The sequence below is a fragment of the Candidatus Chromulinivoraceae bacterium genome (genome assembly GCA_035478595.1).
In the GTDB taxonomy this organism is placed as follows: Bacteria; Patescibacteriota; Saccharimonadia; order Saccharimonadales; family Saccharimonadaceae; genus CAMLKC01.
On sequence record DATIJL010000016.1, the window covers coordinates 1 to 114388 of the forward strand.

128 protein-coding genes, 5 tRNA genes, 1 pseudogene and 1 other annotated feature (1 of these 135 cut by a window edge) are annotated in these 114388 nt (G+C 46.5%); of the genes and pseudogenes, 42 read left to right on the forward strand and 92 right to left on the reverse strand.

Features of this window, described 5'->3' with window-relative positions:
- From VLG36_04725 to VLG36_04735, 3 genes are all read left to right on the forward strand, one after another.
- The coding region (locus VLG36_04725; protein HSW78077.1) for a hypothetical protein at positions 1-483 on the forward strand (483 nt) is incomplete at its 5' end.
- Between the two features lie 45 nt (positions 484-528).
- Positions 529-891 (forward strand): hypothetical protein, encoded by a 363-nt coding sequence (locus VLG36_04730; GenBank protein HSW78078.1) that lies wholly within the window; start codon positions 529-531, stop codon positions 889-891.
- 9 nt (positions 892-900) lie between these two features.
- Complete coding sequence (locus tag VLG36_04735) at positions 901-2724, forward strand: C39 family peptidase (protein ID HSW78079.1); 1824 nt, start codon at positions 901-903, stop codon at positions 2722-2724.
- On the opposite strand, the gene VLG36_04740 is transcribed toward VLG36_04735, so the two are convergent.
- Entirely contained in the window at positions 2721-3833 is a 1113-nt protein-coding gene (locus VLG36_04740) for an acyltransferase (protein HSW78080.1), read from the reverse strand. The genes VLG36_04735 and VLG36_04740 overlap by 4 nt on opposite strands.
- Positions 3834-3864: 31 nt before the next feature.
- Complete coding sequence (locus tag VLG36_04745) at positions 3865-4170, reverse strand: YdeI/OmpD-associated family protein (GenBank protein ID HSW78081.1); 306 nt, start codon at positions 4168-4170, stop codon at positions 3865-3867.
- 13 nt (positions 4171-4183) lie between these two features.
- Here VLG36_04745 and VLG36_04750 point away from each other — a divergent pair, with 13 nt between their 5' ends.
- Both VLG36_04750 and VLG36_04755 read left to right on the forward strand, forming a co-directional pair.
- A complete protein-coding gene (locus tag VLG36_04750; GenBank protein HSW78082.1) occupies positions 4184-4534 on the forward strand; it encodes a DUF2200 domain-containing protein in 351 nt (116 codons plus the stop codon).
- 52 nt (positions 4535-4586) lie between these two features.
- A complete protein-coding gene (locus VLG36_04755; GenBank protein HSW78083.1) occupies positions 4587-4922 on the forward strand; it encodes a hypothetical protein in 336 nt (111 codons plus the stop codon).
- 72 nt (positions 4923-4994) lie between these two features.
- Here the strand turns inward: VLG36_04755 and VLG36_04760 are convergent.
- The 6 genes from VLG36_04760 to VLG36_04785 form a co-directional block, all read right to left on the reverse strand.
- A tRNA-Gln gene (locus tag VLG36_04760) sits at positions 4995-5069 on the reverse strand.
- 79 nt (positions 5070-5148) lie between these two features.
- Positions 5149-5451: a hypothetical protein gene (locus VLG36_04765; GenBank protein ID HSW78084.1), complete on the reverse strand. Its 303-nt coding sequence runs from the start codon at positions 5449-5451 to the stop codon at positions 5149-5151.
- Positions 5452-5648: 197 nt separating this feature from the next.
- The gene (locus VLG36_04770; GenBank protein HSW78085.1) at positions 5649-6242 is read right to left on the reverse strand and encodes a hypothetical protein; all 594 of its coding nucleotides are present in this window, start codon (positions 6240-6242) and stop codon (positions 5649-5651) included.
- A 78-nt stretch (positions 6243-6320) separates the two neighbouring features.
- Entirely contained in the window at positions 6321-7136 is an 816-nt protein-coding gene (locus tag VLG36_04775; GenBank protein ID HSW78086.1) for an NUDIX domain-containing protein, read from the reverse strand.
- Positions 7137-7226: 90 nt separating this feature from the next.
- A complete protein-coding gene (locus VLG36_04780) occupies positions 7227-7826 on the reverse strand; it encodes an HDIG domain-containing protein (protein HSW78087.1) in 600 nt (199 codons plus the stop codon).
- Positions 7827-7989: 163 nt separating this feature from the next.
- Positions 7990-8637 (reverse strand): lysophospholipid acyltransferase family protein, encoded by a 648-nt coding sequence (locus VLG36_04785; GenBank protein ID HSW78088.1) that lies wholly within the window; start codon positions 8635-8637, stop codon positions 7990-7992.
- A 154-nt stretch (positions 8638-8791) separates the two neighbouring features.
- On the opposite strand from VLG36_04785, the gene VLG36_04790 reads away from it, so the two are divergent.
- The 4 genes from VLG36_04790 (at position 8792) to VLG36_04805 (ending at position 12253) form a co-directional block, all read left to right on the forward strand.
- Positions 8792-9781 carry a hypothetical protein gene (locus VLG36_04790; GenBank protein HSW78089.1) on the forward strand — a complete coding sequence of 330 codons (990 nt, stop codon included), beginning with the start codon at positions 8792-8794 and terminating at the stop codon, positions 9779-9781.
- Positions 9782-10509: 728 nt separating this feature from the next.
- Positions 10510-10965 carry a hypothetical protein gene (locus tag VLG36_04795; protein ID HSW78090.1) on the forward strand — a complete coding sequence of 152 codons (456 nt, stop codon included), beginning with the start codon at positions 10510-10512 and terminating at the stop codon, positions 10963-10965.
- A 132-nt stretch (positions 10966-11097) separates the two neighbouring features.
- Entirely contained in the window at positions 11098-11649 is a 552-nt protein-coding gene (locus VLG36_04800) for a DUF1697 domain-containing protein (GenBank protein HSW78091.1), read from the forward strand.
- Between the two features lie 25 nt (positions 11650-11674).
- Entirely contained in the window at positions 11675-12253 is a 579-nt protein-coding gene (locus VLG36_04805; GenBank protein HSW78092.1) for a YdeI/OmpD-associated family protein, read from the forward strand.
- A 33-nt stretch (positions 12254-12286) separates the two neighbouring features.
- Here VLG36_04805 and VLG36_04810 read toward each other — a convergent pair whose 3' ends face one another.
- From VLG36_04810 to VLG36_04845, 8 genes are all read right to left on the reverse strand, one after another.
- A complete protein-coding gene (locus tag VLG36_04810; protein HSW78093.1) occupies positions 12287-12832 on the reverse strand; it encodes a hypothetical protein in 546 nt (181 codons plus the stop codon).
- 407 nt (positions 12833-13239) lie between these two features.
- A complete protein-coding gene (locus tag VLG36_04815) occupies positions 13240-15810 on the reverse strand; it encodes a cation-transporting P-type ATPase (GenBank protein ID HSW78094.1) in 2571 nt (856 codons plus the stop codon).
- 69 nt (positions 15811-15879) lie between these two features.
- Positions 15880-16419, reverse strand: coding sequence for a GreA/GreB family elongation factor (locus VLG36_04820; protein ID HSW78095.1), 540 nt, complete (start codon positions 16417-16419; stop codon positions 15880-15882).
- A gap of 47 nt (positions 16420-16466) precedes the next feature.
- Positions 16467-17153, reverse strand: coding sequence for an ABC transporter ATP-binding protein (locus VLG36_04825; GenBank protein HSW78096.1), 687 nt, complete (start codon positions 17151-17153; stop codon positions 16467-16469).
- 10 nt (positions 17154-17163) lie between these two features.
- A complete protein-coding gene (locus tag VLG36_04830; GenBank protein ID HSW78097.1) occupies positions 17164-18534 on the reverse strand; it encodes an FtsX-like permease family protein in 1371 nt (456 codons plus the stop codon).
- Positions 18535-18573: 39 nt separating this feature from the next.
- Positions 18574-19587: an ATP-binding protein gene (locus tag VLG36_04835; GenBank protein HSW78098.1), complete on the reverse strand. Its 1014-nt coding sequence runs from the start codon at positions 19585-19587 to the stop codon at positions 18574-18576.
- A 2-nt stretch (positions 19588-19589) separates the two neighbouring features.
- Entirely contained in the window at positions 19590-20267 is a 678-nt protein-coding gene (locus tag VLG36_04840; protein HSW78099.1) for a response regulator transcription factor, read from the reverse strand.
- A gap of 38 nt (positions 20268-20305) precedes the next feature.
- Positions 20306-20626 carry a helix-turn-helix domain-containing protein gene (locus VLG36_04845; protein HSW78100.1) on the reverse strand — a complete coding sequence of 107 codons (321 nt, stop codon included), beginning with the start codon at positions 20624-20626 and terminating at the stop codon, positions 20306-20308.
- Between the two features lie 78 nt (positions 20627-20704).
- Between VLG36_04845 and VLG36_04850 the strand changes: the two genes are divergently transcribed.
- The gene (locus VLG36_04850) at positions 20705-20845 is read left to right on the forward strand and encodes a hypothetical protein (protein ID HSW78101.1); all 141 of its coding nucleotides are present in this window, start codon (positions 20705-20707) and stop codon (positions 20843-20845) included.
- 1 nt (position 20846) lies between these two features.
- Here VLG36_04850 and VLG36_04855 read toward each other — a convergent pair whose 3' ends face one another.
- The 4 genes from VLG36_04855 to VLG36_04870 are packed head-to-tail and all read right to left on the reverse strand — an operon-like array spanning position 20847 to position 24059.
- Positions 20847-22058, reverse strand: coding sequence for an ABC transporter permease (locus VLG36_04855; GenBank protein ID HSW78102.1), 1212 nt, complete (start codon positions 22056-22058; stop codon positions 20847-20849).
- Positions 22051-22974: an ATP-binding cassette domain-containing protein gene (locus VLG36_04860; GenBank protein HSW78103.1), complete on the reverse strand. Its 924-nt coding sequence runs from the start codon at positions 22972-22974 to the stop codon at positions 22051-22053. The genes VLG36_04855 and VLG36_04860 overlap by 8 nt, the downstream gene beginning before the upstream one ends.
- A gap of 18 nt (positions 22975-22992) precedes the next feature.
- Positions 22993-23487 (reverse strand): YajQ family cyclic di-GMP-binding protein, encoded by a 495-nt coding sequence (locus VLG36_04865; protein HSW78104.1) that lies wholly within the window; start codon positions 23485-23487, stop codon positions 22993-22995.
- Positions 23487-24059, reverse strand: a complete 573-nt coding sequence (locus tag VLG36_04870) for an NAD(P)H-dependent oxidoreductase (GenBank protein ID HSW78105.1) — start codon at positions 24057-24059, stop codon at positions 23487-23489. Before VLG36_04870 ends, VLG36_04865 begins: the two co-directional genes overlap by 1 nt.
- Positions 24060-24138: 79 nt before the next feature.
- Between VLG36_04870 and VLG36_04875 the strand changes: the two genes are divergently transcribed.
- Both VLG36_04875 and VLG36_04880 read left to right on the forward strand, forming a co-directional pair.
- Positions 24139-25299 carry a glycoside hydrolase family 3 N-terminal domain-containing protein gene (locus VLG36_04875; GenBank protein HSW78106.1) on the forward strand — a complete coding sequence of 387 codons (1161 nt, stop codon included), beginning with the start codon at positions 24139-24141 and terminating at the stop codon, positions 25297-25299.
- Between the two features lie 36 nt (positions 25300-25335).
- Entirely contained in the window at positions 25336-26472 is a 1137-nt protein-coding gene (locus VLG36_04880) for an AI-2E family transporter (GenBank protein HSW78107.1), read from the forward strand.
- A gap of 88 nt (positions 26473-26560) precedes the next feature.
- On the opposite strand, the gene VLG36_04885 is transcribed toward VLG36_04880, so the two are convergent.
- The 3 genes from VLG36_04885 to VLG36_04895 form a co-directional block, all read right to left on the reverse strand.
- The gene (locus VLG36_04885; GenBank protein HSW78108.1) at positions 26561-26746 is read right to left on the reverse strand and encodes a hypothetical protein; all 186 of its coding nucleotides are present in this window, start codon (positions 26744-26746) and stop codon (positions 26561-26563) included.
- Between the two features lie 130 nt (positions 26747-26876).
- Positions 26877-29630, reverse strand: a complete 2754-nt coding sequence (locus VLG36_04890) for an AAA domain-containing protein (GenBank protein ID HSW78109.1) — start codon at positions 29628-29630, stop codon at positions 26877-26879.
- A gap of 180 nt (positions 29631-29810) precedes the next feature.
- The gene (locus tag VLG36_04895) at positions 29811-30401 is read right to left on the reverse strand and encodes a prepilin-type N-terminal cleavage/methylation domain-containing protein (GenBank protein ID HSW78110.1); all 591 of its coding nucleotides are present in this window, start codon (positions 30399-30401) and stop codon (positions 29811-29813) included.
- Between the two features lie 86 nt (positions 30402-30487).
- Between VLG36_04895 and VLG36_04900 the strand changes: the two genes are divergently transcribed.
- Positions 30488-31021: an NUDIX hydrolase gene (locus VLG36_04900; GenBank protein ID HSW78111.1), complete on the forward strand. Its 534-nt coding sequence runs from the start codon at positions 30488-30490 to the stop codon at positions 31019-31021.
- A gap of 100 nt (positions 31022-31121) precedes the next feature.
- Here VLG36_04900 and VLG36_04905 read toward each other — a convergent pair whose 3' ends face one another.
- From VLG36_04905 to folE, 7 genes are all read right to left on the reverse strand, one after another.
- Positions 31122-31364, reverse strand: coding sequence for a hypothetical protein (locus tag VLG36_04905; GenBank protein HSW78112.1), 243 nt, complete (start codon positions 31362-31364; stop codon positions 31122-31124).
- Positions 31365-32098: 734 nt separating this feature from the next.
- Positions 32099-32524 carry an SRPBCC family protein gene (locus VLG36_04910; GenBank protein HSW78113.1) on the reverse strand — a complete coding sequence of 142 codons (426 nt, stop codon included), beginning with the start codon at positions 32522-32524 and terminating at the stop codon, positions 32099-32101.
- 96 nt (positions 32525-32620) lie between these two features.
- The gene (locus VLG36_04915; protein ID HSW78114.1) at positions 32621-33250 is read right to left on the reverse strand and encodes a nucleoside-diphosphate kinase; all 630 of its coding nucleotides are present in this window, start codon (positions 33248-33250) and stop codon (positions 32621-32623) included.
- A complete protein-coding gene (locus VLG36_04920) occupies positions 33247-33936 on the reverse strand; it encodes an SDR family oxidoreductase (GenBank protein ID HSW78115.1) in 690 nt (229 codons plus the stop codon). The genes VLG36_04915 and VLG36_04920 overlap by 4 nt, the downstream gene beginning before the upstream one ends.
- Position 33937: 1 nt before the next feature.
- Positions 33938-34519, reverse strand: a complete 582-nt coding sequence (locus tag VLG36_04925) for a Maf family protein (protein HSW78116.1) — start codon at positions 34517-34519, stop codon at positions 33938-33940.
- The gene (locus VLG36_04930; GenBank protein ID HSW78117.1) at positions 34516-35121 is read right to left on the reverse strand and encodes a hypothetical protein; all 606 of its coding nucleotides are present in this window, start codon (positions 35119-35121) and stop codon (positions 34516-34518) included. The genes VLG36_04925 and VLG36_04930 overlap by 4 nt, the downstream gene beginning before the upstream one ends.
- A gap of 659 nt (positions 35122-35780) precedes the next feature.
- Positions 35781-36329, reverse strand: a complete 549-nt coding sequence (folE, locus tag VLG36_04935; protein ID HSW78118.1) for a GTP cyclohydrolase I FolE — start codon at positions 36327-36329, stop codon at positions 35781-35783.
- A 233-nt stretch (positions 36330-36562) separates the two neighbouring features.
- Here folE and VLG36_04940 point away from each other — a divergent pair, with 233 nt between their 5' ends.
- The gene (locus tag VLG36_04940) at positions 36563-37018 is read left to right on the forward strand and encodes an NUDIX domain-containing protein (protein HSW78119.1); all 456 of its coding nucleotides are present in this window, start codon (positions 36563-36565) and stop codon (positions 37016-37018) included.
- Positions 37019-37127: 109 nt separating this feature from the next.
- On the opposite strand, the gene cysS is transcribed toward VLG36_04940, so the two are convergent.
- From cysS to rplJ, 13 genes are all read right to left on the reverse strand, one after another.
- Positions 37128-38579: a cysteine--tRNA ligase gene (cysS, locus tag VLG36_04945; GenBank protein ID HSW78120.1), complete on the reverse strand. Its 1452-nt coding sequence runs from the start codon at positions 38577-38579 to the stop codon at positions 37128-37130.
- A gap of 80 nt (positions 38580-38659) precedes the next feature.
- The gene (locus tag VLG36_04950; protein ID HSW78121.1) at positions 38660-39643 is read right to left on the reverse strand and encodes a DHH family phosphoesterase; all 984 of its coding nucleotides are present in this window, start codon (positions 39641-39643) and stop codon (positions 38660-38662) included.
- Positions 39643-40257, reverse strand: coding sequence for a recombination mediator RecR (gene recR, locus VLG36_04955; protein ID HSW78122.1), 615 nt, complete (start codon positions 40255-40257; stop codon positions 39643-39645). The genes VLG36_04950 and recR overlap by 1 nt, the downstream gene beginning before the upstream one ends.
- A 10-nt stretch (positions 40258-40267) precedes the next feature.
- Complete coding sequence (locus VLG36_04960; GenBank protein ID HSW78123.1) at positions 40268-40558, reverse strand: YbaB/EbfC family nucleoid-associated protein; 291 nt, start codon at positions 40556-40558, stop codon at positions 40268-40270.
- Between the two features lie 39 nt (positions 40559-40597).
- Entirely contained in the window at positions 40598-42070 is a 1473-nt protein-coding gene (locus tag VLG36_04965) for a glycosyltransferase family 39 protein (protein HSW78124.1), read from the reverse strand.
- 23 nt (positions 42071-42093) lie between these two features.
- Positions 42094-43440, reverse strand: a complete 1347-nt coding sequence (gene dnaB / locus VLG36_04970; protein ID HSW78125.1) for a replicative DNA helicase — start codon at positions 43438-43440, stop codon at positions 42094-42096.
- 20 nt (positions 43441-43460) lie between these two features.
- Entirely contained in the window at positions 43461-44924 is a 1464-nt protein-coding gene (gene dnaX / locus VLG36_04975; GenBank protein ID HSW78126.1) for a DNA polymerase III subunit gamma/tau, read from the reverse strand.
- A 70-nt stretch (positions 44925-44994) separates the two neighbouring features.
- Positions 44995-45876: a DUF2797 domain-containing protein gene (locus VLG36_04980; GenBank protein HSW78127.1), complete on the reverse strand. Its 882-nt coding sequence runs from the start codon at positions 45874-45876 to the stop codon at positions 44995-44997.
- A 13-nt stretch (positions 45877-45889) separates the two neighbouring features.
- Positions 45890-46405, reverse strand: a complete 516-nt coding sequence (locus VLG36_04985) for a hypothetical protein (GenBank protein ID HSW78128.1) — start codon at positions 46403-46405, stop codon at positions 45890-45892.
- A gap of 80 nt (positions 46406-46485) precedes the next feature.
- Entirely contained in the window at positions 46486-47004 is a 519-nt protein-coding gene (locus tag VLG36_04990) for a prepilin-type N-terminal cleavage/methylation domain-containing protein (protein ID HSW78129.1), read from the reverse strand.
- A gap of 83 nt (positions 47005-47087) precedes the next feature.
- Entirely contained in the window at positions 47088-48137 is a 1050-nt protein-coding gene (locus VLG36_04995) for a pyridoxal-phosphate dependent enzyme (protein ID HSW78130.1), read from the reverse strand.
- A 246-nt stretch (positions 48138-48383) separates the two neighbouring features.
- Positions 48384-48758, reverse strand: a complete 375-nt coding sequence (gene rplL, locus VLG36_05000) for a 50S ribosomal protein L7/L12 (GenBank protein ID HSW78131.1) — start codon at positions 48756-48758, stop codon at positions 48384-48386.
- Positions 48759-48816: 58 nt separating this feature from the next.
- Positions 48817-49341 carry a 50S ribosomal protein L10 gene (gene rplJ / locus VLG36_05005; protein ID HSW78132.1) on the reverse strand — a complete coding sequence of 175 codons (525 nt, stop codon included), beginning with the start codon at positions 49339-49341 and terminating at the stop codon, positions 48817-48819.
- A gap of 78 nt (positions 49342-49419) precedes the next feature.
- Positions 49420-49548, reverse strand: a sequence feature (ribosomal protein L10 leader region).
- 89 nt (positions 49549-49637) lie between these two features.
- Here rplJ and VLG36_05010 point away from each other — a divergent pair.
- Entirely contained in the window at positions 49638-50534 is an 897-nt protein-coding gene (locus VLG36_05010; GenBank protein ID HSW78133.1) for a hypothetical protein, read from the forward strand.
- Here VLG36_05010 and tmk read toward each other — a convergent pair.
- The 5 genes and pseudogenes from tmk to rplA form a co-directional block, all read right to left on the reverse strand.
- A complete protein-coding gene (gene tmk / locus VLG36_05015) occupies positions 50531-51199 on the reverse strand; it encodes a dTMP kinase (protein ID HSW78134.1) in 669 nt (222 codons plus the stop codon). The two genes, VLG36_05010 and tmk, sit on opposite strands and share 4 nt — an antisense overlap.
- The gene (locus tag VLG36_05020) at positions 51199-51918 is read right to left on the reverse strand and encodes a hypothetical protein (GenBank protein HSW78135.1); all 720 of its coding nucleotides are present in this window, start codon (positions 51916-51918) and stop codon (positions 51199-51201) included. The genes tmk and VLG36_05020 overlap by 1 nt, the downstream gene beginning before the upstream one ends.
- 134 nt (positions 51919-52052) lie before the next feature.
- Positions 52053-52565 (reverse strand): dihydrofolate reductase, encoded by a 513-nt coding sequence (locus VLG36_05025; protein HSW78136.1) that lies wholly within the window; start codon positions 52563-52565, stop codon positions 52053-52055.
- Between the two features lie 9 nt (positions 52566-52574).
- Positions 52575-53492, reverse strand: a complete 918-nt coding sequence (gene thyA, locus VLG36_05030) for a thymidylate synthase (GenBank protein HSW78137.1) — start codon at positions 53490-53492, stop codon at positions 52575-52577.
- A 123-nt stretch (positions 53493-53615) separates the two neighbouring features.
- Positions 53616-54305 (reverse strand): annotated as a pseudogene (gene rplA, locus VLG36_05035) (50S ribosomal protein L1).
- A 351-nt stretch (positions 54306-54656) separates the two neighbouring features.
- On the opposite strand from rplA, the gene VLG36_05040 reads away from it, so the two are divergent.
- Entirely contained in the window at positions 54657-55148 is a 492-nt protein-coding gene (locus VLG36_05040; protein ID HSW78138.1) for a hypothetical protein, read from the forward strand.
- 174 nt (positions 55149-55322) lie between these two features.
- Here the strand turns inward: VLG36_05040 and VLG36_05045 are convergent, their stop codons facing one another.
- The 9 genes from VLG36_05045 to VLG36_05085 all read right to left on the reverse strand — a co-directional run bounded on the left by VLG36_05045 (position 55323) and on the right by VLG36_05085 (position 63123).
- A complete protein-coding gene (locus VLG36_05045) occupies positions 55323-55670 on the reverse strand; it encodes a hypothetical protein (GenBank protein ID HSW78139.1) in 348 nt (115 codons plus the stop codon).
- Positions 55671-55787: 117 nt separating this feature from the next.
- On the reverse strand, positions 55788-56042 hold the full coding sequence (locus VLG36_05050) for a hypothetical protein (protein ID HSW78140.1): 255 nt from the start codon (positions 56040-56042) through the stop codon (positions 55788-55790).
- Between the two features lie 137 nt (positions 56043-56179).
- Positions 56180-56425, reverse strand: a complete 246-nt coding sequence (locus VLG36_05055) for a hypothetical protein (protein HSW78141.1) — start codon at positions 56423-56425, stop codon at positions 56180-56182.
- Positions 56426-56746: 321 nt separating this feature from the next.
- Positions 56747-57283 carry an NUDIX domain-containing protein gene (locus VLG36_05060; GenBank protein HSW78142.1) on the reverse strand — a complete coding sequence of 179 codons (537 nt, stop codon included), beginning with the start codon at positions 57281-57283 and terminating at the stop codon, positions 56747-56749.
- A gap of 35 nt (positions 57284-57318) precedes the next feature.
- On the reverse strand, positions 57319-59763 hold the full coding sequence (gene ligD / locus VLG36_05065) for a DNA ligase D (protein ID HSW78143.1): 2445 nt from the start codon (positions 59761-59763) through the stop codon (positions 57319-57321).
- Positions 59764-59767: 4 nt separating this feature from the next.
- Entirely contained in the window at positions 59768-60535 is a 768-nt protein-coding gene (locus VLG36_05070; protein ID HSW78144.1) for a Ku protein, read from the reverse strand.
- 187 nt (positions 60536-60722) lie between these two features.
- Positions 60723-61796, reverse strand: a complete 1074-nt coding sequence (locus VLG36_05075; protein ID HSW78145.1) for a hypothetical protein — start codon at positions 61794-61796, stop codon at positions 60723-60725.
- 29 nt (positions 61797-61825) lie between these two features.
- Positions 61826-62524, reverse strand: coding sequence for a hypothetical protein (locus VLG36_05080; GenBank protein ID HSW78146.1), 699 nt, complete (start codon positions 62522-62524; stop codon positions 61826-61828).
- Positions 62525-62697: 173 nt separating this feature from the next.
- Positions 62698-63123: a 50S ribosomal protein L11 gene (locus VLG36_05085; protein ID HSW78147.1), complete on the reverse strand. Its 426-nt coding sequence runs from the start codon at positions 63121-63123 to the stop codon at positions 62698-62700.
- A gap of 171 nt (positions 63124-63294) precedes the next feature.
- Here VLG36_05085 and VLG36_05090 point away from each other — a divergent pair, with 171 nt between their 5' ends.
- From VLG36_05090 to VLG36_05120, 7 genes are all read left to right on the forward strand, one after another.
- Positions 63295-63726 carry a hypothetical protein gene (locus tag VLG36_05090; protein HSW78148.1) on the forward strand — a complete coding sequence of 144 codons (432 nt, stop codon included), beginning with the start codon at positions 63295-63297 and terminating at the stop codon, positions 63724-63726.
- A 163-nt stretch (positions 63727-63889) separates the two neighbouring features.
- Positions 63890-65179, forward strand: coding sequence for a phosphopyruvate hydratase (eno, locus tag VLG36_05095; protein ID HSW78149.1), 1290 nt, complete (start codon positions 63890-63892; stop codon positions 65177-65179).
- Positions 65179-65805, forward strand: coding sequence for a 2,3-diphosphoglycerate-dependent phosphoglycerate mutase (locus VLG36_05100; GenBank protein ID HSW78150.1), 627 nt, complete (start codon positions 65179-65181; stop codon positions 65803-65805). Before eno ends, VLG36_05100 begins: the two co-directional genes overlap by 1 nt.
- Before the next feature lie 44 nt (positions 65806-65849).
- Complete coding sequence (locus VLG36_05105; GenBank protein ID HSW78151.1) at positions 65850-66389, forward strand: hypothetical protein; 540 nt, start codon at positions 65850-65852, stop codon at positions 66387-66389.
- 75 nt (positions 66390-66464) lie between these two features.
- On the forward strand, positions 66465-67658 hold the full coding sequence (locus VLG36_05110; protein HSW78152.1) for a penicillin-binding protein activator: 1194 nt from the start codon (positions 66465-66467) through the stop codon (positions 67656-67658).
- 4 nt (positions 67659-67662) lie between these two features.
- Positions 67663-69861, forward strand: a complete 2199-nt coding sequence (locus tag VLG36_05115) for an ATP-binding protein (GenBank protein ID HSW78153.1) — start codon at positions 67663-67665, stop codon at positions 69859-69861.
- A complete protein-coding gene (locus tag VLG36_05120) occupies positions 69830-70237 on the forward strand; it encodes a response regulator (GenBank protein ID HSW78154.1) in 408 nt (135 codons plus the stop codon). The genes VLG36_05115 and VLG36_05120 overlap by 32 nt, the downstream gene beginning before the upstream one ends.
- A 30-nt stretch (positions 70238-70267) precedes the next feature.
- Here VLG36_05120 and nusG read toward each other — a convergent pair whose 3' ends face one another.
- Both nusG and secE read right to left on the reverse strand, forming a co-directional pair.
- The gene (gene nusG, locus VLG36_05125; GenBank protein HSW78155.1) at positions 70268-70813 is read right to left on the reverse strand and encodes a transcription termination/antitermination protein NusG; all 546 of its coding nucleotides are present in this window, start codon (positions 70811-70813) and stop codon (positions 70268-70270) included.
- A 9-nt stretch (positions 70814-70822) separates the two neighbouring features.
- Entirely contained in the window at positions 70823-71182 is a 360-nt protein-coding gene (secE, locus tag VLG36_05130; GenBank protein ID HSW78156.1) for a preprotein translocase subunit SecE, read from the reverse strand.
- A gap of 108 nt (positions 71183-71290) precedes the next feature.
- On the opposite strand from secE, the gene VLG36_05135 reads away from it, so the two are divergent.
- Positions 71291-72418 carry a glycosyltransferase family 2 protein gene (locus VLG36_05135; protein ID HSW78157.1) on the forward strand — a complete coding sequence of 376 codons (1128 nt, stop codon included), beginning with the start codon at positions 71291-71293 and terminating at the stop codon, positions 72416-72418.
- Positions 72419-72427: 9 nt separating this feature from the next.
- Here VLG36_05135 and VLG36_05140 read toward each other — a convergent pair whose 3' ends face one another.
- The 3 genes from VLG36_05140 to VLG36_05150 are packed head-to-tail and all read right to left on the reverse strand — an operon-like array spanning position 72428 to position 75390.
- Entirely contained in the window at positions 72428-74056 is a 1629-nt protein-coding gene (locus tag VLG36_05140) for an ATP-binding protein (GenBank protein ID HSW78158.1), read from the reverse strand.
- Between the two features lie 33 nt (positions 74057-74089).
- Positions 74090-74785, reverse strand: a complete 696-nt coding sequence (locus VLG36_05145) for a SprT family zinc-dependent metalloprotease (protein HSW78159.1) — start codon at positions 74783-74785, stop codon at positions 74090-74092.
- A gap of 11 nt (positions 74786-74796) precedes the next feature.
- Entirely contained in the window at positions 74797-75390 is a 594-nt protein-coding gene (locus VLG36_05150) for an AAA family ATPase (GenBank protein HSW78160.1), read from the reverse strand.
- Positions 75391-75550: 160 nt separating this feature from the next.
- Here VLG36_05150 and VLG36_05155 point away from each other — a divergent pair, with 160 nt between their 5' ends.
- Together VLG36_05155 and VLG36_05160 are read left to right on the forward strand one after the other, a co-directional pair.
- Positions 75551-76897 carry a PKD domain-containing protein gene (locus VLG36_05155; GenBank protein HSW78161.1) on the forward strand — a complete coding sequence of 449 codons (1347 nt, stop codon included), beginning with the start codon at positions 75551-75553 and terminating at the stop codon, positions 76895-76897.
- Between the two features lie 69 nt (positions 76898-76966).
- On the forward strand, positions 76967-78025 hold the full coding sequence (locus VLG36_05160) for a DUF475 domain-containing protein (GenBank protein ID HSW78162.1): 1059 nt from the start codon (positions 76967-76969) through the stop codon (positions 78023-78025).
- 1 nt (position 78026) lies between these two features.
- On the opposite strand, the gene VLG36_05165 is transcribed toward VLG36_05160, so the two are convergent.
- The 3 genes from VLG36_05165 to VLG36_05175 are packed head-to-tail and all read right to left on the reverse strand — an operon-like array spanning position 78027 to position 80616.
- The gene (locus tag VLG36_05165) at positions 78027-79106 is read right to left on the reverse strand and encodes a winged helix DNA-binding domain-containing protein (GenBank protein HSW78163.1); all 1080 of its coding nucleotides are present in this window, start codon (positions 79104-79106) and stop codon (positions 78027-78029) included.
- Positions 79103-79675, reverse strand: coding sequence for an NUDIX domain-containing protein (locus VLG36_05170; protein ID HSW78164.1), 573 nt, complete (start codon positions 79673-79675; stop codon positions 79103-79105). Before VLG36_05170 ends, VLG36_05165 begins: the two co-directional genes overlap by 4 nt.
- Entirely contained in the window at positions 79672-80616 is a 945-nt protein-coding gene (locus VLG36_05175) for a DUF84 family protein (GenBank protein ID HSW78165.1), read from the reverse strand. Before VLG36_05175 ends, VLG36_05170 begins: the two co-directional genes overlap by 4 nt.
- A 95-nt stretch (positions 80617-80711) precedes the next feature.
- On the opposite strand from VLG36_05175, the gene VLG36_05180 reads away from it, so the two are divergent.
- Positions 80712-80787, forward strand: a tRNA-Trp gene (locus tag VLG36_05180).
- A 495-nt stretch (positions 80788-81282) separates the two neighbouring features.
- Positions 81283-81708 carry an HIT domain-containing protein gene (locus VLG36_05185; protein ID HSW78166.1) on the forward strand — a complete coding sequence of 142 codons (426 nt, stop codon included), beginning with the start codon at positions 81283-81285 and terminating at the stop codon, positions 81706-81708.
- 522 nt (positions 81709-82230) lie between these two features.
- Here the strand turns inward: VLG36_05185 and alr are convergent.
- Positions 82231-83385: an alanine racemase gene (alr, locus tag VLG36_05190; protein HSW78167.1), complete on the reverse strand. Its 1155-nt coding sequence runs from the start codon at positions 83383-83385 to the stop codon at positions 82231-82233.
- A gap of 69 nt (positions 83386-83454) precedes the next feature.
- Here alr and mgtA point away from each other — a divergent pair, with 69 nt between their 5' ends.
- Positions 83455-85971 (forward strand): magnesium-translocating P-type ATPase, encoded by a 2517-nt coding sequence (gene mgtA, locus VLG36_05195; GenBank protein HSW78168.1) that lies wholly within the window; start codon positions 83455-83457, stop codon positions 85969-85971.
- Positions 85972-85979: 8 nt separating this feature from the next.
- Here the strand turns inward: mgtA and VLG36_05200 are convergent, their stop codons facing one another.
- The 3 genes from VLG36_05200 to VLG36_05210 all read right to left on the reverse strand — a co-directional run bounded on the left by VLG36_05200 (position 85980) and on the right by VLG36_05210 (position 87904).
- A complete protein-coding gene (locus VLG36_05200) occupies positions 85980-86420 on the reverse strand; it encodes a hypothetical protein (protein ID HSW78169.1) in 441 nt (146 codons plus the stop codon).
- Between the two features lie 51 nt (positions 86421-86471).
- Positions 86472-87164, reverse strand: coding sequence for a VIT family protein (locus VLG36_05205; protein ID HSW78170.1), 693 nt, complete (start codon positions 87162-87164; stop codon positions 86472-86474).
- Positions 87165-87415: 251 nt separating this feature from the next.
- Positions 87416-87904, reverse strand: a complete 489-nt coding sequence (locus VLG36_05210; protein HSW78171.1) for a methylated-DNA--[protein]-cysteine S-methyltransferase — start codon at positions 87902-87904, stop codon at positions 87416-87418.
- A gap of 93 nt (positions 87905-87997) precedes the next feature.
- Between VLG36_05210 and VLG36_05215 the strand changes: the two genes are divergently transcribed.
- Positions 87998-88690, forward strand: coding sequence for an ABC transporter ATP-binding protein (locus VLG36_05215; protein ID HSW78172.1), 693 nt, complete (start codon positions 87998-88000; stop codon positions 88688-88690).
- Positions 88687-90027: an FtsX-like permease family protein gene (locus VLG36_05220; GenBank protein ID HSW78173.1), complete on the forward strand. Its 1341-nt coding sequence runs from the start codon at positions 88687-88689 to the stop codon at positions 90025-90027. Before VLG36_05215 ends, VLG36_05220 begins: the two co-directional genes overlap by 4 nt.
- Here VLG36_05220 and VLG36_05225 read toward each other — a convergent pair.
- The 3 genes from VLG36_05225 to VLG36_05235 all read right to left on the reverse strand — a co-directional run bounded on the left by VLG36_05225 (position 90020) and on the right by VLG36_05235 (position 92957).
- Positions 90020-91537, reverse strand: a complete 1518-nt coding sequence (locus tag VLG36_05225; GenBank protein HSW78174.1) for a glycosyltransferase family 2 protein — start codon at positions 91535-91537, stop codon at positions 90020-90022. The two genes, VLG36_05220 and VLG36_05225, sit on opposite strands and share 8 nt — an antisense overlap.
- Positions 91538-91628: 91 nt before the next feature.
- Positions 91629-92288 (reverse strand): Crp/Fnr family transcriptional regulator, encoded by a 660-nt coding sequence (locus VLG36_05230; GenBank protein ID HSW78175.1) that lies wholly within the window; start codon positions 92286-92288, stop codon positions 91629-91631.
- Positions 92289-92405: 117 nt separating this feature from the next.
- Positions 92406-92957: a hypothetical protein gene (locus VLG36_05235; GenBank protein ID HSW78176.1), complete on the reverse strand. Its 552-nt coding sequence runs from the start codon at positions 92955-92957 to the stop codon at positions 92406-92408.
- Positions 92958-93136: 179 nt separating this feature from the next.
- On the opposite strand from VLG36_05235, the gene VLG36_05240 reads away from it, so the two are divergent.
- From VLG36_05240 to VLG36_05290, 11 genes are all read left to right on the forward strand, one after another.
- Entirely contained in the window at positions 93137-93688 is a 552-nt protein-coding gene (locus tag VLG36_05240) for a phosphatase PAP2 family protein (GenBank protein ID HSW78177.1), read from the forward strand.
- 135 nt (positions 93689-93823) lie between these two features.
- On the forward strand, positions 93824-95050 hold the full coding sequence (locus tag VLG36_05245; GenBank protein ID HSW78178.1) for a glycosyltransferase family 4 protein: 1227 nt from the start codon (positions 93824-93826) through the stop codon (positions 95048-95050).
- Positions 95047-96273 (forward strand): glycoside hydrolase family 57 protein, encoded by a 1227-nt coding sequence (locus VLG36_05250; protein ID HSW78179.1) that lies wholly within the window; start codon positions 95047-95049, stop codon positions 96271-96273. Before VLG36_05245 ends, VLG36_05250 begins: the two co-directional genes overlap by 4 nt.
- Positions 96266-98209, forward strand: a complete 1944-nt coding sequence (locus VLG36_05255) for a glycoside hydrolase family 15 protein (GenBank protein ID HSW78180.1) — start codon at positions 96266-96268, stop codon at positions 98207-98209. The genes VLG36_05250 and VLG36_05255 overlap by 8 nt, the downstream gene beginning before the upstream one ends.
- A 6-nt stretch (positions 98210-98215) precedes the next feature.
- Positions 98216-98917: a hypothetical protein gene (locus VLG36_05260; GenBank protein HSW78181.1), complete on the forward strand. Its 702-nt coding sequence runs from the start codon at positions 98216-98218 to the stop codon at positions 98915-98917.
- 49 nt (positions 98918-98966) lie between these two features.
- Positions 98967-99242: a hypothetical protein gene (locus VLG36_05265; GenBank protein HSW78182.1), complete on the forward strand. Its 276-nt coding sequence runs from the start codon at positions 98967-98969 to the stop codon at positions 99240-99242.
- A 49-nt stretch (positions 99243-99291) separates the two neighbouring features.
- Positions 99292-99367 (forward strand) — tRNA-Thr (locus tag VLG36_05270).
- An 80-nt stretch (positions 99368-99447) separates the two neighbouring features.
- A complete protein-coding gene (gene rpmG, locus VLG36_05275; protein ID HSW78183.1) occupies positions 99448-99651 on the forward strand; it encodes a 50S ribosomal protein L33 in 204 nt (67 codons plus the stop codon).
- A gap of 119 nt (positions 99652-99770) precedes the next feature.
- A tRNA-Thr gene (locus tag VLG36_05280) sits at positions 99771-99847 on the forward strand.
- A 3-nt stretch (positions 99848-99850) separates the two neighbouring features.
- A tRNA-Tyr gene (locus VLG36_05285) sits at positions 99851-99936 on the forward strand.
- Positions 99937-100007: 71 nt separating this feature from the next.
- Positions 100008-100433 (forward strand): NUDIX domain-containing protein, encoded by a 426-nt coding sequence (locus VLG36_05290; protein ID HSW78184.1) that lies wholly within the window; start codon positions 100008-100010, stop codon positions 100431-100433.
- Between the two features lie 2 nt (positions 100434-100435).
- Here the strand turns inward: VLG36_05290 and VLG36_05295 are convergent, their stop codons facing one another.
- The 20 genes from VLG36_05295 to secY form a co-directional block, all read right to left on the reverse strand.
- A complete protein-coding gene (locus tag VLG36_05295; GenBank protein HSW78185.1) occupies positions 100436-101083 on the reverse strand; it encodes a tetratricopeptide repeat protein in 648 nt (215 codons plus the stop codon).
- Positions 101084-101092: 9 nt separating this feature from the next.
- Positions 101093-101929: an AAA family ATPase gene (locus VLG36_05300; GenBank protein HSW78186.1), complete on the reverse strand. Its 837-nt coding sequence runs from the start codon at positions 101927-101929 to the stop codon at positions 101093-101095.
- On the reverse strand, positions 101930-103102 hold the full coding sequence (locus tag VLG36_05305) for an RluA family pseudouridine synthase (GenBank protein ID HSW78187.1): 1173 nt from the start codon (positions 103100-103102) through the stop codon (positions 101930-101932).
- Complete coding sequence (gene trpS / locus VLG36_05310; protein HSW78188.1) at positions 103103-104278, reverse strand: tryptophan--tRNA ligase; 1176 nt, start codon at positions 104276-104278, stop codon at positions 103103-103105.
- Positions 104279-104289: 11 nt separating this feature from the next.
- Positions 104290-105003 (reverse strand): succinylglutamate desuccinylase/aspartoacylase family protein, encoded by a 714-nt coding sequence (locus VLG36_05315; protein ID HSW78189.1) that lies wholly within the window; start codon positions 105001-105003, stop codon positions 104290-104292.
- Positions 104996-105439, reverse strand: coding sequence for a hypothetical protein (locus tag VLG36_05320; GenBank protein HSW78190.1), 444 nt, complete (start codon positions 105437-105439; stop codon positions 104996-104998). The genes VLG36_05315 and VLG36_05320 overlap by 8 nt, the downstream gene beginning before the upstream one ends.
- Before the next feature lie 545 nt (positions 105440-105984).
- The gene (locus tag VLG36_05325) at positions 105985-106797 is read right to left on the reverse strand and encodes an alpha/beta hydrolase (protein HSW78191.1); all 813 of its coding nucleotides are present in this window, start codon (positions 106795-106797) and stop codon (positions 105985-105987) included.
- A 48-nt stretch (positions 106798-106845) separates the two neighbouring features.
- The gene (locus tag VLG36_05330; GenBank protein ID HSW78192.1) at positions 106846-107808 is read right to left on the reverse strand and encodes an RsmB/NOP family class I SAM-dependent RNA methyltransferase; all 963 of its coding nucleotides are present in this window, start codon (positions 107806-107808) and stop codon (positions 106846-106848) included.
- A 190-nt stretch (positions 107809-107998) separates the two neighbouring features.
- Positions 107999-108286 (reverse strand): hypothetical protein, encoded by a 288-nt coding sequence (locus VLG36_05335; GenBank protein ID HSW78193.1) that lies wholly within the window; start codon positions 108284-108286, stop codon positions 107999-108001.
- A 141-nt stretch (positions 108287-108427) separates the two neighbouring features.
- A complete protein-coding gene (gene rpsI / locus VLG36_05340) occupies positions 108428-108826 on the reverse strand; it encodes a 30S ribosomal protein S9 (GenBank protein ID HSW78194.1) in 399 nt (132 codons plus the stop codon).
- 2 nt (positions 108827-108828) lie between these two features.
- Entirely contained in the window at positions 108829-109269 is a 441-nt protein-coding gene (gene rplM, locus VLG36_05345; GenBank protein ID HSW78195.1) for a 50S ribosomal protein L13, read from the reverse strand.
- Positions 109269-109661: a 50S ribosomal protein L17 gene (gene rplQ, locus VLG36_05350; protein HSW78196.1), complete on the reverse strand. Its 393-nt coding sequence runs from the start codon at positions 109659-109661 to the stop codon at positions 109269-109271. The genes rplM and rplQ overlap by 1 nt, the downstream gene beginning before the upstream one ends.
- Complete coding sequence (locus VLG36_05355) at positions 109661-110584, reverse strand: DNA-directed RNA polymerase subunit alpha (GenBank protein HSW78197.1); 924 nt, start codon at positions 110582-110584, stop codon at positions 109661-109663. Before VLG36_05355 ends, rplQ begins: the two co-directional genes overlap by 1 nt.
- Before the next feature lie 20 nt (positions 110585-110604).
- Entirely contained in the window at positions 110605-111222 is a 618-nt protein-coding gene (rpsD, locus tag VLG36_05360) for a 30S ribosomal protein S4 (protein ID HSW78198.1), read from the reverse strand.
- A 3-nt stretch (positions 111223-111225) separates the two neighbouring features.
- Entirely contained in the window at positions 111226-111618 is a 393-nt protein-coding gene (rpsK, locus tag VLG36_05365; GenBank protein HSW78199.1) for a 30S ribosomal protein S11, read from the reverse strand.
- 14 nt (positions 111619-111632) lie between these two features.
- Positions 111633-112019 (reverse strand): 30S ribosomal protein S13, encoded by a 387-nt coding sequence (gene rpsM, locus VLG36_05370; protein HSW78200.1) that lies wholly within the window; start codon positions 112017-112019, stop codon positions 111633-111635.
- A 2-nt stretch (positions 112020-112021) separates the two neighbouring features.
- The gene (rpmJ, locus tag VLG36_05375) at positions 112022-112138 is read right to left on the reverse strand and encodes a 50S ribosomal protein L36 (protein HSW78201.1); all 117 of its coding nucleotides are present in this window, start codon (positions 112136-112138) and stop codon (positions 112022-112024) included.
- 40 nt (positions 112139-112178) lie between these two features.
- The gene (gene infA, locus VLG36_05380; protein HSW78202.1) at positions 112179-112436 is read right to left on the reverse strand and encodes a translation initiation factor IF-1; all 258 of its coding nucleotides are present in this window, start codon (positions 112434-112436) and stop codon (positions 112179-112181) included.
- 132 nt (positions 112437-112568) lie between these two features.
- Entirely contained in the window at positions 112569-113234 is a 666-nt protein-coding gene (locus VLG36_05385; protein HSW78203.1) for a class F sortase, read from the reverse strand.
- A gap of 34 nt (positions 113235-113268) precedes the next feature.
- Positions 113269-114388 carry the 3' portion of a preprotein translocase subunit SecY gene (gene secY, locus VLG36_05390; protein ID HSW78204.1) on the reverse strand. 287 nt of this gene lie beyond the right edge of the window, so 1120 of the gene's 1407 nt are visible here — the last part of the coding sequence; the start codon falls outside the window, past its right edge — the gene reads right to left on this strand; its stop codon occupies positions 113269-113271.

Consider the following 114388-nt stretch of genomic DNA (forward strand, 5'->3'; position numbering starts at 1 on the left):
CCCGCCTCGGAGATCTTTACCCCCAAATATGCACCTACCATTGAGGCCGATGCCAGAAAGTACTGCATCAACAACGTCGAGCCATTCGCTAGCAGCGGAATCATGTACTTTGGCACCACTGGCTCCTTGAATGCGCTGTACCAACCGGCTTTTTTGGCTGCGATGCGCGCCAACAACATTTACGGGGTAGCGCCGGAATTTAGCCGCTTGCTCGACCAGAATTTAGCCGGTGAAGCGCTAAATACACCGGTTCTACTGGTTTCCGGGAAGAACGATCAGGTAATTCTAGTCGGGGCCCAGGAAGAATTGGCTAAACGTATCTGTGCAGATGGTTCCAGCAATTTACGCTGGGAGCTATCTGGCGCAACCCACTATGCCCCGATGTTTAACGCTGGCAGGGCTGCAGTAATGGACTGGATGGCGACCATCATTAATGGTGGCCAACCACAGTCGCAGTGTGACCATTACGCGGTTGGAATATAAGCATTAGCAATTTGAGCAGAATATACTAAAATTGGAGGCAGCAGTATGAAGAAAAAATCGACGGCCAGACGTGCAAATAACAAACTAGCAGAGGAACGTAAACACTTTTTTGAGGCTTATCATTTGGTGTATTACGGGCTAGGAGCCATCGAGAGCCTGCTGGGTTTCCGATTGGTATTTAAGTTGTTGGGCGCGAACCCAACCAGTGCTTTTGTGTCGATGGTTTACTCACTGGGTGGTATTTTAATCTCACCTTTCCGGTCGATTTTCCATCCAGCGGTAACCTCGGGGGTAGAAACCGTCTCGGTGTTTGAGCCGGCTACCCTAATTGCCATGGTTGTATTCGCTTTGATCGGCTGGGGTTTGGCTAAATTGATAGCGATCTGGGTAGCCGACGAGCTATCTTAAGGGGGGAGTTTGCTTCGCAAACAAATTTTAGGTCACCTCAAACCAGCGCTCAAACCTAGCCCAGCTCCGATAATTGCTGGGATAGTGCTGCTTAGCGTCGGTCTTGGAGTAGTCCGCACCCAAATGCCCTTAGCGGCCAGGGTCGTCGGCCGAGATTCGGTCCCGGTAGAAGGTCCTTTAAGAGTTAAATTTGGCCAGGATGTTGCGCCAACGTATGTAGCCAGCATTAGCCCAGATGCACCGGGCGCATGGGAGCAAAAGCGCACCCCGCTCGGAGTCTCGGAGGCAGATTTTATCCCCAACGGCAATCTTCAGATCTCGCACACCTACAAGGTTCGGATTACCGGATTAAAACGCGCAATTACAAATGCCCCTCTGCCGGATATCGAGCAGGCCTTTACTACCGAGGTCGCGGCCGGAATTAAAAGCATCAGCCCAAAGTCTAATTCCAAAAACGTTTCAATCAAGCCACGATTTATAGTCGTCCAATCCGACGCCAGCGAGTATCCTCGAAAGTTAAGTGCGAGCCTCAACCCAAAGGTGAAGTTAAACCAAATATCCGATGGGCAGGTGATGGCCTGGGAGCCCAGTAGTCCTTTGAAACAAGGCACCAGCTATACTTTTTCGGTTCAAGACCCTGCCTTGCCAGACAAAAACAAAGCTGTAGTCAGTTCGACCTTTACGACCGTTACCCAACCCGCGATCGTCTCCGCCCGGGAAGGGGACCACTTCAATAAGGATCAAACCGTCGACATTGGCTTTGACCAGCCGATGGACACCACTCAAACAGCCTTTAAATTCGATTTCGCGGGGAAGGGTAGCTGGGTTGATGCTAAAACCTACCGATATGTTCCGGAGGGAATTTCTCCTGGCAAAACCTATAAGTACACCGTCAAAGCTGGGTTGAGATCAAAAGTCGGTGGTGTGCTAGAAAAAGACCGTCCCTTCGCCTTTGCGACCAACGGAGCAGTCACAGCCAGCTTCAGCCCTGGAGGTGGCGTCGCCCCGAATTCGCCAATGCACATTACCTTCGACCAGGCAGTAGATCATGCCTCGGCCGAAAAACGCTTTAGTGTCGGCCCAAACGTACCCGGCAAACTGTCCTGGTCCGGCAATACCATGACCTACTCACCTTCGGGGGAGGCTTACCAAACTGGCTACACCTTCAGCGTCGGTGCGGGAGTAGTCCCGACCTGGGGTCTACCTAGCGCAGGCGTTTTGAGTGGGTCCTACACTACCGTAGCGCAGGTCGTTAAACTAAATGTGCCGCTTTACACCCAGCCTTATGGCCGTAGCTGCGAGCTGACATCGCTTCGGATGCTACTGGCCTACCGTGGTATCCAAACCTCGGAGAACGCGATCGTTAATATCATTGGCTACAACCCAAGGGCCCGGAACGGTGATGACTGGGACAACCCAAACGAAATGTTCGTTGGTTTCCTCTCGACCTTTAGCTGGACGCAAGGTTACGGTGTGCACGCTGGACCGGTCGCCAGAGCCGCCCAAAGCTATGGCCGTAGCGCCAGCGCGTACTTCGGCGTTAGTGCTGCATTTATCGCCGGACAAGTCTACGCCGGCAATCCGGTTGAGGTCTGGGGGCACATTGGAGCGGCTTACGCCGACTCTTGGAATACCAGCTCGGGCAGGGTGAACACGACAACCTCAATGCATGCTCGGGTCGTCTATGGTGTGCAGGGTAGCGCCGATAACCCTATCGGGTTCTACGTCAACGACGCCTGGACCGGCAGCGCATCGTACTGGTCGGCCGGATCTCTACTTGGCAACATGAACGCGGTGCCAGGAGTTAGTAATCAAGCCGTCGTCGTATTCTAATTGATATAACGCTTCCTGAGCTTCAACGGAGGTTTTTCGATTAGGTAGTAAGCTGCCACCGCAAATACGATCGTAACCGGCAGGAAAATTAAAGTCGCCGAGATCAGTCCCGCTGAAACCCGGTGATTATTGATTGTTACCACCCATCCAGCGCGCTGAAGCAGCTTGATGATCGGATACTGCAAAATGTATAAGGAAAAACTTATTACTCCAGCCAGCCTCAATGGTTCAAGCCACCTTGGCTGGTAGATCCGAGCCAACCCTACATAGCAAGCCGCCACGGCCGCCCAGACCAACGGCTCAAGGACCGGCCAAACGACTAGAAAATACGATGGCCCATATTTCCACCCGGTCACGGTATACACCCAAAGCAAGATCACCAGCGCCGTAAAGGACACGATGAGCCCAATAGCCAGCTTTCGGACGGGAAGCATCGGTAGTTTGGTCAGCCAGTCGCCATTGAAACAGTAAAAGGCTGCCAGCATTCCGACCAGGAATTGATCGAGCCGGCCGAGCATGGTCCAGTAAACCAGTTCATGCAAGTACGATCCGTCCAGACGGATAGCCAGCCTCACGACCGACAATGCTGCCAGCAGAATCCAAAGCACTTTTACGCCGTACCGTTTCAGTAGCGCGAGAAGATAGGGCAGCAGAAAATAGAATTGAATCTCAAGCGAAATTACCCACAGAACAATGTCGAAGATGCCATAGCCCAAATGATAATTACCGAAGCCAATCAGGTTTAACATCAGCTGCCTCGACGGCATTTTGCCGACGGAAAACGCCAATAGGTTGACCACTAGATATAAGGGGAAGAGCCGCAAAAAGCGGTTTATGTAGAAGTTTTTCCAGTTCACCTTGTCTGCATTCAAGGCCGCCGAGGTGAGGATAAAACCGCTCAAGGCGAAGAATAGGGCTACCCCGGTAAACCCGTTGACGATCAGAACGTCCAGCGGAGAGCGGACAATCGGGGTCGAGTTGGCACCTACCCCGAAATAGTAGGGCGCTACGGACATGGCGGCTATGGCGTGGAAATAAAAAACCAGCAGCACCGCCAAGCCTCTTAACTGGTCGAGCTCTGGAATGTATTTAATGTTCGAACTACGGATCTAGAGAATCCCCCTGAATTTGGATTTTACACTACTGGCTTTGACGTTCGGCAACGAATTTCTGCGAACGGCTAGCCGACTTATCTGTCCGGTGTAAACAGCCGACCCAACAACAGGGTCGGCGCATACCTTGAACCAATTCCTCGGGTACCCGCCTGACGTGGTCTTTACGGGTTGCTTCTTGCTTCACCGATATTACCCAACAAATCCATTCATTGCGGGCAAGTGGAGTAATATCCTCCCACTGCGCCAAGGCGTCAGGGTCGGCGAGTAGCGCCTTCCGCAAATCGGCAGGCAATTTGTGAACTACTCCTTCAGATATTGTCTTCGTTGGCATACACTCATTTTATATGAAAAAAGAGCGACTCTACGCATTGCCATTTGCCGAGGTCTACCCGCACTACGTGAAGAAAGTGGAGACCAAGGTACGGACCAAGGCCGAGCTCGACGAAATCATCCGTTGGCTGACCGGTTACACTCAGCTCCAGTTGGGGAAGCAGCTCGAGGAAAAGACCAGCTTCGAAGACTTCTACGGGAAATCCCCGAGGATGAATCCGGCGCGAAAGCTAATCACTGGTGTGATCTGCGGCGTTCGAGTCGAGGACATCGAAGATCCACTGATGCAGGAAATCCGCTATCTGGACAAACTAGTCGACGAACTCGCCAAAGGAAAACCGATGGAGAAAATTTTGCGGAAATAGAATCCTTCCTGTACAACGGGGATACGGAACTTGTCATCACGGAGGTGCAGGAGTGATCGATCAACGGACAGTCTACCAGGAGTGCCTCGATTCGGGGTGGGACCCGGCGGACAAGAACAGCTTCGCCGAGGAAGTCGCGCATCTCCACGAGGAGATCTCGGAGGCCTTTCAGGCGTGGCGTTTGTACAAAGACGCCGAGGTTCGGTTCTCGCCCGAAGGCAAACCTCTCGGCGTCCCAGCTGAGTTCGCCGATGTGGTGATCGGGTTGCTCTACAACGCCGAACGGATGGGTTTCGACCTCTGGGAAGCGGTAGAGCAGAAGCTCGCGTACAACCGCACCCGCAATTACACAACCGAAGGCAGGCAGCTTCACGCGAAGGGCGAATAAGTCCTTAAGATCGACAACCCTCTCCGGGTCACCGGGGAGGGTTGGATGTTTTTGGTTCGAAAAATAAATTCTTGGCTGGGGAGGAGGGATTCGAACCCCCGAATGCATGGACCAAAACCATGTGCCTTACCACTTGGCGACACCCCAAAGCTCCACTATTTTACCATATGAAAGGGGTACTTTCTAGCTACATTTATAAAACAGTCATTTATTTAGTGTATTGTGATTAGTTAAGAATGAAGTATAAACCGATTGAGAAAATGGCAATTCCAGCAATCGTTGTAAGATAAACGAGCCGGTCTCCGCGTGTCTTATACGATGAAACGTATTCAGCATCTTTAACTGCTCGCAGTAGATTGGCAGGCGATCCGCTGTAGGTAATATAACGGGTCTCCCAGTTTGGTTTGAACTTGTTCTTAAATTGCTCAACACCTTTGAACGAGTAATAGAACCCGAAACGTCGAAGAAGTCTATGAACTGACGACAGTTCAGCCTTCATGGTTTTAGGGCTATGGAAAAGTATTTTCATAAGCTGATTCACTTCACGATACTAATGAACTATACGCTAAGTCAAGAGCGCGGAGTAAAGAGACTCATAGAAGACATTAAAAGAGATCGACATATAGTCGATCTCTTTTAATTTAAAATGGTGATTATTGCATATAAAATAGTTTGCGCTTTCGTGGCCGAGCGAGACTCTGGGTTTGTCGCCCGGTCTCGCTCGGCCTACAGCTTGTTGACGGTCTGGATGACCATCTTCACTAGGTTGAGGAATGCACCATCCGGCAGGTTTGCCGAGTTGGTGATGTCGAGAACGACTCCTCGCTGCTTCAGGAGTACCTCGTACTCGTTGACCGTCCTGCCCTCGAAGGTGGTTACGCCTCTGATGGCGTCGTCGCCCAGTCCGGCGTACCGGACTGAGGTTGACTTCATGCCCCCCGACTCGGTCGTGCCCAGTGCAGCGATTTGGGTATCCCAGATCGCATCCTTGACCAACATCCAGTGGATCTCGACGTTGTTGACCTCCTGGGTGTCTGTGTAGTAGAAACACACCGTCGGCTGGGCGCCAGCCGAAATGTCGACGTCGTTCACCGAGTAGACCGTCTTGCCGATGATCTGGCTGACGGCATCCTTGGAGAACGCCTCACACACCGGCTTAGCGGGGAGCGAGGTGGACATCACCGGCGGTGCGGCCTGAGCGGCAACGCTAGTGGTCGAGCTGGTTGAACTCGTCTGGCTCTGAGCTCCCCCGCACGCGGCGAGAAGGGCGGTCAGAGTGACAGCGGTGATTACGCCGCTGATCCTTGCGATGGCACGCATGGCGTCCAATCTGCTAGAAGGTGAATCAAGCTGTGACTCGCGTATAATATATACTATTTTATTACTTCATGCAAATACCTAGTGGTGTTTTCGATGTATTTCGTCATACGCCTTTTCGATATATTGTGCATGCGCATCAAACATTTCTAGTGAGTCCATTCCTTCTCTTGTAAACCAGCCTACATCAATCGCGTCGTCCCGTGCAACTGGCTCAGTGTCATATAAGTACTCTTGATTTCCGTGAATTAAGACCACGGTGTTTTCTGTCCAAGCATGGATTGTGTCGCGAAGTCCAACGGATCGCTTATTCAGAATAACCTCGTCAACGCCACCTACCTCAGTGAGTCCGGTCTCTTCGCTGAGCTCTCGACGCGCTGCTTTCTGCGCTGATTTATCCTTGCGGTCTACAAAGCCACCCGGAAGAGCCCATCTTCTGCCCTTCTCTCTTCGGATAAGAAGGAACTCGGGTAATTCACCCCGATAAGTAACGGGGTCGACCGTTTCGTTTGGCCCGTATTTGTAAAAAAATCCTGCGCCAGTTGGAAGGCCAATTCGTGGATCTGCTAGCAACGGTTCGGCATCGGGGTGAATAGGACGTCCGTACTGGTCGATGCTTAAGCCTGCGCTGCGCCAGCGTGCTATAAGTTTGGGATCAACCATAGACATACCAGAATCTGGAACTTCCGGATCCAGACCCTTAGTCTTGCCTTGACGGTTAACATGGTTCGCAACGTGCCAGAGACCATCCGGAATATTGGTACCAACCTTGGCTAGGCGTAATCCGGCCGCTCCTAGAAATAAACGGTTTCTGTGTTCTGGATACCCTTCGTATGGCCCTTGCTTAATAATATCTGCAATAGAATCTAGTTCTTCCCGTGTTATACGTTCGCCCATAAACATAAGCATAACATGCACATATAACTGATTTCTAGGGCTATATGCTCGAGCAAATAGAAGTTTTCGTGATCCTATCCCCCGTATCCACTATATGATTTCGAAGCCATATTTTTTAGCTAATGATCGGAGCTCAGGTGTGCCAAGTTCATTTTGGAATTGTCTGAAACGTGCTACTTTTTCCTCACCAAACTTCTCCAGCTTTTCAGCATAGGTATCCGCCGTCATAAACTTCGGAGGTGTCGTCTTGGTATGAAACTTGTCTGCATACATGGTCAGCCGCTCTTCTGGGGTTTCTGCAAAGTAGTCAGAAGGCGGGATAGGTAACTTGTCTTCCTCGATCTCTTTTTTGGTTAGACCTACACCAGTATGATTCGAAGCAAAGCGGCAAAGTTGTTCATCGAAACCCTCTTCTTTAAGTAACGCAAAGCCTTCGGTTCCATGCTTGATGTAGTTCGCATGATCGATCTCACCGTTCGGCAGGTAGAGGCGGTATACACCGACGTCATGCAACAGACACCCGACTTTTACAAGTTCAGAATTTACCGGGAGGCTCGATTTCTGGATGAGCTGCTCGGCAAGCTCCCAAATTATTTGACAGTGAGTGAAAACCAAATCAAAGGCAGCTTGTGATGGTGCATATTTTCTATGGAGTGCAATGATTTCTTCGTAGGTGGGTAGAGTATTCACTCGGATTATTATATCAGGATATGGGAAGGGTGAAATTGTGTCTCGTAATTTGCAGCCCATCTACTGGAAGCGGCTATTCTCATGAGATCTATTTATGCATTGAAAAGACAGGAGTCCCCGACGCGAAGTCGAAGACTCCTGTCGGGGACGAAATGCAGTACGGTCAGGTTGAAGACGGAGTAGCCATCTCGATCAGGCTACGGATCGCCTCCATCACCTCCTCACTAAACGCGTCACGCTGTTGCTTGGTTGATAGGCACTGCGGGGGCGTCATGGGCTTGCCGATGACGATGGTGTAGCGACGACGCCATCCCCAGTGCCACCATCCGGTACCTGGGCGCTTCACGCGGTTGGTACCGACCATCGCAACCGGAATGACCGGCACACCCGCTTCGGATGCCATGTATGCCACACCGTTCTTCGGGGGCAGCAGCTCGCCTGTGCGTGAGATCTTGCCTTCGATGAAGGCCGCGACCGCACCACCGGCCGTGAGAACCGCAACGCCGACCCTCGATGCCTCAACGGCTGTGTCCGTACCGCGATGAACCGGGATGATACCGAACCACTGCAGTATGCGACCAGCAATCGGGCTTCGGAACAGCTCGGCCATGGCCAGAAATGTTACGTCTGGCCGGAACTTGACGATGGGCGCGAACAGCCCGATGGGATCGAACGTGGACAGGTGGTTCGACGCGATCACCACTCCCCCGGAGGAGGAGAGATTCTCACGACCGATTACTGTTGGTCGGACGAACAGCCGTGTCTTTGCCGCACAGACAAGCAGGAGCCGAATGATCCGATTGGCCCACATCACCCTCCTTCGGAGGGAATTGGGGATCGTCGTAACCTCGGATTGATGTCGCACGGTTGCCTCCAGTGTGTGATTGGATGAGGTACTTGCGCCACTTACAATAACATAATTTCATAGTAATCTCAACTTAAATTATTTACTTTATATAAAAATTATGTTAAAGTATGCAATCGTGACGGCGACCGCCGTCATTTCGTATCCTGAAAGGGTGAGGACGTTGTCCAACATTGTGGATCAGGTGGGCAATTTGCCCCCGGTGCACTGGCTCACGCACCTCGGTGTGTGGCACCACGCCCCGTTCTCCTGGGTGGGCGACCTCTTGGGAACCATCTTCTCGCAGCACCTGCTGCAGTGGAGTGGCAACCGGCTGGGGTGGCTCATCATCACGATCGTCGTCCTGTCCGGGATGACGCTCGAACTGGTGTGGTGGCTGTGGAGCTGGATGCGCGGTCGACAGGTCGGGTACGACAGCCGTAGGGCTGAGTACTGGACCACCGGCCCGCGCGCCGGTCAGCGCAAGTCGAAGCCGATCAACCTCGTGCGTGCACGGGCACGGCGATTCGCCTGGCCGATGCTCGGGCTGCCGCTGTACTTGGTGGCTGTGAGCATGTACTTGTGGTACCTGGTGTGGCCGGGGGACGCGAGTCGTCTCCTGATGGCCATGCTGTGGTTCGTCTTCACGCCGGTGCGTCGTGCGATGTTCATCGCCGTCGCCCGCAAGGCGTACAGGGCAAACCACCCGAACGACCGGCTGGAAACCAGCCTGCTCGAGGACGTCTACAACTACTTCTTCACGGGAGTCGCGAGGCCGGCCAATAAGCAGCGGTACATCGAGCCGCCGTTCGAGAACACGAGCTGGTTCTACCGGTTCCTCAACTGGGGACACGCCTCCTTCAGCAAGTACGGGACGTTCTGGCGTGTGTTCCGCTTCTGGAACTTCCTGCGTTTCTGGGGGCTGCTTGTCCAGTTGTTCGTCGCGTTCTTCTGGCCAATCGCGGCCGTCGCTGCCCCGTTCTTCTACATGAGCAGCGTGGAGGACTACGAGGACTGGATGAACCCCTGGTGGCGCCGGTACCGCAAGAGCGAGTACCACGGCAAGGTCATCAAGGGCACTGTCGTGAACAGGGCTGACAACCCGGCGTAACCAACAACAACCCATTATAAATATTCAGAGATGATGAACATTTTTAAATTCTAGTTGTGTTGCAAGCATACGAAAGGCCGACTAGTGCAAGGAACGTCTAATCTTGAAGATAAGCTAGACCTTGTAAAAATATGAAAAAATCTGATTCCCATTCTAGTGGATATGTAGAATAACTTTTTCTGAGACCAATTGCTGTGTTGGCTATTCTGTGTTTAAATACATGTAAAGTGGTCACCCCTTGCAACCATGCGCTACTCATTCGGCGAACATCATGGACGGAAACCTCGATCACTAAGATGAATGAGTCGGCTTACACCACTCGAGGGATATCGTCGAGCCTTCTAGGGTAGTAGCTCTCATTAACTAATAAAGAGGCACTATGCAACACCAAGACAAAAGCTCTCAAGACGACCCAAAGGGATACGTCTACAGCTACGGGGATAGCCTGAAACACTGGCGCTCGTGGGGTTCCTGGTTCAGCTGGGGTAGCCCGGTTGGCCTGGGTCTGTTCTTTATTTCCATTGCGGCATCGCTGTGGATTTTGAGTCAGGCTTTCGGCTGGAAGTAGATACTTCCGACTGGCAAAATAGCACCGTCATCTGACGGTGCTATTTTTATGGGCTATTTGATGATTTGGTGACGGTTGACACGTCTTTTGATTAATCGAGTATTATGTTATAAATATATAAAGTGTGCAACTCTGCACGCACGAGAGAATCGAGGCTCAAATGGAATCACCGATTCATCCGATGGACCAGGCGCTGAATAGGCGCGGATGGAGACGTGCCCAGTTGGACGACCTGGGCGAGGAGCCGGCCAAGCTGGCTGCACGGATTGTGTGTCGTGCCTACAGCCTCAACCCGGGCACGCGACCGCTCATCGCCGTGATCGACGTTAACCTGTGGCTCCGTGGCAATAAGGTTCGTATGGATCTTGCGACGCCGCAAGTACCTCCATTTCTGGAGGTTCTGGTGGCGCACGGGCTGCTCGGAATAACGCCGCACGGGCTCGGTTTGGTGCCCTGTGACCACGAACCGTGGCATTGGAATCCCTTCTGCTTGCCGCTTGTGTGGCGACAGGAGATGAACTCCATTCCCGTCTTCAACGCGTTCGTACAGGGGTATTCCCGTAGTCTGCAAGATCCCTCGTGGCAATGCCCAGATGCCGCGCGCTTGATGCGGTAGAGCTAGCCCGCTGGGGGCGCGAGAGCACGAATCTCGCGTCCCCGGTACAACCCCCTAGTCTATTCACGATAAGTCGTCCTCGGTCGGACGATTTTTAAATTTTCTGCCCGGAAGGCATATATAATAGGTTTAATGATATATGTAGTACTCCTGCGTGGCATAAATGTCGGCGGTAAGAATAAAATCCCAATGGTAGGTCTAAAACTATTTCTTGAAGAACAGGGTTTTACAAACGTTATAACTTATATTCAGAGTGGTAACGTTATCATGCAGTCAGATCTCGATGCAAAGACTCTCGGTAAAAAAATTGAGGAAAACTTGCCTAAAAGGTTTACGTTGGACAGCTCTATCGTTAAGGTACTTGTACTAACTCGTGATCAACTTCAGGCAGTAATTGACAATAAACCTAAAGGCTTTGGCGAGCAGCCAGAAAAATATTACAGTGATGCGATATTCTTGATGGACATTGCCTTGGCTGACGCTATGTCAGTGTTTAGTCCTAAAGAAGGTATTGACTCAGTGTGGCCTGGCGACGGTGTCATTTATTCACAGAGATTGGGTGTTGTGAGAACTAAAAGCCGCCTCAATAGAATCATTGGAACAGTGCCCTATCAGTCTATGACAATACGTAACTGGGCCACAACGACTAAGCTACTTGATATGGTAAACGCCATAGACGCTTAATAATGTTTTTGAGTCAGGAGATCTTATGACTGAAATGAAAAATGACTTACCTATTAAACTGTTCGCTACTGATACACAGTGGCATGAATGGCTCGATGAAAATCATGCCATAAGTAGCGGTGTATGGTTACGTTTTTATAAGAAAGGTCACGGTGAATCTATAAACCACACCACTGCGCTCGATGAGGCACTTTGCTATGGCTGGATAGATAGCCAGGCCGCATCATATGACGGTGATTCCTATCTGCAGAAATTTACTCCACGTCGTCCCAAGGGTCTATGGTCAAAGCGTAATATTGAACATATCGAACGATTAACACAAGCAGGGCGCATGGCGGCTGCTGGGATTGCCGAGGTTGAGGCGGCAAAGGCTGATGGTCGTTGGCAAAAAGCCTACGATCCTGCCGTGTCGATGGAAATTCCAATGGATTTTCTTACAGAATTGTCTAAACGTCCTGAAGCAAAAGCATTCTTCGATACCCTCAATAAGACCAATTTGTACTCAATTGCCTGGCGTCTGCAAACGGCAAAAACAGATACGACGCGTCAACGACGGATGGACGCAATTTTGGCGATGTTAGATAAACATGAGAAATTTCATTAGGAGATACTAGGATCTTCAATCCTAAGAGCAAAACTACTTATGTACTAGCGCTGTGAGTTTGGCGAGCTTCTCTCGATATGCGTGTTGGTTAAATCGTCCGGGGTAATCGACAAGTTCAGTGTTTAATACGCGGAACCCGGCTTTTTTGAGCGGTTCGGCTGCTATATCGAATACGTTGGATTTTATTAAAATGATACCTGTACTTGATTGTGCTAGTCCGTCTACTTTCTCAATAAGTTGAGGTATTGACTGGCGAATACGCTCTCGGCGCTCCTTTTTAGTAATTTCATGGACTTGTGATTCTTCGAGTGCTTCAATCATGTAAAAACCATCGGACTGGAATCTGCGCAGCCAACTCTCCTTCTGAGACTCTAGTTCAGCTTCCTTTTGGTCAACCGTCTCAGGATAAAGCGCATAAATGGTATTAGTGAAGAGCCGATCATCCTTACGAATACGATCAGCATAATAAAACTGCCTGCTGCTTTGCACATCGGGTTTAGGAGGTGGCGACTCGGCGATAAGAAGGATCTTGATATGATCGGGTTTGTATTTTTGGCGAGCTGTTTCGTATGAACCCATATATATCCATACTACTATAAATAAATTGTGTCGTGCTTAATAAAATTGAGAATCAGGGTTTAAACGGCAGACGATCGTGGTGATGAGCGGCGCGGTTTGTATGCGCAGCTCATCACCATTCAGGATCGTCTACCGACCATCGCTTCTTGCCTGAGGTTCGCCCGACTCCACCCGACCGCTTGTGGACTGGGTTGGACGGTAGGCGCCATCGCTGGTGCCGAAGTTGGTGACGTAGGTTGTTCCCGAGTCCTCGGACGTGTACGGGTCGGGCGTGGGGATGCGTTCGCCACTGAGGGTGGTGGCCGCCGCTGTGCCCGGATCTGTCAGGTCTGGCTTTTTGGGCTGAGACATCGTTCGTCTCCCTGCTCGAAGGAGTTTGGCTAAGCTATCATAACATGAATAATCGACTAAAGCGAATCTGCATGCGCAAATTCACCATATCTACTATTTTTTGCGGTTTGACTTCGTCCAAGAAATCGACGGCCGATGTATTTGTGAACTTCTATAACGGCAATAGGAATAACGAGAGCGATAAGACTAGTAATAGCTAGATCTGGCAACGCGACAGGGCTAACGTGGAGTACGGTTCCAAATGGCGTAAAGATTGCGAAAAGTTGCAATGTTGCAGCAATGGCAAGTCCTGTGTAAAATTTGCCGTTAAAGACGCGCAGACGCATAAACAGTGGTTCATCGTCACTTCTGAGACTAATTGCACTCGCCCACTGCATGACAACGAGCGCAGTAAAAGCAATCGTACGTCCGTAGGCTGCACCATACCAATGCGTGAAGAATGCGTACATGCTCAGTGTCAAAGCGGCCATGGTGATAGCTATAAGTACGATGCGTGATATAAGGAATGCATCCAAAAGTGGGGCGTCTGGCCTGTCGGGGTGACGGCGCATCGTTGAGCGCTCACCTGGTTCCAGACCAAGGGGTATGACCATAGCTGTATCGGTTACTAGGTTGACCCAGAGGATCTGTACTGGCACTAACGGAATTGGTAGCCCGACAACGAGAGCGGCGATAGTTGTAAGAACCTCACCTGTATTTGTAGCAAGCAGATAAACAAGCATGCGACGGATATTGGCTATAATAGTGCGACCCTCGCGCATAGCATCGACGATGCCCTTGAAGTTATCGTTAATAAGAATAATATCGCCTGCATCTTTGGCGATTTGTGCTCCGCTTCCCATGGCAACACCGACATGCGCATTTGTGAGGGCGGGCACGTCATTAACTCCGTCACCAGTCATGGCGGTGATATTGTGTTTTTTAAGAAGTGCTAAAATGCGGTATTTATGGTCAGGAGTTACTCGTGAGAATACGCGGATCCCCTCAATAATCCCCTCTAGCTGTTCGTCGCTCATGACATTCATGTGACGGGCGTCAAAAACTTGATCACGTGAGTGGACCATTCCGAGTTGCCTGGCAATATGATAAGCCGTTTCAAAGTGGTCACCTGTAATCATACGAACACTTACACCTGCCCGGAGTGCAGTCTGAATTGCAGACTTTGCCTCGGGACGCAGCACGTCGGCAACGGCTACAAAACCGTCCAATGTAAGCTTATCTCTTTTGTGTAGCTCACTAAATTCTGTAATTGGTTTTTTGAGTGTAACATGCGCTACGGCAATGACACGGTAGCCGTTACCGGTAAACTTATGAAGCTGCATCGAGGTTTGTTCATGTTCACTTTCGGTAAGGTCACAATGTAACAGTACATGCTCAGGGGCGCCCTTTATGGCTAGGTCATATTCGGCGCCGTTGTGCCACAAGTTGCCACTCATAGCGACCTCTTGATCGAACGGTAGACTAAGGAGCGGTTGATGGTGTGATGGGCTTATATTCTTTGCTTCGGCATACTGCAGGAAAGCAGCGTCAAGAGGATCGCCATGATTATGAGTTGATTGGTTAGCGGCTCGAGCTATAGTGTGCGAAAGTCGACTGTGCGAGTTTTGGTAATGCCATACATCCTGAATAGTTAGCTGATTTTTGGTGAGAGTGCCTGTTTTATCAGTTGCGATAGTGGTAATGACGCCAATTGACTCGATAGACCGCATGGTGCGCACGAGCGCCTTTTTATGAGCCATACGACGCATGCCGAGGACTAAGATAATAGAAACTGCAATTGGTAGATCTTCAGGGACAGCGCTTACGGAAAGCGCTAAAACAAATTGCAAACTGTCGGCGATTGTTGTGCCACGATAAAGCGAAAGTAAGAAAACGACAATAGCGATACCAGCAATTGCAGTAATAATCTGCGAAATGACCTTATCAATCTTTTGTTGAACCGGACTATCCGCGGGAGTGTCTTTGGTAAGTTGGGCTAACCGGCCAAATTCAGTCTCATTACCGGTCGCTATCACAACGGCAATTGCCTCGCCTGAGACGACAAATGAACCTTGGAATAGCATATTGGTTTGTTCGTAAACTTCTTTTTCACCTGATAGCTCAACAGTCTGTTTATCAACGGGTATAGACTCACCTGTTAACTGGGCCTCATCGATGCGTAGGGCGCGTCCGGTAATGATACGTGCATCTGCTGGGATTTTGTCGCCTTCGCGGAGCGTCATAACGTCGCCTGGAACAAGTAGTGTAGAGCTGATAGTGATGTTTTTCTCATCACGCAGTACATCTACTCTTTGCTCTTCGTGCTTGCGAAGTGAACGTAAGATTCTCTCAGTAGAAAAACGTTGTACGTAGTAAATGACGGCACTTACTAATATGATGGTTGAGATAATGACTGCGTCTAAAATGGTGTGGCGAAAAATACTAATAGCTGCCGCTGCAATAAGAATGACCATAGATAGGTTAGCAAATGGCTCTATGATCTTACGCCATATGGATTCGCTTGAGACGCGAATAGAGTTAGGACCGTTGAGACGTAGTCGCTCCTCTGCCTCGCTGATGGCGAGACCGAGTTCGGAAGATTGCAATTCGTCTAGGGTTTGGCGAACCGTTTTTGTGTAATAAAGCATTAGTAGTATTATAGCAAAAACAAAAAGAGTGAAGTGTGGAGCTTCACTCTTTTTTCATGTCGGATAGGGCTACCCTATGCTTACAAGCTGTAGGCGGTTGGTGCGTAGTCCTGAGGACCATTCAACCACGTCCTGTATCTGTTTACCGATGAGGTTTTTGCCAAGCGGACTTTTGATGGAAATGCGTCCATCGCTCGGGTTGGCTTCGATACTTTCTACAATTGTATAGCGCACGATGCGACCACTTGTATCGAGCAGGTCGACAACCGAACCGATAGCCACCTTAATGGCGTCACGCTTGCGTGGGAACAATTTTGCTTGAGAGAGTGCGCGCTGCTTGTCAGCAAGCTCGCTCTCTATAACTTCAATTGCAGCAAGCTGTTCAGACCTAGCGAAACGTTCGTCATGGCCATCGGTTTTGTCGATATCGCGCAGACGTGCGAGCGCCTCTTGCTTCTCGTGTGCTAGCCGTGAAACCGCTTTTTTAAGTTCCTTCATACCTTTTTTGCTGAGATAAATGGTCTTGCGAGAGTTCATGTTCTGTCCTCCTTTTTGTATTAGCGAATGCTTTTGATCGTTATCCGCTACAAGTTCCAGTATGTCAGCCAAACCTGAGGCCATTCTTAAAATTGGGCCATGTTGCTAAAAGCACGACGTTACTTCTTAAGCTTAGAAGGAACGATTTTGCCATCTTTAAGGGTAAAGGTGCGATCGGTCTTCCCGGCAATATCGAGGTCGTGTGTGACAGCCAAGATAGTTGTGTTCTGTGTGCGGGACAGACTGTGGAGGAGGTCGAAGATCTTTTTGCCCGTCTCACTGTCTAGGTTACCGGTTGGCTCATCGGCTAAAATAACAGCCGGATTGTTGGCAAGTGCTCGAGCAATTGAAACACGTTGTTGCTGACCCCCGCTGAGGCGCGCTGGTTTACGAAGCTGCTCGTCAGCGCTTATCCCGACCTCTTCAAGTAACTTCCCTGCTCGTTCGCGTCGTTCGTGAATAGCCTTTACACCACCAAACTCGAGCGCTAACATGACGTTTTCGAGTGCGCTAAGGTTTGGGATTAAGTTGTAGTGCTGAAATACAAAACCTATCTTACGAGCACGGTACTGTGTCTGTTTGCTCGGTGACAGTTTAGCGATATCGATATCGTCTACCATGATATTGCCATCAGTTGGCGTGTCGAGTGCTCCAAGAAGGCTTAACAGTGTCGACTTGCCACTACCACTTTTTCCGATAATAGATGCGAACTCACCCGTCTCCACCCGAAAGCTTACATCGTTTAGGGCGTATACTTCACCATGTGCGGCATTGAATGTCTTCGTCAAATTTTTTACTGCTAACATAAGATTCTCCTTATTCCGTCCTTAGTACTTCTGCGGGGCGAACGCGTGCGATAGCCCAGGCCGGAACGGCGCTACCAACGATGGCAATCAAGATAATGATGCCAACGCTTTCAGCCAAAATCTGTGGGGTTAATGTACTGGTAACATCTTTGACATTACTACCAAGCTGGCTGCTTATGGCGCCAAAACCACCACCGAATGACATGCGCCTTGCACCACCACCTGTCGAAGTAACAGTTTGTGGGTTATTTGAGTTTGTTGAGCTCGAGACGAGTGATTGAGTTAAGGGACCGCTGGTCATAACACCTATCCCAAGGCCGAGGATACCACCTAGGATCGTGAGCGTAAGGGCTTCGGTGACGAACTGAACAATTACTTTTGCGTTCGTACCACCGATCGCTTTAATCACACCGATTTCACGACGACGTTCACGCACGATCATAATCATCGAAAGAAGGATGATGGCAGCTGCTGCAACGCTGGCACCGATCACACCTACAAGCGCGAGGCTCGCAATGCTCTCGAGTGGTTGAAGGCTGTTCTCCGCCTGTTGCTGTTGGCTCGTGATATCTGCCTTATCTCCCAGTGAAGCCTTAAGAGCTGTAACTGCAGAAGCAACGTTGTCGCTACTGTCGATTGTTGCCGTCACATTCGTGACACTTCCTGGTTGGTTTGTGAGGGTCTGTAAAGTTGCGATAGGCATGATGATGCCGTTGTTTTCGAATTTGTTGTCACTCGTAAAGATACCTTTAACGGTGATCGTTTTGCCATAGGCGGTAAAGGTGCTGCCAGCAGAAAGACTGTTCTTTTGTGCAAGCGTCGTACCGACAAGTGCAATAAGATCGCTACTTGAGCCGTCTATGGTTGCACCACTAGTAATCTTATCAGTAGCAACGATAGAGGCAGGATCGCTTGTACCTGTTACGGTTGTACGTGGCGTTGGTGCTGGACGGCTTGTGTCATTAGCACCACCGCCGACGTTCGTAGAAGCACCTGAGCTGCCATCCGCAGATTCAAACCTCATCATGCGCTTACCAAAGCTACCAAGTTCGAGTGATGGCGTTAGGTTGGTGTCGCTTGTACCCAGTTGATCCGTGAGCGTTGAAGCGACACTTTTAACATGTGCCGTTGAAGCTATGGTTTTTATTTGGTCGGCCGTAAGTGGATCGCCGCCACCCATTCCTCCACTAATGCCAGCTGGGTTGATGGTTACCTGAGTTGCGGTCGAGGCCTTTACCTCAGCCACCTTGTTGTTGACGCTAGTTCGGGCGACCATCATTGCTAAGATCAGACTAATGCTGATAGCGAGCATTATGAGGATCGCTCCGGATCGTATGGGGCTACGTAAGGCATTGCGCATTCCCCGGGTTAGTACGTTCATGACGTCTCCTTAATTAGATTTACGTTTCGAGAATATCAGCTATTTCTGATTTTTTGCTTTATCAGAGCTGAAGATTGGCAGTAAGACGCGGAAGGTAGTCACCTGTTCAGGTGCGCTACTAACCGCCAGCTCACCTTTATTAAGTTCAACGATCTTTTTTGCTAAAGCAAGTCCAAGGCCGTAGCCTTTTTTCTCACCACTTGTGCGTGACTGATCAGCACGATAAAAACGATCAAAAATATGAGGCAGTATATTGGCAGGAATGCCCTCACCTTCATTACTAACTGAAAAACCAGCAGTGTCTTTTTGGTTAAGAAGAGTAACGATGACCTTAGAGCCTTCAGGACTGTACTTGAGTGCGTTGTCGAGCAGAATCGTCAGTAGTTCATCAACATGGGTGGATGACGCTATGACAGGACGTGATTTGCCACTCGTAAACTCTATGCGGTTACCGTCCTTTTTACTGAGTCTTTCGACAATCGGCTGAATGGCCATAGGAAGAATAACTTTCCCCTGTTCGATATTGTCATGATCAAGTCGTGAAAGCTGTAAGAGCATGTGCGAGAGGTTGGTGAGCTTATTTACCTCTTCAAGGTTGCTTTCAAGCAGTTCCCGCATCTCCTCTTTTTTAAGTGCTGGGTCACGTAGCGCAACCTCGATCTCGGTCTTCATACTAGCAAGTGGCGTGCGGAGTTCGTGACTGGCGTCGCTTGTAAAGCGAGATTGGGCTTCGTGAGCCTCTTCAATGGGAGTTAGGGTTCGCCTGGCTAAATAGTAGCTACCTATACCTCCGGCAATCCAGATACAGATATTAGTAACAACAAGTGAGGTTATGAGGCTTGCATTCGCCTGCCGTACTTGTACGTCCCTAAAATTGTCGAGCATTGTATGGTTGACGACATAACTAAATCTTGGAGAGTTTTGAACATCGTTAATACGTGCGCCTACTTCATTTGAGGCGATAGAATAAATCACCACACTAAATAACAAGCTGATTGCTATAAGAATAGCTAAATACCAGCTTGTAAGTTTAAGAGTGGCGGATTTAAACACTGCTAGCTTGCCGCCTGTAATTTATAACCAAAACCTCGGACGGTATGAATAAGCTGGGTGGCAAATGGTTGGTCGATTTTTGCACGGAGGTATTTAATATAGACTTCAACAGTATTTGGTAGAATATCGGCGTCGTAATCCCAGACGTGAGCAATAATAAGCTCTTTAGGTAACGGTCGCCCCTGGTTTCGCAAAAGATATTCCAAAAGAGCGAACTCTTTACCGGTTAGCTGGATTGTCTGGTCTTCGCGCTTAACTTCGTATGTAACGGTATTAAGGGTTAGATCGCCAGCCTCAAGGATAGTCGATTGCTGTTCTTTTGGACGACGAAGTAGCGCACGCACTCGGGCAAGAAGTTCTTCGAGGGCAAATGGTTTTATCATGTAATCATCAGCGCCACTATCGAGGCCCTCGGCGCGGTCTTTTACTCCGCTGATAGCCGTTAAGAGTAGTACAGGTGTGTGAATTTTTGTGGTTCGCATGGCTTTTACAATAGCGAGGCCATCGTACTGACCAGGTAACATACGATCAATAATTGCAACGTCATATGGTTCGGTTGTAGCCATTGCATAGCCGTCGTCGCCATCATAAGCCACGTCAACAGCGTAGCTCTCTTGCTCTAGAGCCTTTTTGAGTGCTCGAGCAATTTTATGTTCATCTTCAATCAATAAAATTCTCATATCACATCGTATAGTATCAAGACTGTCTGAGGCTAAACTTAAAGACTGGTGGGAGCGTATTTCTCACCCCACTCTTCCATACTGTGCAAGATTGGGAGTAATCCTTGCCCTTTTTCGGTCAGCTTGTAATCACAACGCGAACCACTTGCAGGAAGTTTTTCAATGATTTCTGCTTGCTCTAGTGATGTAAGTCGAGCAGAAAGTGTGCGAGGGTTAATACCACCGGTCAGATCTTGCAGCTGGCAAAATCGTACCGTTTCTTCGTTTAAAAAGTATCGCAAAAGAAGTGGTGTCCATTTGTCGCCAAGTATATCTGTTGCTGCTTGAACGCAACCAACGGGTTTTGTTGCCGTTTCCATAATTAATACTATACATTGTCTAGCAGTTATAGTCAAACAATCATTGTACTTATGGTTTTGGTGGGCTACACTGAAAACATGACGAAACAACCAATCAAAAAGCCAACCAAAAAAGCGGTAAAAAAGGTTGATTTTGAGCCGAATAAGATGACCTTTGCAGTGGCAGTTTTAGCTGTGGTATGCCTAGTGCTCGTCGCGCTAATAGCTACGCTGTCATAGTCTAAGCTTTTCGACCAAATATTTCTCTTACGCTGAGTTTGCGACTGTATTCAAGTGCACCAAAACGGAAGATTCTTACGCCAATACTTATGGCTAGAATGGTAGTCGCGATTAGAATGGCGATTGATATAAGCGCAGGGACGAGCTGCAAATTGCCAACGGCGTTTCTTAGAAGAAGTGGAATAGGCGCGGTAAGTGGAAAGTAGCTGAGTATCTGTACGATGAGGGAATCCGGCGCGGTTACGAATAATGGCGCGGCGTATAGTGGCCCGAATGTTAATGCCATGACTGCGCCAAAGAATCCGCCAGCCTCTTTAGCAGTTGGCATCGCCGCACCGAGTGTCATTAAGATACCGGTATACATAAGGTAGCTGACAATAAAAATGACCGCTCCTAATGTGATTGCAAGCGGATCAAGCGGAATGGTCGAGAGATCGAAGCTTGGAAGTGCGAGCTGATTTTTAAATGTAAAATAGCCTGCGATGACTGGTACTAAAATAACCACCATCTGAATAAGCGCCAGAACAATTAATGACAGTAATTTACCTACAAGAAGTGTCGTTGGCTTAATGGTTGCAAGAATCATCTCAATGACACGGTTCTCTTTTTCTTCAGTAATACTGGTAAGAATTTGATTACCGAACGTGGCAATCATAAAGTAAAACAATACCAAGAACAATCCTGGAGCAATAAGCTTCAAAAAGCCTTTATCTTGTTGACCGTTAGTGTAGGTAGTTGCGTTATAGTTGACGTGGTTCTGTAGAATGGCAACCAGGCTAGGGTCGGCTTTAGCCGCAACCGACTGTGTTAGCAAGAGGGTTGCAAGGCTTTGATAGCGACTATCATCAAAGATGCCTACTTCCTTGCCATAGATTTGCACCGTTTCTTTATTCACGTTAGCTGGGTAGTAGAAGTATGCATCGATCGCGCCTGACTTAACAGCTTGCTCACCTTGGGTTTGAGTTGTAAATGAGACGGCTCCTATCGACTTTAGGAAACCCGGAGCAATAAGATGTGAGTTGTCTGTCACTCCGACAGTATAATGCTCGTCAGCAAGGCTCTTGCTTTGAGTGTCGCTTGCCTTATTAGAAAAATAAACGACTGCGCCAATAACACCCAAGATAACAGGCATGGCGAGAGCAGCCATCCAAAAGCTTCGTTTCTTAAGTGTTCGTGCAATTTCAAATCGAACGACAGTGCCTAAATTATGCATGGTAGCCCTCCTCTTTTGCGGCTGCTCCGTAAATATCTACAAAAATGTCATCCAGCGATGGGCGCTTAAGTTCAAAGCGAACACAAGCTACTCCCGCTGTGGTAAGTGATCGCTGAATAGCAAGGAGATCACCTTTCGGCTCTAGAGTCGTTACCTTACCTTCTTTACGCTGAATGGTGTAGAGCTTGTCATTAGCAGGTACCGTTTGATCGGATACGATCTCGAGTATTTTACCGCCAAATTGTTCCTTTACTTCATCGATCGTGCCGTAGAGTCTGCTTTCACCGTCTTTTAGTAGCAAAATACGGTCGCAAAGTCGTTCAACTTCTTCCATTTGGTGAGTAACAAAAATAACGGTCGCGCCTTTTTGTTGATGCTCCTCAACGATGCTCATCAGAAGGCGTCGGTTTACAGGATCGAGGCCTTTAGTTGGCTCGTCCAAAATAAGTAGATCCGGTTCGTTCATAACCGCGATGCCGAGTTGTACTTTCTGTTGCTGTCCGCCAGAAAGCTTATCAAGACGAGTCGTAGCTTTGTCGAGGAGTTCAACTCTTTTCAGGTAGGTTAGCGACCATTGCTCTGCCGCGCTATGTGACAAACCCTTCAATCGTCCAAAGTAGGTCATTGTATCGAGGACCCTTTCTTTTTTGTAGAGTCCGCGCTCCTCGGGAAGATAGCCAAGCTTAACATCACCGTCTACTGTATAAGGTGCTCCATTGATTGTTAGTATGCCGTCGGTCGGTAAATAAATACCAAGCAAAGCTCGAATAGTAGTTGTCTTACCAGACCCATTACTACCTAAAAAGCCAAATGTTTCACCTTTTCGAACATTGAACGATAAATCTTTAATAACGGTGGTTTTACCAAAATTCATACGAAAATGGTCAATACTAACAAGAACCGGATTACTTTTCATGCTTCTCATTTTATCACGCTAGCGGTAATTAATAAATTGCAGTGGGAAGTCGTAATCGCCACCTCGCAATAACGACATGACTTTTTGCAGTTCATCTTTACTGCTGCTAGTTACGCGCACTGCGTCACCCTGTATTTGAGATTTTACCTTTGGCACCTCTTCACGCAATTGCTTAGCAATCGCTTTGGCATTTTCCTGTGAGAGCCCTTGTTTGAATGGAATTTCCCAGGTCGTTTTGAGATTACTCTCGACAGGTGTTTTAGATAGGTCGAGAACCTTAGCGCTGTGTTCACGAGCGGCTAGTTTCTTGCGGATAATATCAAGGATCGTATCGCATTGCCATTGGTTTGCGCCTATGACTTTAAACCCTGTTTTATCGCCAAGCCACTCAATTGTAGCAGGCGTACCCTTAAAATCATATCGTGTTGCTATCTCACGTTCGGTGCCGGCAAAAACGTTATTCATCTCCGCTTTATCGTACTCAGAAACAATATCGAATGAGAATGTTGCCATTACGCCTCCTTTTTTTCGCGTGCTGTTTTTAACATGTCGGCAAACCAAATGAGTTCTTTGTATAGTTTTCCCAGTGAAGTTTTGTAGCGCTCCGAAAAATCAGGTTGGATCTCACCCGTCGTCTCATTAAAAATGTTTTGCACATAAGGAAAGTACACATCCCAGCTCATAACAACAAGTCCCGTCTCGCGAACGGCAGGCACAAGAGACTCAACGGCTCGCGTGCCTCCCCAGTTTCCGTCGCTTACACCTGCAAATGCGACAGGTTTGTGGTTGTAATTAGCGAGCTCGCTGTCGAGCATACGCTTGAGACTACCTGGAAAACTGTGATTATATTCTGGTGTTACCACAAAAAATGCATCGGCTTTTTTCGTTATCTCTGTATAGCGAGGATCTTTGCCCTCGGGGTCGTTGCCGTCACCTTCAAGATGGAGTTCGGTTGGATCAACGAATATGATTTCAATGCCTTCTAGTTGGCGACCAAATTCAGCTACAAAGTGTGCTGCGTGGATTGATCGGCGCTGTTTACGGGTGGTGCCGGCTAGAACAGCTATCGTGAGTGGTTGATGCATAAATTCCCTCCTTGGTATTTATCATTAGTATAGCAAATCATGCTTTTATGGTGAGATTATAAGGGTATACTAAGTATATATGAGACGAGCATGGATAATTATGAGTGTTCTTGTCCTGCTTGCAGCTACGTCTTTATGGTATTGGTATGGTCACCAAACTGAACAAAAACCTAACCCTTCGGTTGTGCAGGGCACAAAACAGCCTCAACCCACTCCGCCCTCTCTTGTTGACATGCGTCTCTCGCAAATGTCACTTCGTGATAAAGTGGCAAGCCTTCTTATAACGAACGTATCAGGAACTGACGCTGGCCTACTTGGGCAATATGCGGACACTAACAAACTCGGCGGAGCTATTTTAATGGGCGAGAACATTCCCGCGACAGATACGCAACTTAAAGCGGAAACGGCCGCTCTACGTGGAGGTGATGTGCAGTTTCCACGGCTGGTAACAACTGATGAAGAGGGCGGAACAGTTAAGCGCCTACCGGGTGATATGTTTCCAAGCGGACTTAATCTTAAGAATAAAACATCTGCTAACGTACAAACTGCATTTGATGAGCGATCGACAATGGTACAGTCGGTGGGTATCACTCTCAACTTCGGTATTATCGCGGATGTTACGAGTAATCCAAACTCTTTTATTTATGAGCGCACTCTTGGTATAACGCCTGAAGTAGCTGCAGACCATGTGGCTGCGGCTGTGGAGGGATCAAAAGGTAAAACACTCTCTACGCTTAAGCATTTCCCTGGCCACGGTGAAACAATCGATAATTCTCACATTATAATTCCTACGATCAACGTGTCGTACACCGACTGGCAGATGAAAGATAAAATACCATTTGCAGCTGGAATTGCGGCTGGTGCAGATGTTGTGATGGTCGGTCATCTCCGTTACGCAACCGTCGATGATCAGCCAGCAAGCTTGTCTAAGAAGTGGCACGACATTCTACGAAATGAACTTGGATTCAAGGGTCTGATAGTTACCGACGCTATGGGTATGCTGCAGAATTCGGGTGAGTCTATCTATCAAGACCCTGTGCAGAATGCTGTTGCAGCGTTAAATGCTGGCAACACAATGTTGCTCTATGTTTTTGATACCACTACTCGCATCGATCCGAATATTCTTATTGATGGCATCGTGGCTGCGGTCAAAAACGACACTCTCAATGAAGCACTTATAACTAGCGATGCGCGACTCGCACTGACGACTCGAGCTGAAAGCGCTAGCTTAGTGAAGTAAACGTAGATTTAAGAAAGATGCTATAATAACGCCATTATGAGAACAAGAATAGAGATCGACACGAAAACATTTGTGCGCTTTTGGTTGGTAGTAATTGGATTTGCATTTGCAATTCTTGCCATCTATAGTGCACGGACGGCTCTCATCTTGCTTGGAATTGCCTTCTTCCTTGCAATGGCCCTTAACGCACCGGTAACATATCTTGCAAGGTACTTGCCTGGTAAAAGTCGTGTTGCAGGTACGGCTGTAGCTTATATATTAGTTGTAGCTATTCTGGCTGTGTTTGCCTTTTTGATCGTTCCACCTATCGTGCAGCAAACAGTTAAATTTAGTCAAACAGTGCCGAGTCTTATCGATGGTGCAACTTCGCAGTGGCATGGGCTAAGTGATTTCGTCGCACGCTATAACCTACAGCCACAAGTCGATAGTATAGTTGCATCTCTAAAGCATAGTGCTTCTGCCTGGACTTCTGATGCTGGACGTAATGTAGTGCTTGGTCTAGGGTCTGTTGCTTCTACGCTTGCCTCAGCAGTACTTGTACTTGTGCTTTCGTTCTTAATGCTCGTAGAGGGCCCAATGTGGCTTGAGCGTATTTGGGGTGTCTATAACGATGAAGAGCGTATGAAGCACCATCGTCAGCTCGTTCACCGCATGTATACAGTCGTAACAGGCTATGTCACTGGTCAGCTAACGGTCTCAGGCATTGGCGCGACTCTTGCTGGACTTATGGTATTTATCTTAAGTTTGTTTATTCCATCCGTTCCAAGCAACCTTGCGCTTCCGACAGTTGCCATCGCCTTTACGTTGTCTCTTATCCCTATGTTTGGTGCAACAATCGGCGGTATTATCGTGGCACTACTGCTTATATTTAATAATCTAACGGCTGGAATTATCTTTGCTGTATACTTCATCGTCTATCAACAGATCGAAAATAATTTCATTTCACCAACTATCCAGTCGCGTAAGCTAGAACTTTCCGCTCTTACGGTATTAGGCTCTGTCACGATTGGTTTGTATGTATTTGGGCTTGCCGGTGGTATTATTTCCATCCCAATCGCGGGTTGTGTCAAAGTGCTTCTGGAAGATTATTTGGAACGTGCCAAGAAGAATCGCCAAAGAAGCGAACGGCCGCTTAATAAGCTAGTTAATAAGCTCCGCATCGAATCGGAGTAACCTGAAAAGAACGATACCCCGCCTGGCTTACGCCTAGCGGGGTATGTTCGTACTGCAGGTGTGGCTGTGCCACGATGAGTCTCGCCTCCTACGTAGTAGTCTCAGTCGGTTCGGCTTCTCCCGTCGGGGTTTGGGCGGCCTCTGCCGCCTTTCGCTCCCAGCGGGTTTGGTCGGCTGCATTGGCCTGACGTGACTTTTCGGCCAGTCCGAGGTACTTGTCGACGTGAGATCCAGGCTTGTTGTGCTGCCGCTTACGACGACCCTTGAGGGACATATCCCCCACCTCCATGCTCGTACGAACAGTAATCTTATGATATCACAAGAGCCCTTGAAACACTTTTTAGTATAGGTATACGCATTCGAAGGCTCCCATGTTGTGGCTGTACTCCTCTCAGAGCTCTGTGTTAAGAAAGGGTTTGCAAGACGTTTAGTTCTATCTCTCGCGGATCCGAGATAAGCTTATGTACGGGTACCCTTAAAACGTCCCAGCTATTCTTGTTGAGATATGCATCTCTTCGAGTATCTTCAAATACAGGCAGACCTCCTACGATTTCATGTTGACTACCATCCAATTCTATCGCAACTTTTTTAATGTCATTAATAATTGCGAAGTCTACCGTGAAACGACCGTCGACTACGTATTGAGGTTCAATGGTAAATTCTGTAGGGACTGTATTTTTGAGTAGATGTAATAACTGTTTCTCAAAGATATTCATTGGACGATTGGGAGTGTTCTTGTGATCACTGTCGCTGACATGACTGCAGTACTCGGCAATGTCCTTCAATTTTGAACTACTTTTTAATGCGAATTTATTGTCGCCTACAATAAGCAAGAGCTGCTTTGCTCTTGATATGGCCACGTTCAGAATTTGTTTATTCTTGACATACCAAAAGTCAGATCCTCCATCTCCATCTTTGGCGACTACCACTGAAAAGAGAAGTATATCAACTTCAGAACCCTGGAATTTATGAACAGTAAGCGTACGAACGTTGCGTAATTCTTCTACGGAAAATCTTTTTGCTAACTCTTCGACAATGATATCCCGTTGCTTGGAGTATGGTGTTGCTATACCGATAGTTAGACCTTGCTCGTTGGCAACGGGCAATAGCCGTTCTATGATCTCAAGAATGTAGGATACCTCACGGCGATTATATTTGCTACCTGTCTTATGTTTGTATGTAGCTCCTTCAACGTCAACCCAGTATACCCCGGGAGCGATATCCTCAGGTAGAGTCATCTCGGGCTCGCGAATCTTTAGTTTGCCGCCATAAAAAACACTACTGAATAAGTTTGCTATAAGTGCATTTGACCGGTAGTGATTCTTTAGCTCCTGTTCAGGTTCCTTAAGTGCTTTTTTTGCAGAACTAAATAAAGATGTGTCCGTGTACCGTACGAGTGCAGGATAAAAACGCTGGCTATTCATCTGATGTTTCTTGGCGAGCTCTTCTTCGAGAGTTGGCGTGATACGTGCGATGTGACTAAGCTGGTTTTCATCCCCTACAATTACCGCTCGCTTCGCTCGATATAGCGCAGGTGCTGCCGAGGAAAGATCGATCTGCGACGCCTCATCGAATATTACGTAGTCAAATATATTTGGCTGAAGGGGAAAGGTTGCCGCAAGTGATTTCAGCGTACAAGACCATATGTTCATTGCACTTAACGCGGTATGAATATATTTTTCACTATCGTCTTGCTTATGTCCGTATATAAACTTTTTATTTTGTATTGCGTCTACATAAGCAACAAGATCTCCGTAGAGACCATTTCCAAGGATTAATTTTAAATAGTTTGCCTTAACATATTTCTGACTCATGTCTACGTGCTGCATTTTAAGTTTGTCAACTTTTTTCATTACCTCGTGGCCAGATCGACGACGACGCAAGAGGGAGCTAATTAGTTGAGTGGGTATATCGAGGCTGTATTTGCCTAAAAGTCGTATTGTTTTCGGGTACGAACCTAGCTGGTCTTGTTGCGTTAACAACCACTCGAGTCCCTTATAGTAAGAACTAGTGCGCTTGATGTAGTTACCTTCTCTTTTGATCTGTTTCCACTTCTTCTCAATCGGTTTAAATGGAAGATCTTCGGCAAGTGACGCCTGTTGGTCGTTATACCGTGCCACCATCGCTTCAAGTCGGCGGCCCAAGTCTTGTCGGACATCTTTTTTACCGGTCTGCATTATGAGGTTAGCAAAATCGTTATTGATACGCTCGTTGACCACTCGAACTGCTTCGCCCGTATGACTTACGAAGAGTACCTTTTTATTTTGCAGAAACAAATTAATAATTAAATTGGCGATGAATTGGCTTTTTCCGGTACCGGGTGGTCCCGTTACGACGGTGTGATCGCTACCGAGAATGTGTTGGATGGCTCGTAATTGATACTCATCATATAGAAAAGGGAGTGTGGGCGTTATACTTTCGTAACTACTGGAGCTTAGATTATCAATATATTTTAGTGAACTTGTGTCTAAATCTTCTTTGGTTGCAAGTTTTTCGAGATCGTTAAGAACGTGGAGATTGTAGACTGTGGCATCACTTGCATAGACTATGGCTTTGTTGTAAACAACGGTTCCGTCGTATGGGTGTATGGTTGAGACTGGTGAGAGCGCTTGCGGGTGTATTCCCTCTATAAGGTTCAAATGGGTTTCTTTCTCTAATAGATACAAAACGGTATCAAGTTTTGAAGTCTTGTTTGCCTCAAAGACGGCCTTAATCTCCGTATTGAGTGCTACTATCTCGTCTTGATTAAGGCCTAATTTCTCAAACGCAGCACTTCCAAGAGACGGTATTGCTTCGGCACGTGAAAGAGTAGCGCCGTTAGATTGTGTGACTACCTCAAGTCGTATGATAAAAAGAGGAGCAACTCGATTTTCTTTTCTACTAGCATCGTAAAACATTAACAGAGGATATCCAAAGAAGACGTCTTGACCCTTAGACTGAGATTGAATGAGAAGTTCAGCGGTCTTCCCTTTTTCTAAAAAGTAATCTGTATTGCTAGGACTAAAAATAAAAGGATCAAATTTCCCTTCGAATAATCGTGCGCGGACCCGATCTTTTATGGCGAATGAGCCATTTTTAATGCCGAAGCTCTGATCGAGCGCACCTTCGGATTTAATGCAGTCGCGCCAATAAGCTATCACTGATTGTAGAGAATTCATTACTTAAGCATACCGTACCATACGCTCAATTTTACCATCTCTTTGACCGATGATGATGATATTTTTCGTATAGTCAATACCGATACCGACGTCTCAAAAGTACTTATTGCTATGGACCGTACGGCTGTGACCGCTCCCGTTATACCCCCCAGAGCCACCAAACCACCACAATCACATATATTATGGTGATGGTTGATTTTGACCGCCTGCAACCGTGTGAAGTGTCCCATCGCTTGTTCGCCACCAGAAACGGTAGCCAACACAGACCTCACCAGGATTGAAGCATGTCCAGTGTCCAGCAGAGGCATCGAGTGCTGGGTCGATTATGGAGACCCAACCGATCTTGCCATTTTGTGCATGTCCAGACTGAGTCCAGGCGGCCTCCTCCTCAATTGAGTTTGCAGCCCCTGATGTGTCGTATGGCGATATCAGGAGCTTCGCCTTTACGCCATCAGCTGCCATATTTTGGATAGGCCAAACACCTGTCGAATCTGCCAGTCCCATCTGTCCCCAGGTAGCTGACTTGGGGTAGGTACTATTGTCGGTATTGTACAGTTCGACTGCACTTTGTAATTTTTGGATTTCGTCATTGAGCGCTGCATCTTTTGCACGGTTCTGGACGCCGTTGTAGGCCACGATGACGATCGCTGCAAGTATGGCAATGACGACGATAACAATTAAAAGCTCGACGATTGTGAAACCGCGTGATTTTGAATTATAGCGTGATGCCCATTTCATCTGCCATCCATTATGAAGCATTCTATTAGTCATACTGTAGTGCAATGGTCAACAGTTTTTATGTACATTGTATTAAAGGTAAAAAGAATTCTATCTGTTAGGCGTGGTAGAATAGAGGCATGCATCAGCCTATTCGAGAAACAGCACGTGGAGTAATTATTCATGATGGCTTACTTCTATTAATACGACGAACCAGACAGAATGTTGAAGGAGGTATCGATGACTGGCTCTCTATACCGGGTGGCGGGCTAGAACCGGGCGAAACACCACAACAAGCTGTCGTTCGTGAGCTAAAAGAAGAACTAGGGCTGACCGTGCGGATTGATAGTTTTCTGGCGACTCAGGATGTTCTATCAGATGAATCACGACATAATTATTTCCTCTGTTCGATTCTTACAGGAGAACCACATATTATGGAGCAGAGCGAAGAATACGAACGTATGCAGGGCAAGATTCCAAATACGTATACTGTCGCATGGACAAATTTAAAAAGCCCCGAGCTACCAGGCAGGTTGTTCTGGGCATACGCGGAAGCATACATCCAGTTTAGACCGTTTGTCAGCTCGGGCATTGCTGCGGCTCTTTCTCTGCTTACTAGCGGAGATGCTTCGGCGCCTAAGACGGTTCAGAACTTAGTGGCGCTGCTTGACTAGAAATAAAAAGAACCCGATAGACATCAGGATCAGATTGTTTTTTATAGAATTAGGACGGCACGTGCGACACGGAGTGGTTGTCACTCCGTGTCGCACTATCTCAGGACTGCTTAGAGTCGAGCAGCGCGTCCACTTCGGCACGGTAAGTGCCAGTGGACGCGACAGTTGCGTTCTTTGGCAGAACGCCTGTGATTTTAAGGAAGTCGACGATGCCTTGCCAGTCCTCGTCGCTGCGGGTTGCAGCGTAGTCCGTGATTGCGGTGGGCAGAAGTGACATGAACTCAGGGGTCTGCATCGCCTTGCGACGCGAGCGCTTCAAGAACGCGTCAAGTATGGAAGACATCTCTACCGTCCTAATTCTATGATAGTATCACCAACTGTGAAGTGGTGGACTCAATAATTATTAAATCATATTATATCGATTATAACAAGTTTTGAATCAAGTTAAGCAAGATACCTTCGGGTTTTTATGGTGTAAAGGTCGTGAGAGATAAAAACGTCTTCGTTTGAGTGTTTTCTCGATGTTTCTTGGCTATTTAGACTTAGGTTCGATGTGCGTAGAGACTTTCGCTGCATTCTTGCGTTCGATTGATTGTTTGGTAATCTCCAGACTACATTCCATATGCTCCTGACAGTAGATGGCACACTCTTTAGCGATCTCTTCATCTTCGTAATGAAGGTAACATACAGGACATTCGCACGAAGTTTTTGTATCATATCGTTATTATAGTAATAACGTTGGCATGCATGGGACGGTTAATAATCCTGAGTAATTGCTCTAGTTGGGCAAAGCTAGACGGGTATATTCTAAGACCGTTTATTTTTTATGATAATCTACGTATATGACTCAATTGCAATCGAAAATTATAAGTGGTAGTTGTCTTGTTCTTTCGGTTCTTATTACTTATCTATCATATAACTTTGGCTTTTCCAGGGCCATTGCAGGGGAAAGTATCAATATTCGGATACCTTTATGCACCTTCATTGTTTCTGTAGGATTTGTGCTTGCAGCCATTATCGTACATCTTAGATTCAGGACGTAATTAGGCTTGGCCTATCTTTATTTTGCTGCTACTCCTAGTTTTCTAGGAGCTTCTTTATGCCCTGTAGAATCATGTTCCAGTTTTTCTCTGACTGCTCAGTGGCTTCCTTCGATATATTGTTTTCTTGTTTTATAGTAAGGGTTGTTGGGCCGTTTGTCTCAGACAGAGTGTATGTAAGTGTACTGTAGTTTTCAGGCTTGTCTTCACGACCGCTCATAGGGCTAAAGTAGGTGGCTTTTAAAAGTTCATTTGGCTTGATCTCAAGAATAGTTCCCTTGTCCTCATATTGCTTACCTTCCCACTCACCCCGATAGTTAAGTTGTCCGCCAACCTTCCAGTCGGAGACAACCTCTGCTCCGAACAAGTATTGCTTAACTAGTTCAGGTTTCGTCAGTGCTTCCCAGACCTTCGCGGCTGGGACATCAATTATTACTGTGGCGTTTGCCGTACGTTCATTCATAATTCATTTTTCTCCTACTTGTAGTATACGATATGCTGAGAAGTGAACCAATTGTATGAGGAATGTAGTCAACCATAGCGACGCGGGTTATCTATATTATTTGCTAAAATCGGTATGGTTGCGATCAATGCACTGAGCAATTATGTTAATTTCTCGACACGCCTCAGAAGGATTATCACTACCATGCAGTAAATTGTTATAGTTGTGTATCCCAAACTTCCCCCTAAGGGTGCTCGGATCTGCGGCTTGTTCTATGTTCCAGCTTCCAACCTGTTTCCTCCAAGTCTCGGTCGCTCCTACTTTATCAGATGATAGAACGAGGCCAATCGTCGGACCGGCCGTCATAATACCAACAAATTCCGCCCATCGATTTGGCATATGCAAGTCTTTTTCGGGTGGACGCTCTTTTTGGTCCTGTTTAGCTTTACCTATGTAGAATTCATCGATAGCGATAAGGTCGAATACGAACGAGAACTTTAGCAGTACGTTTAAATCTACGATGTTACGCTCTAGCGTCTCTTCGGGACTGCTTTCTATGAGCTCTGCTTTCATGGAATTCGCAATATTTGGCCTTATCATAGCAAGCGTAGCCTTGTTTGACAGGATTAATTTGATTAATTGGTCATCCCTCAGGAGTTCAAGGACGTTATTGGTGGGTGACGCAATAGACTTTGGCTGCGGCCGATCGGGAGTGCGGGGCCTTGATGTATCGTCTATATTCTTCATGCCTGCTGTCCAGTATTTCTCGAAAGGTAAGCACCACCGTCATAATCAATGAGGCTTCCTGTCATATTCAGTTGTTTATTATTGATCATGAAATTGAGTAGGACGATAAGGCCTTCAATAGGTTCGGCAATGGTTTTTTGAACGAGATACCGATCGTAATAAGCGGTGCTACTTGAGTTGGTGCTAAACGTTGGCCCGAGTCGTATGGCATTAACGGTTGTATGGGGTGCAAGTTCGACTGCTAGGATCTTTATTATATCTTCGAGCGCAAGCTTTGACAATGAATATGAACTGAAGTCTCTTTTAGGATGAGAGATACCCGAATCTCCGAATGCAATTACTTGAGAAGAAGGGTTCAATCTAATATTTTTGCATATGTACGCGAGTGACAAAGCGTTGCATTGAAAATCTTTGCAATATTGATCTAAAAGTTCATTAAGACCCACGGCGTCGGAAGTGTATGTTGAAGAGAAAAATACGACACTATCGAATGCAATGCCCGAAACCTCTTTAGTAAAAGTACGTAGACTATCCTTATTGCTTAGGTCTACTGAAAATGTATGAGCGTCTTGATTGGCATGGCGAAATGTTTTATATACAGTACATCCATCACTCTCTAATTGCGTAAGAAATCGCTTAGCAATCTTTGATCCTCCACCGATGACGAGTATATTTGAAGAAACCATTCTACGCTCTGTAATCTAAAAGTCTTAAGTTTTTTCTGACGATTTCCATAGGAAGCCCCATCGCTCCCGTATATGATCCCTCGAAACTTTCAACAAGGGTAAAGCCTGGTGCGTCTAAGAAAAAGCCAAGACCAGCATTACGAATGGTAAAGTCGTTGCCTTCTAGAAGCTTTCTGATGGTCTTTTCGTCAAAATCGATATAACTAATTGAAGTAGCGCATACATTCGTTATTGTTTTTCCGCGATATGTCATCGCGACACCTGTCATTGCTCGGATTGTTTTTCCAGATTGAAGCAAGCATAGCTCAATGGCCTCCTTGGCTGAGCTTGGCTTGTGAAGCCGACGACCATCGGGTAATAAGGTGAGGGTATCGGCGGCAATAACTAGATCATTTTGATGTCCGCTCCAAACGGCTTCTGATTTTGTCCTTGCTAATATTGTAGCGATCTGTTCGTCGCTTTTATCCTGATGTGATGCTTCTATATCCCGTTCATCGACACTCCTTACGTGAATCTCGAATGGTAAACCTGAGGCCTCCAGAATCGTTTTTCTTAACCATGAGTTCGAAGCCAGTATAATCATAATAATCCTTCATTGTTTCTATGAAATTCTGATATTGCACTATACTCCCAAGGATACTCCACGTAAGGCTTCTCATCGAAGTTGATACGGACTCCAAATCCGTCAGGTTTGATAACAGATGCTATCCTCCAAGGGCAGTCCTTGGGCGTAGGGTAGCGCATCCATTCTAAAACACCTATGTGTATTTTCGACGTCAGATGCATACTCTTCAATCTGGTCGCGAGATATTTCTGAACTGTCGCAACGGCCCTGCCCGTGTGGTATGGACCATCAATTATCCAAAGACTCAATCCTTGATTTAGCAATTGTTTGATGCTATTAATTGATTTACCGTCTAGACCTTGTACGATGTCGACGTACTCATTTGGGGTTCCCAGATCTTGATATGTGGCACTAATGCTGAACGAAGCAAACGGAAGGCTCGCTTCTTCAAATGACGCTCCCACTAAGCGCGTGGGTATCCACCCACCCCTTCCAACAGCCACGAGGATTGCTCCACCAGGTGTTTCTTGCTGTATGCTGTCAAAAAGTAATCGTGCGTGCATGTGAACTTCGGGATAATCAATCCAGTATCGAGATTTTTCTTTGAATTCTTTACCCATGGCTTCATACTACCTCATTAAGTTTATTTACTGTATCGATAGGGCTCATGTCTGACGTGTCTAGTACGATGGTGCGTGCTAGCACGTAATGTAGTATATGCATTATAGCGCCATGACGCGTATTAAAGACTCGGATTCTATCCTCGATCTGCTCAACTGTTTCGGGTCGCGCGGAACGCTCGTTGTCCTCTGCTATTCTTCGCCTCACTATCTCTTCAGAGGCGGTAAGTACAATCGCGCTACTTTCATGAGAGCGCCTTTCTATGTGTGAAGCAAGCCATTGCGCCTCTTCGGTGTGTTTAGGTACCCCGTCAAGAATGTATGGGCTGGGTTGTGTAATGTAGGGTATTATAGAACCCTGAATAGTCTCTAGGGGCCACACGCCTCCTCTCTCCATTAAGGAACGAACTTTTTCATCTTTTTGATGGCTTATAGCGCTTCGCGTTATCTCTCCTAATGATACATAGCGTAGGGGCGTGACTCGTTGTAGATGATTGACAAAGGTCGTTTTTCCTACGCCAGTCATCCCCATCAGGACAACATCGTTGGTTGCTATAAAATCGTGTACTGGCTGGTATCGATCTCGCTCGGGTAGGCTCTCACTTCGATCCCTGGCTAGATCCGTGTCACTATGTAGATTAGGGTGCTCCATAAGACTCCTACTTTCTTAAGTAAGATAAAAATTCGTTTTTTGTCCTCATGTTGTTGCGGAATGTGCCACTAACATGACTAGTAGTTGTATAAATGCCCACTTTTTCAACTCCTCGCATTTCCATGCACATATGTCTTGCAGTTAGAGAAACGGCAACGCCTTTGGGCTGTAATCTCTCATCTAAAAATTCTGCAACTTGCTTCGTGATCCGTTCTTGATTTTGAAGGTTCTTACTAAAGTGAGTCAAAATCCGCGATAGCTTCGATAATCCAACAATTTTTTCATCAGGAATATAGGCGATTGTAGCCTCGCCAAAAAAAGGAACCATATGATGTTCGCACATACTATAGAATGGGATTCCCGTTTGAATAATCATCTCATCGTAGCCTTCGTTTTCAAAAGTAGTGACGTTAAATTCTTTTTTTTCTAGAAATTCTCTCAAAAATTTTGTGTACCTTTTTGGGGTATCGACCAAGCCTTCGCGTTCAATATCTTCGCCAATTGCAGTTAAGATGCCTCTGGTCAGCTCTTCCATCTGTTTGCCACTCGTTTCCATAAAACTTCCCTCCTATGATAATTCTTAGCCACAAACTAGCACCCGATCGATGATTATCGATTGTGCGATTATGCAGATATACGTATAGTAGCACATATTTATAATTTACCAAGAAAATTCTTTGTATAAAAAATCTGAGGATCTAACAGTTACGTGTTTGCATAGAAACTCTCATAAAACTACAGACTCTGTCATTGACAGTATGATCGTTCGGAACATACTATAAGTGACATATGAAAGTCGTTGAACGAAGAATCGTAGGGTCGTTACTTATTTCGGTTGACAAGCATCTCCTGCTAGGTTATAAGAGCCCTGGACGGGGTGACAAGTATTCTGATTGTTGGGTTATCCCGGGTGGCGGTGTAAATACCAACGAAACAGATGTGGAAGCTCTTCATCGCGAAATTATGGAAGAGACTGGTTTTGATATATCGTCGTACGAGTCAATTCTTATCGACGATACACTTAGAGGCGAAAATAGGACGAAGGATCTTGTCACTGGTCATGCCATAACTTTTAAAATGAAGTTCTTCGACTACGTTACCAATGTTCCCAAATGCGCCAAGGATATTCTTGTTGTTGCTCAAGATGATTTGACAAAGGTCGAGTGGATACCTTTCGAGAGACTATCGAGCTATAAACTATCTCAATCGACAGCTGACCTATTGAAAAGGCACGGATTTATATAGTATAAAATAAGCCCATCTGTTCATAGTAGTCGCGTAGTTCGCTTGCTAGCACAAGGTGATCTAGCATGAGCGAAGGATTTAGATGAGAAGAGTTTGGGATTGCGAGGAGCTACATATATTCCCAAACGGTGCCCTCTTGCGTGTCGCGAACAGCAACGGCTTTTGCTGCAAGCTGGTCGCGGAGATCATCGGAGAGCTGCCAGTTTTTCTCGTCTCGGGCGCGTTCGCGTTTTACGATGAGCTGCTTTGTTTTGTCATCGATGTCAGGTGTTGAGTCTAGTAGCTGTAGGCCAAGTAGCTGATCAATAGTCTCAAGAAGGTCATGGAACGTATCTCCGTCGATTTTATCTAGGCTGTGAGTTTCAAGGTGAGAAAAGACTTCGTCAATAATGCGAAGTGCTTCTGGCGTATTGAGATTGTCATCCAGTGCGGCTTTAACTAAGCCGATGACAGCAAGTGATGGATCTTCTTCCTTGTTTTTATCTTGGGCTAGCGTATCGTGAACCTGGTGTCGCAGGGCCGCGACGTTTCGCCAATGATGTCGTCTGTTCTTGGCCGCGGTGAGGTTCTCAAACGTAAAGTTACCTTCGTTAGAATACTGTCCCTGTAGTACAAACATCCGAAAATCAAGCGGGTCGTACCCTTTTTCTGCAAGATCTTGAAGCGTATATCCATTGCCTAGGCTCTTGCTGATCTTCGTGCCGTTAACCTTGATATGGTTGTTGTGCAGCCAGTAGTGGGCAAAGATTTTACCGCTTGCAGCCTCGGATTGGGCAATCTCATTTGTGTGGTGAACAGGAATATGATCAATACCGCCAGTATGGATATCAATAGTCGGGCCCAGGATGCTCATAGCCATAGCCGAGCATTCAAGGTGCCATCCGGGAAAGCCCGTCTTAGGATGAGTAGACTTTCCGTCCATTAGATCCGAGGGTGTTTCCCATTCCATGTCACGTTTTTCGCCCATAGGTGTGAACTTCCATAGGGCAAAATCACTCGGATTTCGCTTTTCGGTATTAAATGCTACGCGCGCACCCGCCTTCTGACCTTCAAGATCGAGTCCGGCAAAATCTGCGTAGGTCGGGAACTTACTTGTGTCGTAATAAATGCCGTCATCTATTTGGTAGGTATAGCCTTTCTCTTTTAGAATTCGGATAAGATCTAGCTGCTGAGGAATAAAATCAGTCGCGCGCACCACATGCTCCGGCATGATAAGACCAATTTTTTCCATACCAGCCAAAAAGTCTTCGGCATAGAATTCGGCAATTTGCCAAGCGGTTTTACCTTCACGTTTGGCACCTTTTTCTAGCTTGTCTTCTCCTTCATCAGCATCACTAACGAGATGACCGACATCAGTAATATTCATAACTCGCTCGACGTCGTACTCGTTTGCAATAAGGGTGCGTACGAGCGTATCCCAATAAATATATGCAGCCCAGTTACCTACTTGTAAATGATTGTATACCGTAGGGCCACAGGTATAAAGCGTGACCTTTTGACCATTCATTGGTGTAAAATCTTCGGTTTTTTTAGTGAGCGTATTGTGAAGTTGGAGTGTCATTGCAAGAGTTCCTGTTAAGCGTTTATATCACTTTAGGTAAGCGCCTTATGGTAAGACGCTACATACAGGATTTGGTAATATTACGCTTCATGGTCTTTAATCGCTTTTTCCGTTGCCGTCAATAGTTCTGCTACAATCTTATCGTATTCTTCATAAACACGGAAACCGGCTGCGTATTTGTGACCTCCACCACCAAAGAAGCCGGCAATTTCTTCGGAGATTGGCATGTTGCTACGAAGCTTGCCCGTTACCTTACCGTCTGGATATGTTTTAATAGCAACGCCAATTTCGACACCTTCAACGAGCCGCATTTCATCCAGCACAAGTACGCTTGGATTATATTGATCGCTGTACTGCTGTATTTCTTCCCATGGTATATGGATAATAGCGAGCTTGCCATCTAAAAAGTATTCGATGCGACTAATGAGCTGACCTTTGTAGGCTAAAATCTCTGGGGATTTTTTCATAAACTCACGTCGGCGATTTTCTATAGCAGAGTTGCTTGCGCCGAGCTCTGTGAGTTTTCCAGCTACAAAGAAACTGTTAGCTGTTGTGTTCTGGGTGGTAAGTCCAAGGCTGTCTGACATGATAGCAACAAGCATATTTTCGGCTGCTTGCGCATTGATACTCCAGTTGTTCGTACTAGCAAGTGCATAAATAATCTCACTAGTAGCAACAGCTTCATCGGCAAGCATAGTATGCGGAAAGCTGAGGCTTGATTTTGTCGCGTGGTGGTCGATGACGAGCACCGGGTGCGTTTCTAGGAACGACCGCACACCGGGTGTTTCCAACGCTTTGCTGATAAGAATGTCAGCACTTGTATCCACGATAATAGCGAGGTCGGCATCGGTCTTGAATGTCATTTCAACTCTATCCCAACCTTTAATGTATCGCATGTATTTTGGCACGTCTGTCGCGCAGTACATAGTGACGTCTTTTTTAAGATCACCCAGAATCTCTTCAAGCGCGAGGCTGCTACCAAGACTGTCGCCGTCTGGGTTTTCGCCCTGAATGATGACAATTTTTTGTGCTTTTGCAATAAGCTCTGCGGCTTTTTCGTACATTATAATGTCCTTCGTCCTTCAAGGGCGTGAGTTAGAGTTATTTGATCGGCGTATTCTAAGTCGACGCCGACTGGAATGCCTCGCGCGAGACGTGTAAGTTTAACCTCGTTACCAGACTCTTGAACGTGGCGCTGCAAGAAGAGTGCAGTCGACTCACCTTCAACGCTTGCGTTAGTCGCGATAATGACCTCTTGTACATCGTCGTTCTTGATTCGCTCTAGTAGCTCGGGAATATGAAGCTGCTCTGGGCCGATACCATCAATCGGTGAGATTGCGCCTCCTAAGACGTGATATGTACCGTGATACTGCCCAGTGCGTTCTAGAGCGACGATATCAAGTGGTTCTTCAACGACGGCAATTAACTGCTTATCGCGGCTGCTGTCAGTATAGAGCGAAGAGACGGATTGATCGGCATCTATAAGCGCAAAGGTAACTGGACACGTCTTTACGCCCTCGTGGAGGTCGGAGATGGCTGCTGCGAGCTTATCGGTCGTGTGGCTGTCGCTACGTAGCAGAAAGTACGCATACCGCTCTGCAGTACGCGCACCTACGCCAGGCAAGCGGCCTAATTCATCGATCGCTTTGGTGAGCGCCGCTGGAAGAATTTGCGCCAACGTGTACCCCTTATAGTCCGAGGTTGCCGAGACCACCCATGAGCGGCTTCATTTTTTCTGAGGCAACTTCTTGTGCTTTTGCAAGGCCATCGCGGAAAGCGATCTCAATCCAGTGTTCTAGCTCTGTAATGTCATCAACATCAACTTGTGCTGGGTTGATCTTGACGCTTTTTATCTTCATTTCACCGGTAATCTGAACGACAACAGCGCCATCGCCAGCTTCTACCTCGATGATTTCTTTAGCAAGATCTTTCTGCGCTTTGCGCAGCTGATTCAACATTTTCATTTGGTCAAATGCCATAATTCGGTCACTCCTCTGTTTTTACCTATCTAGTATACGTTATTTTATTACTGTTTTATAGATGTAAAGTCGATCGGCGTTATGAGACGTGCTGTCTGTGATAATACGATAAAGCTGCGATGACTGATCAGTCATGTGAGCATTATGTGTCACAATAACCATCTGCGCCGTAGCGAGGGCAACTGGCAACTGTGTATTCACTTGCACGTTAGTGTTATGTTTTGCAATAACCGCATAAAAAGGTACTTCATTTTGGCTTGGAACAAGTGTAACATTTTGATTAGCTTTTTTAGCCGTAGCGAGCTGCATATTAACTAGGCGAAGGTCGTGGGAAAAATTCCCGGCTGTCTGGGGGTCGTAGGCGTATCCATACATGTAGCGATTAACGCCAGTGAATACCATTCCACTAATAAGCACTACTAGCGGAATGAGACCGGCAAAACGGGCATATGGATTGCGTGGAAAGAGACTATACCAGCTGTTCAGTAAACGATGGATTCCCATTGCCATCAGGAGCATAACAGGTACGAATGTAACACTTATATAGCCGGGGTTGATAATCAGTACTGGTACGAGTAGCACAGCCCAGGCAGCAGTAATATAACTGCGAGCTGTGTATTTTGTTGTGGCAAGCTGAAAGATACCTAAGATAATGAGAATGACGGAGCCAAGACCATAAACTGGTGTCATGAAGATACCACTGCTCGGTGAAATAAAGTCGAAGTACTGGTGCAGAAGCTGAAGGATGTTTGCTTTAAAATCGATCGAAGTTGTTGGAATACCAAGAATCGTCAATCCGATAGATGGCTTCAAAAAGATTGCGTATGCAAGCGGTATAAGTAGAATGAGCGCTACCACAACGCCTATAGCAATCTTGATCTTTGAAAGTTGTCGTACAAGATATCGAAGATGTGGGTGCAGCATGATCGCACTTGCTAGCGCAATAAGAATATATGGACTTAGCGGCGTATACATGCTGAGCGCAGCAATGGCAAAGAGTGCAATCTTCCAAACAGTCGTCCATCCTGTCCTTCTAGAAATGAGCATTGCAAGTACAAGCAGCCAAACTGACCAAAAGATATATACGATACTACTCGTGCCGCTTTGAGCCACGAATAAAAACTGTCCGGTCGTAATAACGATAATGGCAGTAAGAACGGCGACGTTTTCACGGAACCAGGTTCGAAGTAACATGAACATTCCAGCGGCAGAGAAAAGCCCTAGGAGTAATGATGGCAACTTAACACTGAAAATAGATACGCCGAGTAGATTAATACTGGCATGCTGCAAAAGGTGATACGGAAGATTAATAACAGAATCTGGATTGAACGAGGAAAGTGAAAAAGTTGCAGTATTACTGGTAACGACAGACTGCATTTCACTCTGACTCAAGCCGCCCGGTATAAATAGTCCGGCTACTATAAGCATGCCAATGATCAAGATTGCGATAAGACCATACCCCAACACGTATCGCCACCTGTAGATAAAATAATCTGTTAGTTCTTTGCCCATAAATTACTTACGATTATAGCACGTTAATCATGTCGTTTATCAAGCGACATAAAGCGTAGGCGCTCTGGGTGGAAGTACAGTTCAACCTTGCCAACAGGGCCGTTACGATGTTTAGCGATAATAAGATCGGTAATGTTTTCACGCTCGGTCTCTGGGTTGTAGTACGCTTCGCGGTAAATAAACATTACAATGTCGGCGTCCTGCTCGATTGATCCAGACTCACGAAGGTCGGCTAGCTGTGGAATCTGCGGACTGCGACTTTCAACGGAACGCGAGAGCTGGCTTAGCGCGATGACAGGTACATTTAGCTCGCGGGCAATAAGCTTAAGTCCACGTGAGATTTCACTCACCTCTTGCACTCGGTTGCCATTGTCGCGACCGCTTCCCTGCATCAGCTGAAGATAGTCAACGATGATAACTCCCAGAGGAGCATCATGAGCGGCGCGGCGGGCTTTGGTGCGCATTTCAAGAACGGAAAGTCCTGGTGTGTCATCTAGATAAATAGGTGCTTCGGCCATTTCGCCCATAGCTTCACTAAGCTTACTAAAATCATCATCAGAAAGATTGCCTGTACGAATATTCCAAGCGTCAACACCGCTGGCGTCAGCCAACATACGGTCAACTAGCTGTTCTTTGCTCATCTCTAGGCTGAAGAATAGGACAGACTGCTTGGCGACGGTCGCTACATTGTATGCGAGGTTGGTTACAAGGGTTGTCTTACCCATGGCTGGACGGGCGGCAAGAATAATCAGGTCACTTCGTTGGAGGCCTGCGGTCATATTGTCGAGGTCGCGCCAACCGGTTCGAACGCCACGAAGTGCGCCCTTGTTGCGATGGAGTTCTTCCATGCGGTCAAAACTATCTGTTAAAATCGTTTCAATACTGACAAGATCTTGTTTGAGCGACTGGTCGCTCACGCTAAATAGTTCTGCCTCAGCCTTTTCGAGTAGTTCCTGTGTGGTGGTCTCTTCGTCAAAACCAAGCTCGGATATATCAGCGCTGGCTTTAATAAGTCGGCGTCGAATAGCTTTTTGGGCAACCATTTCGGCGTAGGCTTCGGCGTGAGCTGCGGTCGGAACATAGTTAGTAAGCTCAGTTAAATAAGCTGAACCACCAATGACATCAAACTCATCCTTCTTTTTAAGCTCATCACTGAGAGTCAAAAGATCAACCGGACGATGACGCTCATAAAGTCGCATCATGCCTTCGAAAATGATTCGATGGCGTTTGTCGTAAAAATCTTTTGGCGAAACATGCTCTGAAATATCGGCAAGAGTTTCCTCGTCAATTAAAACTGCACCGAGTAAACTCTTTTCGGCGTCTAGGTTTTGTGGCGGGACTTTTCCGGCCGGGACTTCTTTTGTTGACATACACCTCTTAGCATCAAAGACTATTCTTCGATGCTTACCTCTTCTCCTCCACCCATAATAGCAGCTACTGCGGCTGCTGTGCTATCTTTTGGCGGCGGCGGTGTTCCAATTGTCTCTATAAGTGGGTCACCAGCTCCCGTTTGCTCGAGTGCGACAGTCAAGTTAGCGCGGTACTTTGCATCGTCCAACTTCTTTTTATAGAAGTTATTGACGGTATAAAGAATTAGCTTATCATCGGCCACTTCGTAACTGCACCTTGCAAGTACGCTATGGATCGCCACGAAGTTTTGATGTGTGTATTCAAGGACTGCATTCCAGTCGAGGTTTTCAAGGTGAGATTCGCCTTGTAGTTTAGGCACATCTGGCGAGGTTACCGACGGTGATGGTTTAGCTGGCTCGCGGGGCGTTTTACTCGCCGGAATTTGGCTTACCATGGGTTTAACAGAAGGCGTTGGCCGAACGGCCTGACGTTCGAGCTCTTTAACGGGCGCACTAATTTCAGGCATTGGCGATGCAAGCGCGACAGATTTTGGTTTAGGCGCGGCATGAGTAGCCAGTACGGTTAAAAGTTTAATACTTGGCTGTGATGATTTAGCCACTTCGAGTAGTTGGTCGAGTAGCGGCAGCAGCTGTGGTTTTTCGGCAATTTGCATACGAACAGTCTGAATAAGCTGACTTACGAGGACGCTTGGCTGAATGCCACTTTGTTCACCTGCATCCACCAGCGCTACGATCGCAGTGATGTCACGAGCCTCGTAGGCTGCGAGTAGTTTTTCAACGTGTTCGGCTGGCGCTAGGCCAAGCGCCTCTTCTACGAGTTGCATGGTGATGCCGGTTTTCTCATCAGCAAGACCTTGCAATTGGTCGAGCAGACTTATGCTATCACGAAAACTGCCATCTCCACGCCGTGCAATGATCTCAAGAGCTCCCTCGTCGATTTTTATACCTTCTTCTTTTGCGATGTAGGCGAGATGTTTTTTTGCAACTACTGGTGTTATAGCTCTAAGACTAAAGCGCTGCGTGCGGCTAATTATAGTTGCAGGCAGCTTATCTGCATCGGTTGTAGCTAGGATAAAAACAGCATGCTCAGGCGGCTCTTCGAGGGTTTTAAGGAGTGCATTAAATGCAGCCTTGGAAAGCATGTGCACCTCGTCGATGATGTAGACTTTCTTGAGAGCTGAAACAGGTGCGATTTGTACTTTTTCTCGCAGATCTCGAACATCTTCAACTCCATTATTACTTGCAGCATCGATCTCAATAATATCAAGATTCGTTTCATCTTCGTCATAGGGTAGTTTATTAATTTCGTATGCCAAAATACGGGCTATGGATGTTTTACCAACACCCCGAGGGCCTGTTAAAAGATATGCGTGAGCAATTCGGCCGGCGGCAAGCGAGCGCTCTAAAATATCGGTGACATGTTTTTGCCCCTCGACATCAGCTAATTTGCGGCTGCGATATTTACGATACAACGCTTTTGACACTGTTTGTTTCCCCTCACGTTTCTGGTTCTATTGTACGCTGTTTGTGTTGAATAATTTGTTGTCGTTTTTATTAAAAAAGTGATATCTGTCGAGCTGGAAGATCAAGTGACAGTTCTGTGTCAGTGATCTCTACATGGTGGCCGATGAACTTTTTAAGGGGCAGAAAAACTGGCGTATCTTTATAATCGCAAAAAAGTAGAGATCCGAGCATACCGGTACATCTGCCTGTTAGTAGCTGCTGATCAATAGAGCAAAAGCTTTGAGTGAGGTCAGGCTGTGTGTTTGGGAAAAAACTAGTATCTAGATCATGCACCTCACTGTCTGCAAACGAAACATGCAGTTGTTCTTCAATACGACTACGGGTCTGTTTGAGATCACCCTCACCCTTTTTGTGGTCGTATGGTATTTCTAGTAGAGATAGCTTTTTCCTCAGTTGCAATGTTTCGGCAATGCCAGGCATACTCGCAATCTTAGCTTCGTATTGCCTAGCGATATGAGCAGACGGAAATGTATCTAAAATAAGTGCATCGCGAGCGCCCTGCTCCAAAAGTCGCGATCGCTCGCGTTTAGCATGTGAGATACCAACCTTAACAACATCGTCGCCAAAACGCGCAAGATATAAAATGTGTGGCTCTTTGTTGCGAGCTTCTTGCTGTTCAGAAACCGTGCTGGCATTGTAAAACGCCGGATTAAACCCAGTCCTAGTTTGGCAAGCTGGACATTGCTCATATTTATTCTCAACGACATGACTATCAGGGCAGCTAAAGCGTTCACCGGTGGTAATATCACGCCAGCCCGTGCAGTGCCGCTGCGAAGTGTCAAAACGCATAGCTATCCTTTGACCGAGCGGCTCGAAGTCAATGAAGGAATTGCCTTTTTGAAACGAAATGATAGGTTTCTCGTCACGTGAGAAACCTACATGTGTTAACAAATAATCGCCCACCTCAGGCATCTTCAATCCTCTTCTAGAGTGCTGCTTCGACAGCAGCCCAGGTAGCTTCTGGATTATCTTCAGGAACGATGATAGTAACCTGGTCGCCGATGTTGATACGGAAGTACGTTACGCTAGCAAGGAGAATACGGTATTCGCGACCATTCGTCTCGACGTAGTAAGCACCATCGTGTTGTACAAGTGTACCAATGATTTGTCTTCGCTCAACGGGGCCGATTTGCTTGTAGATAAAACCGCCATCATCTGCGATAGTCAGCTTAAGGATGTCGCCCTCAACCAACTTAGATTTGCTGGCGTAGTTTGCTGGTACTGGATAGCTTTTGCCATCTGGCCCGATCATAATTTGACCATCAAAGACACCCTCGACGATTTTACCGCTGACTTCTTCTTGGCTGTTGCGTGGAGTTACAATGGTGCCGTCATCACCGACGATACTAATAAGTAGCTCCTTTGCGGCCGCTAGGTTTGTTTCTGCCTCTTGAATAAGCGATCGTAGCCGCTTGACTTGTTTTTCGGGTAATTCAGACATGGTAACTCGCAATTTCCTTTGTCTATTTTTGTGTAGTATTACCCCTATATATACCAGCCACAATGCTACCTGTCAAATGTTTAGGTGTGCGTCCAGGACTGCCAGGTGTTTGGGGCGGACATTCCCGCGGAGCCAAGTCCAATATTGGAGCCGAGCGCGCTACAGAGCGTGGTTGCGTTAGAGAAGCTATTTTTTGTCAGTATAGTATTATTCACAAAACCATCTTGCGTCATCAAGAATATAGTATCAGCCTTACTGAGCGCGGCAATATAATACGACTGATAGTCGGAAGTGTTTACGCAATATACAAAGTTGACCGCGGTCGTTACATCGTAGGCGCCTTTAGTAGCCTTTATGTTAAGCGGGCTGAGATCGGTACTTGTTTGTGGAAAATAATGAGTAGTTGAAGTACTTACACGGAATGACTCAAGCAGGCCTGTCGAGTTATCTAGGTCTGACTGAACGGACGCATCGTAACCACTATTCTGTACATTACCGTATACAACCAGAGTTATGGACGCCAAGATAACAATTATAGAGATAACTATAAGTATCTCGACGATAGTAAATCCGTTTTGAGCGGCGCGTATAGTACTCATGCTTTTTATCATTGTAGCATACAAAAGTTATTCAGTTTTCCACATTATTTTAAGGGGTAGTTTTGTAAACGTTGTCATTTTTATCATGACTGCCAGATAGCTCCGGGCGCATCATTTCGCCCTGTTCCGACGACGGCAATCAGTTCACCTGGATATGCCTTGGTTATTTTTGAGAGTCCAGCTACGGCAACAAGAGTTGTAGGTTCGAACGGTACAAAACTGGAGCAACGATCGAGTTTGCGGTAATGAATTTCTTCTAAATAATCTTCTACAACTGCCGTTACTTCATCGTCGTCTACTTTCCATAACGTGGTATTTGGAAAGGTTTGGTAGGCATCGAGTGTTCGCTCAGCTGTTCTTTTTACCGCGGAACCTCCATATCGTGTATTGGGATGTGTCGCATCGACAACCGCGCCAACCTCTGCACTGCGTGATAAACTATTGCTGCCTTGTGCCTCGACACCATGGACTGTGATGTTAGCTCCAAGCTCCCTGAAACGCTCGGCAACGCCACGAAATAGACCGCCTCCGCCGACAGGCAATACTACGTGTCGAAGATCCAGGTTTGACTCCAGGGCACTGCCGTAGATATCGTCAGCCAGCGTACCTTGGCCTGCAGATACGAGCGGGTCGTCAAACGGATGGACAACTTCACCGAGCTGTTCGGCGCTTGCATGCGCCCATGTGAGGCTTTCGTCAAAGCTGTCGCCAACTACATGGAGGTTAAAGCCGGGAGTGTCGCCCCACAATTGTTTAGCGCCCTCTTTCTTACTCATCGGAGCTGATGTTGGTACAACACCATGAACTCTCATTCCTAAAATCTTTCCGGCCATAACAGCCCCACGTAAATGGTTACCCGCAGAGGGCACGGTGACAGACTCGACACCTTGTTCTTTCAATACAGACATGGCATTGTAAGCCCCACGCCACTTAAACGTCCGTGCATAGTTGGCTGCAGCATCGGCAAGGTAAAGGCCGGACGCTCCAAGCCTATGCGTGTAGAGGGAAAACTCACGGTCTAGCTCGGTAAGTTCAAACTGCTCGCCCATTTCTTCGCGACGATTATCGATCGTGGCATATGCTTCTTCACCCATACTTGCTCGGTATGTCTGGCGCTCAAGTGCTATGGTCATGGTATCTCCTTCTTAGACAACAAAAAACTCCGGCTCAGCGGCCGGAGTGCTCGTGTATCTTCTAATATTTATATATGAGCAATCAGCACCGCGTAGATGGCGGAATAATAATGCTGATAATAATTTGTTGGTTAGTGCTCACTGGTAGATAGTATATCGGCTAATAATATTGATTGCAAATAAAGCAGCCGTCTACGCAAGGTAAACGGCCGTTCTATGATTGGTTGTAATTCGGTCAGAATAAAATTAGCTGAGTTCGACAGTTGCGCCAGCTTCTTCGAGTTGCTTCTTAGCAGCTTCGGCGTCGTCTTTAGTAACCTTCTCTTTGATAACGCTTGGAACGTCGTCAACGAGGGCTTTTGCCTCACCAAGGCCAAGGCCGGTGATTTCTTTAACTGCCTTGATGACAGCAACTTTCTGAGCACCTGCGTCCTTGAGGTTAACAGTGAACTCAGTTTTTTCGTCTTCAGCAGCACCAGCTTCAGCTGGAGCGGCTACGGCAACAGCAGCTGCAGCAGCTGGCTCGATGCCATATTCATCCTTAAGGATAGTTTTGAGGTCATTAACCTCGAGTACAGTAAGCTTAGTAAGCTCTTCTGCAAGCTTTTTAATATCAGCCATAGTAGACTCCTTGATTTAGTATCCGGTTATATGAATATAACCGGATGAATTAACTTGATTAACTGGTTGCTTTTGCTTCAATGCCATCAAGCAACGCGTGTAGGTTGCCAGATAGTGCATTGGTAACATCGTGAACTGGTGAAAGCAGTTGTGATACCACTTGGCCGATAAGTTGGTTCTTGCTAGGTAGACCAGCAAGTGCCGTAACCTCTGCAGCACTCAAGAGTGCACCTTCACCTGAGAAAGCACCAACAAATTCAAGAGCTGGGTGTGTTTTTGCAAACGCACTCAAAACTTGTGCTGGAGCTACCTCGTCTTCACTGCTAATTGCGTAAAGCAACTGGCCTGTGAGTGATGAAGTGTCGGTATTTTTGTACGTATCGTTTGAGCCAAGAGCGACGCGGACAAGACGGTTTTTAGCCACCTTGATCGTTACGCCAACTTCGCGTGCTTGCGCACGAAGAGCTTGGATATCAGCAACGCTTAAGCCCTGATACTGTGCGAACACAGCCATCTTAGAGCCTGCAAGTGCCTCACTCATTTCAGCAACCAAAGTGTTCTTTTTATCGCGTGAAATTGCCATAAAAACCTTTCTTTAGTTGTGCCCCGAAGGGTTTTAATTTTTCTGACCGAATTGTCAACGTACGGTAATGAGAGGCTCAAAGAAATGAAAAAAGTCTTTGATTCTCGCATTACCAAAGACTTGACTCGAAATGTTTATTTCATTCCTCGGTAGCATGATTAAGTGATACTTCACCGCTACTGTCTCTGGCAATGTCTATCTGTAGTGTAGCAAACAACCTGTGAAAATGTCAACAGTTTTTGCGAACTGAGCATTAATTGTTAATTTACGAGTTTTATGGTATAATAAACGGTCGAATGAAAGAAAAGCAACCCCAGCATCCGGTTTCACGGAAAGAACGCTCCGAGTATGGAGCTGTTCCACTTGAACCTTGGACGGCCGTTGAAGAAGAAGGTAGTTGGCTTCGTAAAAAACGTCAAACCTATTTGGCGGCATCTGTTCTTCGTATCAGCGGACGTATCGATGCAGCCATGGATGCCGCGGTGAATCAGTATGACTGGGTTGATTCACCTGATCTCTCGCGTGAACTTCGCAGTTTGGTCGAATCTTCACTCTATGACTCACAACGGCGTCGGCTTGAGCTTAACCCTGGCGCACTTCAACGTGGTTCGGTAGATGAAGAGGACGCCCGCTACGAAAAAGCTAAGAACGGCACCGCGACGCCCGCCGAACTCCTGGCTCTGCTTATGGAATATCCAAAATTAGAGTCTGTGGAGCTTGCTAAACTGTCTCACCCACTTGATTTCCAGGCAACTCAAGAAATGGATGACGAGGTGATGTACTCTCTTGCTTGGATGGGTTTTGATTTTCTGGACGAACCCGGTCGCTATAAAACAAAAAGTTATAAGGCAGAACTTCCTGTGGCTACAGTGCTGCGTAAACAAACAATCGCCGAACATCAAACGGACAGCGGTATATTGCAAGTGGTGCAGCGTCGCGCTTTCCTGGTGCGCGGTGACAAGGAGGCTCGTGCCGACAATGACATATATCTTGATCGTATGTTGCATGACCCAGAGGGGCACGCTCGGATTTATAAAAAGATTGAAGGTTGGTATCCATACGCTAAACTTCTTCCTGTCGAGAACGAACGTTCACGCAAGTGGCTTCAGCCGCTTGCGACATCATATTATGCCAAGTACGTTGATGAACCGTCTGCTACTGAAAATCTCTCAGGCAGCAACTCGAGCTCTTAAATAAGTTGTACTTCCTCGAGCTTTTGAATGATACGTGCGTGCACTTCATCAATGCTACCCCCTGCAGAAATACGAGCACTTGCGGGCATATCTTGTCCATCTACGGTGTGGCGTTTAGCAACCATTTGACCTGCTTCAGCATACCCTTTTTGTAGTAAACTCTGAAATTCATCAGGTTTTGATTCAAAGTAATCCTTGGCGCTCGTTCCTCGCCGTGCAAGCATTTGCTGGTGTTGTTGTTCGGGTACGTATAGGAGTGCGGTGAAGGTGGGCTCTATGTATTCATTAGGTAACCATTTTTTTGTTTCATCACGAATTACCTCCGCTCCCATGCCGCATGCTACTCCTTGGTATGCGACTGAAGAAAGCCAGTTTCGATCAGCGACGATAACTACTCCATCACGGAGTGCCGGCTCAATGACCTGGCGATAGACCTCAAGGCGGTTAGCAGTAAAGAGTAGCAAATCTGTTGAAGGCTCACGTGTAAGATCACGGTTTTTTATGATCTTTTCTAGTTCAAGCCCCATTGGCGTCTCGCCCGGCTCATGTACGTAACGACTTTTAAGACCGCGCCTAGTTAGTTCATCGACAAGAATCTGTGCCTGGGTAGTCTTGCCAGTTCCATCGGGACCCTCGATGACAAAATATTTGCCGAGCTCGCTCATTACTTCAGTCCTCTAGGAAGGCCTTTGACAACTGGCGGCAATTTTCGCTTGTCTTTATAGGCGCGCGGAAGCATGTGTTCGGGCGACCAGGTAGCTATCAACTCGTCGAGGTCGCTTGTGTGCTGGTATTTGCCACTCATACCGTCGCGGCCGTCACTGTATTCGCCGTCTACTGTGCCAGTGTGGTGAAAAATTACTTGCCCCATGCGTTCGCCAACCGGTAATACGACTGATTCGTGCTCGTTAAGGTTGTAAATCTCAAGTGTAATGCGATTAATATAGCCTGGGTCAATCCAGCCAGCATCGAAACAAACAGCTACTCCGTTACGTCCCCAGCTACTACGCGAACGTACTTCACTTGCGCCGCCATGTGCTCGAATACCCATGAATTCATGGGTGTGAGCTAAAATACGCTCGCCAGGTCGTAGGACGATAATAGGGTGATCCTCTGGAATATTAGCAAAGAGTTGATATCCGTGTTCTTCGCACCATTGTTTATGCGGCATGGCCTCAAGAGGACCCTTAAAATAGCGCTCAACATCACCTTGATCGAAAGGATTATACACCTTCGCCTGCTCTTGGTATTCTTGCTTATAAAAATAATGTCCCAAAGTAAAGTCGAGGCTTGCCTCGCTAACATGAGCTTCGTTGTACGGCGTGCATACAATGGTACCACCGGCAATGGCGGCTTTAATTTCTGTGTTGCTGTAAACGCTCATCCTTGTACTCCCGCATTAGACAAAGGCGCCCTACCAGCGCATTCTTTATCTTTAGTGCTCACCTCCCCAGGTGTTTGTTTCCTTAATTTATACCCTACAGTATGCCATATTTTGATTAACTGGACAACTTAAACCTAGGCTATGCGATCGAATACAATCGTGTCAAAGTCGTATTCATCTCTGTCGCTTTTTTCATGATGCGATCGAGACGTCTCGTGCCACGCGCGTTTATCGAACGAAAAAAACGTGTCGCCATTAACGATCGTATCTACTTCAGTCAGATAGATGCGATCCGCATAGGGCATAAGAAGTTCGTAAATCTGACTGCCACCAATCACAAAAATATCGTTCTCGGTCTGATTTGCCCGTTTTAGCGCGTCGTCGGGCGAATGGGCGACCACGACATTATCTCGCTTTGGCGTGTACTCCGCATCTCGCGTTATAACTATATACAGTCTGCCTGGCATTGGTCGTCCACTACGATCATAGTAGGCGGCCATAGAATCATAGGTTTTGCGTCCTAAAATAACCACCTTACCAAGTGTAAGCTGCTTTAGTGAAGCAAGATCGGAACGAATCCTCCAAGGGATTAGGTTATCTTTGCCGATAGCACCCTTTTTATCCGCAGCAACAATATAAGAAATCATGGTTTTTACCTATACTGCAATCGGTGCTTTAATACCAGGATAAGGGTCGTAGCCTTCTAGTGTGAAATCATCTATCGTGAAGTCGAAGATGGATTTTATCTCTGGATTAATTTTCATAGTTGGCAATGGTCGTGGTTCGCGTGAGAGCTGCTCGTCGACTTGTTCGAGATGATTCAAGTAAAGATGAGTGTCACCAAGCGTGTGGACAAACTCGCCTGGTTCGAGACCTGTTACCTGTGCAACCATCATAGTTAGAAGTGCGTACGACGCAATGTTGAATGGCACGCCCAAAAACGTATCGGCGCTACGCTGGTATAGCTGGCAACTGAGTTTCCCGTCATTTACATAAAACTGGAACAAGGTGTGACATGGAGGCAGGCCAGCAATAGCCATTTCGTCGATATCAGCAACGTTCCAGGCAGACACTATGATGCGGCGGGAATCGGGTCTATTTTTAATCATCTCGATTGCTCTGGTGATCTGGTCGATTTCTCCGCCTTTGCCGTCTGGCCAGTGGCGCCATTGGTAACCATACACAGGTCCAAGTTCGCCATATTTTACGGCGAATTCGTGATCAGATTTAACCTTCTCTATAAACTCAGTGAGCTTAGCGTTCCATTCGTCGGAACCCGTTGCAGGAATCTCCTGGTCGGTTGCCTGTAGGTAGGCCTTGAATGGCCATTCGTTCCAGATGTTTACATTGTTTTGTACGAGATATTCGATGTTGCTACTGCCCTGTAAAAACCACAGCAGCTCATGAATAATACCTCGAAGGAATAGTTTTTTCGTCGTAATGGCCGGAAACCCTTCGCTCAGGTCAAAGTGCATCTGGCGACCAAAGACACTTTTTGTACCCGTTCCGGTTCTATCTGTTTTCTCGTGTCCGTTTGTTTTTATATCCTGGAGCAAGTCCAAATACTGGCGCATACCTCATCCCTCTCTACCCTTAATATTTCCAGTATGACATATTACTGTTGGTTTGATTGTTGTGCTTTTTGGAAATAAAAATGCCTCGCTGTAAAAAAGCGAGGCATTTTTATGAAATAGATATTATTTAACGATATCTTCTACTTTGATGCCAGGCCCCATGGTTGTTGAGATGCTGGTTGATTTAACGTAGGCACCCTTAAGGCTTGATGGCTTCTGGCTCTGTAGACTGTCAAAGAATGCCTTAGCGTTCTCTGCGAGCTTTTCAGCGCCAAACGATACCTTACCAATTGAAAGGTGTACGATACTTTGCTTGTCAACGCGGTATTCAACCTTACCAGCTTTGGCTTCAGAAACAGCCTTTACGACGTCAGTTGCAACGGTACCCGCCTTAGGGTTTGGCATAAGGCCGCGTGGCCCTAGGAGGCGAGCGTATTTACCAAGTTTTGGCATGTACTGAGGAGTTGCAATAAGCGTGTCAAAGTTGAGTTCTTCTTTTTCAAGCTGTTTCAAGAACTCTTCGTCACCGATAACATCGGCACCGGCTTTTTTGGCACCAGCGTGCTCTGCCTCTGGGGCAAAGACTGCAACACGAATAGTCTTACCGCTACCGTTTGGTAGGGATACAGTACTACGGACGTTCTGGTCAGCCTGACGTGGATCAACACCAAGACGAACGTGAACTTCTACAGATGCGTCAAACTTAACAGGGTTAGTTTTGGTTGCAAGCTCGAGGGCATCAGCGAGTGAGTAAGTCTTACCTTTTTCAACAAGCTCAGCAAGTTTACGGTAGCTTTTACCACGACGTTCGAGAAGTGGACGGGTAACTGGCTTAGGTCCTTTTTTAGTATGAGCTTCTGCTTCCTCGGATTGAGGAGTAGTGTCGCCAGCTTCCTTGCGAGCTTCTTTTTCTGCTTTTTCGGTAGCCTCGCGAGCGGCTTTGTCGCTACGTTTACCGGCCTTTGCAGTGGCTTTTTCTTCAGTAGTAGCCTCTGCTTCAGTCTCTACAGCTCCGACTGTTGCAATTGCAGCTTCAATCTCTGCAATTGTGTTCTTTTCGGTTACTTCGAGCTTGAGCTCTTTGGCTTGCTCGAGTAATTCGGCTTTTTTAGCCATAGGTATAAACCCTTTCTGTGGTGCAAGCGGCCTTCAGGCCTCCCAACATTGATTATTTATAACGTTATTGTATCATTTTTAGATAATTTTATCAATGGATCATGTGTCCGCTCGCCTCGGGGAAAATTCCCAGGCGAGCGGACACTACTTTCAACGCCAGAGCGTCTCTACATACCTGCCAGCGCGTGTGCGAATGGTCATGATGACCTTGCCACCCTGCTCGTCACGAACATCGAGGTCGATGTATTCGACGCCACCTATGGCGACGGCGCACGGATTGACATGGCAGGCCTGTTCGAACAGTGTTCCCTTGCCTACGACCACATCCCGGGGCCGGTTGGCTGCGGGCTGCAGGATCTGTTCGTTGAGCCACCTCTTGAGCTGGATCTCCAGGGGACGTCGACGGACGTGTCTCATTTTGTCGAGCACTACTCTCACCTCTCCGGTCTAGAAAGTCGAATCATTATGACATTTTTTCAAAATAAGTGCAAACATTCGCTATGTATGCATGACAGCGGAGACTCGGTACGTATAGGTTAAGTGCGCTGGCTCGATCCTTCTTGGACAAGCTGATCGAAAGCCTTTCGGTCACCGTCGAGAACCGTTTAATCAAGGTATGGTAGACCCGAGATTCCTTGACCGATAAATGCATTGCTGGTGTTTTGTAAATGATTTCAGATTGTACGTGACGAGCGGGGCGGCTGTCGCGTACGATTAGAGCATTCTGTTTGCGAGAAACACGAGTGCGTTGCGTCCTCGCGTATTTCCTCGAAGCGTCTGAAGGATTGCATTTTGTACGATCCTTCGTCGGTCTTCATCACCCTGGATGATGATGTCGTACTCTTCGATTGAGGTGAACTGCCTACTCGGCATGCTCCGGAGGTGAACAACCTCAACACCCTCGATATCACTGAGCTCATCGGGTTCCAACCTGGCCCAAAACGTTTTGAGTCGCAACCGCACACTACCTTCTTGTACGACAGTGTGTGCTCGGTCGACCTTGACGAATGGTACTTCTTTCTTCATGGCTTCTCCGTTCCGCCTGCCCCGCTCGTCGTTCATTATTTAACTATGTTCGAATGTGTGTAACAAGTGTATATGCTTATGATATGAAAAGAGCCCACCTGAAGGGCCGACGGTGGACGCTGGAATGCGGCCACGGGCTCTCTTCATGTGGGCTTAGACCCGGATCTCGCCGCTCTTGGCGAGCTTCTCGATCTCTGCGGTGAGGCGGACGACGGCGTCCGTCGGGCTGGTGCCGGCGGGCACGATCAGTACGACGGTGTTCATGTCGACGCTCTGGAAGCCGCCGGGGATCAGCAGGCCGCTCTTGATCATGGCGTCGCCGATCTTGTAGTGACCCGCTCCCGGGAAGCGCACGAGTGCGGCCTGGCCGAACGCGACGTCCAGCTCGGGGCCCTGGGACTGCGGCATGAGTGCCTCCTCTTTGTCACTGCGCGAAAAGGTCTTTCTCGCGACGACAGTAACAACTCGTGTAATAATAACATATATACGCTAAAAAGTAAAGAGAGAGGATTATGCACCCTCTCTCTTTACTTACCTTTGTTCAGCTAGAATACGCTGAGCAGAGTCCAATTACTGCCTTCGCTGCGAAGACGGTAGTTTTGGCGACCGTCTGTCATCGTGAAGATCTGCGAGATCCGCTCACCGCTTCGTACAACGGTTCGCAGCCCGGCGTCGATAAAATCGTACGTCGTGCCCTGAAACTCGATGCGTCGTGGGTAGGCGCGCATACCGCGGCTAAAGCCGATTGCGGTAACGTCAACTGGGCTGTTAATGGTAGTTTGATCTTTCATATTCGTACTCCCTTACTCTAAAGATGATTTTTTTGATTTTTGGTAAAGAAAAAACTGACAACAAGAAAATTGGTCAGTTGCGGATTTATAGAGCAGCTACAAGGAGACAAATAACACCGCCTATATTATTTGCTGTATCACCTGAAGTAGCGATTGAATATGTAGTCCGTGCAGGGGCGCTTAACAACTGTCAGTGTGCATGCCGGCTTGTATTGTATAAAGGTCTGCTAGTAAAAAGGCTCTCCACCAGTACTCTCATGACCTTCTTTATTATAGCGCTTCGGCCAGTTAAACGGTCAATGGCATAAGCAGTTTTTACAACTATTTATATGTCTTAGCGGGGACAGCTTCCCACTCGGCAAGTACGTGGTTGAACCCGAATAAGGCGATCTGCCTGACATTCTCCGGAATAAGTGACTCATCGAACACAAGCAGCTCTTTTTTAGTCAGTAATTTAATGGTGGTCGATTCGCCTTCGACTGGTTTTTGAGTGGGCGCTTTGCTTGCCGTAAAGGCGTATGCGATATCAGTATGAAAATGATCGATACCATTACCAAATGGGTGCGTGCTGTGCGCAAGTGGCACGGGGTGAACGGTTGCGTCTGGTAGCTGCGGAACACGGTGGGTCGGCTGTAATATGGCAAGATCCTCCAGGAGATACCCGGATTCTTCTTCAAGCTCATGGCTTATAGCTTGCCATGGTGTTTCGTTAAGCTCGATGTGGCCGCCGAACTGCATGTATTTGCCGATCTTTTTATGAAGATGCAGCATAATTTTAGGTTCGCTAAAATCAGTTCTAAATACGTAGGCACTTGCCGTGTGGTCGTGCTGGCCGGGTTCGGTGTGAACGTGTGGCATGTTTTTTTATGTTCCCCTTGTATGGGGCTATGATATCACGATTCGAGTGACTTCAAGATCGTAGAAATATCAACACCTTTGCCAAGAACAGGCTTCCATAAATCGCCTACTGCATCTAGCCGTTTGTGGGCATTCTTAATGGTAAAGTCGGCTGGTTTGAGGCCCGGCTTTATTTCATCCCAGTGTAGCGGCATAGAAACGCTGGCATCTGGTGTGGGACGGAGTGAATACGGTGCCGCGAGGGTTTGACCTTCTCTGTTTTGGAGAAAATCAAGGTAAATGCGGTGCGGCCGCTTAGCCGGCATACGCTCTACGCTGGTAAGTTTAGGTAGGCGCTTGTTTATCTCGAGCACCAGTAAGTGAGCAAAGTTTTTGGCTTGTTCGTAACTATATTTTGTTCCAAGGGGTACATAAATATGAATGCCAGTCTTGCCAGATGTCTTAGGCAGGCAGGCTACGCCCCATTCGTCGCACACTTTTTTGACTTCTAACGCTACGGTAATAACGTCTTTAAACGTGACACCCTCTGGGTCGAGGTCAATCACAAGCCAATCAGGTGTATTGAGATGTCCAACCCGTGAGTTCCATGGGTTTATCTCGATACTGCCAAGTTGCACAGCATACAGTAGTGTTTCAAGCTTACCTCCTACCATCCAGTGGAGTGTATCATTATGAGAGTCTGAAAATATGTCTGTTGCTGGAACCCAATCTGGCAGGTGCTCCATGTTCTTTTGGAAAAAACCTTCGCCAGTTATACCATTGGGCTGTCGCAATAGAGACAGCGGACGATCTTTAAGATACGGCAGTATAAAATCAGCCGCCGATTCGTAGTAGTCGACAATATCACCCTTGGTATAACCCATTTTTGGAAAAAATACTTTATCGAGATGAGTAAATTCTACGTGGCCTTTTTTCATAGGAGCCTCCTCCTTTTGCGTAATTGTAGCCGGCTTCTCGTGGTGGACGGCTGTTGGTTTTTTATCAGGGCGAAGTCCCTCGAATACTGGCTGGCGCATGCGGCTATCGCTTGTCCATTCGCTAAAACTCATTTCACATACGAGCTCTGGGCGTACCCAGTGGACGGTTGCGTTTGGCTTCGGTTCTGTCGCGAATGGCGATGTTTTGCGCTCAAGCTTGTCTAATTTTTCACGTAGGAGTTTGCGTTGGTTATCTGGAATGCCACCGCCTGAATGCCCTGTATAGATAAATTTCTCACCTTCGTACATACCGACAACAAGCGAACCTAGATATTGCCGTCCTCCGCGAGGCTCAGTAAAGCCGCCTATGACGACCTCTTGGCGCAAATGGGTCTTAATTTTTAGCCATGCTGAACCTCGATTGTTTTCGCGGTAAGGACTGTCAGCTTTTTTAGCCACGATACCCTCAAGATGTTGGGCTTGAATCTGTTCGAATAGTTTCTCGCCTTTGGTCTCGATCGCATCGCCAAACCGAATAGCCGAATGCTCGGGTAGGATAGATTGTAGAAGTTTCTTACGCTGAAAGAGTGGCATCTCTCGCACATCACGACCATCACACCATAAAATGTCAAAAACATAGTAGACCAGTTGACCTGTGGGGCTGGTGCGCCAGTTTTGTAGCGCTTCAAAATGCGGACGACCTTCTTTATCTATAACTACAATCTCTCCGTCTAGAATCACATCGTGTTTAAGTGCACGCACGGCCTCAACAACTGGAGGATAGTGCTCACTAAAGTCATTGTCGGTACGGGAGTACAAACTAACCTCGTCTCGATGCTTGCTTGCAATGGCACGATAGCCATCCCACTTCATCTCAAACAGCCAGCCGTCCTGAGAGAATGGCTTCTCAATCAGCGTGCAAAGCATCGGCTTTACCCGCCACGGTACTTTAACGAGTGGGTACGTAGAAATATCAAAGGCTAGATGCCCAGTATGACCATCAAGATCATCCACTTTAAGACCGCTTATTACTGAGCGGTCTTCTTTTGTAATGTCTGCTGCCGTAGCTTCTTCGTCACCTTTTTTAATGAGCAGCCAGGCGTGTTCGTCTTTGCCGTACATTTTTATAAGAGCAAACTCGCCTTTTAGTTTTTTACCGTGTAAAAAGAATGTTAGGTGGCCCTTCTGTAGCTCTTCTCGTATCGTATCTTCGTCGTTCGATTTGTCATGATAGGGCTCATATGTGCCTTTATCCCAAATAATCACTTTGCCGGCACCGTAGTTACCTTCTGGAATCACACCTTCAAAGGTACGGTATTCGTACGGATGATCTTCAACTTGTACAGCTAAGTGCCTGTCGTGCGGGTTCATAGATGGACCTTTCGGCACGGCCCAGCTTTTTAAGACACCGTCTAGTTCGAGGCGAAAGTCGTAATGTAGTTGTGATGCGTGATGCTCTTGAACGACAAATGAAAGCTTTTTACTTTTACTTTTTTTAACAGTACCCTGAGGTTCGGGGGTCTTACTAAATGAACGTTTGGAAAAGTATTTTCCTAACCCCACGAGGTTATTCTTCCTTCAAACTCGCTTTAAGTGCAGTCATAAGGTCTTTAGCCTGGGTATCGGGCTGCTTGGATGGTCGTTTTTTGAGTTTTTTGCCCTTGGTTTTGGCTTCAATAAGGTCTTCGAGTTCTTCGGTAAACGTGTCTTCGTAGTCCTCGGGAATAAACGGCTTGGTTTCCTGTGAGATTAATTTAAGTGCAACCTTGACTTCGTCTTTAGTGACACTCGTTTCAGATGGAAACTTAAGCTCGGTCGCTTCTCGTAGGTCGGTTGGAAATCGCATTTGCGTCAGTACGAGTGCTCGACCAACGGGCTTAATAACGCCTAGATGTTCACGCTCACGCATTACAAACGTTACAAGCGCGGATTTGCCTGAGCTTTCTAGGGCTCCGCGAAGGAGCGCATAAGCTTTGTCACCACCTTTGGTTGGCTCGAGATAATATGGGTGCTCGTAGTAACGGATGTCGATCTCGTCTTCGTCGACAAAGTGCTGAATATCTATCGTTTCAGTCTGTTCACTATCGAGTTTTTCCAGGTCTTTTTTCGTAAGCACTACGTAATCGCCATCACGGTACTCGTAACCTTTTACGATATCGTTCCATGGCACTTCTTCGCCATCTTTTCGGCAAATACGAGCATAACGAATGGGAGAGTTATCGTCCTTATGAAGCATATCTAGGTCTATCCCCTCGTGTGGATTGACACCGCTATATAACCGTACCGGTATATTAACGAGTCCAAAGCTGATTGATCCGCTCCATAATGCACGCATACATTCATATTAGCAAAGCCTTGATAATAGTGCTAATGGTTTATATTCTATCTTCTAATTTTGAAGATGAAAAAGGCCACGTGGTTAGCGTGGCCTTAGCTCCGGGATTTCCGGGGCTTAGTTTGTGTCCGTCATCTAAACGGTCACAAGCCGGATGGGTAACCGCTTCCGGCGGGCGGGCTCATGGTCAGCTCAGCGTGATGCCGAGCTTCTCCCAGCGTGCGCGCAGCTCAGGCGACACCTCTCGGGTGCGTCCGGTCAGCTCGGTCTCGAGCTGACGCCTGGCCTCCTCGGAGGCGTTGAGCTGTTCGCGTAGCGTCTGAAGTTCCGTGGCGTGTTGCGTACGCAGCCGGCTGAGCTCGCCTCCGTGCGTACGCGCGATTCGCTGCTTTTCTTGCTCAGCGTCAAGGAGCTTCCGCTGGAGCTTCTCGATCGTGGTGTTTGCCACTTCGAGGCTCGTGGTGAGCTGTTCGAGGATAGCCGGGTCGATGTGAGTCGACCGAGCCGTCTCCAGCTCACTAGTGAGCTGGACTACTCTCTTCTCCAGCGTCTCGATGATCTTGACCAACTGCTCCAGCTGGTCGACCGCCTCTCCTTGGGTGAGCGGCGGCTGGTCGATCATCTTGTCCTCCTCGATGGAGGTTGCCGGTAGACGAAGCTCGTATACCGCCTCGTTCCGCTTGCTGGTAGGGTCCCGATGGAGGTCCCGATGGCTGACCAGGTGACTGAACACCTGCTCGGCCAAGGGCTTGGCGAGGACGGGCTGGACATCGTGGAGTTCGATTACTACTCCCACGATGATACCCAGCACCTCGACGCGTCCCATGCGGATCTTGCCGGCCTGGTGGAGCCGCTCGATGGCGAGCTCGGCCGTCGTGACGACGGTCTCCTCCACATCGGGGGAGACGTAGGTTGTTGTGACGGGTCCGACCTCGTCGTTGGTCAGCCTGGACGACAGGATTCTCCCGTCGGCGTACTGCGGCTGACACGTTCTGTTCATGCCTTTCGGAGCGGCCATGGTGGCCTCCTCACTTTCGGTGGTGGGGATGGTGGCGTTCGGAAGCGCGATCGTCTCGAAGCGGTTGCCGTTCACTTCGATGACGATCTTGCCGTCGGTGGCCATCTGGCGCAGGAGCGCACAGAGGGTACCACGCATGCCAGCTCGAAGCGTCAGGGTGCGGCGCAACTTGTCGACGGCATCATTACTGCCACTGGCAAGAATGAATCCGTCGTACTGCTCGCCCAGGGCCTGGAGAACCATGCCTGGACGAGCGTTGTTCGAAGTGGACATCAGCTCTCCTTATCTCCGTAGGTGGATGCGAGTCTGCCAAGAGTCCTGGCCAGGTCGCTGGAAACAGGAGTCCTGCTTCCCTGCAACTTGGCGATTTCTTCCAGCAGACCGGGTACCTTATCGGCTTCGGGTCGAAGTTCTTCGATCCTCCGTGTCAGATTGCGGACGGTCTGCCGCACTTCGGCGAGAGTAGCCTCAAGTCCGCGAATCTGCGTCTCGGCGGTCTCTCGTTTCGTGTTTGCGCGGCTTGTGCGTCTCTGCTCTTTCTCGAACGCCGCCCGTAGGGCTGTGATCGTTCCTTCGAGTGTGGTGATCTGCTCGCGTAGGAGTTGCTCGACGGACGGTTCAGCCTCCTCCGGCTCACTTGTGGCCGGCCTTCGGGAGGCTTGACCAGGTCGAGTCTTCGTGACTCTCACTGATCCGTTGCCTGTCGTGAAGGTGCGGGGCACCTGCAGCAGTGACTGACGTGGAGCGATGTAGATGACGTTCCCAGCAAGCACTCCTTCGAGGAGTCCGATCTTCCTTGCGCGGTGCAGACCGCGGAGTATGATCGCTATCTCTGCTGGGGGAAGATCTACTTCTGCTCCGAGCGCACGAGGCGCGTCAGAGACTACTTGCGGGTCTCCCGTCTCTTCTAGACGTTCGAACAGAGCTTCTGCTGCTCGTAGAACGGCAGCTCGCTTCTCCTCTTTATTCATCCTTCTCCCTAATCGTGATCGAGGACGATAAAATTATATCATTTTTTTCGAATAAATGCAAAACACACCATGCTTAGAAGGACGAGTAATGACGCTGGCTGTTCGTGCCATCTTTTGCTCATAAAAAACACGACCATTTTTCAGGTCGTGTTTTTTATGAGATTGAAGTGGGATTAGTCGACGACTTCGACACCCATTGAGCGTGCGGTGCCGGCGATAACTTTAACGCGACCATCCATATCGATAGCGTTAAGGTGGTCTTTCTTAGATTCTGCGATAGCTTCAAGCTGCGCGCGAGTAATCTTACCAACCTTTTCGGCGTGTGGTTTGCTGCTACCTTTTTTGATACCGATAGCTTCGCGGATAGCGTCGTCTACTGGCTGACCAAGAGACTTCCAGGTAAAGGTACGGTCTTCGAACACTTGGAGGTGAACGATAACGTCTTTACCCATATCGCCTTTGGTAGCGTCGTTAAATGGGTTAATGAAATCCATCATGTTCAGGCCCCATTGACCGAGGGTAGAACCTACTGGAGGACCTGCAGTTGCGCGGCCGGCTGGCACGCGGAACTTGATGTTTCCGATAACTTTTTTAGCCATTGAATTATTTTCCTTCTTTTGTACTCGTATTACCGAGTGCGTAACGGTTATTTATTGTAGCAAAAACGTTCTGGTTTTTCAAGGTGGTCACTATAAAATAAAAACTCCCAAGGGGACTGATCCGACCCGGTGCTCGCGGTAAAATGCGAGCACCGGGTCGAATGAGGGATCTTGTCGGTATTACCCAATCAGCTCCTTGTACGCACGGTTGACAGTGCGCGGGTTGCGGCACTCCGCCTCCAGTCGAGCGTACTTACGCCCGGCGCGGCAGCTGCCCCGCTGCCAGCTCTTCCTGGCGGAATTGTCAGCCTGGATGCTGGCGTAGAAGCTCTTGGTACCATGGTTCGCGCGAAGCTTGTACTTCTTGCCCACGCGACTCATGGAGCGAGCAGCGGGGTTGACGCGGCGCGATTGCTGCGAGGTGGCGATTTGGCTCAGACCGTAGACCGTCCACGCGAGGTCGATTTCGCGCTGGATCTTGGTGGTGTCGGGCTCTTCTTCGCCCCACGCCATCCACGCCAGTTCGATGTCGATTGTGCGGTTCAGGCTCACGAAGTCGAACGGCTCGACGATGCTGCTCTCGCGGGTGGAAACACTGATTGACAAGAGTGCTCCTCGTATTGGTCACCAGTACTTACACTGGCGAACTGGTTGCTTATATTATCATATTGCTTATAATTGTCAATGATCATGTTGTAATGTGACCTCTTTCGCTATGCATAAGCGAGGTGTAATATAGGACTGCAAGTAATTGGAGGAACTATTTATGGATATTGCACGAATTCACGCCCGACAAATTATTGATTCTCGAGGAAACCCCACTGTTGAAGCGGACGTAGTACTAAGCGACGGTACGCTTGGCCGTGCGGCTGTGCCCTCTGGCGCATCAACTGGCAGTAATGAAGCTGTCGAACTCCGTGACGGTGGTAGTGATTTTGGCGGTAAGGGCGTTATGAAGGCGGTTGGAAACGTTAATGGAATTATCGCTGAAAAGCTCATTGGTATGGATGCCTCTGATCAGCGCGTGCTCGATAAGACGTTGATCGATCTGGATGGCACGCCAAACAAAGGCAATCTAGGCGCAAACGCAATCTTAGCCGTTTCGCTTGCAGCTGCTAAAGCCGTCGCTCTTTCAAAAGGTATTCCATTGTATGGATACTTCCGTTCACTTGCAGAGGAGAATGGCGACTTCCTCTTGCCCGTTCCAATGATGAACATTATCAATGGCGGTAAGCACGCGGCTGGCTCTACTGATATTCAAGAGTTTATGATTATGCCAGTCGGAGCTCCTACCTTTACTAAGGCAATCCAAATGGGCGCGGAAATTTTCCATGCACTAGCTAAGGTACTTAAGGAAAACGGCTACGGCACGACTGTCGGTGATGAGGGTGGCTATGCGCCTCATGTTAAAAAAGGTAATGCCGAAGCGCTTGAGTTGATTAGCGCTGCGGTAGAAAAAGCTGGTTACGAATTGGGTAAGGACGTTGTATTAGCGTTGGATGTTGCAGCAAGCGAGCTGTATGAAGATGGCAAGTATCATCTTGCAACCGAAAATCGTAGTCTAAGTTCGGATGAAATGGTTGAATGGTTGGCGGAGTTAGCGGAAAAATACCCGATAGCCTCTATCGAGGATGGCCTGGCCGAGGATGACTGGGACGCTTGGAGCAAACTCACGAAACGCATAGGTACTAAGCTGCAGATTGTTGGCGATGATCTACTTGTCACGAACGTTAGTTTCTTAAAGCGTGGTATCGATGAAAAGGCTGCAAATGCGATTTTAATTAAGCTCAATCAAATTGGTACACTGAGTGAAACTATTGATGCGGTCGCTATGGCCCATGAAGCGGGCTGGAATGCAGTTATCTCGCATCGTTCAGGAGAGACAGAGGATACGACGATCGCTCATCTTGTCGTCGGACTTGCGACAGGTCAGATTAAGACAGGTTCAATGAGTCGCACTGACCGCGTGGCTAAATACAACGAGTTGCTCCGCATTGAAGAAGAACTTGGCGCAGAGGCAAAATATGCTGGCCGTGACGCTTTGGGGATGAATTAATGGCATATCTGGTACTTGTCCGTCACGGACAGTCTGAGTGGAACCTTCTAGGCCAATGGACGGGTCTTACGGATGTATCTTTAACGGATGATGGCCGTGAAGAAGCCCGCCGAGCTGCACGTACACTAGAAGATATCGATCTTCATCGTGCCTATACCTCAAAATTGAAACGCGCCAAGCATACACTCGATGAGATTATGGAGCATCTGGATTACAAGGACATTCAGCGAAGTGAGCACGAAGAGCTTAACGAACGCGACTACGGCGATCTAACCGGCAAAAACAAGTGGCAGGTCAAAGAAGAATATGGCGAAGAGAAGTTTATGAAATGGCGTCGTAGCTGGGATCACCCCGTGCCGGGCGGCGAAACTCTCAAAGACGTTTCCGGTCGCGTACTTCCTTTTTATGAACAACATATTCTCAATGATCTCAAAAACGGTAAAAATGTTATTGTAGCAGCACATGGCAATTCACTACGCGCACTCATAAAACACCTCGATAGAATCGCCGATGATGACGCGCATACGGTTGAGATTATGACCGGTGAAGTCATAGTGTATGAGGTCGGCGAAGCTGGCGAGCTGCTTAAAAAAGAGATTCGTCTAACGAATGATAAAAAAGTCTAAAACTTAACCACTCATCGTGCTTATGGTTTATACTAAAAAGCACGATGAAAAAGCTATCAGGCCGTGTGGTGAGCGTCAATATTCTAGGTCTTCTAGGATATATGAGCTCGCTACTGGCCTGGTTGTTATTTGTGGCTGCTTTTTTTGTGTTGCTTGCCGATAGTTCTTTTATGACTATGCCGAATAATCAGCCGTTTGTACAAATACTTCCTATTCCGGATAACTTGACCGGTGTTGCGTCTATGGCTAGCTATGGAGTTACGGCTGTCGCCATTATCGTCACGATAATTATTTTTATAGCATTTCCATACTTTGTAAGTAAGAACTTATCCCGATTCATGCGATATATTCTTAAGGCTTTTAAAATAACCCAAACAAACTGGCATATGTGGCTCGTTAAGGGGCTTGTGACAGCTCTTCCAGCTGTTGGTCTTGCAATCATGACGCTGTGTGGTGTTCAAGGAGATACGGCAGTTGCAATCTATGTTGTCGTATTCTTTGCTGCTCTGCTTGCCTTTGCTCTTTTTTCTTTTCAATATTTTCTAGCTTGGCGTCTCGAGGTTGCTTCAAGAGATATTTGGTAAAGCTGAAACGGGGCTTGACAGACGGGACTGCTTTCACGGATGATAAATACAACATATAAGCATGAGGGTTTTACGATGCCGGAAGATGAAATACCAAATCTGTTGCATGCGGGTGGCGAAACAAATGGATTACCAGTTGCGAATAAACCTAAGAAGAAATGGCTTATACCTTTGTTGATCGGCCTTACGGTACTTATAGTAGTAGTCGCTGGTGCTTGGGCCTATATGCGATACGAGGCTTCAATTGTGCAGAAGAAACCAGCTATTAAGGTTGGTGTATTGATGGCCTTTACCGGAGGTTCTAGTAATATGGGCTACGGCACAATGAAAGGTATCCAGCTGGCTAAAAAACAGTTGAATGCAGATAATATCGAACTTGTACAAGCAGACTCACATTGCGACCCACAAACTGCAAAGAGCGCAATGCAATCGCTAATAGATAAGGGCGTTGTTGCAGTTATTGGAGACGGCTGTTCGAGTGCTTCTCTTGCAGCTCTTCCACTGGCTAATAGTAATAAAATCCCTATGGTCAGCCCATCGGCATCTTCCGTAACACTCTCCATACCAAATGACTATTTCTTTCGGGTAATTCCTTCGGATAATTACCAAGCTGCTTATATGGCTAAGGCCATTCGCGACAAAGGTATTACGCGCGTTGCCGTATTCTACACAAACGAGCCGTATGGCTCGGCAATGAGTACAAGTTTCCAGGAACAATTTAAAACACTTGGCGGACAAGTGGCGGCAACTTCATATGCCGAACCAGACGATATTAACCTGACGACTGAGATGCAGAAACTTAAGGCGGTTAATCCGCAAGCGATCTTTATTGCACCTAACTCTCTCGTGACGGCAACGGCAGCTGTTCAGGTGGCGCGTAACGTAGGGCTCGTGGTACCGTTGTTTGGCGGGGACGTCATGTATGACAAAACCCTTATTTCTAATGCACCGACAGCGTCGAATGGATTGACGATTACCACATTCCCTACAGGATCAGATACATTTAAAAGATTAATGCTTAATGAATATAAAGTCAGCGAGCAGCTTTATGCCGCTCCACAGGCCTACGATGCTTTTGAAGCGATCTACCGCACGATTAGTAGTGGTGCAACAACAGGTGAAGCAATCCATAGCGCATTACCATCAATTAACTTTAAGGGTATGTCGGCAGATATATCGTTTGACCAAAATGGAGAAGAGCCGGGCACAAACTACACTTACGACCTGCTTCAGGTAGAAAGCGGCATCTTTACGCCAGTGGCTCGATAGCATAATGAAATTCCGACAAAAGTTTATTCTCACACTACTCCTCATTGGTCTTATACCAATGCTTGATGTCGGTATATTTGCTTATATATCTGCCAGTAACGCACTTCTAGAAAAAACCACGAATCAGTTGAACAGTACCGCGATTAAACAAACCGAACGGATTGATGCGATCGTTCAAAGTAGACAAGAGCAGGCTACTCAGGCGGCAAACCAATATGATTTGCGCGTTAGCTTGGCGCAGTACCTGGCACAGCCATCCGATGTAGCCAAGCAACATCTCAATACGATTCTCCAGGGTATGGAGGTTGGTCAGTCGGCAATGCAGTATATTCGTCTTTACGATATGACGAATACACTCATTGCCTCGTCAGTAACTGAACAATCTTCGAGTGATTATCTTTCTAAAATCATAACCCCGGGAAACGGCGATGTTAATAGTGTGCGCATCGTAAAAGATCCTCGCGACAACTCCATTAAATTAGAGGTGTCAACTCGTATTAATGCGCAGGTGATTTTGAGCGCCGTTTTTCGCACAGACGACCTCACGGCGGTCGTTCAAGACTTCACTGGTCTCGATCAGACGGGCGAGACGGTGATTGTCGGTACCGATAATATATCCCTCTTTCCTGTGCGTTTTAATATAGACGGCGCCCTACAGACGAATCTTGCCAGTCTCGATGCAAACAACACTACGTCTGGCGTTTACAAAACAGCTACTGACTACAGGGGTCATGAGGTGCTCTACGTTACTCACGCAGTAGGTCTCAGTAACTGGACAGTGATCGACAAAATTGATAAAGATGAGGCGTTGGCATCTACAGCCACTCTCCGCACGACAATGATTTGGATTATCTGTGTTGTCTGTGTGATTATTATTGCCATGGCGCTTGTTTTGACGGGCTTTTTTACTAGGCCAATCTTGCGTATGGTCGCGATAGCCAAACGTATTGGCTATGGGGATTTTTCGGCGAGTGTTTCGTTTACGCGTAAAGATGAGATTGGCATATTGGGTAATAGCATTGACTCTATGAAAGAAAATCTCAGTCAACTTATTCGAGGCATCGAATCTCAGCGAGAGCGTCTCGAGGTGATTTTAAACACTACGATTGAGGGCATTTTTGCCATTGATGAAAATTCAACCATTTTACTTGCTAACCGGTCGGCCGAAAAACTAGTAGGCGGCACGGCGAAGGACTTACTAGGTAAGAATCTCAAAGAGGTATTTTTATGGGAACAGGGCATGCAGCCTTTTACTGTTAATTACAGTGAGCAGACAGTTAAAGTATATGAGAATCTTCAGTTTACCGATAAGCAAGGCACGAAGCGGTATGTAAAGCTCATTGTTGCACCGGTACACGAAGAGCCTCAAGCTGGACGCACTCACGCTATTGTAACGATTCATGATGAGACATCGAGCCGTGAGCTTGAAAATATGAAGACTGATTTCGTATCCATGGCAGCCCACGAACTTCGCACTCCACTGACGGCTGTGCGTGGCTATCTTGAGATGGCATCGACAAAAGGCCACGAACAAGATAGTGTCTTGTATGTAACGAAAGCTCTCAGAAATATCAATGAATTAAGCGGTCTTATAAATAACCTCCTTGATGTGACGCGTATTGAGCGTGGTACATTGGTATTGAATATGGAAAAAATAGACCTTGCAAGCTGCGTTGCGCATGCCTACGAAGACGCACGATTTCTTGCTGAAGATCGCCAAATTAGCCTCTCCTATAGTGGTCCACAAAAAGATAAGTATGTTGTTGGTGATCTGATTTCGCTACGTGAAATTGTAAATAATCTCTTATCTAACGCGATTAAATATACTCTTCCGGGTGGTACGGTAGTTATGGACTTGCAAGAGACTTCAGCCGATGCCTACACAGTTACCGTAAAAGATACGGGCGTGGGCATATCTAAAGAAGCACAGAAGTATCTATTTAATAAGTTCTACCGTGTCCATGGTGGTCTTGATAGCGGTAGCAAGGGCACGGGACTCGGACTTTATATTGCAAGATCGATCGCCGAGCGTCACGAAGGTACTATTTCGGTAACATCAGAAGAAGGAAAAGGATCAGCTTTTACCCTTACGCTTCCTATATTTACCGATGAACACCTTCAGACACTGCGCGCAGATACAGATAAAAAAGACACTATGACAAGGAGAAAACGTGGCTGGGTTACAAAAAATATTACTCGTTGAGGATAATATAGAACTACGCTCAATATACGAGCAGTATCTAAAAAGACGTGGGTATACAGTTACCGTTGCCGTTGATGGAGAAGATGCTCTACGTCTAGGCAAGGAGTTTCGCCCCGAACTCGTTTTTCTAGATATTATGATGCCTAAGATTGATGGACTAAAAGTACTAAAAATGCTTCGCCACGATGAGGAGTATGGTTGTACGAGAGCTAAGATTGTTCTACTAACAAACCTAGGTGATGCCAGTCGGGTCGATCCTAAGGTTCAAAAAGATATGGACGGCTATGTTATTAAAGCTGAAATAAACCTATCCGATCTTATAGATATTATCAAGTCGTTTGAAGGTCTCGAAACAAAACAAAACAGCGCCGAATAGGCGCTGTTGTTTTTATGTAACTCTATTGAGCTAAACTTTTTTGACCTGAAGTGCGTCGAGCTCTACTGGAGTATCGCGGCCAAACATGCTGACCATAACTTTAATCTTGCCCTTTTGGGTGTCGATTTCAGCGATAGCACCGTCAAAGCCTTTGAATGGCCCATCGGTGATAGAAACGACTTCACCTTCTGAAAAGTCGATGTGGTGCTTAGGGTCTTCAACGCCCATACGCTTTTTAATCTTGGCAATCTCAGAGTCTGAAACTGGTGTTGGCTCGGTGCCGCTACCAACAAAGCCCGTAACGCCAGGGGTATTACGAACGATGTACCAGGTTTCGTCAGTAAGCTTCATCTCGACGAGGGCATAGCCCTGGAAGATTTTCTTCTCGACGACCTTGCGCTTACCGTTCTTGATTTCAATTTGCTTTTCCTTTGGCACCATGACGTCAAAAATCTTGTCGGCCATGTCGACCGCGTTAATACGCTGACGAATACTTTCGGCTACTTTTTCTTCGTAACCACTATAGGTGTGAATAGCGTACCATTGGCGGGTGGAGTCGTATCGGTTTTTTGACATTGTTTTCTCTTATCCTAAAATTAGTTGAAATAAATATTTAAATAGTGCGTCGAGGAGCAAAATCAGTACGATGAAGAACGCGGTGAACGCAAGTACGGCTACCGTAAGTCCCCACGTTGCTCGGCGATTCGGCCAGCGGACTTCTTTTAGCTCGTACCAAGCACCGGCGAAATAACCGCCGATAGCTGGGAAGGGGTTGCGAATACCCGTTTTTCCCTCATTTGTTTGTTTTTTAGGCGTCGCTGCAGAGGCTTCGACAGTTGGTTTTTCTTTTTTGGCGGCTTGCTTAGAGTCGGTAGCGACGATTCGCGTAACCTTCGCAGCGCTCTCCGCCTTGTTAGCTGCTGGTTTTTTAGCTTTGGTTGCCAACGTTAGCTTCTCCCAAATTAAATAGCCTGCTCTAGGCAGACTGTCAAGTAACACTATAGCCGACTACCGTTAGATCGTCAAGCGTGATACTATTAATCCATTGTGTTAATGGCTATTTTTCTTACCCTTGCCGGAATAATTATAATGTTCGCTACCTTTTTTGCGGTTCGTCTGGCATTATCACTTGGATCTATGCGACCTCACCTCACCAAGCCTCTCTCCTCGAAGGATCTCCCTACAGTCAGTGTTTGTATTCCCGCTCGCAATGAAAAACATGCGATGACTCAATGTCTCGAGCGAGTTCTTGCGAGTGATTACGAAAAATTAGAAGTTGTTGTTTTTGATGATAGTTCGGATGATGAAACATCGGTACTCATTCGTTCGTTTGCTCATGTTGGCGTACGTTTCGTACCAGGGACTGAACTACCCGGCGAATGGTTGGGACGAAACCGAGCACTTGATATCCTCGCACATGAAGCGAGTGGCGACTACATCGTATTTATGGATGTTGATACGTACATTACGGTTAACTCTATTACAAGGCTCATGAGCTACATGAAAACATCATCTAAAGATATGATATCAGTCATTCCTTCTCGTCAGGATGTGTGGCGCATGAGCGTTCTCTTTAGTCCTTTGCGATACTTTTGGCAACTGATCCTCTCTCATAAAACAATCCCTTCAGCATCAGGCGCTTTGTGGATAACTGACCGTGAACAGCTTTTAAGCTTTGGCGGTCTTGCTCGTTTCAAACACGAAGTGCAAGCTGAAACTAAACTTGCGACATTATTTAGTAGTACATATCAATGTCTTGTTGATGCTGGCCTATTCGGCGTGAGTTATGAAAAGAAATGGAGCTCACAGCTTGAAACAAGTCGCCGGCTGCTCTATCCGACAATGCGAGGTTGGAGAGCTCCACTCGCTTTAGCGACGCTTTTGACTCTTAATATTCCAACGGTTGTACTATTGAGTGCGTTTATGACTGGTTGGACGAGCCTGCAGTATGTATTCGGCCTTGTCCTTATAGCTTTTATGGCACTTTACAGTATGTACACTCATATTGTGTGGCGACAGAACTGGTGGCTTGGAGGTCTATTGTGGCCTATTATAATAGCACAAGAACTTATGCTATTTGTATGGAGTGTAGAGGGCTATATGCGCCATTCTATTACGTGGAAGGGTCGTCCTATTGCTGCACCGATTACGCAAACAGAACGACTCGAAATTGAACGTTAAACCCCTTGTCTAAACTTCGTCAGCTGCTGGTAGTTGTATATCAAAAGTAGAGCCATGGTTTAGGCGACTCTTAAAACTAATCCTAGTGTTGAGTTTCCGTGCCAACTTAGCTGCTACATAAAGGCCTAGGCCAGTGCCGCTTGTCTCACGAGTGCGGTAATCCTCTGAGCGAAAGAATTTATTAAAGATTTTTGTCTGGTCGCTCTTGCTGATACCAATACCCGTATCTTGTACTGAAAACGATACAATATTGTCTTTGCGCTTTACAGCCAAAGTTATACTTCCCTCTTTTGTGTATTTAAGCGAATTTGTAATAAAGTTCTGTAGCAGCTCTTTAAGATAAAGTCGGCTAACGGTGACGTGGCCAAGGTGAGTGTCGAGATCGAGGTCAAAATGTAACTTGTGGAGTTTTGCTTGTGGTGCGTACTCGTTATAAAGATCTTCAACTAACGCCCTCACGTCAATATCCTCTGGCGTATCAGCTATACCACGTTCTGCACGCGATAGTGTACTTAGATCATTTACCATTTTAGACAGATATATTACTTGGTCGTGTGCTGTGTTAATGGCTTCTTTTAATACCACCTCACCGATATCTGGTCGTTCCATCATCAGTTGTACGTTACTGATCGTTCCTTCGGCAATAGTGATTGGCGTACGAAGCTCGTGGCTTACAACGCTAATAAACTCATCACGTTCTTCTTCAAGACTTTTAGCCTTTGTGACATCTCGAACAATAACGATATAACCATCCTTGGGGTGTCGGCCGCTCTTGCGGCTATAGCTACTTCTAATGGGAGAGAACGTCACTTCAAGGCGTAGGGTCTCATCCTCTAGCGGCATAGTAAGATCATCGCGTACGGTAACACTTTGGGAATTTTTTAGTAGTTCAAATAGACTGACCTGCTTATCTTTGCTTTCATATAACTTCAAGATTTCATCTATATGATGGCCATTGAGACTATTATTAGTGTCCAATAGGTTAAGCGAGGCGGCGTTGTATACACGAATGATACCATCTTCGTCAGTGCTTAATACTGCATCGGCTAGGTTATTTACGATAGTTAGAATACGATCACGCTGAAGCGACTCGAGTGCCTTACTACGAGATAACTCTGCACCGTCTATCTCTTGAATACGGGCAATTGCTACAGCTGTAAGACCAACTAACAATACGGCGGAAATAGTCAAAATGTTAGTAAGAAGGATCGTATTGTTATGTAGATGCACCAGAACATCTAATTCTCCGATTAGTAGGAATGAGAGCACGCTGAGCCGTAGCCCGATTTTGCCAAAATACGCATAAGCAGCTAAAAACAAAAGTACCCATGTTGCAATAAACGGATTGGCGAACCCCGAGACATAAATGATATAAATCGCTGAGAGCATGTGATATACGGCGAAACGGAAGCCCGATAGTTTCCAGCTGGTTGCAGGGTATAAAAATTGCAACAAACCTAAAAACGCCCAAGGGATCATCAGTCCGAAAAATAATACGTCATTGACGTAATGTGAGCTGTCTACCAGGTGATAGTGAACAAATATGCCATAAACAAACAGAATAAGTGGCATAACAAGACCAGCAAATCGCATCACTTGTGCTGTGCGTTGATTTATAACTGCCCCACCTTTATGCATATTGCCTTTATTATACAGACACGCTTATGGTTTTTAAATAGATGGCGTCTCTTTTTTGAGGCTTCGGCGATGCGCCTTGTAGTGAGGGTCGACTGTTTCGACCACATTCCAGAATTCTGTTGAGTGATTCATGTGCACAGTATGGCTTAGCTCATGTATAAGCACGTAGTCGATAAGCTCAAACGGGAGTTTCATGAGCGCAATGTTGAGGCTTATGGTGCCATTGGAGCTGCAACTTCCCCAGCGACCGCTAGCATGTGAAAATCTAACTTTTTCGTAGTCGTAACCACCATGCTGAGCCAGATATGCGAGACGCTTTGTAAGGTAGCTTTTTGCTTCGATGCGGAGTGCCTCGATGACGGTATCGCGAATAGCGCGCGACACCTCGATGTCATCAATCGTCCGGTCAGCCGGTACGGAGGCGATGATCTGCTGGCCGTGTCGAGAGACTGTGGTTTTAGCAGATGTCGTCTGTCGTACAATAAGCGTATGACTCTTACCTATCTGCATGCCATGTTCAAAGGTTGTATCGCTCGATTGTTCAGCAAGCATGGCACGAAGCTGTGGCCTGGATGATTTGATAAGGCGCTTAACTAAAAATATAGGTGCATAGAGTGGTAGCGAAGCGCGCAATCTTCCGTCAGGTGCAATACGAATACGCACGTGTGAGGCCTTGGCACTCCGACGAAGTGTAATCGTTCCGAATTCATCATCTGTAATTGTAGGCAAGTAGCTGTCCTCTACCGAATCGTTATACTACGTCGGCCGGGCTTCTCTGAATCGGGGCGAACAGGTGCGGCAGTATGGCGGGAAATGGATGCGCGGGGCTCGGTGAGCTTTTTTAATATGACTTTAGCCTGAGTTGCGTAGGTGTGCTTGCCACTTAGAACAACTGGCTTTTCTATTGCGGTTGGCGCAGAGAAGCGGCGTACCAAGTGATCATACTCCGCAGGCGTGAGTGACCGACTCGAACCAACTTTGCTAAGTTTTAACGTACGACTTTTGGCTGTTACGGGGTCGGTCTGAACCCACACTAAGAGAGTACAGTAGCCGGCGGCCACTGCCCTACGAGTGAGTTCACCACGTGCCACGCGTGTATCGGCAAAACCGTCTACTATAATAGATTGCTGAGTTTTTAGAAGCTCATCGAGCTGGTCATATGCGATTGCGTCGACGGCCTCAGTATCTTTTTGAAAATGTATTGCGATTTTTTCACGACATACATATGGCGCACGGAATGTGTCAGCGAATTTTTCAGCAAAAAAAGACTTACCACTACCCGGGACGCCTACCATAATAATCATGTGCGGTTTAGTAAGGCTCAGCGATTTCATATATGTCATTATAACAAAAATGCATATCTAATAACACTCAAGCTGCACACTGCACCGCTTATGGTTAGAAAAACTAGCTACAAAGTTGACATTTTACAAAATCTATGCTAATGTAGCGACAAACTAAGGCTTGTGGAGAGCCAAAGGGAGGATTAAAAGCGTGAAGAGGTTTTATGCGTCATTGGCGGCGCTAACGGTAGCGATCGCAGGATTTCTACTGTTAAACGTAGTAAACGGCACGTCAAACGCGGCATTGCCACGTGACTGTGATAATAACTCAATTATTTTTTGTGGTGGTATTACGCCTAGTGAGCTCGCTTCACGCTACACTGCAAACAAAACGGGTGATCTAGCGACCGTTTACCACTCGTACGGTCTTAGTGACCACGAGATGACTCACGCTGGCACTAGCGCTAAAATGGGTGAAATCCACCGTGATGGAAGAGTTACGGTAAATGGCGAGGTTGTCGCTACTGGTGCAACGAGCATTGGCCGTGAGCAGCTCTATGCAAACCGCACTAAAGTAAAGATTGGTAGTAGGTACTACTACGAAGGTTCACCTGAATATAGCTATGCTAAGGGTGTTGAATCGATCGTTGCGTATGTATTCTTTGATCAGAACGGTAATTTCAAGGCTGCGGTTATGACCTCATGTGGCAACCCAGTCCATGCTCACCCTAAGCCAAAGCCAGAATATGCCTGTAATGCTTTGACAGCGGACAAGATCAGCCGTACAGAGCGTAAGTTTGCTGCCAGTGCAAGTGCCAAGAACGGTGCAGCAGTTGCAAGCTATACTTATGACTTTGGTGACGGTACTAAACAGACTTCAAATGCAGCTACGGTTAACCACACTTATAGCAAGCCAGGTACGTATACCGCTAAGCTAACGGCAAACATTAACGTCGACGGTCAAACAAAGGCTATAACGGGTGCAAATTGTCAGACTACCTTTACGATTGAGACTCCGCCCCCAACACCCGTTTATACTTGTGACAGTCTAACTCCAAATAAGATTAGTCGTACAGAGTATGCCTTTACCGGTAAAGCAACTGCAGAAGGCGGAGCACAGGTCGTAGGTTACAACTTTGACTTTGGTGATGGTAGCTCACAAACAGTTGCCAACCCAAATAATGTCGCACACACCTACACGACTAATGGTGACAAAACGATTACGATGACTGTAACCTTTATGGTAAACGGTGAGACTAAGACTGTTGGTGATATTGAGAAGTGTGTCGCGCACATCACTGTCGTTCCTGAAAACATGGTACAAGTATGTAACCCTGCAACAGGTCAAACCATTACGGTTAATGAAAGTGATCAGGGCAAGTACAAGCCCGTCGGTGACATAGCATGTCAGCCTACCACACCTACTCCTCCTGAACTTCCACACACTGGTCCTGCCGACTTTATCGGTGGCGCTGTAGGCCTAGGCTCACTTATCGCATCGATTGGCTACTATGTAGCCAGTCGTCGCGGACTCCTCGCCCAGTTGCTTGGACGCTAAACAGACAACCTAGCAAAATACGAAAGACTCCTCACATCTAGTGAGGAGTCTTTCGTGTATACTATATTCATGTCTGTAACTCACCGTCACGCCTCTCCTAAAGTCTTTATCACGTCAGCAATTCTTACCGTGGTTATATTAGGGCTTGTGTTTGCCTATCTTGGCCTACAAGCTGCACTTATTGTTGCGACTCTTATGATTATTGAAATTACGTTCAGCTTTGATAACGCCATTATTAACGCCAAGACACTTACCAAAATGAGCCCACTTTGGCAGCGTATGTTTATGACCGTCGGTATTTTTATTGCAGTGTTTGGGATGAGGGTTGTCTTCCCTATTCTCATTGTGATGGCAACGGCCGGGTTAGCGTGGGGTGATGTTATCCACCTTGCGCTTCAGGAGCCTGATAAATATGCCGAGGCGCTACGTCATGCTCACCCAAGTATTGCAGCGTTCGGCGGGCTCTTTTTACTTACCTTGGCGCTGCATTTCTTTTTTGATGCTACACGTAAAACTCGTTGGCTTCACCACATTGAAAAACCGTTACAAGAGGCTAGTCATCGCGGTATCCACGTACTTGTTAGTACCATTGCACTAGGTATTATCGTAATTTTGCCGATGAACCATCATCAGTCTGAAACGCTGACCGCTGGTGCAATTGGGATCGTCACCTATATATTAATTCATGGTATTTCAGAACTGTTTACCCTGCAGCACGAACGCGCAGAAAAACATGCGGGTAAAAAAATGCAGTCAGGCCTTGTAGCAGGTCTTGCTTCGTTTATTTACCTAGAGGTGCTCGATGCGAGTTTTAGTTTTGACGGAGTCATCGGTGCTTTCGCGGTTACAAAAGATGTGCTTTTGATTGCGGCCGGTCTAGGCATCGGCGCATTGTGGGTTCGATCATTGACGCTTTTCATCGTGCACCGTAAAGTCCTCAACACATACCGGTACCTTGAGCATGCCGCCCACTACGTTATCGGCGCACTAGCTATTACGCTTCTGATTGGTTTGTTCGTAGAAATACCAGAAATGTACGTTGGTATTCTAGGTCTACTTGTTATTGCCGCTGCCGTTGTAAGTTCAATCAAGGACAATAAGAAAGACGGCTTGTCGGCCGTCGTATGATCTATCGTTCTGCAATCACCCAATCCGTCGTAAGTCCTGCATAGCGTTCATATCTTCTTATGGCTTGGTCGATTGATTCTTCCTGCGTCTTTGTGAGGGATTCAAACGGTAGAATGGTGAGTCTTTGGCTATTTACGTGCGTCACGCGTTTCCACGTTCCTAGAATCTGACCGTCAATAACAAGTGTAGGGAGGAACATGCCATTATTACCGGGCACAATGTGCTGCGAGTGCATCTCGGCAAGGCTAGCCGACCTATCTTTATAGCCAAGTATAAACTCGTCAAAACCAGGTAAAAGATATGTTTGGATTGGGGCAGAAGTAAGCTGCGAACTAAACCAATATTCAATACCATCAACTGTCTCGCTTATAAGTGACACCTTGGCAAGTTCAAGCCCTAGTTTAGCATTGCCCATTGTCATAAAGCTCCAGCCTGCAAAATCCTTAAGACTGGCTGGCCCATGGCTAGTAAAGTACCTCTTGGCAAGCTCAGCGAGTGCTTCATCTTTTTGTCTCGGAGGTGTCGGCGCGATCCATTCGTCCATTAGCACAAAGGTTGGCTGCTTGTCTTCATGGGGGCCAAAACATAACAGTGTTTGTTCTGCAAAGTAGTGAATAATATGAATGCCGCGCTGTCCGGCGGTCGAGATTCCGTGCTGATCTAACACATCACAAAGGGCGTTTCGCGTCAAACTCTTCCCTCCGGCCAGTGCATTACTAATGACTTCTTGGCTTTTAGCGAGTACATCGTCGTCGATTTCAAGTATTTTGCGCCTACCTGCTGCTGAGGCAACCGCACGCGGTGCAAGTAAATTTACCATCCATCTGGCATCCTCTGCGGCAACAAAGTGCAATGTTCCTCGCATTGGCCAGGTACGAATGATCTTACGATCGGCAATTGCTTGCTCAACATCTCTTTGAGTTAGATTTTGCGATCGTAGGGCGATTGACCACAAAGCTCCCGGATAATCTTGCGCCTGTAAGGCAAGAAGATGCCTTACTACGTCCTCTGCGGTTGTAAAATCCGACTGAGTGATATGTTGGGCGCTAAGCCGCATACGTGCAATGTCTTCTCGGGTCATATCAGTACCCATGCGTTAAGTAGTGGCTTTATTTTTGTGATAAACCTATGAAGCTCTGGATCAAATAGAGAAGATGGGCCTGCTAAAATATCATCAATTTTCCACCAACGGACTTCGTTAAATTTATTATCCTCAATAGTAAGTGGCGTGTTCTCATCTGCCTGTAACAAGTACCACAGTGATACGTCGGTATGCTGCCCCTGGCCATTGGTTGTAGTAACAGTGATAAAATGAGGCACTTGTCCACCTAAAAATGGCGCCACAAACCCAAGCTCTTCTTCGCATTCGCGTTGTGCAGTTTCGGCCGGATCTTCGTTCGGATCAACATGTCCGCCAGCAGGTACCCATAATTTTGCAAGCAGATGATCCTGTAAAAGCATTTTATTCGTTTTGGGATCAACAATGGCAAAATAACTTACCAGATGCATAGGTGGAACATCTGGTTTTTGGATGCGGTAAATAGGCTCGTCGCCAGCAAGCCATCCGATAACCTGTCGCTGGTCGGTACCTTCACGCTCATCAAGCGGAGTAATGGTGCTCACGAGCTTCGTCAGTTCTTCTCGACTCACTTCGTTTCTCCTATTAGCTGTGCTGCTACATTAAAGATCGCTGTTTCAACAAGTTGCAGACGATTTACTTTTCCGCCAGTAAAGAATGGGAAAGGGTCTTTGAGGTTTGAACCATATTCTTGCTGCACAAGAACACCAAGATCTGGATAGACAGATGGAATTTTGTCGGTCATTTCGCGTGGATATTCAAGCTCTACATTGACGCCTACTTTTCGTGGCTCACCTATCTTCTCAAATACCACGACCGTACTACTGAATGAGTTGTGGTTGGGGTGCACTTGATATAGCCCACTCTCAACTGTCGCAAGATAGGTAGGGCTAGGACTCTTCCCTTTTGTCGCAATCTCTAATGCGTCGTGACGATTGTTTGCCCCTTCGTATGTTTCTTCGATATTTTGTGGCTGCTCGGAGACGCTTGATTCAGTTGGAAGTGGGAGCACTTGTGTTTTAATGCCCGCCTTACGCATGCCACGGCTGACTGCGCTAAGTTTGATGGGGCTTTTACTACTCACATACGTTGCTGGCAAGCTTTTAAAGTATTGATCAATTTGGATAACGTCGCCGTCAATAACAATAGGCTGCATGCCGAGGATTTCATCGGCATAGCTGAGATCTGGCGCCGGTCGAAGGAGGAATATTTCGATATTTTGCTGGTAAGCAAACGCCATCTCCATGAGAGTATTGCCACCAATATAGCCCGCAACGCCCTTCTTTGCTTCGTTGTAAATAAACACCGCATCTGACTCGGTAATTTTGTCTAAGTGTTCCTTTATGAGAGTATTCTTAAGGCTTGCTCGCTCGGCATCCGAAAGTATATGATAGTCCACCTCACCTTCTCGTGGATTTGGAATATCAACTTCATAGCCAGCTTGGGCCAAGATTTTTTCCGCTTCTCTCATTCCTTCAATATGGTGCATTGATCCACAAATCGTCAGTTTCATATTATTAGCATACAATGATCTGCATTTCGAATGCGTTGTATTTTACATATTCTTCTCTTGAGGCGGCGGTATGGTATAATGAATTTCGTACATAAAGGGGCATAGCTCAGTTGGTAGAGCACTGGTCTCCAAAACCAGGTGTCGTAGGTTCGAGTCCTGCTGCCCCTGCCAAGCATAAGTACAATAGAAAGTCCTATTTCAAGGGCTTTTTGTTATTATAGGTCTATGATGAAAATGCGAGGATTCAACAAGAGACTATCTCCTAGAACTCTCATAGTAGTAGCGGCTATTTCGCTTATCGGAATTAGTATTAATGCATTCCTGCTAGGCGCTAACATAACAAATAAGCCGAAAGCCTCGAGTTATTCAGGATGCGTAGATGCGACTCTTCATTCAGATGGAATAGTTGAGGAAGCAGATCTAAGCTGTACGATGAAATATCAAGGAGCGTTAGATACTTGGGGTCGTGTGAATTACACGTACGGTATATTTGTTGTCTTACTGATAAGTATACTATTTGCTAACGTTTTCATAGCTAATCATAAAATACGTAAAAACCGACGGAGCAAACATTAATAGTTGCGATGTGTGTCCAAGAGAGGCTGCCATAGTATTTATGTTTTAAATACACTTCGTTCATGGAGTCTATTTTGATATAATTGCTCCATGTTTGGATCAGTCTTCACTACACTTCCCGAGATAGCCGATCGCACGTTCGACGAAAATGACTTAGCTTTCGCATTCTTAACAAAACAACCAATTACTCCTGGGCATTCGTTAATAGCTCCTAAGAGAGTCGTTGATAAATTCAGTGATCTGACGAACGCCGAGGAGCTTGCTATTCTTGATCTTGCTAAAAAAGTCAGACTTAAGCTTGAGAGTGTATTTCACGCAGAAGGCTTTAACTATGCTTGGAATGAAGGCAAAGAATATGGACAATCCGTCCCTCACTTTCATTTACATATAGTTCCACGAAGTAAACAAGACACCGGGATTACGGAATACGAGCCGCGTCAATTCTTGTATCGTCCTGGCAGCCGAGAAGACTCACCTGAAAACGAATTGAAGACCATTGCCGAATCATTGCGATAGCGTAGAGAAGTCCTAAATATGTCTATGTCACGAGGTGCTCTCAAATAGCATATACGTTGAAAAAATACGAGGCAAGGCTAGAAGAAATTCTTACGATCAATAAAAAGAAGTAATAACTAGGCAGCACAAGGAGACGTCAACTTTCGAAGTCCTTAGTCATCCCAGCTCAAGACAGACTATACAAAACGTACTATTTATGGTAATATAATAATAACATCTGTCCCCTTCTCTAGGAGAACTCATGCGTGTTGTTTGGACTATTCTATCGCTCGTAGGTGCTTGGGTGAGCTTCAACGCGTTGAAGCTGGCGCTGACCGCCGCTTCCAACCCTCCGCCCAACCTCCCCTATGAGGACCGCACACAGTACGTGAACGTAGCCTGGGTAGGGCTCGTCGTCCTGGTGGCGTTGACGACCGGCTCAATCTACAAGGCGGTTCGTTCATTCAAGAAGAGGTGATGATGCGCCCCGCAACTTTGTAGGCAGTAGTCCCGTGAAGTTGCGGGGCTATTTGCTTTTGTATACTAAGGAATGAGTACACGTCGCACGTCACCGCTGAGCGCGGTTAAAAGACTATAGTTAAATAGTGCGTGGTCATGGGCAATGAAGTCGACGGTGGTTCTATCGCCCGTAGTGTTACTAAATATCTCAACGACATCACCTACTTTTGCGGGTATTCCGTCAAGATTGATCATTGTATGGTTCATACACACCCTGCCCACGATAGGTGCGTAGCGATGCCCGATTTTAATAAGCCCTACATTGCTTAATGCACGCGGCACGCCTTCGTAATAACCGGCAGGAATAATGCCAAGTTTCATCTTCTTTGGGGCTTTATAGGTATAGTTATAGCTCACGCCATCACCCTTTTCTAATAGAATGACTTTAGTAACAGTACTCGTGAAACACAGGACGGGTTTAAGATCGTGTAGATTTTTATAGAAAGGGCTTGTAGCCGAAAACGGATTAATTCCATAAAGTCCTATTCCTAGCCGCATGGCGTTAGCATACTTTGAATGGACTTTTAGACTTCCGGCAGTCTGCGCAACGTGAAACAGTGTCGGCTTTCCGCCGGCATCCAGTACCGTCTCTACACATTCATCGAACAAGGTTACGGCCGCATCTACCGTCATAGAGTCTTCACCATCACTATCTGCCAGATGGCTCATAACCCCCTCTAGGTGCAGGTTCGGGTACGATAAGATAAGACGTACAAGTGCGTTGATCTCTGTACGCCTTACCCCGTAACGATTCATGCCAGTATTACACTCAAGATGAACTTTTATGGACTTACCGGTAGCCCCTAGGGCGTCGACAGTAGTAACATCCTGCACTACAAACGTAAAATCATCGTATTTCATACGGCCAAAGTTTATCGGAGAGATCGCCCCCATAACCAACACAGGCTGTTTGCTTACCTCACGAATGCGTAAAGCCTCAAAATAGCCATCGACGGCAATGTACGGAATATTAACATCTTTGAGCGACTGCGTAACGAGTGCCAGGCCATGTCCATATGCGTTCCCTTTCAATACAGGGATGATTTGCTTATCTGTCAAAGACGAAAAAAGTGATAAATTATGCCTGATAGCTGACTGCGAAACTTCGATTTGATTTTGTGGAATAAAATCTTGTTCGAATTGCCGTATGAATGAGTCAATAGATTTTCTAATAGACATGCTTATATTATACCTCTTGGACTCTACTACTACTTTGTAAATGACACAGAGATGTCTATAATGAAGCTTATGATTGACCTCTCTCTCGTAAAGCTTTACCAAAGCGCTCCTCAGGATATCCTAGCCGCAGTAAATTCGACCGATGGCGGGCTCAGTGCGGCTGAGGCCGAGGATCGTTTGAAGTTATACGGACTTAATAGTATTAGAAGTAAGAAGTTCAATGTCTGGAAGTTATTATGGCGACAGATCGGCGGCAACCCGCTTGTTATCATTCTTGCCTCTGCTACGGCTATATCGTATGCCACAGGTCAACACACGAGTGCATATTATATATTTGGCATGATTGTACTCAGTGCTGGTCTTGGATTTTGGAATGAGTTTGCCGCCGAACGTACGGTTCGTGACCTCTTAAAGCAAGTAGCGCTGATGGCTATTGTTAGTCGTGACGGTAAAAAAATGGAAGTTCCAGTACCCGAGCTCACGATTGGTGACGTGGTGTTTTTATCGCCGGGCTCTATTGTACCTGCCGACATGCGCCTACTCGAGGCTGAAAACCTAGAGCTAAACCAGTCGGCATTGACGGGAGAATCAAAAACCGTCTACAAGATGTCACGCGCTTTTACTGGGCAACCACAAGGTCTCAACGACTATACTAACATCGCATTTATGAGCACAACCGTGGCAAGCGGATTTGGTAAAGGTGTTGTTGTTGCTATAGGAAAAGAGACCGAATTCGGAAAAATAGCGCATGTAGCCTCGTTTATTAAGCCTGAAACAGAATTTCAGAAGGGATTACGCAAATTTGGCGAACTAATCGTAAAAGTCATTCTAATATTAACAGTAGCTATTTTTGGCATTAATTTTTTCCTGGGCCATGCGTTTATCGACTCGCTATTGTTTGCTCTTGCTATTGCAGTTGGCCTAACGCCTGAGTTATTACCGATTATTGTGACTATCAGCTTGTCACATGGTGCGGGAAAGCTTGCAAAAAAACATGTGATTTCTAAGCAGCTCATCGCTATTGAAAATCTTGGCAATATGGATATCCTCTGTACAGATAAAACCGGTACGCTAACTGAAGGACGTATCGTCGTAACAGGCACGTGGGGCTCTAACGGCAAAGAAGATCCCGATCTTATTGTTGCTGGCATTACATGCAATACGGCCATCCATCACCATAAAATTGTAGGTAACGCTATTGATGTTGCGCTCTGGGAAGCCGCAGACAAAGATCACATTAAGCCAGATGCTGGATCAAAAAAAGTATTCGAAGAGCCGTTTGATTACGAACGTCGCGCGATGTTTTGCGTAGTAGAAGAGCATGGCACACGCACGCTCATCGCAAAGGGTTCGCCAGACGCAATTTTAGCTCTATGTTCCAAGGAAGAGACGGAAGCGGCACATAAAAAAGTACAAGAATTTAATGAAAATGGACTGCGTCTTGTTGCTATTGCGACTAAAACCGTTCCAGCGAAAAAAGACTACGACTGGAAAGACATGGAGCACGCAACGTTTGACGGCTTTATCACATTTTTGGATGTTCCTAAAAAAACAGTTGCTTCCTCCATCAATAAAATGGAGAACCTTGGCGTTGAGCTTAAAATCGTAACGGGCGACAGCGACTTGGTCACAAAACATATCTGCGAGGAAGTTGGGGTGCCCGTTAAGGGCATCATTACTGGCGCTGATCTCATGAAACTAAGTAACACCGAGCAAACAAAAATCGTCCAAGAGTATACGGTTTTTGCCCGTGTATCACCAAGTCAAAAATTGCATATTATTGAATTACTTCGAGCTGCAGGGCACACAGTGGGCTATATGGGAGACGGTATTAACGATATTCCAGCGCTCCATAGTGCGGATGTTGGTATTTCAGTCAATACAGCTGTAGACGTTGCTAAGGATGCTGCACCTATTGTATTGCTGCGTAAGGGGCTGGATGTTATAGCAGAAGGAATTGTCGAAGGTCGTCGCACCTTTAGCAATACCATCAAATACATCTTGATGGGAACGAGCTCCAATTTTGGTAATATGTTTTCGGCTGCCGGTGCTTCGTTCTTTTTGCCGTTTTTACCAATGAGTCCAAGTCAGATTTTATTGAACAACACCCTGTACGATGTATCACAAGTGAGCATCCCAACTGATAACGTTGATCCCGAATCTCTTCGAAAGCCGCGTCACTGGGATATTAAGTTTATCAAATACTACATGCTCTTTTTTGGGCCGATAAGCTCTATTTACGACTTTTTAACCTTTGGCATGATGCTTTGGGTTTTCCATTCAGGACAGCAACTTTTCCAAACCGGCTGGTTTGTAGAATCACTCGCAACACAAGTACTAGTGGTATTTATTATTCGTACGTCACGCGTGCCGTTTTACAAAAGTAGGCCAAGCAAGTGGCTCACCATTACATGTTTGAGTGTTGTCGCATTGGGCCTTCTGCTGCCCTACTCCCCATTATCGGAGAGCTTAGGGTTTCAGATGCTGCCGCCGTTTTACTTTGCCTGTCTACTTTTGCTCGTTGGTACATACCTGTTGCTGGTTATGTACCTACGCAAAAAGTTCTTGCTACGGTTTGCCGTCTAACGCCGTGTCTACGAAGCAAAGATTGTAACAAAGCAAATCGCAAGAACAGCTAGTTGAGTGGCGACACCGGCCAGCGAGCTGACTTCGCGCTGGATTTTGCAGTGCCAGTCCCAATATTTAGTTACAAGATCGGTTCTCAAGCGCGGGAACAGGATCGTTACAACATCAAGATCAGGTGCACTGGCAAAAATAGCACCCAACACAATGTCGAGTCCGCGTTCTGGCTGCAGGTACAGCGCCAACGATATAATGGCAAGCCCTAACCCTATATCAAGTGGAATACGAAGATACGTTTTCCACGTAGGGTGATACGGGGCCATTGTTTCCTGCCAGTGTGGGATGCTGTCGAGTAGAAAATGGCTTGCTATAGCTGCAGGCACCACAAGAAGCGGTTCTCCTAGGACAATACCGAGTGTGACTCCGGTTGCGATATGCGGGGCAACAAGCATGTTACTACTGTACTCTTTTCTATTTTGTTTCGCGAGTTCTTTGCTAGGGGGCTAGATACCCGAAACGCCGAACAAGATGCCGACACCATACGTAGCGGCCATAGCGATTGCGCCACCAGCTACAACTCGAAGGGTAGCTCGGATAGGATTTGCACCTCCTACTTTTGCACTTAACATACCAGTAATAGCCAATGCAATAATAACGGATGTAAAAGCCACGGGTACGCGGTACGTTGCTGGTGGGAGGAGGATGGCAACAATTGGCACAATAGAGCCTACAGTAAAGGAGGCGGCAGAAGCTACTGCAGCATGCCATGGGTTTGTAAGGTCATCTGGGTCAATGCCAAGCCTTGCATCTGCATGAGCCCTAAAAGCATCATGAGCACTAAGTTCTGAGGCAACCTGAGCGGCTGTAGTCGAAGAAAGACCCTTCGCTTCGTAAATTGCGGCGAGTTCTTGTATTTTTTCGTCTGGGCTATTATTAATCTCATGATTTTGACGATCAAGAAGCGCACGTTCAGAGTCTCTCTGGCTGCTTACCGAAACATATTCGCCTACAGCCATAGACAAAGCGCCTGCTACAATCCCGGCTGTACCAGCGGTAAATATAAAACTGGCCGAATTTGATGCACCAGCGACACCAACAACAAGACCTGCGATCGAAACGATACCATCATTAGCACCCAATACAGCGGCTCGTAACCAATTTAATTTTTGATTTGAACGTTCATTTTTTTCAGTCATATGCTCTGATACCTACAATTAGTTAGTAAAATAAAGAGGTCAAGCTCTTATGTGATTCATCGGGTTGTTCAATACTCAACGCGTGACTCCTTATCTGAATCTAATACCTACTAGTATGTTTTACAAATTTATCGAACTGACATACATAGTTAGGTAGTAAAGATAAGGAATGAGCACTATATAAAAGAGATAAGGCAGAAATGGCTCGGTAATTATAATACTAGTAAAATAGGACTGTTACAAGGGTCATGCTATTGAACGAATGTGGTATCTTCTAGAGCTAACAGCCTTTGTTTGCAATCGGTACCGGCAACATAACCTCCAAGCTGGCCCGTGCTCGTAAGAACGCGGTGACAAGGAATCATAATGCATACCGGATTACGCCCTACGGCCGTACCAACTGCACGCACGGCGCTGGGTTTTCCTATCTGTCTTGCAAGTTCGCCGTAAGACGTGGTTGAACCCGCCGGAATGGTTTGCAATGCCTTCCAGACTGACATTTGAAAGTCGGTTCCTGTGGTTTGGACGGGTACAGAGAACTCGGAACGTTTACCTACAAAATACTCAGCAAGTTCTTTTTGTGTCGCCTCTAGCAGTGGCTCATTTTGGTTCTTAACCCAGTTTTCGGGTACGTAGGTGAAATAGCGATCACCTTCTATGTGAAGTGCAAGGATAGCTAAGCCATCAGTGCTGATGGTAAGTTTTCCGAGAGGTGATTCGATACAAGAATAATAAATCATAACCTTCTTATTCTACCTTAGATAATGGTATTTTAACTCTACATGTGAAATATTTATCTTTGTCGTGACCGCCTTCACGCTTATACTAAGAAGATGCACGATAAGGTGGTTTTGGTCGCAAAGAACATTAGAAAATCGTACGAGTCGGGTGATGGACGAGTAGAGGCTGTTAGCGATGTCTCACTGTCTCTTTACTCGGGCGAGTTTGTGGCGATCGTAGGCCCCTCGGGTTCCGGTAAGACGACACTAGCACATATACTTGGCGGACTCACGAAACCTGATAGTGGTGAGCTGCTTGTCGATAATACTGCTTTTTCAACCTACTCTGATAAAACACTTTCGCAATATCGTAATAAAAAAGTTGGCTTTGTATTTCAAAACTTTAACTTGCTCCCCTACTACAATGTATTGGAAAATGTTAGCGTGCCGCTTATCTTGGCTAAGATACCGTCTCGCCGGCGCATAGAAGAAGCAAAAAAGTACATAAAACTGGTGGATCTAGGGCATAAACAGCACGCGAGGGCCACCGAACTGTCAGGCGGTGAACGCCAACGCATAGCCATAGCGCGAGCTCTTGTGAATGAACCCCTAATTATTATTGCCGATGAACCCACGGGTAGTCTGGATAGCAGGCGTGCGCAGGAGATCGTGACAATACTTAAAAATCTAGCCCATAAAAAGGGTGTTGCAGTAGTGATGGTGACGCATGATTTGTCGTTTGCAGCCCAGGCCGATAGAGTACTGCGTATTTTAGACGGTTCTCTTCAAATGGGAGTGACGGAATGAAGCCTCGCGATTATATGACTATTGCCTTCAAAAATGTAAGACGTCAACCATTGCGGTCTCTTTTAACGATTGCAGCGCTTACGATCAGCACCTGCGTTTTAACACTCATGGTGGCAATCAGCCTCGGTGGACAGAGAGTTATTTTAAATCAATTTGGCAGTAACGATTCTCTTTCACTTATTACCGTTACTCCAAATCAGAGTGGCGCGGGACTCAGTCCTTTTGGAGATGTACAACAAGCGGGTGACACGAATACGATTTTTACAGACAACACGGTTGCTCAACTTGCCGCGTTACCACATGTCCAGCTTGCAACACCGCGTGCACATTTATGGGAGTTTGACACCATGATGGTCTCCCAAAACTCAAAACCATTCGTTGCTCAGGTTGAAGGACTACCGAGCGATGCATTTTTGCCACTTGCCGCTGGCGTGCCGTTTAGTTCAAACGATCAAAGCAACGTGATCATTGTTGGCTACGGTTATGCAAAAGCGACCGGCTTAGCATCTACACCAGGTAAGCTACTCGGTCAAACAATGACACTTACAACCCAAAAGGACTACCGAGGAGTGGATGCAAATATCCCCACCTCAGTAAGCACAAAATCGCAAAACGATGCGTTCGCGCAAAGCTCGACTGTTATTCAGGCAAAAATAGTGGGTGTAACGCAAGCTGGCGTCAACCAAAATATAGCATTCGTGCCAATGGGTTGGGCGCATCAAATTAGGACGGCTCATTATTACGAAGCAGGATTATTAAAATCAACCGATCAACTGACAAAGGACGGCTATACGACTATTCAGGTAAAAGTTGATTCTCTTGCGAATGTGCAGACTGTTTCAAGTGCGATTAAAAACCTTGGGTATGGACAAACGTCGCTGTTGGAGACGGCAAAACAACTTAATCAATTAACCACTACCGTTAGTTTGGTTTTGGGTGCAGTAGCGTGTATTGCAATGCTTGCGGCAGCTCTTGGTGTGGTCAATACGATGATTATGACAGTGACTGAACAGCGCTATGAAATTGGTATTTGGCGTGCCTGTGGTGCTAAACGAGGCGTTATTGTGCGGCTTTTCTTGATGGAAGCAACTGTTCTAGGCCTGCTGGGTGGCATTGTTGGTGTAGGCGTTAGCATTCCTGTCGCAGGATTTATTACACAGTATGGCTCCTCGCTGCTTGAGTCTCAGGGGCTTCAGTCAGTGACCATTGCACAAATATCGCCCTGGCTTGGTGCCGGGGCGATAGGAGTTACTATTGCGTTTAGCGTTATCGCTGGACTGTATCCGGCGTATCGAGCTGCTCGGCTCGACCCATCGCAAGTACTCAGCTCTAATTAGATTGCCTTGCCTTTTTACGAGTGTTAGCCATAGTAGCTAGATAGACGCTCAGTAGTGCCGGTACGGCAATAATGAGGGTTGAAAGCACTGTATGATTAAAAACATAAGCGATGCCAAGCATGCTAAACCCAAAAACAATTTCGCCAATATTGGCACGGATCGCTTCTCTTTTTGAGGTATGGTCATGACTTTTCGGAGTAACCAAGAAGACAGACTTTCCAAAAGTTGACTTAATTGAGGCACGAAGGCTCGTAAAAAGCATAGATCCATACAAAAGTATCGTGTGGAATAGATACCATGCTAGACGTGTCATCTTAATCTTACGTGAATAGAAGAAGATATCGTTAAGCATTGGCGCTAGCAAGAAGACAATCGTTGGGATGATTAACCATACTGGGTAGACAACACGGTAGTCTAAAACAGGCAGTAATACAACGTTAATAACGATGTACAGTGCAAAGAATGCAGTTAGCGGCAAGCTATAGGTGAATAGTATGATGTCCAGTTTTTCAAACCAGGTCATCTTTGACTTCATGATGCGCCACGTATATCTCTTGATAAACTCCATATTACCTTGAGTCCATTTAGAATGACGTTTTTTGAATGCTAAATAGCTTATGGGGTATTCTTCCTCGCAAGTAATATCGGGAGCGAACGCGACGTAAAAGCCTTTGTTGCGAGCCTCAATACTCATGCAAAGATCCTCAGCTACAAGGTGCGGAAAGCCGCCTGCAGCTTCATAACATGCACGACTCACCATCGCGCCGTGGCCAAGTAATGATAGAAACCCATGATAATGTTTCACTGTTTGATACGTCGGCCAATGCGAGTCAACGCCAATCGAGAACAGATTCATAAACCCATTTCTATTGCGAGTCGCTACGTGGTTAGCCTGAACGATCCCGGCATTCTTGTAATGAGCAAAGTAATCCAAACAACGCGTCACGAAGTTGTCTGGGATTATCTCGTCACTATCAAGAATTACAAAATAGTCGTAGTCAGCCTGTTCCAAGTAATTATTTAGGTTGCCTGCCTTAAAACCACTATGATCTATTCTCCGTACAACTTCAATATCATGCGCACTAGCAAACTCATCTACCTCCTCTTTAAATACAGGATCAGTTGAATCATCCAATATTATATAGGTTACATTTGGATAATCTTGGCTTAAGCATGCCTCTAGGCTTTCGCCATTAAAATCGTTATAGGTGCAATATACCGCAACGACTTTTTTATCAGCGACAGAACCATTCTGACGACGCCATTCACCTTCTGGAGGTAGTGAAAACCGTCGCCTTTTGACATAAAAGTACATCGTGTAAATGACGTCTTTTATGCCGTTAAGCCAAAAGTACATGATAAATCCTGTACTAAGGGCAACCAATGTAACGACGAGCCCGCCATAATTTTCGGCGTTGCGCACGACATGAGCGAGCGGTTGGAGCGCTAGGACGATTAGTCCCATCCATGCCGCAATAATGAACAGGTATAGTTGTGAAGATTTTTTCATCAGCCTCCTTACTTAAAAAGTACCGAGGCTGAGATTAGCATGACCCTTTTATGTGTTTATATTAGATTTCTATGGTAAAAATCTTACAGATTTAACGTACGAAGTGTCGTTCGAAGCTGTCATCAAGCATTTCGTCGAGGGTTTTTGTGTATATGACATACGCTTGTTGATGATGGCCAAGAATTTTTTGGTTTGTGAGTTTTTTAAATTCTGCACTCACCGTCTCTCGCGTGAGACCTGTAAAATTTGCAACGTCCTGTTGAGTGAGTGGTAATGGGATTTTGATAGTGTCCCTTGCCACATCGCGACCAAACCTTAGTGCGAAATAGTGGAGCGTTGATACGACTTTGTCGTACGCCTTAGAATGCTCGAGTGCGTTAAGGCGTAGTTGGGTGTGCGCTGAACGCTCTACCTGCCTGTTCAACATCTGAAACATCGATTCGCTGTTGTTTCGCAGATAAGTTGTAAGTTCATTTTTTGGAATACAGAATACCTCGCTGTCCGTAATTGCTTCGTAATAATATTGGGCACGCGTGATGATATTCATAAACCAACCAATTGGAAATACGTCTAAATACGTGCTGAGCTCGATTGGTTTTTCTTCACCCTTTGAGGTAAGATTATAACTTTTTATAATCCCACTCTTAATAAAATAGACGCAAGTGGGTTCTGCGTCCTGATGCAAGACGATATCGCCTCGCGTAAATTTTTTTATTGGAAATCGCTCTAAGAAAACACTTATACCGTTCAAATAAATACTCCTTCGCAGGTTATATAATATCGGAAGCGCACCCTTCCTATTATAGTCCGTTGGTGTGACCTACATCACATTATAGTTTGTGGAATTGACCACACTGACCATAAAAAACTATGCTACAAGAGGTAAATCTGTCTGTGCTTCGCTTGCCCCGCCGAGCAGCGCAATGACTCTGAGCGTTTGCATACCGCGAAGACGGCGCTTGGCGATAAGCTCAGCTTGCGCTCTTTCAGAAGCATCTTCAAGGCTGCTAACAAGCTCTCGAACTATTTCATATTCTTGGCTTTCTACAGACTCGCTTAGAGCTGCTAGTCTGCCTCGGGCATGTTCTAATTGCGTCAGGATTTCGTGCAAGGCTTGTTGGTATTTATTATGAACAGTCTGCGCCTCACGGTGGTCTTTATCATCAAAAACGTGCGCCCAACCTGTTTCCGTATCTGGACCTATGCCAATCTGAGTGCCGTTATTTGTGGTGTCGAGCACATCTATTATAGCGTTCGCCGCGTTAATATGGGATACGGGCAACTCTTGATTAAGTGCGAGAAAAGCAATAGCCTGTGTCAGTTGGTCTGGTTGTTTTCGAAGTATTTCGTTATATTTCTGAAAAGCTCGTTCACCCGCTGCTGGCGCACATCCCTCATTTGATAGTTCATAACGTGACATAATTTTCTCCTCTATTTTTCTCAAACAAAAAACGCCCTACATGGTGGCGTTCAAGCACAACAGTGCGGGAGCGTCTGGCATCAAAGATGAATTATACGCTTATTACGTAAAAGTAACAGTTTTTAAATCCACCTCTTCACGATATTTTAAGTCTATGTAGTATAATAAACATATTACTTATGAACACTGATTTATTACTTCTCATCAACGGCTGGGCGGGCCACTCACACTTATTAGATACGGCAATGCTATTCATGGCGAAGTACGCAATATTCGTTCTATTCGCAGTTGCGACTGGCTGTGTCGGCTATTACATCTACAAAAAAGAATGGAAGCCTGTCGTCTACTTCGCCGCTACCTTAGTTGTGACTTTTATTTTATTAAGGTTGGCAGCTCTTTTGAATTTTGACCACCGTCCATTTATGGACCATCACCTAACACAACTATTGCTTCACGCATCCGGATCATCTTTCCCAAGTGATCATACGACTGCAAGTGCCGGTGCTGCCATGGCCGTACTACTCTTTACAAAGTTTAAAAAGACCGGCTGGATTCTTTTGCTCGCGGCAGCTCTGATTGGTTTTTCTCGCATCTTTGTGGGGGTTCACTACCCCGCCGACATCGCGGGCGGCTTAATAACGGGCGCTCTTGGTGGCGGTCTAGTGTATTTTGCTAAGCATTTTATTGACAAAAAGCCTACAAAAGTTGCATTTACCGACCACACGCGTTAAGTTACAACGCGTCGATATAGCCAACATATAAAATACACCGATATGCTGTTGTAAAAGCATAAGCGTCGCTCTATAATTAGGGTAACTAACCGATGGTAGAAAAGGAGCGCCGGATTTTTATCCGTATATAGGAGAATGAAGATATTGATGCTCGGGTGGGAGCTGCCTCCTCACAACAGTGGTGGACTCGGTGTGGCATGTTATTACATGTCTAAGGCTCTTGCACTCCAAGGCGCATCAATCGATTTCGTCGTTCCCTACACAGCTTCGCACCCTGATACCGAATTTATGACTGTTCATGCTGCAACTGAACTTGATCCATTGGCTCGCTATGGCCTTATGGGCGCGTACGATAGTAAATACCTGCGCCAGCTTGGCCTTGACGAGGTTGATACAAGTGATCTTCAAGATATGCGCGGCGTTCAAAAACGTTACGTAAAGTATATTGAAAGCTTTGTTAAAACCAACAAACCAGATGCTATTCATGCGCATGACTGGCTGACGATGGAAGCTGGGATGCGCGCTAAAGAACTGACTAATGCACCACTTATCGTACATGTCCACGCCACCGAGTTTGACCGCTCTGGTAGCGAGTCGGGCAACCCGTTAGTCCATGAGATCGAGTACCAGGGCTTAATGATGGCTGACCGTATAATTGCTGTCAGCAACATTACGAAAAATATCATTATTCAAAAATATAATATCCCTGCCGATAAAATTGAAGTTATCCATAATGCCATTGATATTTCAAGTTTCGGTCCATACGACTACGATCGCCGTACCTATGCGTATTTGGAGCACCTCAAACAAGAAGGATACACGGTTGTTTCTACACTCACCCGTTTTACCGTACAAAAAGGTTTAACGCATTTTATTCGAGCTGCTGCTAGGGCATCAGAAAAATACGATCGACTTGTTTTTTTGTTAGCTGGCGACGGTGAACAGCGCAATGAGCTAATTGATTTAGCAGCTGACCTCGGTATCTCAGACAAGGTGTATTTTACGGGCTTCGTACGTGGCAAACAATGGCGAGATGCTTATAACGTTGCTGATATTTTTGTGATGAGTTCCGTTAGCGAACCGTTCGGACTCACCGCTCTAGAAGCAGCACATTATAATTCGGCCTTGATTATCACCAGACAATCCGGAGTAGGCGAAATTCTCAGTAACATATTTCGTTATGATTTTTGGGATATTGATGTTCTAGCTGATCAAATGGTCGGTATCGCAACGTCCCCTTCACTTGCTCATGAACTTAAGCAAAATGTTAAACACGAATATGCACGAATATCCTGGCATGATGTCGCAACACGTTGCATGGAAATCTACCATACCCCTAAGAAGACAGGAGTTCTCGTATGAGCAAGCGCGGCATAACTCTTTATTTACACGTCCACCAACCGCTACGCGTACGCAAGTATAGCGTGTTTGATACTGCCGAGCATCATGACTATTTTAGTGAACATGATTATAGCGACCGCGATAACGCAAAGATTTTGCGAAAAGTCGCCGACAAGTCATACCGTCCAATGAATGCGCTTCTTGAAAAACTACTTGCGACACATCCAGAATTTAAAGTATCACTTAGTATCACCGGAACATTTATAGAGCAGGCTGAAAAATGGGCACCTGATGTCATAGAGAGCTTCCAGCGACTCGTAAAGACAGGGCGTGTTGAGATTTTATCTGAAACGTATTACCATAGCCTCGCATTCTTTTATAGTCTTGATGAATTTGAACGTCAGGTTAATATGCATCGCGATAAAATTCGTGAGTTATTTGGCGTGGAGACCTCAGTCTTTCGTAATACCGAGCTAGCTTATAACAATAGTCTGGCAAAATGGGCAGATGACTACGGTTTTAAGGGGATACTAGCCGAGGGTTGGGACCCCGTCCTGGAATGGCGAAGTCCAAATTATACCTACAAACCAGTTGGCACTGAAAATATCGCATTGCTTTTAAAAAATTATCGTCTGAGTGATGACCTTGCCTTCCGTTTTAGTAATAAAGCCTGGGAGCAATGGCCTCTCACTGCCGACACCTACAGCGAATGGACTAACGCCTCTATTAACGATAGTCCACTTATTAACTTATTTATGGATTACGAAACCTTTGGTGAGCATCAGTGGAAAGATACCGGCATCTTTGAGTTCTTCGAGCACTTTGTAGCTAAATGGCTTTCTAATCCAGATAACACTTTTTATACCACCTCTGAAGCTATCGACACTCATAAGTCTGCTGGCGAAATCGACATGCCCCATACAGTCACATGGGCAGACACTGAACGTGACCTAACTGCTTGGCTCGGCAACAGCATGCAGCGAGAGGCACTTCGACATCTCTATGCACTTGAGGATGACATCCTACGGAGTAAAGATGACGAACTCATTGCAGACTGGCGGCGGCTCCAAACTTCTGACCACGTATACTACATGTGCACCAAATGGTTCACTGATGGTGACGTGCATGCGTATTTTAGCCCTTACGATTCACCATATGATGCCTTCTTATATTTTATGAACGCACTTCGTGATGTTCGCTACCGCCTCATGCAATCACACCAGTACGGAGGTCTTAATGGCTAGGCCGCTTGTCCTAAGTAATGGAGAGCTCCACGTCGGCATTAACAAGTATGGGCTTGTTCATGATTTTTACTTTCCATATGTTGGGCTCGAGAACCATGCTGCCGGTAAATCACTCCGTCACCGCGTTGGCGTATGGGTTGATGGCCAGATAAGTTGGCTGGATGATATAGGATCTTGGGAGTTTACCTTTAGCTATCCCCACGAAGCACTTATTGGCTATACAGTAGCAAAAAATGATCACCTTGGTATCATGCTTGAGATCGACGATACCGTTGACGCTCAGATGAGTGCGTTTATGCGTAATATTCATGTTATTAACATGCAAGATCATACACGTGACATCCGTCTGTTTATGCATCAAGCTTTTGATATCGGTGACGCTCGTAGTAACACTGACACGGCTCAATATTTACCTGATAACGAAGGTATCCTACACTACCGAGGTCGTCGAGCGTTTATTGTATCGGGCATGTCGGGCGGCAAGCCGTTCGATCAATATACCGTTGGTCTGTTTGGCATTGAGGGTCGTGAGGGAACATACCGTGATGCAGATGACGGCGAGCTGAGTTTTTGTAATGTTGAGCATGGTCGAGTTGATTCTACTATTCGTTTTAAGCTCGATATTGAGGCACATAGCTCCGCCCGGGTGCACTACTGGATTGCTGCTGGTACTTCTTCGCGCGAAGCGTTATACATCGACAACCAGGTCCGCACTGACGGTGTGCTAAAACGCTTACATTCAACAGCCGACTGGTGGCACACCTGGCTCAAGCCGGCCAAACATGTTGCCGAAAAACTAGCACCAGAATACCGCGAAAGCTTTATCTGTAATACGATGATTATCAAATCGCAGATAGATAAGCGTGGTGCAGTTATGGCCAGTACTGACACGACTGTTCTTAATTACTCTCGTGATGCTTACGCCTACTGTTGGCCTCGCGATGGCGCCTATGTTTTGTGGCCACTTATCCGAATGGGATATCAAGATGAACCTCATAGATTTTTTGAGTTCTGCAGGCGGGGCATTCACCCGGATGGCTACCTCATGCACAAATACCGTGCCGATGGCGCACTAGGCAGCAGCTGGCATCCATACATTCACGATGGTGGCGAGGTTGCACCGCCTATCCAGGAAGATGAGACAGCCCTCGTACTGTTTGTCTTTGCGCAGTATTACCAAATGCATAAAGACGCTCGACTTTTAAATGAGTTCTATCATGCTATGGTTGTGCCGATGGCTAACTTTATGACAATCTATGTCGATAAAATGACTGGTCTGCCAAAACCAAGCTACGATCTATGGGAAGAGGTGTTTATTACTTCAACCTATACAACATCGCTTGTCTATGCGGCACTTCATGCTGCAGCAGACCTCGCTGAAGCAGCAAATGACCCGGATAGTGCCGTTAAATGGCGCTCGGCAGCTGATGACATCGCCGTCTCTGCCCACAAACATCTATATGATGCTGAAAGACGGTCCTTTTATAAAGGAGTTACCGTTAAGGATGGTCAAATTATACCGAATACGACTATCGATGTGTCGAGTATTTTTGGCGCATTCATGTACGGACTCTTTCCCGTCTCGAGTAGCGAACTGGTAAATGCCGTTGCTACACTTGAACGCACATTTGGTGTAGATCAGGGTAAGTTAGGCTTACCACGCTATGAAAATGATCAATACTACAAGGTCACCTCAGATGGACGCAGTAACCTTTGGTTCGTCACATCTCTCTGGCTTGCACAGTACTATATCGAAACCGACAAACTCGACAAGGCAAAATCAATTATTGCCTGGGTTAGAGACAGTGCTATGAGCACGGGTATTATGGCAGAACAAATTAGCCCGGTTGATGGCTCTTACATCTCCGTTGCGCCACTGACTTGGAGCCACGCAGAATATATAGCAACTTTACTCGATACTATCACCGAGAAATAACCACCTATGAGTAAGCTGACGGCAAAAGCAAAGTATTATTCAAAAGCCTTCGTTCCGGCAAAGGTTTTACAATCGCGTCTGCATAAGCGCGTGTTCATGCAGTTTGCCGAGAATGCGGGTTTTGTATACTTTGGCTATGTCGATCAACGCAACGATGAGCATCGATTAGTACGCGGGTTAACCGTCTCAGCAGACCATCGTGATAATCACTACTGCATTGGTTCATACAAAGGCTACGATACAACACTCGTTGAACGTACGGATACGATTCATTTTCCAGGTAAAGCGCCTCGTACCGAGGAATGGATCATTATGGCGTTTGATCTTCATACGACCGTCGACCTACCTCATGTATTCATTGGACTCCATACACACAGTGATACATTTTATGCTCATCTATTTATTAAGTTCGCGACACTTACAAAGTCCCCACTTGGGACATTCACTGCTTATGATCGCTCTTTTACTGATAGGTATGCTGTTTATACAGATCCTTCACAGACCCTTATTGCCGAACAACTTATAGATAAAAATATGGCAAAAATTATGGCGGATCATTTTGGCTCGTTGACAGTTGAAATAGCTGACGGTTGCTTATATTTATACGCCTGGCATCAGCGTCCGAATCAAACAGTACTGACGAAAATACTCAATAACGGCGTATGGTTAGCACACGAGCTTGATGCCAGATCGCACGAATTAAATTGACATTTTAACCATATAATGCTAAAATAGTCATCAGTTAAAAGAGGTGTCTATGTTTGAATCGATAAAAAATACGCTTTCAGCGTGGAACGCGCAAAATGGTGAGCGTGCAAAACTGCAGCATGCATATATTACTATTGCTACCGCTCTATTACTCGTTGCCGGTGTCATTGGACTTATGAATCATGAGCTTGGCCAAAATATCCTTGCCGTTGCCATCGTTTGCGCAGCAATGTTTCTCGCTAATGCGGTCGCTTGGTCACTTTTACGGTCCGCTCTTCTTTTTAGGCTAGGTACCTCTAAACGCCAGGGTAGTCGTAAAAAATAGCACCCCTGTTGATCGAGGGCTTACGTTTTGCTACAATAACCGGAGGTGTGCCGCGATAGCTCAGCCGGTAGAGCGCATCCATGGTAAGGATGAGGTCTCGGGTTCGATCCCCGATCGTGGCTCCATTTTTGTTTCACCTCTAGCAATAATTCGTATTTAATGCTAGAATAACTAAGATTGCAATAACAAACTAAGTGAGTATTAAATGGCAAAGAAGAATACAAAGCGTAAATTGGTTGGTATGGTAAGTGAACTTACAGGTCACCGTATTTACACAACCAAAAACACTCAGAACAACCCAGAAAAGTTACGTAAACGTGCTTACGATCCAATCGCTCGCGTTCACGCATGGTACGAGGAGACTAAAAAGAACCTCGGCCGAAACGAAATTAAGCCTCGCAAGAGCTAGTTCGATCTAAATACCCCGCCCTACAGCGGGGTATTTTTGTGCACCTATTTTCTACCTAACCCCTTGAATTAAACGCTTTTCTACAGTACACTTGTACCTGTACTTCGTGTGTACAGTATGCCGCCTTAGCTCAGTTGGTTAGAGCAGCTGTTTTGTAAACAGCAGGTCTTCGGTTCGAGTCCGAAAGGCGGCTCCATAGGCTGGGGTTGTGGAGCGGTCAAACACAACAGACTGTAAATCTGTCGGCTTTCGCCTTCGCAGGTTCGAATCCTGCCCCCAGTACCACGCAAATGCGCTCACCTTACGGTGGGCGTTTTTGTTTGTCGAGAGTTCCATGAAGGGCTATACTAGATAAAATGAAGGACAGGCAAGCTCGAATAGGTATTGGCGTTATAGTTATTAAGGACGGAAAATTCCTCGTACAACAGCGTAAGGGATCTCATGGCTCTGGAACTTGGTCTATTCCAGGTGGACATTTAGAATTTGGAGAATCATTTGAAGAAACAGCCGAGCGTGAGGTACTTGAAGAGGTGGGAATAAAGATTAAGAATATTCGTTTCGGTGCGGTGACTAACGATATTCTACTTGCCGACAACAAGCATTACGTCTCTATTTGGCTCGTCAGTGACTACGACTCGGGTGGAGCGCGTATTTTAGAGCCTGAAAGAAGTGACGGGCTTGAATGGTGTACATTCGACACGCTGCCTACTCCACTTGCGCCATGGTGGAATCAGTTATTTAAATCTGAATTCTTTGATTCTCTTAAAAAACTAACAGAATAAATTTACATCACTCGGCGAACTTGGCGAATGTGCTGGGGACGCTCAGGTGTGAGCATTTTGCGAGCTTTTTCATGTAGTTCTGCGGCGACGTCAGGCTGTCCATTACGATCGTAAGCATCGGCCAAGATATTGATTGTTTGCGGAGTCTCTTCAATTTTTACAGCTTCTTGAAGTGCATCAATCATCTTTTTAATATGACCTAACTTTTCTTGCACCTTAGCATACGCCACATGACGCGCTGCAAGATCATTCTCCATCGCAAGTGCTTGCTCAAACGCGAGGGCAGCCTTTTCGTATTGCTTAGTCTCGTAGTAGATGAGTCCGACATTATGAAGACTACTCGCACTTGGCTCAAGACTCTGGGCAATCTCAAAACATTCAATAGCATCTTTAAATGCCTGTTGCTTGGCATATAAAATACCCAGGCGGTTATATGCCGTTGCATTACGTTCATCAACACGCAAAATAGTTAACAAGGCCTTCTCTGCCCTTAGGTATTTCTTGTCGCGCAATGACTCTTGGGCGACATCCCATAAACGCTCTAGTTTTTCAGAGATTTTAAGAGGTAAATCAGTTGCAACTTCAGTGATAGTCTGGCGCTTCATTATAGCCCACGCACCAAAAACTGCAATTAACACAATGCCTAACATATACGTGTATTATAGCACAAACTGCATCAGTTGCAGCGCGATGCTTTGGTTACCAGCTACCCGGTCGCGTAGATCCAAGAGCAGCTCTAGCTGGACAACCATAGATAGCTGCGGCTTAGCACTTAAAGTTTTTCGTAAAATCTTAATAGCACATTCCAGCAAACGTAAGGCAGCGGGTCGGTCTGAGCGATACTTTTGCACGATGAGCGACCTTTTATAGGCATCTGCCTGCAAGAAATCACGTGCATCACTTATAACATTAGCCCAGGCGTTAAATTGCCCTTCGTCGCTCGCCAATCTTGTTAGCTCAGCTGGCAAACCCTCGGCGATGTAACGTAACTGTATTCGTTTAACTTGCTCGGTAACTCCAAGATCTGCAATAATCGTTAGTGTCTGTTCAGCTGTAATAGGCTGAATAGTCGTCTGCTGAAGGCGTGATCGGATAGTTGTCAGTAACTTTTCGGGTTGATGTGATGTGAGTATAAATTTTACGTGGCTACCAGGTTCTTCAAGCAACTTTAGAAAAGCAGACTGTGCACCGTGACTCATGCGGTCCGCATCATCGATAATAATGACTTGGTCGGTTACCCGCTTAGAGCGCGTTTGTTCATATAAACGACGGATCATCTCAACGGTGAGCGTTCCGCTTTCACTGTCGCGGTTATCTTTTACGTCTTTCGGAAATAATTCAGCGGCTATGTGGTTGCCCGCCAGCGCTCTGGCTATCGTATACAGTCCGACACCACGTTCTCCACAAATAAGAATAGATTGAGGTAGATTATTTGCAAGCGACGATAGTGTGCGACGCGAGACAGGGTGAATAATCAACTCCTCAAGTAGCATCATTTAAAAAGAGAAAGTTCCTGAAAAGTTACGAGTAAACTCTGGCGGTACAGGTGCTTCAAACACACGCCTATCACCCTTTGGAATAGTAATTTCGAGCCGGAAAGCATGAAGATACAGCCTGTCAGCCTCTTTCCCATACACACGATCACCGTGAATTGGAGTGTTGAGATAGGTCATATGTACGCGAAGCTGGTGGGTACGCCCAGTATACGGACGGAGCTCGATAAGACTCTGTGTGTCGTTAGTGCTTATAACTGTGTATTCCGTAGTAGCTGCCTTACCTTTAGCATCAACACGGAATGTACTTGGCGCCGAAGGATTACGTCCAATAGGTAGATCTATTTTTGCCGTTGGTTCATTAAGATGTCCGTCAATAACAGCAATGTAAGTCTTTTTAGTCTTACGGTCAGCAAACTGCTTTTGTAGTAAGTGCGCCGCGTCCTCATTGCGAGCGCCTATAATAAGTCCACTCGTATCACGATCTAGGCGGTGCACGATGCCTGCTCGGGTGGTCTCGAGCCCCCATGAGGTGTAGTTGCGGAAAAAGTCGGCAACGGTAAACTCATCATTCAAAGCCCCCTTAGAATGCGTTAAAACGCCTACGGGCTTATTTACGACAATGACATTATCGTCCATGTAGACGATTGGAAGCTCATGATGACTAAAATCGGTCGCATCGGGAATACTGGTTGCAATTTGATCGCTCTCAAGCACATCTTGTTTTGGCGACACCTTTACTTCTCCATTAACACTCACATGACCAGCCTTAATGTGTTTTTGCCACGTACTGCGTGATTGTTCTGGAAAGCGTTCAGCCAGAAGACTATCGAGACGTTTTTTGTTCGATATAATAGCGAATAAATAGACGTCTTTACCTTTATACGGTAGACCGTAGGTCATAAGTTTGTCCTCACGAGGATTCTCTATCAATTCTCCCGCAGCATCCTGTTTTTCAGTACGAATTTGATTTAGGATGTATGCGGTATCGTCCTCAGCAGTGTCATCATACAGGATATAAAACTGTTGCTTGTTAAAGCGAAACGAAACCAGTGTATTAGTAGGGCCGGGGTTGGAAAATGCTACCTGTTCCATTTGACGTGGAACGTTTTCGTCTGACGCTATATCAAAACGACGTAAGATAGCGAGGATGTCTGAACTTGATACTTTAACCATTTAGGCATCTTTCGGGCGTAAGCCAACGGCTTTTTGGGCGCGTAATAATGTTGCACTAGCAACGGTTGATAATTCGGCCTCGGATTTTTGCAACTTAGCGATAATCACTTGATCATCAATAGCAGCAAGACGTGCCTGGAAGTCTGTCAGAAACTGACGAACTTCATCCGCAACAACTTTTTTAAAGTCGCCGTAGCGGGTTTGGCCTTCAAACTCTTTCACAACTGCATCGCGTGGAACGCTACGTAGTAATGCCAGAATCTCCAGAAGGTTACTGATACCCGGCTGGTTTTCGCGATCAAAATGAATTTCAGCCTTGTCGTCGGTTGTGGCGGCCATTATTTTTTTAGCAGCCACGTCTGGGTCGTCACCTAGGAAAATGACGCCCTTACCGGTTTCATCACTTTTGCTCATTTTTTTAGTAGGCGTAACTAAGTCTTTAATCCGAAGGCCTTGGTCTTTACCAAAAAACTCGTGCTGCTTTGCAACGGGTTCTGGAATGGTAAAAATATCACCAAACCGGTTGTTCATGCGCTCCCCAATATCCCGAGTAAACTCAACGTGCTGAGATTGATCATCACCAACCGGAATATAGCTTGCATCGTAAAGGAGAATATCAGCGGCCATAAGAACCGGATAATTGAACAGTCCTACTGATGCCTCCTTCTCCTGTCTGTCAACTAGCTCCTGTAGGGCAGTCGATGTCATAGCTAGATACTCGGCAAATTTCTGTTCGTTGTAGCTCTCGCCAAATTTATTTTTCATTTCTTGGAGATGCTCGATTGCTTGGCGAATTTCTTCCCGATAGTCAATTCGATCAGCCTTGTCCTTGAATTGGATCATCTTACTCATTTCGCCAAAACTAGTAAAGCAATCAAGAATCCACGTCAGCTCGCTGTGCGCAGAAATATAGCTTTGGCGGTATAAGTAGATATCGTCGTTATCAAGCGGTAGGCCAGCGGCTGCATAAAGACGTGCGTTATGTAAAATCTGTTCATATAGTGTGCTGTGGTCGATAGGCGTAGTAAAGCTGTGTAGGTCAGGAATAAACATGTTGATGCGGTATTCGTTTGAACGATTTTTAGCCATATCAATCATTGGCAAAATGCCGCCAAAATAGTTGCCGATAGTTAAGTCGTTATTGGCGCGCAGGCCAGTGAGAATAGTTGGTTTCATAGCTATATCCATTATACCTTACTCTGGTAGGTCTTGTATGCTTTGAACCCTAAATATTTAGTGTACTTTTTGTAAGAGTTTTCACCTACTAGAATCGGGTAGAAGCCAAGCGGACTCATTTCAAAATTACGAAGCTCTTCGGCTTGTTCTTGAGTGATCTCATCCTTACCTAGCAAGTCACCAACTTCATATACTGTTTTTGTTTTTTTGCTGGCAGCATTGTGCAGATATCTATCGATGTCACTCGTCAGCTGTTCCATTAGTTTGGTTGTAAGTTGTATAACATTAACCTCGATAGAGGCAGACTTTGAATACACACCGATAAGTGACGTCTCAACGATTTCGTGATTCATATGGACGATCTTTTCAATAGATGAAGCACGTATAAATTGACGGTTGTCATCTGTAATGCCAGCCACGATGAGACAAGGAGGTTGACTACACGTTGTTGTATGCAGATCAAGCACAAGATCGAAATCCTGCTTTTTAATGTACTTTAAGATCGTATTGGCGCGCCGCTCCTCATATGTTGTATCGCCCCCGGTATAGCTACGATTAAGATCTGACTCGATGTAGCGTACTTTTTGACGATACGCCCTGAGGTTACCTCGCTTAAACGTAATGAAAGGCAGCAGATCAAGACGATTTGAGGCTATATACGCATATAGCTGCTCACCGAGCAGTTCATTACCGTGTTGCGATCCAAGCAAAAGTATTTTATTCATGAATTGATTCCTTATTTACGTTAACTGATACGGCAAGTGCATTTCCGGGCTTTTCAAGCAAAGTGCAACGCTCTTTTAGCACATGACCGTTATATTCTCTAGATGCAGGATCATAACTGCCATAAAGACCATCTGGCCCATACCTATCTATATGATACGCAATACCTTCATGTATCGATACGTGTGGGAGTGGACTACTTAGTTGTAAAAGAACATCTGCCTGTCGAGTGACAGCACCTAGGATGCGGAGAATAGCTGGATTGCGCGTATAGGCGCAAAGATGTTCTGCAGGGTTTGAATCTAAAAATTCCTGAACGATTTCACTGCCTATTCCCTTTTTCTGTAAATCCGGGTCAACAATTATTCCCGCAAGTTCGATTGCCTGGCTGCCAAAGTTGTCTCCGATATGCAGCAAATGCAAGAAGTCGTGTCTCATTCTTTAGCAATTGAATATAGTCGGCACTCTCTAGGTGGGACTTGGTGTCTAAAAAGTTATTCTCGTCGGCTTCTCGGCCGAAACCTTTGGCGGTTATAGCGGCAGCGGCTTCCATATTTATGCCACGAATCGTCTGTACTGTCTCTAGTGATAGTTTCATTTCTTTCTCCTATAATTCTGTGTTCTCTTGGTTGGCGTGATTTATCATGTACATACCTTCTTGGCTGACATGATGCGGTGTGACACCCTCTACGCTTGCACCTCTTCGCAATGCGTCAAGACAAAGCTGAAGCAATGCGAGTTTTTCTGCGGGTGTTTGTGGTATTTCTGGGTTTATAACATGTTGCAGTGTTTCTATGATTATCTCCTTTTTGTTCCATTTAAAAACCGCCTGTCTGGCGGTCTCTTCGATATTTTTTAGATTGTGTTAAAAAACACGGAACAAACCGCCAGAGCTTCTGTCGGTAAACCAATATGCGCTAAAGATCACTGTTTGTCTGTTCATGTATTTTAGTTATAACACAAATATTCTACTACTACCACTATTATCTTGCTGCATCGCGGATTGCTTGAGCTACTGTACTAATATAGAGCCGACCTCGCACTTCATGTCCTGCAACGATAGCCGTAAGGTTGGCGTGCTTGTTTTGCTTAGTAAGGTATCGAAGATTTTTTATAATAACAACCGGATCAAGCAGCCCGCATATCACAGAAATCGGTATTCTCAATCTTATCGCATCCCGAAGTGAGGTCTGATTAATAATACTCGCCTCGAGCGCGTTCATGTAAATTGGCGCATTTTCGGGAGTAAGGCTAAACGTGGCATTTACAAGCCCCATTCGGGTAACAAGCGCCGCAACTCGCATAAACTCATCTGGTCGCTTCCCTGCCAGTTTAAAAAGGTTTATAAGTATTCTGTCGCTACTCGGCATAAGACGGGGGTTTGATTGGTCTTCCTTATAAAAAGGAGGGCTGCAAAGAATGAGTGAACTTACCAGGAGCGGGTAGCGTTTAGCTACCTCAACCGCAACGAGGGCTCCTAAGGAATGCCCGACGATAATTACCCGCCCAGTAAGGTGCAATTTAAATAATGTTGCGATAACAGAACGAGCCTGAGTTTTAGCACTATATATAGCCCACTCTGGTCGAGGAGATTGTCCAAAACCCAAAAGATCGACAGTTACTACCCGTATATCTTTTGGCAAACTATCTATAACACTACTCCATGCTTTGCCCGAGTTACCAATTCCGTGAATAAATAAAACCGTTACCTTGGGATGTTTTTCTTTTGTAGACCGAGTATCCGCGTAAAGTGCGTAGGGAACCTTTAGCCAGCGGTGCAAAAGAATATCGATCATTGTGTTTGTAGTATGGCATACCGTGTCGGCGCACTCAAATGAGGCATCTCACACTGTAAGTTTTTCTAGACTACATACAAAAAATGCTTCATCACCCTCTCCTGGCACTATTCGGAGGGCTTTATGTACTTTTGCAGCAAACTTGCGATCGTTCCAGACCTCAATACCCGACTGTCCCCTTGTAGCTATGGTTATAGGTTTAATAGCTGCATCTGGAGTACGTCGTAAAAGCCAATCGATTACCGCTTCATCCTCCTCAGGCGCCATAGTGCAAGTGCTATAAACAAGTGTTCCACCGGGCCTTAATAATTTCCAGGCATCAAAAAGTATCTTTTTTTGCAGATCAGCAAGTCGTCTGATATGCGCCACCGACCATGTATCCAGCGTTTTTAGTTCATGAAGGTTAATTAGACCTTCTCCACTACAAGGAGCATCAAGAAGGATCTTATCAAACAGCTGACCCTCAAGCGTGCGAGCAAGACGCGTTGCATCATAGAGAGTATATTCAGCGTGTGCGCCAAGCCTTTCCATGTTGCGCTGCAGCTTAGCTAGTCGCGTGCGAGAGTTATCATTAGCAACAAGTCTCCCAGTATTTTGCATAGCGGCTGCCATATGACTTGTTTTGCCGCCTGGAGCGGCACAAATATCAAGCACGGCATCACCGGGCTGAGGATTGAGACTAACTACCGGTAACCAGCTCGATTTATTTTGTATATAAATTCTGCCTTCTGTTACAAGACTACTATCGCGAAGCTCCATAAAACCAGAAACTATTGTGTATCCATTTTCGCACCATGACACTGGCTCACCCGTCCAGCCAAGATGACGCATTTCGTTCAGAGTATCTTGCACATCACCTTTTAGCGGATTGATTCGTATAGACTGGACTAAGTTCATTGAAAGCATATGCTCTATAGCCGCAGGTGTGCGGTCTAATATGTGCGTCGTGCGATCAATAAGTAAATCGCGCTTTTGCCGCCTGGTTGCTTCTATATTTTTTCGTTTTGCCATTAGTTCCTCTATTGTAACCAGTTTATACATAAAATCCTATCTTCTATAGAGATAGAGCGCTTTGCTGGTAACAAATAAGATCGCCAATACTCTAGCGTGATACAGAATGGGTTATACGCCCGGACATGATCGTGGGGATGGTGTCGCTATGACACCATCCCCGTACGGACACGGATGTAGAGTCGACTTCTCACAGTTGCGTAAGAGCCTCTCGGACGATGTCAAGGACCTCCTTGGTCTCGTAGCAGCTCTGATAGCCACCCCTCTCTACCCTACGGTTTCGCTCGACGATGTCATCGTGTAGATCCTGGAGGGGCTTCGGGAGAGCAGTGACGTTGACCTGAGCCTCGATGCAGATGTCCTGCAGGGCGCTCTGGACGTCACCAGGCATCTGTACGCCGCCCATCTGGACGAGCGACATGTACCACGCCTGAACAGTCTGGCGGACGGTGGCGGTAGTGACCGCGCTTACAGTCATTATCCTCACATCCCCTGTATCTTGTGTACATCGCTATTTATAGCACTAAAAAATATTGTAGTCAAAATAGTATGTAGTATATGAGTATAAAAATAAAAACCTCCACTGTAAAGAGGAGGTTTTTTATAAAACGTATATATACTAACGCTTTGAGTACTGTTCGCGCTTACGAGCAGAACGAAGACCATATTTCTTGCGTTCCTTTTCGCGTGGGTCGCGACGAAGGAGCTCTGCTTTTTTAAGCGTAGAACGAAGGTCGGCGTGACCGACGGTTAAAGCTTTAGCGATTGCGAGCTTAATTGCATCAACCTGGCCAGAAAGACCACCACCACTTACGCGAATAGTTACGTCAAACTCTTTTTGCTTGCCAACGAGGGCGAGAGGATCGGTAACTTCGGCAAGAAGCGTCTTATTGTCAGATAGATATTCTGCTGCAGGTTTTTCGTTGATTGTCACATTACCCTTGCCTTTAAATAGGCGGGCGCGAGCTGTTGCACTCTTGCGACGACCAAGACCGTAGAAGTATGTATTCTCAGCCATGATTATTTAACCTCAACTTTCTCTGGAGTTTGTGCAGTGTGAGTATGCTCACTACCGGCAAAGACACGAAGGCGTTTCATACGCTCTGGAGACAGCTTGTTTTTAGGAAGCATGCCTTTTACAGCGTTCTCAATGATACGCTCTGGGAACTTCTCACGAACTTCGGCCAAAGTAGCGTCTTTAATACCACCTGGGAAACCACTGTGGCGGTAGTAGATCTTACCGGTTTCCTTGTCGCCAGTTACAACAGTGTCTTTAGCGTTGATAACAATGACGTAGTCACCACCATCAATATGTGCCGTGTAGGTTGGTTTGTATTTACCCGTTAGGTATGTCGCAACTTGCGTTGCAAGACGTCCGAGTGGTGCCGTGCTGGCATCGATCAAAATCCAGCGGCGAGTAACCTCGCTTGGCTTTTGTGAGTAGGTTTTTGCATTAACCATTAGGCTTTTGCCTCCTCTTTGGCTACTGGCTTAAGCTCATCGACAAACGAAACGGTTGCCATCTGAGCACCATCGCCAACGCGAAGACGGGTGCGCTCAACGCGGACGTGACCACTAGTGCGGCCCGTCAACTGAGGAGCGATCTCATCCACTAGTTTGAATGCGGCAGCCTGAGTACTCAGGGCAGCGATCACTTGGCGGCGGTTTGCAAGATCACCTTTTTTAGCTTTAGTAATGATTTTTTCAATATAACGCACAAGCTCTTTGGCTTTAGGAAGCGTTGTCTCAATCTTGCCATGCTCGACGAGACTTGTTGCCAAGCCTTTTAGCAGTGCGCGGCGCTGATCGCGTTCGCGACCAAACTTGCGCCCTTTGTATCCGTGTCGATGCATTAGAGTTCAAGCTCCGCTAGTTTATCTTTAACTTCATCAAGTGCCTTTGAACCAAAGCCCTTAAGCTCACGAAGATCTTGTTCGCTAAGCGTTACAAGGTCGTGGACAGTGCGGATGTCGTTATTGATAAGCGCATTAGCTGTACGAGCGGTTAGGTTTAGTTCTTCAATAGGCGTGTTAAGCTCGTTGGCTTCATCTTCGTCAACCTGGCCAAGTGCAGGAGCAGCCTCAACAGTCGTCGAGCCGGCAAGTGCAGTGTACTGATTAACAAGGATAGCCGAAGCTTCTTCAAACGCTTCACGTGGGGTGAGCGTACCGTCAGTCTCAACGATAAGACGGAGTTTGTCGAGGTTGGTTTCTTGGCCAACACGAGTGTTGTCAACCTTATAGCGAACGCGGAGTACTGGACTAAAGATCGCATCAAGTGCAATCATGTCGCTGTGTAGGCGCTGCTCGCTTGCGTCTTCAATAGTACGGTAACCGCGACCAGCTTCAACGACCAAGTCCATAACGACAGTCTTTTTAGGATCATCGATAGTAGCGAGTACTTGTTCTGGGTTAATAACCTCAACATCGGCGTTAGTCTTGATATCAGCTGCAGTGATTTCACCTGCACCCTTCTTTTCAAGACGAAGCTCGACAGGTTCGTCGCTGTGAACTTTAAGACGTACGTTCTTGAGGTTAAGCATGATGTCAACGACATCTTCTTTCACGCCATCAACGGTAGTAAATTCGTGCGAAGCACCTTCGATGCGGAAAGCAACGATAGCACCGCCTTCGATACTCGAAAGCAAAACCCGGCGCATACTGTTACCAAGCGTGTAGCCATAGTTGGCGTAAAGCGGTTCGATGACGAACTCTGCTTCATTAGTGCTTAGCTCGTTCACTGCGGCCAATGCTGGGTTGTGAATTACTTTTGACATTTATTATCTCCTTACCCTTTTTAGCGTGAGTAGTACTCAACGATTAGCTGCTCATTGATGTCTGGTTCTGCTTCTTCGCGTTTAGGAAGACCGGTAATGTCAATCTTTAGCTTCTTTGCATCGCTTTTCAGCCATGAAACGGGAGTTTGGATTGAATTATTAACGACATCGTCAATTTGCGAGAAATAGCCACTCTTTGTACTCTTTGGGCGAACGACAAGTTCGTCGCCTGGTTTCAAACGAATTGATGGAATATCAACACGACGACCATTCAACATAAAGTGACCGTGGCCAACCAGCTGACGAGCAGCGCGGCGTGAGGTCGCGAAGCCTGAGCGGTATACGGCGTTGTCGAGGCGGAGTTCGAGAAGTTGCAGCAGGTTCTCGCCTGACAGGCCTGGGCGGCGGCTTGCTTCGTTCATGAGCCGTGCGAACTGCTTTTCAAGCAGACCATACGTACGGCGAACTTTTTGCTTTTCACGGAGCTGTGTAGAGTAAAGACTTGCTTTACCTTGACGACCGTGTGCGTGCTGGCCTGGAATACCAGACTTTTTCGCGAGGATTTTGTGTGCTTTAGGGTGAAGCGCGTAGCCTTCGCGACGGCTTTGCTTCACAATAGGCGAAGTATCTCGTGCCATAGACTAGCCCCTCCGTGCCTTACGTGGACGAACGCCACCATGTGGAACGCCCGTTACGTCTTTAATACTATCGACAGCAATGTCAAAGTTGTTGAGTGCGCGTACAGCGGTGTCACGGCCAAGGCCAACACCTTTTACGAACACGTCAACACTGTGAAGACCATAAAGAGTCTTCGCAGTCTCAGCAACTTTTTCAGCTGCAATTTGTGCAGCATATGCAGTACCTTTTTTGCTACCGCGGAAACCGCTAGCACCAGCACTACTGCTTGCGAGGACATTACCTTTTTTGTCAGAGAACGTAACAATCGTATTGTTAAACGTTGCCTGGATGTGCAGCTGACCAGAAGGAACTGATCGGCGCTGCTTCTTACGTGTTGAAGTTTTAGCATCTGCCATTTTCATATTCCTTTCTAAGTCTTAGAAGCTGCTTTCTTTTGTGTACCACCAACTGCAACTGCTTTACCCTTACGAGTTCGTGCGTTCGTACGGGTTCGCTGACCGTTAACCGGTAAACCGGCTTTATGACGGAGGCCTCTATACGCGTTGATGTCTTTAAGACGTTTAATGTTGTTAGTCACCAGACGCTGTAAATCACCTTCGGTCGTATAGTCGGCATCGACTATTTCGCGAATACGTTGTTCTTCAGCCTCGGTGAGATCTTTCACCCGAGTGGTCGGCTCAATCTTGGCCGCCGCAAGGATGTCTCGAGCAAATTTCGGACCGATGCCGTAAATATACGTCAAAGCGATCTGAACTTGCTTTTCTGATGGGATAACTACCCCAGCAATTCGAGCCATGCTTAACCCTGCCTTTGCTTGTTCTTAGGTTTTTTCTTGTTGATGACACGCAAGCGGCCTTTGCGACGCACTAGCTGGTCATCTGGACTGATTTTTTTGACACTCGCACGAACTTTCATGAGCGCATAAAACTCCAGTTTTCCTTTAATATTATTGTCACTAAGCAGCGAGGTCGTAATTCGACTTCTTCTGCTCGTCTCTGAGGCGGAAGCTGATTCTGCCCTTCGTAAGATCGTAAGGAGTCAACTCAACTTCTACCCTATCGCCCGGCACTAAACGAATGTAATGCTTACGCATTTTACCCGAAATGTGAGCAATAATCGTATGACCGTTCTCCAGTTCAACCTTAAATTGAGTATTAGGCAGTGCTTCCACTACCTTTCCTTGCAATTTAATTACTTCCTTTTGACTCGCCATAGATAACAGTAGTAGATTATACAGTAAAACATTGTAACTCGCAAGCGTTTTACAAGATTTCCGCAACCACGATTTGCGGTATTAGTTTTTGATATTTCTTATTGTAGCGTATTCACCGTTGTAGTCAACCTACTACACGTTTATTACGGCAAAAACCAGCACACGATCATCGTATGTTTTTGTCTCGTAACTGTACGTTCCACCACAGGTAATAAGGTTCAAACCCTGTTTGCCGGGAATAGCAGATTTTAACATTGCAGTCATGTCTACATCACGTAGCGATTTCAGTTCAACACTCACAACGGAATACGTAAATTTTTGGCCATCACCGCGTTCGACTTCAATTTTGTCACCCGAAACAAGCGACGAAAGCCTATAGAAGATCCCTGGCGAATTAAGTGCATCATTTACATGACCGTCGATAAGCAGCGCGCTGGCATCAAGTCCAGGGAGACCGCTCTGGTCATACCAACCGACGTCCCAGGCACTCGCAGGAGCGTTTAGAACACCCTTGGTAGTTCCCATAGGCAAAATGTTGGCATCAACTCCTAGTTTAGAGATGGTAAGCTGACGGGGATGCGTAGGTGGAACAGTATACGCTTGTTTTTGCGCTGTTGTCTTTTGCTCAACCGAGGCCTTAACCTCCGCTGGAGGCAGTATGCTAATAGTTTGTTTTGGGGCATGCAGGGTACTATAGAGTATGTATCCGCCCAGAGCTGCTATCATAAGACCGCTTACAAGTAATACGATTCGAAATAACTTAGAGACTTTTGTAGAAGTAGCCTGTATTTTTTTCATGCGTTAAGCCTAGTATAGCAAAACGTAGAACTGCCTACTGGTAGTCGTCATACGTTACCATCAGAGCACGCGAGTTGATCTGACGGAGTGATTCAAGACCGACAGAGACCACAATGAGAAGTCCTGTACCACCAATTGCAAGGTTAGATGCATTAACACCAAGCTGCGCAAATATGTACTCGGCGCCAAATGGCATAACAGCAATAATACCAAGAGCGATTGATCCGAAGAGGATTAGACGATTTACGGTACGTGAAAGATACTTCTCAGTCTGAATGCCTGGACGTACACCTTCAATAAAGCCGCCCTGCTTTTGTAAGTTTTCGGCAATTTCATTGGCATTAAATACAATACCCGTGTAGAAGTACGTGAACAGAATAACGAGCACAAAATAGCATGCTGGATAGATAAGACTCACAGCACCGTTTGCAAAAGTACTAGCCTGAGGTGTCTGGAACCATGTAATAAGATTAGTCGCAAGCTTTGTGTACGCTGGGTTACCTGTTGCCTTGATAACCTGGCCGACAAAGGCTGGTAGCGACAGAAAGGCTACTGCAAAGATCACAGGAATCACACCAGCAGCAATCAGCTTAACTGGCAACATACTTTTTACACCACCATAGCTACTATTACCGTGAACACGTTTTGCATAATTGATGGTAATAATACGCTGGGCTTCATTGATTTTAACCAATAGATATAGCACCACGAGCGAAGCGATGGCCACCGCCAGTACTACCCAGAAGGCAAGCGGATTAACGGGAATAGTAAACCAGCCAAAGACACTCATGGCTCCATGAGAAGTATCGAATACTGACTGACCTATCGTTGCCAATGTATTTGGAAGTTGGCTAATAATACCCGCAAAAATAATAATACTAATACCATTACCAACGCCTTGTTCAGTAATAAGCTCACCAAGCCACATCAGAAGAAGCGAGCCAGCCGTCATAGCTGTCACAGCCACAACCCACTCAACGGGTGTTGTTGAACCAAGCGCTGTGGTGTTACCAGCAAGCACCGTTTGACGTAGAATATAGATGAAAGCGATAGACTGAACGATGGCTAGTGGTACAGCAATCATACGTGTCCATTGGTTGATCTTCCGACGGCCAGATTCACCATCTTTATGCAGCTCTTCAATACTCGGCACC

Bases quoted from the DNA above. Each gene is read 5' to 3' on its own strand.
- alr (HSW78167.1), bottom strand. From the start codon at position 83,385: ATGTCTATTAGAAAATCTATTGACTCATTCATACGGCAATTCGAACAA.
- VLG36_04875 (HSW78106.1), top strand. From the start codon at position 24,139: ATGAGACGAGCATGGATAATTATGAGTGTTCTTGTCCTGCTTGCAGCT.
- rplM (HSW78195.1), bottom strand. From the start codon at position 109,269: ATGGTTAATGCAAAAACCTACTCACAAAAGCCAAGCGAGGTTACTCGC.
- VLG36_05300 (HSW78186.1), bottom strand. From the start codon at position 101,929: ATGATGCTACTTGAGGAGTTGATTATTCACCCTGTCTCGCGTCGCACA.
- VLG36_04745 (HSW78081.1), bottom strand. From the start codon at position 4,170: ATGCCAACGAAGACAATATCTGAAGGAGTAGTTCACAAATTGCCTGCC.
- tmk (HSW78134.1), bottom strand. From the start codon at position 51,199: ATGAGCGAGCTCGGCAAATATTTTGTCATCGAGGGTCCCGATGGAACT.
- VLG36_04895 (HSW78110.1), bottom strand. From the start codon at position 30,401: ATGACTAATAGAATGCTTCATAATGGATGGCAGATGAAATGGGCATCA.
- VLG36_05020 (HSW78135.1), bottom strand. From the start codon at position 51,918: ATGAGCGTTTACAGCAACACAGAAATTAAAGCCGCCATTGCCGGTGGT.
- rpsM (HSW78200.1), bottom strand. From the start codon at position 112,019: ATGGCTCGAATTGCTGGGGTAGTTATCCCATCAGAAAAGCAAGTTCAG.
- rplQ (HSW78196.1), bottom strand. From the start codon at position 109,661: ATGCATCGACACGGATACAAAGGGCGCAAGTTTGGTCGCGAACGCGAT.
- VLG36_05290 (HSW78184.1), top strand. From the start codon at position 100,008: ATGAAGGACAGGCAAGCTCGAATAGGTATTGGCGTTATAGTTATTAAG.
- VLG36_05220 (HSW78173.1), top strand. From the start codon at position 88,687: ATGAAGCCTCGCGATTATATGACTATTGCCTTCAAAAATGTAAGACGT.
- VLG36_05355 (HSW78197.1), bottom strand. From the start codon at position 110,584: ATGTCAAAAGTAATTCACAACCCAGCATTGGCCGCAGTGAACGAGCTA.
- VLG36_04790 (HSW78089.1), top strand. From the start codon at position 8,792: ATGTTAAAGTATGCAATCGTGACGGCGACCGCCGTCATTTCGTATCCT.
- VLG36_04750 (HSW78082.1), top strand. From the start codon at position 4,184: ATGAAAAAAGAGCGACTCTACGCATTGCCATTTGCCGAGGTCTACCCG.
- VLG36_05260 (HSW78181.1), top strand. From the start codon at position 98,216: ATGAGTAAGCTGACGGCAAAAGCAAAGTATTATTCAAAAGCCTTCGTT.
- VLG36_04730 (HSW78078.1), top strand. From the start codon at position 529: ATGAAGAAAAAATCGACGGCCAGACGTGCAAATAACAAACTAGCAGAG.
- trpS (HSW78188.1), bottom strand. From the start codon at position 104,278: ATGAAACCAACTATTCTCACTGGCCTGCGCGCCAATAACGACTTAACT.
- VLG36_05060 (HSW78142.1), bottom strand. From the start codon at position 57,283: ATGCCACACGTTCACACCGAACCCGGCCAGCACGACCACACGGCAAGT.
- VLG36_05070 (HSW78144.1), bottom strand. From the start codon at position 60,535: ATGCGTGCATTATGGAGCGGATCAATCAGCTTTGGACTCGTTAATATA.
- VLG36_04800 (HSW78091.1), top strand. From the start codon at position 11,098: ATGATATATGTAGTACTCCTGCGTGGCATAAATGTCGGCGGTAAGAAT.
- VLG36_04880 (HSW78107.1), top strand. From the start codon at position 25,336: ATGAGAACAAGAATAGAGATCGACACGAAAACATTTGTGCGCTTTTGG.
- VLG36_04860 (HSW78103.1), bottom strand. From the start codon at position 22,974: ATGAAAAGTAATCCGGTTCTTGTTAGTATTGACCATTTTCGTATGAAT.
- VLG36_05265 (HSW78182.1), top strand. From the start codon at position 98,967: ATGTTTGAATCGATAAAAAATACGCTTTCAGCGTGGAACGCGCAAAAT.
- nusG (HSW78155.1), bottom strand. From the start codon at position 70,813: ATGTCAAAAAACCGATACGACTCCACCCGCCAATGGTACGCTATTCAC.
- VLG36_05175 (HSW78165.1), bottom strand. From the start codon at position 80,616: ATGAAACTGACGATTTGTGGATCAATGCACCATATTGAAGGAATGAGA.
- VLG36_05215 (HSW78172.1), top strand. From the start codon at position 87,998: ATGCACGATAAGGTGGTTTTGGTCGCAAAGAACATTAGAAAATCGTAC.
- VLG36_05185 (HSW78166.1), top strand. From the start codon at position 81,283: ATGTTTGGATCAGTCTTCACTACACTTCCCGAGATAGCCGATCGCACG.
- VLG36_04985 (HSW78128.1), bottom strand. From the start codon at position 46,405: ATGTCTGAATTACCCGAAAAACAAGTCAAGCGGCTACGATCGCTTATT.
- rpsK (HSW78199.1), bottom strand. From the start codon at position 111,618: ATGGCAGATGCTAAAACTTCAACACGTAAGAAGCAGCGCCGATCAGTT.
- VLG36_04940 (HSW78119.1), top strand. From the start codon at position 36,563: ATGAAAGTCGTTGAACGAAGAATCGTAGGGTCGTTACTTATTTCGGTT.
- VLG36_05305 (HSW78187.1), bottom strand. From the start codon at position 103,102: ATGGTTAAAGTATCAAGTTCAGACATCCTCGCTATCTTACGTCGTTTT.
- dnaB (HSW78125.1), bottom strand. From the start codon at position 43,440: ATGTCAACAAAAGAAGTCCCGGCCGGAAAAGTCCCGCCACAAAACCTA.
- rpsD (HSW78198.1), bottom strand. From the start codon at position 111,222: ATGGCACGAGATACTTCGCCTATTGTGAAGCAAAGCCGTCGCGAAGGC.
- thyA (HSW78137.1), bottom strand. From the start codon at position 53,492: ATGCGCCAGTATTTGGACTTGCTCCAGGATATAAAAACAAACGGACAC.
- VLG36_05150 (HSW78160.1), bottom strand. From the start codon at position 75,390: ATGAAATCGCTGAGCCTTACTAAACCGCACATGATTATTATGGTAGGC.
- VLG36_04785 (HSW78088.1), bottom strand. From the start codon at position 8,637: ATGTGGGCCAATCGGATCATTCGGCTCCTGCTTGTCTGTGCGGCAAAG.
- VLG36_05080 (HSW78146.1), bottom strand. From the start codon at position 62,524: ATGAATAAAGAGGAGAAGCGAGCTGCCGTTCTACGAGCAGCAGAAGCT.
- VLG36_04770 (HSW78085.1), bottom strand. From the start codon at position 6,242: ATGCGTGCCATCGCAAGGATCAGCGGCGTAATCACCGCTGTCACTCTG.
- VLG36_05055 (HSW78141.1), bottom strand. From the start codon at position 56,425: ATGAAAGATCAAACTACCATTAACAGCCCAGTTGACGTTACCGCAATC.
- VLG36_04925 (HSW78116.1), bottom strand. From the start codon at position 34,519: ATGATTATACTGGCTTCGAACTCATGGTTAAGAAAAACGATTCTGGAG.
- VLG36_05050 (HSW78140.1), bottom strand. From the start codon at position 56,042: ATGCCGCAGTCCCAGGGCCCCGAGCTGGACGTCGCGTTCGGCCAGGCC.
- VLG36_05210 (HSW78171.1), bottom strand. From the start codon at position 87,904: ATGATTTATTATTCTTGTATCGAATCACCTCTCGGAAAACTTACCATC.
- VLG36_04905 (HSW78112.1), bottom strand. From the start codon at position 31,364: ATGTCTTCCATACTTGACGCGTTCTTGAAGCGCTCGCGTCGCAAGGCG.
- VLG36_05135 (HSW78157.1), top strand. From the start codon at position 71,291: ATGGCTATTTTTCTTACCCTTGCCGGAATAATTATAATGTTCGCTACC.
- VLG36_04850 (HSW78101.1), top strand. From the start codon at position 20,705: ATGACGAAACAACCAATCAAAAAGCCAACCAAAAAAGCGGTAAAAAAG.
- VLG36_04980 (HSW78127.1), bottom strand. From the start codon at position 45,876: ATGCCTGAGGTGGGCGATTATTTGTTAACACATGTAGGTTTCTCACGT.
- VLG36_05160 (HSW78162.1), top strand. From the start codon at position 76,967: ATGTCTGTAACTCACCGTCACGCCTCTCCTAAAGTCTTTATCACGTCA.
- VLG36_04815 (HSW78094.1), bottom strand. From the start codon at position 15,810: ATGCTTTATTACACAAAAACGGTTCGCCAAACCCTAGACGAATTGCAA.
- VLG36_04775 (HSW78086.1), bottom strand. From the start codon at position 7,136: ATGGGCGAACGTATAACACGGGAAGAACTAGATTCTATTGCAGATATT.
- rplL (HSW78131.1), bottom strand. From the start codon at position 48,758: ATGGCTGATATTAAAAAGCTTGCAGAAGAGCTTACTAAGCTTACTGTA.
- VLG36_04930 (HSW78117.1), bottom strand. From the start codon at position 35,121: ATGGGTAAAGAATTCAAAGAAAAATCTCGATACTGGATTGATTATCCC.
- VLG36_05100 (HSW78150.1), top strand. From the start codon at position 65,179: ATGGCATATCTGGTACTTGTCCGTCACGGACAGTCTGAGTGGAACCTT.
- rpmG (HSW78183.1), top strand. From the start codon at position 99,448: ATGGCAAAGAAGAATACAAAGCGTAAATTGGTTGGTATGGTAAGTGAA.
- VLG36_04890 (HSW78109.1), bottom strand. From the start codon at position 29,630: ATGAATTCTCTACAATCAGTGATAGCTTATTGGCGCGACTGCATTAAA.
- VLG36_04805 (HSW78092.1), top strand. From the start codon at position 11,675: ATGACTGAAATGAAAAATGACTTACCTATTAAACTGTTCGCTACTGAT.
- rplJ (HSW78132.1), bottom strand. From the start codon at position 49,341: ATGGCAATTTCACGCGATAAAAAGAACACTTTGGTTGCTGAAATGAGT.
- VLG36_05240 (HSW78177.1), top strand. From the start codon at position 93,137: ATGAACACTGATTTATTACTTCTCATCAACGGCTGGGCGGGCCACTCA.
- VLG36_05385 (HSW78203.1), bottom strand. From the start codon at position 113,234: ATGAAAAAAATACAGGCTACTTCTACAAAAGTCTCTAAGTTATTTCGA.
- VLG36_04855 (HSW78102.1), bottom strand. From the start codon at position 22,058: ATGCATAATTTAGGCACTGTCGTTCGATTTGAAATTGCACGAACACTT.
- VLG36_04845 (HSW78100.1), bottom strand. From the start codon at position 20,626: ATGGAAACGGCAACAAAACCCGTTGGTTGCGTTCAAGCAGCAACAGAT.
- VLG36_04865 (HSW78104.1), bottom strand. From the start codon at position 23,487: ATGGCAACATTCTCATTCGATATTGTTTCTGAGTACGATAAAGCGGAG.
- VLG36_05075 (HSW78145.1), bottom strand. From the start codon at position 61,796: ATGGTTCTCCAGGCCCTGGGCGAGCAGTACGACGGATTCATTCTTGCC.
- VLG36_05235 (HSW78176.1), bottom strand. From the start codon at position 92,957: ATGTCACGTTATGAACTATCAAATGAGGGATGTGCGCCAGCAGCGGGT.
- VLG36_04765 (HSW78084.1), bottom strand. From the start codon at position 5,451: ATGAAAATACTTTTCCATAGCCCTAAAACCATGAAGGCTGAACTGTCG.
- VLG36_05045 (HSW78139.1), bottom strand. From the start codon at position 55,670: ATGAACGACGAGCGGGGCAGGCGGAACGGAGAAGCCATGAAGAAAGAA.
- VLG36_04900 (HSW78111.1), top strand. From the start codon at position 30,488: ATGCATCAGCCTATTCGAGAAACAGCACGTGGAGTAATTATTCATGAT.
- VLG36_05115 (HSW78153.1), top strand. From the start codon at position 67,663: ATGAAATTCCGACAAAAGTTTATTCTCACACTACTCCTCATTGGTCTT.
- VLG36_04960 (HSW78123.1), bottom strand. From the start codon at position 40,558: ATGGCATTTGACCAAATGAAAATGTTGAATCAGCTGCGCAAAGCGCAG.
- VLG36_04830 (HSW78097.1), bottom strand. From the start codon at position 18,534: ATGAACGTACTAACCCGGGGAATGCGCAATGCCTTACGTAGCCCCATA.
- VLG36_05250 (HSW78179.1), top strand. From the start codon at position 95,047: ATGAGCAAGCGCGGCATAACTCTTTATTTACACGTCCACCAACCGCTA.
- VLG36_05105 (HSW78151.1), top strand. From the start codon at position 65,850: ATGAAAAAGCTATCAGGCCGTGTGGTGAGCGTCAATATTCTAGGTCTT.
- VLG36_05165 (HSW78163.1), bottom strand. From the start codon at position 79,106: ATGACCCGAGAAGACATTGCACGTATGCGGCTTAGCGCCCAACATATC.
- cysS (HSW78120.1), bottom strand. From the start codon at position 38,579: ATGACACTCCAACTTCACAATACGCTCACTAAAAAAACCGAAGATTTT.
- VLG36_04840 (HSW78099.1), bottom strand. From the start codon at position 20,267: ATGAGAATTTTATTGATTGAAGATGAACATAAAATTGCTCGAGCACTC.
- infA (HSW78202.1), bottom strand. From the start codon at position 112,436: ATGGCGAGTCAAAAGGAAGTAATTAAATTGCAAGGAAAGGTAGTGGAA.
- VLG36_05320 (HSW78190.1), bottom strand. From the start codon at position 105,439: ATGAGACACGACTTCTTGCATTTGCTGCATATCGGAGACAACTTTGGC.
- VLG36_04885 (HSW78108.1), bottom strand. From the start codon at position 26,746: ATGTCCCTCAAGGGTCGTCGTAAGCGGCAGCACAACAAGCCTGGATCT.
- VLG36_04825 (HSW78096.1), bottom strand. From the start codon at position 17,153: ATGTTAGCAGTAAAAAATTTGACGAAGACATTCAATGCCGCACATGGT.
- VLG36_05325 (HSW78191.1), bottom strand. From the start codon at position 106,797: ATGATCGATATTCTTTTGCACCGCTGGCTAAAGGTTCCCTACGCACTT.
- eno (HSW78149.1), top strand. From the start codon at position 63,890: ATGGATATTGCACGAATTCACGCCCGACAAATTATTGATTCTCGAGGA.
- rpsI (HSW78194.1), bottom strand. From the start codon at position 108,826: ATGGCTGAGAATACATACTTCTACGGTCTTGGTCGTCGCAAGAGTGCA.
- VLG36_05315 (HSW78189.1), bottom strand. From the start codon at position 105,003: ATGAATAAAATACTTTTGCTTGGATCGCAACACGGTAATGAACTGCTC.
- VLG36_05295 (HSW78185.1), bottom strand. From the start codon at position 101,083: ATGTTAGGCATTGTGTTAATTGCAGTTTTTGGTGCGTGGGCTATAATG.
- VLG36_05110 (HSW78152.1), top strand. From the start codon at position 66,465: ATGCCGGAAGATGAAATACCAAATCTGTTGCATGCGGGTGGCGAAACA.
- VLG36_04795 (HSW78090.1), top strand. From the start codon at position 10,510: ATGGAATCACCGATTCATCCGATGGACCAGGCGCTGAATAGGCGCGGA.
- VLG36_05200 (HSW78169.1), bottom strand. From the start codon at position 86,420: ATGCTTGTTGCCCCGCATATCGCAACCGGAGTCACACTCGGTATTGTC.
- VLG36_05085 (HSW78147.1), bottom strand. From the start codon at position 63,123: ATGGCTAAAAAAGTTATCGGAAACATCAAGTTCCGCGTGCCAGCCGGC.
- VLG36_04910 (HSW78113.1), bottom strand. From the start codon at position 32,524: ATGAATGAACGTACGGCAAACGCCACAGTAATAATTGATGTCCCAGCC.
- VLG36_04920 (HSW78115.1), bottom strand. From the start codon at position 33,936: ATGGTTTCTTCAAATATACTCGTCATCGGTGGAGGATCAAAGATTGCT.
- VLG36_05225 (HSW78174.1), bottom strand. From the start codon at position 91,537: ATGAAAAAATCTTCACAACTATACCTGTTCATTATTGCGGCATGGATG.
- VLG36_04990 (HSW78129.1), bottom strand. From the start codon at position 47,004: ATGAGTACTATACGCGCCGCTCAAAACGGATTTACTATCGTCGAGATA.
- rpmJ (HSW78201.1), bottom strand. From the start codon at position 112,138: ATGAAAGTTCGTGCGAGTGTCAAAAAAATCAGTCCAGATGACCAGCTA.
- VLG36_05255 (HSW78180.1), top strand. From the start codon at position 96,266: ATGGCTAGGCCGCTTGTCCTAAGTAATGGAGAGCTCCACGTCGGCATT.
- folE (HSW78118.1), bottom strand. From the start codon at position 36,329: ATGGAAACGAGTGGCAAACAGATGGAAGAGCTGACCAGAGGCATCTTA.
- VLG36_05330 (HSW78192.1), bottom strand. From the start codon at position 107,808: ATGGCAAAACGAAAAAATATAGAAGCAACCAGGCGGCAAAAGCGCGAT.
- mgtA (HSW78168.1), top strand. From the start codon at position 83,455: ATGATTGACCTCTCTCTCGTAAAGCTTTACCAAAGCGCTCCTCAGGAT.
- VLG36_05335 (HSW78193.1), bottom strand. From the start codon at position 108,286: ATGACTGTAAGCGCGGTCACTACCGCCACCGTCCGCCAGACTGTTCAG.
- VLG36_04965 (HSW78124.1), bottom strand. From the start codon at position 42,070: ATGGGCAAAGAACTAACAGATTATTTTATCTACAGGTGGCGATACGTG.
- VLG36_04870 (HSW78105.1), bottom strand. From the start codon at position 24,059: ATGCATCAACCACTCACGATAGCTGTTCTAGCCGGCACCACCCGTAAA.
- VLG36_05140 (HSW78158.1), bottom strand. From the start codon at position 74,056: ATGCATAAAGGTGGGGCAGTTATAAATCAACGCACAGCACAAGTGATG.
- VLG36_04950 (HSW78121.1), bottom strand. From the start codon at position 39,643: ATGTACGAAAAAGCCGCAGAGCTTATTGCAAAAGCACAAAAAATTGTC.
- VLG36_04915 (HSW78114.1), bottom strand. From the start codon at position 33,250: ATGAAGAATATAGACGATACATCAAGGCCCCGCACTCCCGATCGGCCG.
- VLG36_05010 (HSW78133.1), top strand. From the start codon at position 49,638: ATGAAAGAAAAGCAACCCCAGCATCCGGTTTCACGGAAAGAACGCTCC.
- VLG36_05205 (HSW78170.1), bottom strand. From the start codon at position 87,164: ATGACTGAAAAAAATGAACGTTCAAATCAAAAATTAAATTGGTTACGA.
- VLG36_04995 (HSW78130.1), bottom strand. From the start codon at position 48,137: ATGACCATAGCACTTGAGCGCCAGACATACCGAGCAAGTATGGGTGAA.
- VLG36_05025 (HSW78136.1), bottom strand. From the start codon at position 52,565: ATGATTTCTTATATTGTTGCTGCGGATAAAAAGGGTGCTATCGGCAAA.
- VLG36_05245 (HSW78178.1), top strand. From the start codon at position 93,824: ATGAAGATATTGATGCTCGGGTGGGAGCTGCCTCCTCACAACAGTGGT.
- VLG36_04810 (HSW78093.1), bottom strand. From the start codon at position 12,832: ATGGGTTCATACGAAACAGCTCGCCAAAAATACAAACCCGATCATATC.